The organism is Streptomyces sp. NPDC001732, from assembly GCF_053596315.1.
In genome coordinates this window covers 1-115343 of the sequence record NZ_JBSFFY010000001.1, presented here as the reverse complement: position 1 = coordinate 115343, position 115343 = coordinate 1, and the positions used below count along the sequence as shown (strand labels likewise).

Below are 115343 nucleotides of genomic sequence, written 5' to 3'. Positions count from 1 at the left end.
AAGGGCCGGGTGGTGGTGAACGACCTGGGGGCGCTGGACCCGGCGGCGTACGCGGCGCTGTGGCGGTTCCTCTTCGAGATCGACCTGACGTCGACCGTCGAGGCGCGGAACCGGCCGGTCGACGACGCGGTGCTGCATCTGGTGTCGGACGTGCGGCGGTGCAACATCCGGATCCGGGACTCGCTCCACGTGCGGCTGGTGGAGCTGGGGGCGGCGTTGGAGGCGCGGGCGTACCGGGCGCCGGTGGACGTGGTGTTCGAGGTCGAGGACACGTTCTGCCCCTGGAACGCGGGGCGTTGGCGGCTCACGGGCGACGCGAAGGGTGCCGTGTCGTGCCGGCGCACCGACGATCCGGCCGATCTCGCGCTCTCGGTACGGGAGTTGGGATCGGCGTACCTGGGCGGCGAGTCGCTGCGCTCGCTGGCCCTGGCCGGCCGGGTGCGGGAGCTGCGGGCCGGTGCGCTGGCGGAGGCGTCGTCGGCGTTCTCCTCGGACGTGGAGCCGTGGCTGCCCCACGGGTTCTAGGACCGGGGCCGGGTCCGGGGCCGCGGGTCCGGTCTCAGGCCCGCTGGCACCCCGGGCACCAGAAGAGGTTGCGGGCGGCGAGATCGGCGGTGCGGATCTCGCCGCCACAGATGTGGCAGGCCTGCCGGGCCCTGCGGTACACGTACACCTCGCCGCCGTGGTCGTCGACCCGCGGCGGGCGGCCCATCGCCTCCGGTGTGTGCTCGGGGCGGACCGTGTCGATCCGGTTGTTCCGCACGCCCTCGCGCATCAGCATCACCAGGTCCGCCCAGATCGCGTCCCACTCCGCGCGCCGGAGGTCCCGGCCGGGGCGGTAGGGGTCGATCCCGTGCCGGAACAGCACCTCCGCGCGGTAGACGTTGCCGACGCCCGCGACGACCTTCTGGTCCATCAGCAGGGCGGCGACGGTGATCCGGCTGCGCGAGATCCGCTGCCAGGCCCGCTCGCCGTCCTCGTCGCTCCGCAGCGGGTCCGGGCCCAGACGGTCGTGTATCGCGCGCTTCTCGGGCTCGGTGATCAGCGCGCACGTCGTGGGGCCGCGCAGGTCCGCGTGGTGCTCGTCGTTCAGCAGTCGCAGCCGCACCGTGTCGGTGGGCGGCGGGGCCGGGACCGTGCCGAAGCCGAGCTTGCCGAACAGGCCCAGGTGGATGTGGACCCAGCCGGTGTCCCCGAAGCCGAGGAAGAGGTGCTTGCCGTGGGCGTCGACGCCGGTGAAGGTCAGGCCGTCGAGCAGCGCGGCGCTGTCGGAGAACTTGCCCTGCGGGCTGCTCACCCGCACGGGGCGCCCGGCGAACCTGTCCCGGTGGTCCGCCGCGAGGCGGTGGATCGTGTGTCCCTCGGGCACGGCGGCGGCTCTCCTCGGTGACGTACTGGGCTCGGTGGTACGAGAACGACGGTACGGGACCGACGGTACGGAAACGGCCGCACGGGAGCAGCGGTACGGGGCGGCCGGGCGGAAACGGCTGTGCCGCCGGGGGTTCCGGCGGCACAGGAGGTGGAGGCCGGTCAGCCCTGCTGCGGGTGGTGGGCCGGGATCGGGGGGAGCTCGCCGGTCGTCTCGTACGCCGTCAGCATCTCGATGCGACGGGTGTGACGCTCCTCGTTCGAGTACGGGGTGGCGAGGAAGACCTCGACGAACTTGGTGGACTCCTCCACCGAGTGCATCCGGCCGCCGATGGCGATCACGTTGGCGTTGTTGTGCTCGCGGCCCAGGGCGGCGGTCTGCTCGCTCCAGGCGAGCGCGGCACGCACGCCCTTGACCTTGTTCGCGGCGATCTGCTCGCCGTTGCCGGAGCCGCCGATCACGATGCCGAGGCTGTCCGGGTCCGCGGCCGTCCGCTCGGCGGCACGCAGGCAGAACGGCGGGTAGTCGTCCTGGGCGTCATAGATGTGGGGGCCGCAGTCGACGGCCTCGTGGCCCTGGGCCGTGAGCCATTCGACGAGGTGGTTCTTCAGTTCATAACCGGCATGGTCCGAGCCGAGGTACACGCGCATGCATCCGAGTGTGGCACGAGCCCGGCGGGGCGGGCGCCATCGGGGTCGGGCCCTTCCGGCCGGTCGGCCCGGAATCCGCGGCGGACCTCGCGGGATCGAAACGCGCGGGCCGGATGTGAGCAAGGCCACTTCGGCAAAAATCCGGTCAACGAACCGGAGGATAGGGTTCCGCTTTTGTCGTTCATCGGGCTTCAATGCATCACTCGCTGCCGCACCCCAACTGCCGCGGCCGGGCACGTGTCGCGTGACCCGAGAACGTAAGGAACCCGATCCATGACGTCGCAGACGACTCCGATCGCGCCGGGCCCCCACCCCGGCGGTCCGGACCGGCCGAACGGCCCGGACACCCCGGACACCCCGGACACCCTCCACTCCACGGACTCCTCCGACGGCCTCCGGGCGGGCCTCAAGAACCGCCACCTCTCGATGATCGCCATCGGCGGCGTCATCGGAGCGGGCCTCTTCGTGGGCTCCGGCACCGGCATCGCCGCCGCCGGACCCGCCATCCTGCTCTCCTACGCGCTGGTCGGCCTGATGGTCGTCTTCGTGATGCGGATGCTCGGCGAGATGGCCGCGGCCCGCCCCAGCTCGGGCTCCTTCTCCGCCTACGCCGACCAGGCGCTGGGCCGTTGGGCCGGTTTCTCGATCGGCTGGCTGTACTGGTTCTTCTGGGTCGTGGTGCTCGCCGTCGAGGCCACCGCCGGGGCCAAGATCCTGGAGGGCTGGGTGCCCGGTGTCCCGCAATGGGCGTGGGCGCTGATCGTGATGGTGGTGCTGACCGCGACGAACCTGGTCTCGGTCGGGTCGTACGGCGAGTTCGAGTTCTGGTTCGCCGGGATCAAGGTCGTGGCGATCGGCGCCTTCGTGGTCGTCGGACTGCTCGCCGTCTTCGGGCTGCTGCCCGGCTCGGACAACCCGGGCGCGGGTCTCGCGCACCTCACCGACACCGGCGGGTTCTTCCCCCAGGGGCCGGGCGCCGTCCTCACCGGTGTGCTGATGGTCGTCTTCTCCTTCATGGGCAGCGAGATCGTCACCCTCGCCGCCGGTGAGTCGGAGGACCCGCAGCGCGCCGTCCAGAAGGCCACCAACAGCGTGATCTGGCGGATCGCCGTCTTCTACCTGGGCTCGATCTTCATCGTGCTCACCCTGCTGCCGTGGAACGACGCGTCGATCGTGAAGGACGGCAGTTACGTCGCCGCCCTCAACTCCATCGGCATCCCGCACGCCGGCCAGGTCATGAACGTCATCGTGCTCACCGCCGTGCTGTCGTGCCTGAACTCCGGTCTCTACACGGCCTCGCGGATGGCCTTCTCGCTCGGCGGCCGCGGGGACGCGCCGAAGGCGTTCGCCCGGACGAACAAGCGGGGCGTGCCGCAGGCCGCCATCCTGTCCTCGGTCGTCTTCGGCTTCGTCGCCGTGTTCTTCAACTACCAGTGGCCCGACACCGTCTTCCAGTTCCTGCTGAACTCCTCCGGTGCGGTCGCCCTGTTCGTCTGGCTGGTCATCTGCTTCACGCAGCTGCGGATGCGCGGCATGATCCTGCGCGAGTCGCCGGAGAAGCTGATCGTGCGGATGTGGCTCTTCCCGTACCTGACCTGGGCGACCATCGCGATGATCTCGTTCGTCCTGGTCTACATGCTGACCGACGACGGCGGACGCGAGCAGGTGCTGCTCTCGCTGCTCGTCGCGGCGCTGGTGGTGGCCGTCTCACTGGTCCGCGAGGCCAGGAACCGCCGCGACGGCACGGACGCGAAGGCGCCCGTCGACGCCTGAGGGCGCCGGGTTCGGCCGGGTACCGGGGGCTTCCCCGGCCCCCGGACACGGCGGAGGCCCGCCGGTCGCGTGCGTGTCGCGATCCGGCGGGCCTCCCCGTACGGGCGGTGGCGGCGTCAGCCGCGGCGGCCGACGAGCTTCCAGGCCGCGGGCAGCGCGCCCATGGCCAGCGCCGCCTTCAGCGCGTCGCCGAGCAGGAACGGCACCAGCCCCGCCGCGATCGCGGCGCTCGCCGACATGCCGGTGGACAGCGCCAGGTACGGGACGCCGACCGCGTAGATGATCGCGGAGCCCAGCACCATCGTGCCCGCGGTGCGCAGCATCGAGCGGTCGCCGCCGCGGCGGGCGAGGGCGCCGACGACGACGGCGGCGAGCAGCATGCCCAGGACGTAGCCGAACGACGGGAAGGCCATTCCCGACCGGGCCTCGGCGAACCACGGCATGCCCGCCATGCCGACCAGGGCGTACACCCCGAGGGAGAGGAAGCCGCGGCGGGCGCCGAGCGCGGTGCCGACGAGGAGCGCGGCGAACGTCTGACCGGTGACCGGAACCGGGGAGCCGGGGATCGGCACGGCGATCTGGGCGGCGATCCCGGTGAGCGCGGCACCGCCGAGGACCAGCGCCGTGTCGACGGCGTAGCGGTTCCGGGCTGCGGGCAGCAGGTCGGCGAGGACCACTCCGGTACGGGCAGGGGCGGCAGCAGTGCTCATCGGGACTCCGCGGGGTGAGGGCAGGTGGGGACAGACTGGGGCTGACGTTAGCCCACCGGTTAACGCTCGATCACCATCAGTGGCCCACAAAGCGGCGGTCGGGGCATTGGTGGGGTCCACACAAAGGTCCGCGCGCAATCACGCGGCGGCGTGATGCTCGTCACTGAGGTGGGGGCGGGGAGGCTCCCGCCCCGCCGATCCGCGCGACCTTGCGGAACTGTAGGTTCCCGCCAAATCCGCCGCAAAGCCGCCCGGGAGGCGGGTGATCTCGGGAGTGCGGAGCGCCCGGGGAGTCCGTCGCGCCCGAACCGGCACCTCACCGCGTCCGAACGCGTACTCTGGGTGATCATTGAGCCCGGATGGCGGACAGTGGTTCCTCGTTCCCGGGGTGCGCGCCGAGAATGTCCGCGCATGTCCCCCCACGCCTCGCCTATCGAACAGAGCTCGTCCATGTCCCGGAATTCCGCGCCTTCCCCCACCGGCGTCCCGATCGACACCTCCGACTCCTCCGGCTCGCCCGGCTCCTCCGGCTCCGGGGTCGATTCGGCCCTCACCCACGGGCTCAAGCAGCGTCACCTCTCGATGATCGCCCTCGGCGGCGTCATCGGCGCCGGGCTCTTCGTCGGCTCCGGCGAGGGCATCGCCGCCGCGGGCCCGTCGATCGTCATCGCGTACGCCGTCTCCGGGCTGCTGGTGATGCTCGTGATGCGAATGCTCGGCGAGATGTCGGCCGCGAACCCGGCCTCCGGTTCCTTCTCCGTCCACGCGGAGCGGGCGATCGGCCCGTGGGCCGGATTCACCGTGGGCTGGGCGTTCTGGGTGCTGCTCTGTGTCGCCGTCGGCCTGGAGGGCATCGGCGCCGCGAAGATCGTCGCCGGCTGGCTGCCCGGCACCCCGCAGTGGATCTGGGTCGCGCTGTTCATGCTGGTGTTCCTGGGCACGAACCTGGCCTCGGTGAAGAAGTTCGGCGAGTTCGAGTTCTGGTTCGCCGCCCTCAAGGTCGTGGCGATCTCGCTCTTCCTGGTGCTGGGCCTGCTGGCGATCCTGGGTGTGCTGCCCGGTACGGACGCGCCCGGCACCGCCAATCTCAGCGGCGCGGGCGGCTTCATGCCGAACGGCGTCGAGGGTCTGGTCGTCGGACTGCTCGCCTCGGTCTTCGCGTACGGCGGCCTGGAGACCGTCACCATCGCCGCGGCCGAGTCCGAGAACCCGGTGCGGGGCGTGGCCGGCGCGGTGCGGACGGCGATGTGGCGGATCGCGCTCTTCTACGTCGGCTCGATGGCGGTCGTCGTCACGCTCGTCCCCTGGGACAACGAGAAGGTCGCGAAGGTCGGCCCGTTCTACGCGACCCTGGACCACCTCGGCATCCACGGCGCGGCGCAGATCATGAACGTGGTCGTCCTGGTCGCCCTCCTCTCCGCGATGAACGCCAACATCTACGGCGCCTCGCGCATGGCCTGCTCGCTGGTCGCCAGGGGCCAGGGCCCGAGGCGGCTGGGCAGGATCTCCTCGGGGGTTCCGCGCACCGCCGTCCTGGTCTCGTCCGGGTTCGGTTTCCTGTGCGTGCTGCTCAGCTACTGGCGTCCCGACGACGTCTTCCACTGGCTGCTCAACATGATCGGCGCGGTGATCCTGGTGGTCTGGATCTTCATCGCCGTCTCCCAGCTGATCCTGCGCGGCCGGCTGGAGCGCTCGGCCCCGGAGAAGCTCGTCGTACGGATGTGGCTCTTCCCGTTCCTGACGGTGGTGGCGCTGCTGGCGATGCTCGGCATCTTCGTCCTGATGCTGCGTCGGCCCGACACCCGCGACCAGCTGGTGGCGAGCGGGGCCCTGACCACCGCGCTGATCGTCATCGGTGCCGTGCGGCAGCGCCGGGCCGCGCCCGCCGGGGACTGACGCCGGGCTCGTCCGGAGACCGACCGCCCGGCATTCGGCGCGGCCCGTCGGCGGCCGGGCTCGTCCGGGGCCCGGTGCGGCAGTGGCCGGTGCCACGGTCCGTCAGGGGCCGGTGCGCGGTGTCCGTCAGCGGCCGGTGCCGGGGCCGTCCGGGGTGCAGGGGACGTTGAGGGAAAGCAGTTCCCCGCCCCACTCCCCGATCCGCACCTCGCTCACCGCCGTGTTCCGCAGCTGCGGGAAGACCCGGCGGTAGGAGCCCAGCGGGATCGACAGCAGTTCGCACAGCACGAGCCGCAGCAGGGTGTTGTGCGCGACGACCAGCACCCGCTGCCCCGGGTGCCCGGCCGAGATCCGGCGCAGCGCCGCCGTCCCCCGGGCCGCGGCCGTCCGGGGGTCCTCGGCCCCGGGGAAGGGGTGGGCCACCGGGTCGGCGCGGTACTGCGCGGCCCGGTCCGGGTGCTCCGCCGCGAACTCCGCCAGGGTGCGCCCCTCCACCTCGCCGAAGTCGCACTCGCGCAGCTCGTGCTCGCGCCGGGGGACGAGGTCGAGCTCCCAGCAGGCGGGCCGCGCCGTCTCGACGGCGCGGCCGAGGGTGGACGTCCAGATCGCGTCGACCGGGTTGCGGGCCGCCCACTCGCCCAGTTGCCGGGCCTGGCGGCGGCCCTCGTCGGTGAGGGCGATGTCGCTGACGCCGGCGTAGCGGTTCTCCGCGTGCCAGACGGTCTGCCCGTGGCGGACGAGCAGCAGGGTGGCCGGGCTCCCGGTCATGGATTCTCCGTTCGGGTACGGGCGTGGGCGGCGACGGGGCCGGGGAGCCAGCCGCGGCGCTCCAGTTCGTCCACCAGGGTGAGGTACGGCCCGGTGTACCACGCCGTACGCGTCGGGTGGGGGCGCAGCACGTGGCGCAGCCGCACCATCCGGCCCGCGGCCCGGTGCAGGGTGTCCGTCGCCCCCGCTCCGTACGCGGCGAGGACGGCCATGCCGAGTGCGGGCTCGCTGTACCGCGGGATGCGCACCGGGCGGCCCAGGATGTCGGCGCGCAGCCTGCTCCAGTGGCCACTGCGGACCGCGCCGCCGGTGAACGTGAGCGCGCCGTGCACCGGGGCGCCGAGCAGGTCGAGGTAGTCGAGGCAGAGCCGTTCGACCAGGCCCACCCCGGTCAGCAGGGCCGCCCAGTGCTCGGCGTCGGAGGCGGGCTCGCCGAGCAGGAACCCGGTGGCCTCCGGCGCGACGAAGGGGAAGCGTTCCCCCGTCGCCACCAGGGGGTACGCCACCACGCGCGCCGGTTCGTGCGCGCGGGCCAGCGCGTCCATGCGGGCCGGGTCCGCGGCCGGGAAGGCGGCGGTCAGCGCCCCGCCGCCGACCCCCGAGGCCCCGCCGGGCAGCCGGCTCCCGTCCGGTGCGCGGTGGTTGTAGACGACGCCGGCCGGGTCCTCGACCGGTGACGCGGTGACCCCCTTGAGGACCAGTGTCGTGCCGAGCACCGAGTTCCAGGAGCCGACGGTGAGCGCGCCCGAGGCGATCTGCGCCGCGCACCCGTCCGTCATCCCGGCCACGAGGGGCGTGCCCGCCGGGATGCCGGTCTCCTCGGCCGCCGCCCGCCCCACCTCGCCGATCCGCGTCCCCGGCCGCACCACGTCCGGGAACGGCTCGGCGGGCAGCCCCAGTTTCCCGAGCCGCCGCCACGGCCACTCCTCCCGCTCCGGGTCGTAGCCGGTCTTCAGGGCGTGGCTGGAGTCGGTGGGCAGCGGCGTTCCGGCGAGCCGGGCCAGGACCACGTCGGCCTGGTGCATGATCCGTACGGCGCCGCCCGCCGCTCCCCCGTGCTCCCGCAGCAGCCACATCGCCTTGGGCAGCCCCCAGCTCGGCGAGGTGCCCGCCCGGACCGCCTCCGCCGCGGCGCGCCCGTCGTCGTACATCACCCCCGGGGTCAGCGGACGGCCCGCCGTGTCGCCGAGCAGTACGGTGCCGGAGGTGGCGCAGACCGCGAGTGCGCGCGGGGCCGGGCAGTCGCGCAGGGCCCGGCGGGCGGCCGTGCGGACGGCCGTCCACCAGTCGAGGGGCTGCTGCTCGTGGCGTACGCCGTCGCGTCTGCCGGTGAGCGGTGCCGAGCCGCTGCCGAGGATCTCGCCGCGGTCCCCCGCCACCACCGCGCGGACGCTCTGCGTGCCGAGATCGATGCCCATCCACATATCGGTCTCCTCTGTGAACTTCTCACTCTGCACCGAGAATTTGTGTTGCGCGAGGGATTGACGGCCAACTTCCGTTGTTCCAAGCTCTGTTAACCAGTCGGCTCAATGTGTGAACGCCACCGCCACCCACCCGTCCCCGGCCGGACCGTGGAGATCACGCGCGGACGGACCCACGCACGTCCGCATGTCCGTACGTCCGGCGTCGGCCGCCCGTGCGACGACGGCCGGGTCCGGTACCGGGGCCGTTCCGCCCGGCGGGAGCACAGGCCCGGAGCCGGCCGGCCGGCACGTCCAGGACGAAGGATCAGCACGTGAGCAACGTTCCACAGCGGGGACCCGCGCCCCGTCAGGCTTCCATGGCCGAGTACGTCCTCGCGCAGGGCGAGGTGAGCGCCGCGGAACTGGCGGAGCGCTTCGACGTCAGTCTGATGACCATCCACCGGGATCTGGACGAGCTGGAGCGGCAGGGCATCGTCCGCAAGTTCCGCGGCGGTGTCACCGCCCAGCCCTCCGGTGTCTTCGAGTCGAACGTCTCCTACCGGCTGAAGACGATGCGCGCCGAGAAGGCCGCCGTCGCCGAACGGGCCCTGGAGCTCGTAGAACCGGGCATGGCGGTGATGCTCGACGACTCGACGTCCACCCTGGAGATCGCGCGGCGGCTGCGCTCCATCACTCCGCTGACCGTCGTCACCAACTTCCTGGAGGCGATCAATCTGCTGTCGCAGGAGCGCGGCATACGGCTGATGGGACTCGGCGGCGACTTCGACCCGCTGCACGCCTCGTTCCTCGGCGTCTCGTGCGTGGAGGCGGTGCAGTCGCTCCAGGTGGACGTCTGCTTCACCTCCACCTCCGCCGTGTCCGGCGGCTTCGCCTACCACCAGGAGCAGCACATCGTCTCCGTGAAGCGGGCGATGCTCGACTCGGCGAGCCGCAACGTGCTGCTGCTGGACCACTCCAAGCTGGGGCGGGTCGCCCTGCACCGGCTCGCCCCGCTCTCCCGTTTCGATCTGCTGCTGGTCGACGACGGGGCGTCCCCCGAGGCGCTGCGCGAACTCGACGAGCACAAGGTTCCCTACGAGATCTGCGCCACCGGCCGGGGGTCCGGCGCGGGAGGTGACGACGACGGATGACCGGACCGGGACGGGAACGGAACCGGCGGACGACCGGACCCGGGCGGACCCGGTGCCGGCGGACGACCGGGCCGGGGCGGGGGCCGGGGCAGGAGCCGCACGGGCGGCGGCGGAGAACGACCGGGCCGGACCCGCGTGCCGGTCCCGGTTCCCACCCCCTCCCGAATGACACCGTAGGCATCACCAGGCATCACCACCGGCCCCCGGGCCGCCCATGTCCTCGCCCCCGGACAGGAGACGCTCTGCGATGACCCGCCCCGAGACGGCCCGCCCCCCGACGAGGATCCTGCTCGCCGGTGACCACTTCGTCCGCAACTCCCTGCTCGCCGAGGCCCTGGACCGGGTCCTCGGCACCGGCTCCCCCGGCACCGGGACGCATCTCACCGAACTCACCCTGCCCTGGCCGCTGGAGCCCTTCGGCCCGGTCGCCGAGGTCGACGAGGCCAGCGACGTCGAGGACGTGCTGATCGACGCCCTGGACGGGGTCGAGGTGTGCGTGACCCAGATGGCCCCGTTCACGGAACGGGTCCTGGCCGCCGCTCCCGATCTGCGGCTGGTCGTGGTCTGCCGGGGCGGTCCGGTCAATGTGAACGCCGCCGCTGCACGGGCCCGGGGCGTACGGGTGTGCTTCGCCCCGGGGCGCAACGCGGCGGCGACCGCCGAGTTCACCGTCGGACTGATCCTCTCCGCCCTGCGCCGCATCCCGCAGTCCCACCACTCCCTCGCCGTCGACGGCCTCTGGGACGCCTCCCACTACACGTACGAGCACTGCGGTCTGGAGCTGGAGGACACCCCGGTCGGGCTGATCGGGTACGGCGCGGTGGGCAGCCGGGTGGCCCGGGTGCTCTCCGCGTTCGGCGCCGAGGTCGAGGTGTACGACCCGTACGTGCGCGGGGACGTGCACGGCATGCGCGCCCCGTCGCTGGAGGCGCTGCTGGCCCGCTCCCTGGTGCTGACCCTGCACGCCAGGCTCACTCCGGAGAGCCGGCATCTGATCGGGGCCCGTGAACTGGCGCTGCTGCCGCGCGGCGCGGTGCTGGTCAACGCGGCCCGGGGCGGGCTGCTGGACACGGACGCGCTGTGCGACGCCCTGGACTCGGGGCAGCTGCGGGCGGCGGCGCTCGACACGTACGAGCAGGAGCCGCCGCCCGCCACGTCGCGGCTCTTCCGTACCCCGCACCTGCTGATGACCCCGCACGTGGCGGGGGCCAGCCTGGCCGTCGCGCAGAAGGCGGCCCGGATCGCGGCGGCCGAGGTGGCGCGCCACGTGCGGGGCGAACCGCTCGCCCACGCGCTGTGAGGGGAGTCGGACCATGACCGGAAGCACGACGAGATACATCGGCATCGACGTCGGCACGTCCGTGGTGAAGGCCGCGGCCTTCGACCCGGGGGGCCGCACCCTGGCGGTCGAGTCCCGCCCGGTGGGCCTCACGATCCACGACGGTTTCGTGGAACAGGACATGGACGAGGTGTACGGGGCGGTCCGCGAGGTGCTGGCCGCGCTCGGCTCCGAGGGGGTCGCGTTCGCCGGTCTCACCGGTCAGGGCGACGGCGTCTGGCTGGTCGACGCGGCGGGGCGGCCGGTCCGTACGGCGATCTCCTGGATGGACGGCCGGGCCCATGAACTGGTCGGCGCCTGGCTGGAGTCCGGCGTCTTCGAGACCGTCTACCGGCGCACCGGCAGCGCGATGTTCCCGGGCTGTCCGGGCCCGGTGCTGGCCTGGCTGGACCGGCACGACCCGGCCTCGCTCGACGCGGCGACGACCGCCCTGTACTGCAAGGACATGGTGTTCCAGCGGCTCACCGGGGTGCGGGCCACGGACGTCTCCGACGCGTCGATGCCGTTCCTGGACCCGCTGACCCGGGCGTACTCCCCCCAGGTCGTGGCGGCGCTCGGCCTCACCCACCGGGCCGCGCTCCTCGCCCCGGTCAGCGATCCGGTCGCGACCGCCGCGCTCCCCTCCGGGTTACGGATCTCCAACGGCCCGTACGACCTGGCGGCCTGTGCCCTCGGCGCGGGCGTCACCCGGCCGGGCGACGGTCTGCTGATCGTCGGGACCTGTCTGGCCGCGCTGGTGGCCACCGAGCGGCTCGACCTGGACGGCGAACCGGCGGGGCTGCACATCTCCACCGACCGCCCCGGCCACTGGCTGCGCGCCATGCCCGCGATGGTCGGCACCGCGGCCCTGGACTGGGTCCTGACCACCACCGGGGTGCGCCACACCGAGGTCGATCCGCTTCTCGCGGCCACCCCGCCCGGCGCGAACGGGGTCCGGGTGCTCCCCTACTTCGCCCCGTCCGGGGAACGCGCCCCGTTCGTCGAGCCGAGGCTGCGCGCCGAGCTGACCGGGGTGTCGCTGGAGACCACCCCGGGGGACCTGATCCGGGCGGTCTGCGAGGGCATCGGTTTCGCCGCCCGGCACTGTCTGGAGGCCGCCGGCCTCACCGGCACCCTCGCCCTGTGCGGCGGCGGCACCCGCTCCCCCGCGTGGATGCGTCTGTTCGCCGACGTGCTGGGCCGGCCGGTCCGGATCGTGGAGGGCGAGGTCGGTGCGCGCGGCGCGGTGCTCGCCGCGGCACGGCGCTTCGGCACGGAGCTGGACACGGCGGCGTGGACGGCCCCGACGGCGGTCGTCGAGCCGGACCCGGCACGCGCGGCGCACTACGCCAAGGCGTACGAGGACCACCTGGCCCGGCTCGCCGCGGCACGGGGCCGCGCCCGCGCGTGAGCCGCCCGGCTGCTTTCCGCCGAGACCGCCCCGGTCGGCTCCGCGGGGTGCTCCTCCGCACATGTCGGCTCCGGGCCGCATCAGGATTCGCACAGGCCGTCGTGACCTTGCGGGGGACGGAGGAGACGGACGCACCCGGCATCGTCGATCTCATCCGTTTCTCCACCTGCTCCGACGGCCTCGGCTAAATTTCTGACGTGGACCCGCTGACCGTCGAAGACCCCGGGCACATCGGCCCCTATCGCCTCATCGCCCGCCTGGGCGCCGGCGGTATGGGCCTGGTCTACCTCGGCCGCTCCGAGGTCGGCCGCACGGTCGCGGTCAAGGTCGTACAGGCCGAGTACGCCGCACAGGCCGAGTTCCGCAAGCGTTTCGCCCGCGAGGTGGCGGCGGCCCGGCGCGTGGGCGGGAGCTGGACGGCGGACGTCCTCGACGCCGACACCGGGGCCGAAGTGCCCTGGGTGGCCACCCAGTACGTGCCCGGCCCGGACCTGACGACAGTCGTCGCCGAGGACTTCGGCCCGCTGCCCGAGCACTCGGTCCACGTCCTCGCCAACCGCCTCGCCCTCGCACTGCGGGCCGTGCACGAGGCGGGTCTGATCCACCGCGACCTCAAGCCGTCCAATGTCCTGGTGACCGTGGACGGGCCGCGGGTCATCGACTTCGGCATCGCACGCGCGATGGCCGGCCTGACCGGCGACAGCCTGCACACCCGCACCGGCATGCTGATCGGCTCGCCCGGCTTCATGTCCCCCGAACAGGTCCGGGGACGGGAACTCACCCCCGCCAGCGACATCTTCTGCCTCGGCGCCGTCCTCGTGTACGCCGCCACCGGACGCCTTCTCTTCGGCGCCACCGAGACCGGCCTGAATGCCCACCTCTTCCAGATCGCCGAGGACGAGCCCGACCTGACCGGCGTACCGGAGTCCCTCGTCGACCTCGTACGCGCCTGCCTGGACAAGGATCCGGCCCGGCGGCCGACCCCGGCGCAGATCTCCGCCCGCACCGGCGAATACGAGGGCGGCGTATGGCTGCCCGGTGAGGTGCTGGCACAACTCGGACGCCGCGCCGCCCAGTTGCTGGACTACGTGCCCGCGGCGCGGGCCGAAGCACCCGCCGCCGATCCCGTGACGCAGACGGCCCCCGGCAGTCCTTCCGCGGCACCCGCGTACACCCCGACGGCCTCCGACAGCCCCTCGTCGACCCCCGCACCCACCCCGACGGCCCCCGCCCACGACGCCCCCGCCCCGGCGTCCCGCCCTCGGCGGGGCCTGGCGGTGATCGCTCTGGCGCAGCTGGCGGCGCTGTTCGAGGTGACGACCGGTGGTCGGTACCACTTCTACGGCGATTATTCGGTGCCGTCCTACGCCTTCGCGGTCGCCTTCGTCGCGTTGCTGCTGCCCGGTGGCCACATCGCGGACCGCGTGGGGCGCAGACGGACGCTGGTCACCGGCCTGGCGGGCTTGACGGCGGCCGGCCTGCTCGGCAGCGTGTCCAGCGCCTTCCCCCTCGCCTCCGCCATGCCCGCGGTGATCCTGGCCCGCGTCCTGCAGGGCGGTTTCGGCGCACTCGTGACGGCGGCGGCGCTGGCCATGGTGACCACCGGCTTCACCGAACCGAAGGAACGGAGCAGAGCCTTCGGTCTCTACGCCGCGGTCGGCGTCTGTGCTCCGGTGCTCGGCCTGCTCACGACCGGATCCCTGCCCCCGGGCCCGATGCTGGGCATCGGCGTGCTCCTCGCCCTGATCGCCCTGGTCGGCGTCCGCGTCCTGCCGAACGACACCCCGGACCGCACCGGTGCCCCCTTCGACCTGCCCGGTGTGCTGCTCGGCTGCCTCGGGCCGGCCGCCCTCGCCTACGGTCTTCTCCGGGCCCCGCGCGGCTGGGGCGCACCCGAGGTGATCACCACGCTCTGCGCGGGCCTCGTCCTGCTCGTGACCTTCCTGTGGTGGCAGGGCAGAACGCCGGCCCCGCTCCTCCCGCCGCACACCCTCCGGGAACGCAACCGTCTCGGCGGCTTCCTGACCATGTTCCTCGTCGGCATCGGCATCCTCTGTCTGATGCCGCCCCTGGCCGTCATGATGGGCGACGAATCCTCCCCCGCGCTCCCGCCCGGCCTGCCGATGCTGCCCATGCTCGCCGCGATCGTCATCGGCGCCACCCAGATCTCCCCCCGCCTGTTGCACCGCGCCGTGCCGCCCCGCCGTCTCGTCGTGGCGGGCTTGCTGATCACACCACTCGGGCTGGCCCTGGGCATCATCGCCATCGCGGCCGACGCCCCGTACGCGGCCCTGCTGCCCGGCGTGGTCCTCGCGGGCCTGGGCATCGGCCTGCTCTTTCCACCGCTCTTCGCCACCGCGACCGCCCCCGTCGCCCCCAAGCACTCCGGCGCGGCGGCCGGCGCCCTCGTCGCGGCCCAGTTCCTGGGGCAGGGGCTCGGCACGGCGGTGTACGACACCCTCGTCGGCCCTCCCTGGTGGGCAGTCGTCTGCCTGCTCCTCGCAAGCCTGGTCGTCGGCCGGACGGTGACGACCGAGGCCCCCGTCCCTCCCCGGGGTTAGGGCGTGTGTCGAGAGTCCCGCCCGGCCCGGGGACGGCGGCTCCTCGTCCCGTACGCGCACCCGCACCCGCCGGTTCCTCGCCCTCGCACGCGCGCCCTCGCACGCCCTCCGCATGCGTGCCCGCGCGTGATCAGAGGTGGACCCGGCCGAAGGTGGCGGTCGCGAGCACGGTGCCGTGTGCGTCGACCAGGCGTATGCCGGTGACCGGTACCGTGCCGGCCGGGAAGGGCCCGCCCCAGTAGCCGTATCCGTGGTCGAGGGTGAAGGAACCGGCCTGGACGGCAGTGCCGTCGGCCCGCAGGACCAGGCAGTGGACGGTGCCGGAGTGCCCGCCGGCGTTCACCGACATGTACAGCCAGGGCCAGGACCCGGCGTAGAGGTAGACCTGCCCGAGCGACTGCTGCCCCTTGACGAGCGGGGCGGTGAGCAGTTGCGGCTGCACCGGGGAGGCGATGGGCGCGACCGGGGCCGGGCTGCCGGTGTACGCGCCGAGCACCCAGCCGCCGGCGCCGATCACCAGGCCCGCTGCCGCCGCCGCGGCGGCGAGGGCGATCCGCCGTCCCCGCGAGTGCCGGACGGCCGGGCGCCGTACCGGGGCGAGCCCGAGCCGCTCGATCACCCGGTCCTCGAACCCGGCCGGTGGTTCGCTGCCCGGGACGAGGTCCAGCAGCGCGTCGGAGGCGGCGGCCAGCTCGTGGACGTGCTCGCGGCAGGCGGGGCAGTCCTCCAGGTGGTCCATCGCCCCGGCCCGCTCCCTGGCGGGCAGCACACCGAGCGCCAGCTCCGCGCCGATCTCCCGGAGGTGCTCGCAGCCCAGGGCGGCGTTGTCAGTCATGGCCCACCTGCCTGGCCGCGAGGGACACCCGGAGCTTGCCCATGGCCGCCCTGATCCGGGTCTTGGCGGTCCCGAGCGGTATCTGCTCGAAGTCGGCGACCTGCTGGGCCGTCATCCCGTAGATACCGGCCATCACCAGGGCACGCGCCTGCCCCCGCGGCAGCTCGCCGATCGCGTGGCGCAGGTCCGCCGCGGCCTCGCTGGAGAGTGCGTGCCGCTCCGGGGGGTCGGCGATGGTCTCCATCATGTTCTCCAGATCCGCGGGGTCGACCGGAGTGGCCTTGCGGGCACGCACCGCGTCGATCGCGAGGTTGTGTGCGATCGCGGACAGCCAGGTGGGCACCGATCCCCGGCGCGAGTCGTAGACCTGGGCGTGCCGGCAGGCGCGTTCGAAGGTCTGCTGGGCGATGTCCTCGGCGAGCTGGACATCGCCCACCACGGCGAGGGCCACGCCGAAGACCCGACGCTGGAACCGCCGTACGAAGGCCACGGCGATCTCGGGATCGCCGGTCATGAGCCCGGCCAGCAGCGCTTCGTCGGGCACCCGCTCCAGGGGGATGCCAATCCTGCGCATACTCCTTACGTAGCACGCGCCCGCGCGGATTTCCTGCTGCGGGCGCCCCCGGGGCCTCTCGTTCGGACCGGGGCCGGGACGCCCCCGGCGGCGGGGCCGATCATGAACCCTCCGCCCCGCCGCACCGTAGGTAGGAAAGACGCGCCCCCACCGAACACGGCGGTTCGGACCGCCTCGGACCCCTGGAGTCGTGATGACGTCCCGCACGAGCACGGCACACCTGGCATTGCGCGGGACCGGAGCGGTCTGCGCCCTGGCGAGCGCGGTGCTCCATCTCATGCTGGTTCCCTCGCACCTGGCGGAGAAGCCGTACATCGGCGTCCTGTTCCTGATCGGCGGCGTGGTGCTGCTCGCCGTCGCCGCGGGTCTCGTCCTCCGGCAGCGGCCGTTCGCCGCCTGGCTGGTCGGGGCCGCCACCAGCATCGGCATGATCGCCGGATTCCTGCTGTCGCGGACCGTCGGTCTGCCGGGCTACCGCGAAACGGACTGGGAGCCGCCGTACGGCGTCCTGTGCCTGATCGCGGAAGCCGTCTTCGTGCTCGTCTTCGTGACGTGGCTGAAGGAGAACGGTGTCCCGCAGGCCCCGAAGCTCCTGTCCCGCGAAAGCGCTCGCACGAGGTCCTCGTCGGCGCAGTCCTCGTCGGCGCGGTCGCGCTGACCTCGGGCGGCGCCCGCGACGGTGCAGGATTTTCCCGGGAACGGCAATCCCGCGAACGCCCTGGCGCGTATCCCGTCCAGAAGCCTCTCAGGAGGGAAACTCATGGCGATCTTCAAGCATCTGATCCCCGCCAGACACCGCGACGAAAAGAGGGACATGACGTCGGGGCACGGCGACCACTCCGAACGGGACCGTCACCGTCGCCACCGCAACACCCGGCACGGTCGCTACTGACGACCGCGGAGAACCGGTGACCACACAGAAGTGGTGACCGTCCGGAACGGCTGAGCGGACTCCTGCTTCCCGGTCCGCTCAGCCGGCGATCTCTGAAGGAACGCGTCCATGTGGCGTGTCTCGTGGAATGCCGTACGGCGGCTGCTGTCGGTGGCGGACGATCCCGACGCGGTCGTCGCCGCCGCGCCCGCGGTCGCGCCGCGCGAGGTGTTCCGGCGCTTCTGGCCCTACACGCGCGGCGGCCGAGGCCGGCTCGTTCCGATCCTCGCCCTCAGCACGATCGGCCCCGTCGTCGATGCGGCCGAGCTCTGGCTCTTCAAGATCGTGGTGGACGACGTCCTCGTCCCGCGCGATCTGCGCCCCTTCGCCTGGATCGCGCCGGCGTACGCGGCACTCATCCTCTGCTCCGGCGCACTGGGCTTCGCCGACGACGTGATGTCCACCCGGGTCAGCGAGCGTTTCCTGCTGGCCCTTCGGTCGGACGTGTTCCGGCACGTCCAGGGCCTCTCGCTCGGGTTCTTCGAGCGGAGCCGGCTGGGTGACGTGCTGTCGCGCATCACGGGCGATGTGGACGCGGTCGAGACGTTCCTCCTGTCGGGGGTGGCGGACGGCCTGTCCTACGTGATCCGGCTGGGCGTCTTCCTCGGTCTGCTGTTCTACCTGCGATGGGACCTGACCCTTCTCGCGCTCTTCATCGTGCCGCTCTTCTGGGGCGCGGCCCGGCACTTCTCCCGGCTGATCAAGGCCGCGTCGCGGGAGCGGCGCCGCCGCTCCGGTTCGATCAGCGCGATCGCCGAGGAGTCGCTCGGCAATGTCGCGCTGGTGCAGGCGTACAACCGGCAGGAGACGGAGGGGCGTCGGTTCGAGCGCGAGGGCGTGGGCAGGTTCCGCGCGGCGATGGCCGCGGCCCGGATACGTGCCGTGTACGGCCCGGTCGTCGATGTCATCGAGCTGTCCGGCGCGCTGGCCGTCATGGGCCTGGGCACCTGGAAGCTGGCGCAGGGGCAGCTCACGCTGGGCGGGCTGCTGGTCTTCCTCGCGCTGCTGGGCAACCTCTACGGCCCGGTCCGCGATCTGTCCCGTCTCGCCAACACGTTCTACGCGGCGTCCGCCTCCGCCGAGCGGATCATCGAGCTGCTCGACCAGCGTCCCCAGGTCGCCGAGGCCGCCGGAGCCCGCCGGATCGGGCGTGCCCGGGGCGAGGTGGAGTTCCGCGGCGTCTGCTTCCGCTATCCGGGCACGTCCCGGTGGGCACTCGCGGACGTGTCGTTCCGGGTGGCACCGGGCACCACGCTGGCGCTGGTCGGCGCGAGCGGGGCCGGCAAGTCCACGGTCGGAAAGCTGCAACTGCGCTTCTACGACCCGGACTCGGGAGCGATCCTGCTCGACGGCACCGACCTCAGGGAGCTGCGCCTGGCCGAGCTGCGGGAGAACGTCGCGGTGGTGCTTCAGGAGACGCTCGTCCTGCACGGCACGGTGCGGGAGAACATCGCCTACGGCCGCCCGGACGCGACGGAGGCGGACATCGTCGCGGCGGCCCGCGCCGCCGACGCCGACGACTTCATCCGGCTGCTCCCCGAGGGCTACGACACCGTGGTCGGCCAGCGGGGCCGGACGCTGTCCGGTGGGCAGGCGCAGCGCCTCGCGATCGCCCGCGCGATGATCAGGGACGCACCGGTGCTGCTCCTGGACGAGCCGACCACGGGGCTGGACGCCCGGTCGGGCCGCCGGATCATGGCACCGCTGCGGCGGCTGATGGCCGGGCGCACCACCGTCGTCATCTCGCACAATCTGCTCACCGTCCGCGATGCCACGTCCACGGTGGTGCTGGACCACGGCCGGGTCGTCGAACGAGGCACCCACGAGGAGTTGCTGCTGCGCGGCGGCGCCTATGCCCGGCTTCACCGGCTGAACACGGAGGCCGACCGGGAGACCGCCGGCCCGCCGCCCCCGCAAAAGGCCCTGTCATGACCCGCCGCCCCGCCCCGCGCCCGGCTCCGTGCCCGGCCCCGCCGCTCGCCCCCGGGGCGAGTCCCGCACCGGGGTACGAGGTCCTGGCGCATCTGGCCCGGACGGGCTGGCTCGACCTCTACGACGCGTGGAGCGAGGAGCGGGGCTGCCGGTGCGTGGTGAAGATGCTGCGCCCCGATCTCCGCGACGAGCCGGGTCCGCGCGAGCGGCTGCGGCGGGAGGGCCACTGGCTGCGGGCCTTCACCCATCCGCATCTGGTCCGCGCGTACGAGACGTTCGACTCGCCCGAGCCGGTCGTCGTGCTGGAGACGCTGACCGGCGAGACGCTGTCGCACCTGGTCGGCCGGCTGCGGCGCCGGGTGTCCGCCCAGGACCTGGCGCTCCTCGGCGTACAGCTGTGCTCCGCGCTCCATTACCTCCACGGCCGGGGCCTTCTGCACCTGGACCTCAAGCCGTCCAACGTGGTGGTCGACTGCGGGCACGCCAAGGTGCTCGACCTGAGCACGGCCCGCCCGCCCGGCATCGCCCCGGCGGGCATCGGCACCTTCCGCTACCTGTCCCCCGAGCAGGCGCGGGGCGGGCCGCTGTCGGCCGCGGCCGACGTGTGGGGCATCGGCATCACGCTGTACGAAGTCGCCACCGGCGAAGCACCGTTCGCCTCCGGCAGGCCCCTGAACGCAACACACGACACGGACGCCACCGGCACCACCACCGACGTCACCGCCGACGCGATGGACCGCTACCCGCAACTGGCGAGGACCGCACCGCCGGTCGGGTCCCGCCGACGTCTCCCCCATGAGCTGGCCACGGCCATCGACGCCTGTCTGCGTCCCGACCCCGCCACCAGGCCCACGGTCCCCGCACTCGCCGCCGCCCTCGGTACGAGGAGGACGTCGGCGCCGGGGGGCGCAGCGGGCGCACGGCCGCTCGGGTTGCCGTGGCGGCAGCCGCAGGAACAACGGATGTCGCCGGCGGACTGATCACTTCACCGCCCTTCCTGCTGTTAACCTGCTCTTGCACATTGCTTGCAATAACAATAGAACGGCATCTGGAGGGTTCGCCCACATGGCCACGTACACGCTCCCGGAACTCCCCTACGACTACGCGGCGCTCGAACCGGTCATCGATCCGCAGATCGTCGAGCTCCACCACGACAAGCACCACGCCGCGTACGTGAAGGGCGCGAACGACACCCTGGAGCAGCTGGAGGAGGCGCGCGACAAGGGGGCGTGGGGGGCGATCAACGGCCTCCAGAAGAACCTCGCCTTCCACCTGTCCGGCCACATCCTGCACTCGATCTACTGGCACAACATGACCGGCGACGGCGGCGGCGAGCCCCTCGCGGCGGACGGCGTCGGCGACCTCGCGGACGCGATCACGGAGTCGTTCGGCTCGTTCGCCGGTTTCAAGGCCCAGCTGACGAAGGCCGCGGCCACCACGCAGGGCTCCGGCTGGGGCGTCCTGGCGTACGAGCCGGTCAGCGGCCGGCTGATCGTCGAGCAGGTCTACGACCACCAGGGCAACGTCGGCCAGGGCTCCGTCCCGATCCTGGTCTTCGACGCCTGGGAGCACGCCTTCTACCTCCAGTACAAGAACCAGAAGGTCGACTTCATCGAGGCGATGTGGGCCGTCGTCAACTGGCAGGACGTGGCGAAGCGTTACGCGGCCGCCAAGGAGCGCGCCGACGTGCTGCTGCTCGCCCCCTGACCGGGAGGCCTCCGGACGTCCTGCCTCGTGATCGTCTTCTCACCCTTCACCCGGCAGGCGGATGGAGGAAGGACCCCCGCCCGGACGTGACGGGCGGGGGTCCTTCTGTCGCATTCGCGGGCTCAGGGGGTCGGGGTGTGGGCCAGCAGGGTGCTCAGCACCTGCTCGGCATGGGTCCAGAGCACCGACCCACCGGCCCCCGGCACCAGGTGCCGGACCGCGCCCGGGATGCGCGAGGCCAGTCGGACCCCCTGGTCGGGCGAGTGGCCGGTGTCCTTCTCCCCGTACCAGAGGTCGACGGGCACGGCGATGTCCGACAGCCCGATTCCCCAGTGCCCCATGGCCAGGACGGTGTCCCGGGCGTAGCCGTCCGCGCCCTGCGCGAAGGCCTCGTCGAGGGCGCGCCGGTAGGCGGCGGCGAACTCGGGCTGCCGGTACACGGCGAGGTCGCACTCGGGGCTGTGGGACATGACCATGTCCCACATGCCCTGCGCGGTGAACCCGGCGAAGATCCGCTCGGCGGCGGCCGGGTCGGACACGGCCAGATCGACGAGGTGCCGCAGTTCGTCCGGGAGCGCGTCGGCGAAGCACGGTGCGGCGACCTCGTCCGCGCCGGAGACCACCGCGAGCGCGCCGACCGCTCCGGCGGCGGCGCATGCCAGCGCGAAGGGCGCCCCCTGCGAGTTGCCGACCATCGGGGGCCGGGACGGGCCGCGCAGGGCGGCGAACGCGCGGATGTCGTCGGCGAAGTCGCCGAACGTACGGCCCGGCGCGGGCGAGGAGGCCCCCAGACCGGGCCGGTCGACGGAGATCAGCCGCACCCCGAGCCGGTCCGCCACCCCCGCGCCGAATCCGAGGTGCCTGCTGGTGGCCGCGCCGGGCGACAACAACACCGGCACCCCGCCCTCCGGCCCCCACTCGGCCCAGCCCAGCACCCGCCCTCCCGGCAGCCGTTCCGTACCGACACGAACCGGGTCACTCACGTACGAACTCATGCGCCCGATCATGGCCGTCCCCACCCGGCCTGGCGAACGCTTTCTCGCACGCCCGCCCCTTCGGGCCCCCTCGGCGACCCGGTCCACCGGGCTTCCCCGCTCCCACGCCGTCCCCCGTGGGAACTCACCTCGTGCGAGGCGGATGCGATGATGGGCGCCATGGATCCCGCCCCCGCCGACTCCGCCGTCCCGGAGAGTGTCTCGTGACCATCACCGTCCACCGGCTCGCCCACTACCCGGTCAAGGGCTGCGCCGGGACCGCGGTCGACTCCGCGCAGGTTCTCGGGACCGGCCTCGTGCACGACCGCACGTTCATGGTGGTGGACGCGGCGGACGGTGCGTTCCGCAGTCAGCGCACGCACCCCGCCATGGCCGCGGTCCGGGTCGAGGTCCTGGACGGCGGCGCTGGGTTGAGCCTGGCCGCCGAGGGCGTCGAGCCGTTGCGGCTGGACGTCGCCCCGGACGGACCGCGCCGCGAGGTCAGCATGTTCGGCCGGCCCCTCGGCGCGGCCGTCGACCAGGGGGACGCTGTCGCGGAGTGGTTCTCCGACGCGCTCGGCGCGAAGTCCCGCCTGGTACGGGTGGCGCCCGGCTTCGACCGGGACGGCTGGGGCGAGACCCCCGGCAAGGTCAACTTCGCGGACGCGCACGCCGTGCTGGTCGCCTCGACGGCCTCGCTGGACGGCCTCAACGCCCGCATCACCGCCCGGGGCGACGCCACCCCCGTCCCGATGGACCGCTTCCGCCCCAACATCGTCCTGACCGGCGACGACGAACCCCACTTCGAGGACCGGGTGCGCCGGATGCTCCTCGGCACGGTGGAACTCGCCCACTCGGTACGGGCGACCCGGTGCGCCGTCCCCATGGTCGACCAGGCCACCGGCCACCGCGCGGGCCCGGAACCGATCCGCACCCTGTCGACGTACCGGCGCGAACCGGAGTACGGCAACAAGGTCAGCTTCGGCGCGAAGAACGCGGTGGTGTGCGAGGGCGTCGTGAGCGTCGGGGACACGGTCGAGGTGACGGAGTGGCTCAGCGCCTGAAGGCCCCGGCCTTCACCCCGTCGACGACACACTCTTGCTCGGCGTGAGGGCCGCCGACCGGAGTGCGCCAAACGCGTGCACGTGGCCGGCCATGACATCGGAGTCTTCCAGGACGGCGCAGCTGGAAACCGCATCGTGAACAACGACTTCCGGGGACGTCTCGCTCGTGTGGGAGAAGCCGACGAATGCCGGCGAGGCTCTGGCAGCGGCCCACTCGCTGACGGGAAGCACCTGGATGGTCGCGTTCGGCTGCTTGGCCATCTTGATGAGATGCCCCAACTACGCCCGGTGAACGGCGAGATCGGGCATCGGGCCCGTGATCACGGGCTCCCGGACGACTGCCGCGAACCGTCGGCCGTTCTCCTCGGAGATCCGGCGCCGCTCCTGGCGCACCTTGACGACCGGATCGGCCGCCGGCTCCTCGACGACATCGGGGCCGGCATCGGTCGGGGCTCGCGGGTACTCAGGGGTCTGGAGCGGCGCCGGGACGAGCAGGGGGCGCCAGGTGCGGATGTACGTAGCGTCGGACTCCAGCAACAGGAAGTCGCCCAAGATTTCACGCACGGGACCACCGGCGTCGAAGTCGAGCCACCAGCCACGCCTGTTGCTGTCCCGGGCCGGCTGCTCCAGCAGCTTGCGCTCCGCCGCGTCCTCGACCTCGTACAGGTCGAGGAGCACGCGCACATCACCCACGCGCGCACTGACCGCCCCTGACTCGATCCGGCTGATCCTCGCCGTGGAGCACGCCACCGCCTCGGCGGCATGTTCCTGGTCCAGAAGCGCGTTCAAGCGCAGGCGCCTCAGCGCCGCACCCAACCGGCGACTGCTTCGAACGTCACTCAGGGGGTGTACGGCTGCGGTCCTCGCGAATCCGGGACGATGGATTCCGCGATGTTGGTCATCACGGACCAGATGATCGCCTTCTGGCAGTTGCTCAGGTCCTTGCCCTCGATGTACAGGGTGTTGTCCCCGCCGACCCGGTAGTTCTCCCGGCGGCCGTCCGCCTTGAGCTTGAGGCCCTCCATGCGGCGCCGCAGGTGGGGAATGGTGATGGCTACGTTGTCGGCGTCCACCGTCAGGCGGGTGACCTCGTCCCACGGGATCTCGTCGGCGGCGCCCTTGACGTACAGGTACGTGCCGCCGAGCTCGAAGTGGCCGTACTGCACCTTGCCGCCCTCGGTGGCGAGTTCGCGCAGGTCGTGCCGTACGCGCGCCTCGACGACGCGGTCGATGACGTCGCCGAACATCGGCGTCAGGTTGCCCGGTGAACGCAGGAACGTGCGCAGGAGGCCCGCGCCGGTGTCGATCAGGAAGTAGTTGCCGGACAGTTGACGGGCACCCTGGCCGGTCGCCGTCCACAGGCGCGCGACGATCTTGTCCGAGATGGGCCGGGAGGACCCGCCCACGTACGTGACCTCGCGGGAGAGGACGACGTCGTTGAAGTCCTCCCAGCGGTGCGCCCACCGCACCTTGCGCCGGCCCCGGTAGACGATTCCGTCCTCGTGCAGGATCAGCCAGGAGGCGAAGGAGTGCGTCAGCTCGTACACACCCCAGACGAACAGCAGGAGACAGATGACGTCGAATATGAGGTGCCCGACGCCGGTCCCGGCGTCGGGCATGCCGCCGAACAGCATGAAGGCGGTCGGCGGAATGACGGTGAGGCCCAGCTTGCCCATCGTCGGCCGTTCCCGATAACGCGCGAGGACGGACCCCAGCTCGGCCGGATCGGCCTTGCGTCTCCGCCCGTCGTTCCCGTTGCCCCGATCCGCCATGGCCCCCATCCCATTCTTCCGTCGTATAAGGCTGATTCCAGGGCGAGTTCGGCGTTCTGCCCGCCTCCTTCGCCACACGGCTCCGATGCCGCGGGCCGCAGCCTAGTGCTGTGGCCCGCCCCGGCGCCCGCACCCTCGACCGGGCTCACCCAAGAGTCGACCAATCGCCCGCCGTGTGATCGGAATTCGACCAATCGACGAACGACTGTCGCATGGGCAGCTCCAGCGCCGGCCGTTCCGCGCTGCACATGTACAACAACGTCTTCTACTGCACCGACAAGAAGCTCGACATCACGCTCCCCGCCCAGAGCACCGTCGAGAACAACATCTGGGTGGGCACCGCCGATTCCCGGCTGCCCACCGGCTCCGGCAAGCAGTGGCTGTGGAACGTCTTCCAGGGCGTGCCGCGGCCGACCGCCAACGGCATCGTCGGCGACCCGGGCTTCGTGACCCCGGGCACCGGTGGCAACACGATCGGCTCCGTCGGCGGCTACAAGCTGCGCGCCACCTCCCCCGCCCTGGACAACGGCTCCGTGATCAGTGGCAACGGAGGCCGCGACTACTGGGCGAATCCCGTGTCCACGACCACGAAACCGCACCGCGGCGCGTACAACGGCCCCGGCGTGTAATCCGTATCGGTACCGCCTGACAACGCCCCACTGGCATGGCGGCCACGGCGATAGGGCGCGGGCACCCCTCAGCCGTCCCGCTGGGCCTCCACCAGTACGTCGCCCGCGGCCGTGCGGAAGTACAGGACCGAGCGCCCGGCGCGGCGGCGGCCCACCAGGCCCGCGTCCAGGAGGAGCTTGAGGTGGCGGCCGACCGAGCCCAGGCCCTGGCCGGTCAGGGCCACCAGCTGGGTGGTGCTCTTCGGGTCGGCGAGGAGGACGAGGACGGCTGCTCGCGCGGGGCCGAGGAGGCGGGACAGGCTGTCCGGCACCCGGGACCGGTCCGTGTCGGCCAGGGTGCCGGAGCAGGGGTAGACGACCGCGTACCGCCGGGCGTCGTCGTCCCAGGAGACCCAGCCCGAACGCTGGGTGACCGGGACGAACAGCAGCCGCACACCGGTCAGTTGCTTCGGCGGGTAGTCGTGCGCGTTGATCCGGAGCCGGCTGTCGCCCAGCCACCGCATCCCCGGGCGCAGGCCGCTCAGGGCGGCGGCCCAGCCGCCCCGGCTCAGCTCCCCGGTCCGCGCGACGACGTCCGCCTCGATGATCCGGCGGCGGCGCGGCCAGTCGGGCAGCACGGTGCGGTGCCAGACCCAGCGCAGGACGTCGGCGGCGCGTTGTGCCAGGTCGTCGCGGTCCAGCAGCGCCGGGAGGGGGCCGCCGCCGAGCGACACCGACAGGTCGGCCCGTGCCCGCTCCGGCGTGGTCGCCAGGACGGGGGCCAGCTCCTCCTCGAAGGACGGCGTGCCCTCGCCCGTCGGCGTGGGCGTGATGAAGTCCGCGTTCCAGCTGCCGCCGAGCGCCGCCGTCACCAGCAGCGCGGACACCGGGTCGGCGGCCCGCCTGGCCCGGTGGGCGGGCAGATGGGCGTCGAGCCAGGCGCGTTCCCCCGGATGGTCGGGGCGGCCCCGCTCCAGGGCGTTCAGGGCGGAAACGGTCTCGGCGAGCGGCGAGACGACGAACCGGCTCCCGGCCAGCGTGTCCGTGTTGATCCGCCACAGGCCCACGACGTCACGCCTCCATGTTTCGCCTCCGCGCGAAACAGTAACGGTCGCCGCGCGCCCCCTCTGAGACTCCCCCGCATGCACACCTACCGGGAACTCTTCCGTACGCCGCAGTTCCGGCCGTTCTTCGCGACCAGTGCCGTGCAGGTGGCGGCGTCGACGATGAGCGGGCTGGCCCTCGGCACCCTGGTCTACGCCGCGACCGAATCGCCGCTGCTCGCCGCCCTGTCCATGTTCGGCTCCTCGCTCGCCCAGATGATCGGCGCGGCCCTGCTGATGTCGGCGGCGGACCGGCTGCCGCCGCGGGCCGCGACAACCGGCCTGGCGCTCGTCTTCGCCCTGGCCACCGCCGTCCTCGCCGTCCCCGGGCTGCCGCTTCCGGTGGCCTTCGCGATCATCCTGGCCGAGGGGGTGGTCGCCGCGGTGGGCGGCGGCGTGCGGTACGGGCTGCTGAACGAGGTGCTGCCCAAGGACGGTTATCTGCTGGGGCGTTCGGTGCTGAACATGTGCTCCGGCCTGACCCAGATCGGCGGGTACGCGCTCGGCGGGCTCCTGGTGACGGCGCTGTCCGCGCGCGGCACACTGCTGGTCGCCGCCGCCCTGTACCTGACCGCGGCGGCCGTCGCCCGGTTCGGGCTGGCCCGTCGGCCGCCGCGCGCCCCGGGCCGGCCGTCACCCGCCGAGACCTGGCGGATCAACGCCGTGCTGTGGTCCTCGGGCCCGCGCCGCCGGACCTATCTCGCGCTCTGGGTGCCGAACGGGCTGGTCGTCGGCTGCGAGTCGCTGTTCGTCCCGTACGCCCCCGGGCACGCCGGGCTCCTCTTCGCCTTCGCCGCGCTGGGGATGCTCGTCGGGGACGTGGTGACGGGCCGGTTCGTCACGCGCGCCCGGCGGGGACGGTCGGCCACGCCGTTGCAGCTGCTCCTGGCCGCCCCGTACCTGTTCTTCGCCGCGCATCCGGCGCTCCCCGTGGCGTTCGCCCTGGCGATGGTCGCCTCGGTCGGCTTCTCGGCGAGCCTGCTGCTCCAGGAACGGCTGATGGCCCTGACGCCGGACGGGATCACCGGGCAGGCGCTGGGGCTGCACTCCTCCGGGATGCTCACCCTGCAGGGCGTCGCGGCGGCGCTGGCCGGCACCCTCGCCCAGTGGACCTCCCCGGCCGCGGCGATGACGGTGATGGCGGGCGCCTCCCTCGCGGTCACCCTGGCCCTGGCCGCGGCGGAGCGCCGGTCCGCCGGGCGGACCGGCGCGGAGCCCGGCGGGAAGGGGGTCATCGGCCGGCCGGAGGCCGGCTCGCCGTGAGGTCGTACTCCAGCAGCGGCAGCACGCGCCCGGGGATCGAGCCGGACGGGGTCACCCCGACCCGTACCGCGCCCATCGCGAGGTAGAACGGCTCCGCGTTCGGGTCGGCGTCGATGGTGAGGCGTACGAAGCCGAGGCCACGGGCCTCCGCCGCGGTCTGCTCGAAGAGGAGTCGGCCGATGCCCCGGCCCAGCGCGTCCGGGGCGACGAACATCATGCCGAGGGCGCCCTGCGGCGGGGCGCCCTCCAGGGTGGTGAAGCCGAGGATCCGCCCGTCCTCCTCCGCGACCCGCGTCCGCAGCCGCTCGATGTCGGCGGGGCGCAGGGTGAGTTCCTCGCGGCAGGCGGCGAGAAACTCCTCGTCGTAACCCCAGTGGCCCTTCGACGCCAGGGCCAGTTCGCTCAGCTCCCCGGCCTCGGAGCCGCGTGCCGGTCGTACGTCCATGTCCGTCCGTTCCCCCTCGCTCGGCCTCTTCACCACACCATCGCACCGCCGCACCGTCACGGCCCGCCCCGCCCCTGCCGGGGCCGGAGCGGGCCCTGCGCGGCACCGGTCAGTCGAAGACCGGGCCCTGGGTCCGGGTCCGCTTGATCTCGTAGAAGCCGGGGATGGACGCCACCAGCAGCGTGCCGTCCCACAGCTTCGCCGCCTCCTCGCCCTTCGGGGCGGGGGTGACGACCGGGCCGAAGAAGGCGATCTGCTCGCCGTCCGCGCCCGGTACGGCGATGACCGGGGTGCCGACGTCCTGGCCGACCTTGTCGATGCCCTCCTTGTGGGAGGCGCGCAGCTCGGCGTCGTACACGTCCGAGTCCGCGAAGTCCGCCAGCTCGGCGGGCAGTCCGACGTCCTGGAGCGCGCCCAGGACCGCCTCGCGGGTGGGGCCCTCGCCCCGGTTGTGGAAGCGGGTGCCGAGCGCGGTGTAGAGGGGGCCGACGACCTCGTCGCCGTGCTTCTGCCGGGCGGCGACGACGACGCGGACCGGGCCCCAGGCCTTCTCCAGCAGGTCGCGGTACTCCTCGGGCAGTTCGTCGATCTTGTCCTCGTTGAGCACGGCGAGGCTCATCACGTGCCAGCGGACCTCGACGTCACGGACCTTCTCCACCTCCAGCATCCAGCGGGAGGTCATCCAGGCCCAGGGACAGACCGGGTCGAACCAGAAGTCGACAGGGGTCTTTCCGGTCGTCGCCGCGCTGTTGTCAGACATGTTTCTCCTCGTAAGAGCGTGCACACCTGTGTGCGAGAACACCCTCGGACGCACCGGCCATTCCCGCATGCCGGGCCGAGTGGCGGCATGGGAGGATCAAAGTATTCGAACGTGACACAAAGGAGTGTGCCCGTGCCCGGTGAGAACCTGTCCCGCGAGGAGGCCCGCGAGCGGGCCGAGCTGCTGAGCGTCGACGGCTACGAGGTCGACCTCGATCTGCGCTCCGCCCTCGGGGGACCCGACGGGGACGACGGGGCCACCGCCGGTCCGCGGACCTTCCGCTCGGTGACGACGATCCGGTTCCGCAACGCGCGCGCGGGAGCGTCGACCTTCGCGGACCTGGTGGCGCCGGGCGTGAACACGGTGACGCTGAACGGGCGCCCGCTCGACCCCGCCACCGTCTTCGACGGCACGCGGGTGGCGCTGGAGGACCTGCCGGAGGGCGAGAACGTCCTGGTGGTCGACGCGCAGTGCGCGTACAGCCGGACCGGCGAGGGCATGCACCGGTTCGTCGACCCGGAGGACGGCGAGGTCTACCTCTACACGCAGTACGAACCGGCCGACGCGCGGCGCGTCTTCGCGAACTTCGAGCAGCCCGACCTGAAGGCCCCCTTCCGCTTCACCGTGACGGCCCCCGAGGACTGGACGGTCCGGAGCAACGGCGCGGAGGAGTCGCGGGAGGGCGGGGTCTGGCGGTTCGCCGAGACCAAGCCGATCTCCACGTACATCACGGCGGTCGTCGCCGGTCCGTACCACTGCGTCACGGACTCCTACCGCCGGACGTTCGACGACGGCACGACGCTGGAGATCCCGCTCGGCGCGATGTGCCGCAAGGGGCTCGCCCGGCACTTCGACGCGGACGACGTCTTCCTGATCACCAAGCAGGGCCTGGACTTCTTCCACGACAACTTCGACTACCCGTACCCGTTCGGGAAGTACGACCAGGCGTTCGTGCCCGAGTACAACCTCGGCGCGATGGAGAACCCCGGCTGCGTCACGTTCCGCGAGGAGTACATCTTCCGCGGCAAGGTGACGCAGGCGGCGTACGAGGGCCGGGCCAACGTCATCCTGCACGAGATGGCGCACATGTGGTTCGGCGACCTCGTCACCATGCAGTGGTGGGACGACCTGTGGCTGAAGGAGTCCTTCGCCGACTTCATGGGCGCGTTCTCCATGGTGGAGTCGACCCGCTTCGAGAACGGCTGGATCACCTTCGCCAACAACCGCAAGTCCTGGGCGTACCGCGCCGACCAGCTGCCGTCCACGCACCCGATCACGGCCGACATCCGTGACCTGGAGGACGCCAAGCTCAACTTCGACGGCATCACGTACGCCAAGGGCGCCTCGGTGCTGAAGCAGCTGGTGGCGTACGTGGGGCGGGAGGCGTTCCTGGAGGGCGCCCGGCGCTACTTCAAGAAGCACGCCTACGGCAACACGCGGCTGGGCGATCTGCTGTCCGTGCTGGGCGAGACGTCCGGGCGGGACATGACCGCCTGGTCGCGGTCGTGGCTGGAGACCGCGGGCGTCAACTCGCTGACCCCGGTGGCGACGTACGACTCGGCGGACCGGATCACGGAGCTCGCGGTGCTCCAGGAGGCTGCCGAGTCCCACCCGGAGCTTCGGCCGCACCGGGTCGCGGTCGGCCTGTACCGGCGCGCCGCCGACGGCGACCTGGTGCGGTACGCCCGCGCCGAGGTGGACGTGGCCGGTGCGCGCACGGTGGTCGAGGAGCTGGCGGGGGCGGAGCGGCCCGAGCTGATCCTGGTCAACGACGACGACCTCACGTACTGCAAGGTCCGCTTCGACGAGGTGTCCCTGGCCACGCTGCGGGCCCACCTGGGCGACATGACCGACCCCCTGGCGCGGGCGCTGTGCTGGTCCGCGCTGTGGAACATGACCCGGGACGGGCTGATGCCGGGCCGGGACTTCGTCGCCCTCGTGCTGGCCTTCGCCGGCCGGGAGACCGACATCGGCGTCCTGCAGATGCTGCACGCCTGGACCCGGACCGCGCTGGTGAGCTACGTGGCGCCGGGGTGGCGCGAGGAGGGCGGCCGGGCGCTGGCCGAGGGCGCGCTGCGGGAGCTGCGGCTGGCCGAGCCGGGCAGCGAGCACCAGCTGGCGTGGACGCGGTTCTTCGCGACGGTCGCCGACTCGGACGCGGACTTCCAGCTGCTGTCGGGGCTGCTCGACGGTTCGGCCCGGATCGACGGGCTCGACGTCGACCAGGAGCTGCGGTGGGCGCTCCTGTCCCCGCTGGCCGCGCACGGGGTGGCGGACGAGTCGGTGATCGACGCCGAACTGGCCCGTGACGACACGGCGTCCGGCAAGCGGCACCAGGTGCGGTGCCTGGCGGCGCGGCCCTCCGCCGCGGTCAAGGCGCAGGCGTGGGCGGGCGTCGTGGAGTCGGAGGCGCTGTCCAACGCGCTGGTGGAGGCGACGATCGCGGGCTTCGAGCAGTCCTCGCAGCGGGAGCTGCTGGCGCCGTACGCGGAGAAGTACTTCGCCGCGATCGAGCGGGTGTGGGCCGAGCGGTCGATCCAGATCGGGATGGCCGTGGTGCGGGGTCTGTTCCCGGCCCTCCAGGACGACCCGGCCACGCTGGCGGCGACGGACGCCTGGCTGACCGCCCACGCGGACGCGGCACCGGCGCTGCGCAGGCTGGTGCTGGAGTCCCGGGACGACCTGGCGCGGGCGTTGCGGGCGCAGGAGTGCGACGCGGGCGCGGCGGTCGCTGCCGGTACCGGCAGCGGCGTCTGACGGACGCGGGACCGGGGCGGGGCCGGGCCGGGTGCCCGGCCCGGCCCCGCCCCGGTCCCGGTGTCGCCCCGCCCTTGCCCTGGCCCCGGTCCCGGCCCGCCCCGGTGGCGGCCCGGACGGGCCCTTCGGTCGGCGAACGCGCGTACTTCAGGACGGCGTTGTCCCGAATGGTCGACGGCCGTGTAACAGGGGTTAATGCCGCGGCGGGCTGCGGCATACCCCGGAACATGACCCGGAACACCCAGCACACCCCGCCCTCTCCCTGCCGCCCCCGCACCACCGGTGACGTCCGCCGAGGCGTGCTGTCCGAGGCGCAGTTGAGGGCGCGCGGGGTCTCCCCCGCCCAGGCCGCCGCGCAGTGCGGGGCCGACGGGCCGTGGCAGCGGACCCTGCCCGGCGTGTACGTCCTGCACCGACAGCCGCTCACCGACGAGGAACGGCTGCGCGCCGCCCTGCTGTACGCCGGACGACCACCGGCTCCCGGCCGCCGGGGCGGGCCGGGCCGGCCGGGCCCCGGCGCGGACCCGGAGTCCGGGTACGGCGAGGCGATGGTCACCGGGTTCGCCGCGCTCACCCTGCACGGGTTCGCGGTCACGCCGCCGCCCGGGGAGTGGACCGGGATCGACGTGCTGGTGACGCGCACCCGGCGCCCGCGCCCGGTCCGGTACGTGCGCCCGGTGCGTTCCGCGGACCCGCCCCTGCCCGAGCGGGTGCGCGGTCTGCCCGTCGCCCCCGTGGAGCGGGCGCTCGCGGACGCGGTCGCCGGGCTCCGGGACCTGTCGGCCGTACCCCGTCTGCTCACCGGGGCGGTCCACGGCGGGCACTGCGAACCGGGCGCCGTGGTGAGCGAGTTGAGCCGTGCCCGGCTGCTCGGCCGCCCCGCCGTGGCGCAGGCCGTGGATTCGCTCCTCGCCGAGGGCCGAACCATGGCCGAAAGTCGGCTGTACGAGCTGGTGCGCGCCCATGATCTGCCGGACCCCCTGTGGAACGTGTACCTCCGGCTGCCCGGCGGTCCGCACCTCGGGGCCGTGGACGCCTACTGGCCCGAGCAGGCGGTCGCCGTGGAGCTCGCCACCAGGGCCCCGCGGCACAGCAGGCTGGACGACGAGCGGCGCCAGGCGGAGCACGAGGCCCAGTGGACCGCGTACGCAGCCAGGCGGGAACACCTGGAGCGGCTCGGCATCACCGTCGTCCACCTCACGCCGGAGAAGCTCCGTGACGCGGGGGAGCAGCAGGCGGCCGTGGTGCGTACGGCGCTGATGGCGGCGGCCGACCGGGAGCCTGCGGCATACGTGATGATCCTGCCCCGCTGAGACGGAGCGGGGCGGAACCGCGCGGCACCGCGCGGCACCGGGCGGGACGGGGCCGTGCATGGCGAGAACACGACTCACGAACGCCTCTTATTCACCACTTCGTCCCTGATGGCACATCAGCACCAGTGGCGGGATTCTGCCATGTCCACATCTCCTCCCCCTCAACTCTCCACAAACCCCTGCCATTTACGAAAGGGTGAGCGGTCATCCGGTACCGAATTCCGGACTCTCTCTTTCCTATGCAGGGATGCTGATGACCACCGAGTCCCCCAGTTACATACCCGGGGCGAGACGCGCGGCCCGAGTGGCGGCCGCAGCCGGCCTGGTGGCCGCGCTGGCCGCCACCGGCGTCACCCCCGTCTTCGCCGCCAATGCCCCTGACCCCGCCCCCGTCAAGGCCGCCGAAGGCGCCACCGCCGACAAGCTCGGCACGGCGGACGCCGACGTTCTGGCCAAGGCCAAGGCCAAGGGTCAGAAGAACGTCACGATGATGGTCGCCACCGCTCCCGGGGCGACCGAGCAGGTCACCAAGCAGCTGGACGCCGTCAAGGGGTCCGTGCTGGGACGTGCCTACGACAAGCTCGGCTACGTGCGGGCCACCGTGCCCACCGCGTCCGCCGATGCGGCCATCCGGGCGGCGGCCAAGCTGTCTTCCGTCCACGGCATCGATCTCAAGCAGGAGATCAAGCTGGACGACCCGACGCCCGCCGCCGACCGCGCGGCCGGTGTCAGGACCCGGGTCAAGGCGTCCGGTTCCTACCCGGCGCCCGGCAAGAAGACCCCGGCGAAGAACCCGTACAACCCGTCCTTCGAGACGGGCGCGGTCGACTTCGTCGAGCAGCACCCGAAGGCCGACGGCCGCGGGGTGACCATCGGCGTCCTCGACTCGGGCGTCGACGTCGGCCACCCGGCGCTGCAGAAGACCACCACGGGCGAGCGCAAGATCGTCGACTGGGTGACCGCCACCGACCCGGTGAGCGACGGCGACGGCACCTGGCTGCGGATGACGGACGCCGTGTCCGGCCCGGTGTTCACCTACAAGGGCCGCACGTACAAGGCCCCCGGGGGCGACTACCGGATCAAGCTGTTCGCCGAGGCCGCCACCAGGGGCGGCGACATGGCGGGCGACCTGAACCGCGACGGCGACACCACCGATGTCTGGGCCGTGCTCTACGACCCGGTCACCGGCACCACCCGCGTGGACCTGAACAACAACGCGGACTTCTCCGACGACACCGCCCTGAAGCCGTACAAGGAGAAGCACCAGGTCTCCTACTTCGGCAAGGACGACCCGCGGACCGAGGTCGCCGAGCGCATCCCGTTCGTCGTCGAGACGCGCCAGGACGTCGTCTACAACGCCGCCGGTGACACCTCCGACTACGTCAACATCGGGGTCATCGAGAGCGAGCACGGCACCCACGTCGCGGGCATCACCGCCGCGAACGGTCTGTTCGGCGGCAAGATGAACGGTGCCGCGCCCGGCGCGAAGATCGTCTCCTCGCGTGCCTGCACCTGGTCCGGCGGCTGCACCAACATCGCGCTCACCGAGGGCATGATCGACCTCGTCGTGAACCGCGGTGTCGATGTCGTCAACATGTCGATCGGTGGCCTGCCGCCGCTCAACGACGGCAACAACGCCCGCTCGGAGCTGTACAAGCGGCTCATCGACATCTACGGCGTCCAGCTGGTCATCTCGGCCGGCAACGACGGTCCGGGCGTCAACACCATCGGTGACCCCGGCCTCGCCGACCACGTCATCTCCGTCGGTGCGTCGATCTCCAAGGAGACGTGGGCCGCCAACTACGGCTCGAACGTCACCAAGAAGTACGCCATGCTGCCCTTCTCCTCGCGCGGTCCGCGTGAGGACGGCGGCTTCGCGCCGATCCTGACGGCCCCCGGCGCGTCCATCAACACCACCCAGACCTGGCTGCCCGGCGGCCCGGTCAAGGAGGCGGGCTACTCGCTTCCCGCGGGCTACTCCATGCTGCAGGGCACCTCGATGTCCTCGCCGCAGGCCGCGGGCGCGACCGCGCTGCTGCTGTCCGCCGCGAAGCAGAAGCACATCGAGCTTCCCCCGGCCGACCTGCGCACCGCGCTGACCAGCACCGCCACCCACATCAAGGGTGTGCCCGCGCACGCCCAGGGCGCCGGTCTGATCGACATCGTCGGCGCCTGGAAGCAGATCGAGAAGCAGGGCGCCCCGGCGCACGAGTACGCGGTGAAGGCCCCGGTCGACACCGCGATCGACTTCGCGCTGAAGACCCCCGGCTTCGGCACCGGTCTGTACGACCGCGAGGGCGGCCTGAAGGCCGGCCAGAAGAAGACGTACGACGTCACGATCACCCGCACCACGGGCCCGGACAAGGACGTCAGGCACAAGCTGTCGTGGAAGAACAACGACGGCACCTTCAAGCTGCTCGGCTCGAAGAGCGTCTCCCTGCCGCTGGGCAAGCCCGTCACCGTCAAGGTGCAGGCGAAGCCGGGCAGCGCGGGCGTGCACAGCGCGATCCTGAAGGTGGACGACAGCAGGACCGTCGGTGTGGACCAGCAGATCCTCACCACGGTGGTCGTCTCCACGGAGCTCGTGAAGCCCGCCTACACGTTCAAGGCGTCCGGATCGGTGCAGCGCAACAGCAGCGACTCGTACTTCGTGACCGTGCCGAAGGGCGCCAAGACCCTCGAGGTCGCGCTGGGCGCGCTGCGCTCGGGCAGCCAGACCCGCTTCATCTCGATCCACCCGTACGGGGTGCAGATGGAGGACAGCGCCACGATCTTCTGCTACCCGAACTACGAGAACCCGGCCAACACCTGCCGTCCGGACGTGCGCTCGTACAAGGACCCGCAGCCGGGCGTCTGGGAGATCGAGGTCGAGTCGCGGCGCACGTCGCCGCTGCTGGACAACCCGTACAAGCTGGACGTCTCGCTGCTCGGTGCGACCTTCGACCCGGCGGTGCAGACCATCGCCGAGGCGAAGATCGGCACGCCGGCCGCGGTGAACTGGAAGGTCACCAACCAGGCGGGCGACCTGGAGGGCAGCCTGAAGGGCGGCTCGCTGGGCTCGGCCAAGGTCGACAAGCCGTCGATCAGGACCGGTGACACCCAGGAGTACACGGTCACCATCGGTGAGGGCGTCGAGAAGCTGGACGTCGCCATCGGCGGCACCTCGGACACCAACGCCGACCTGGACCTGTACGTCTACCAGGGCGACGAGGAGGTCGGCGCCTCCACCACGGCCGGCTCCGACGAGGCGGTCAGCCTGGTGAAGCCCGCCGCGGGCACGTACACCGTCGTGATCGACGGCTACAGCGTCCCGGCCGGCACCACCACGTACGACTACCGCGACGTGTACTACTCGCCGTCGCTCGGCACGATCAAGGTCGACGAGTCGAAGGCCGTGAACCTGGCCAACGGCGCCTCGGCGCAGATCGACGCCGAGGTCTCGGTCGCCGGGGCCGCCCCCGAGGGCCGGCAGTTCTTCGGCGAGGTCCACCTGGTGAACAGCCGCGGCACCGCCGCGGGCACCGGCAGCGTCGTGATCGAGAAGGTCACGCCGTAACGGTCACCGTGTGATCCGTGCGACACGCACGGCAGTGGGGCGGGCGCTCATCGGGCTCCCGCCCCACTGCCGTGTCCGCCCGTCGGGCGGTTGCTGTCCGAACCCCGGACAATGGATTGGACAAGGAAGCCGTGGACATACGCATCATGGATGCGGCAACCGTGCCAGTTCGTACGTTCGAAGGAGTCCCTGTGAAGGTCGGAATCGTCGGCGCCACCGGTCAGGTCGGCACAGTCATGCGCAGGATCCTGGCCGAGCGCGAGTTCCCGGCCGACGAACTGCGGCTGTTCGCCTCCGCACGCTCCGCGGGCTCCACGATCGAGTGGCAGGGCCGGGAGATCACCGTCGAGGACGCCGCCACGGCCGACTACACCGGGCTGGACATCGTGCTGTTCTCGGCCGGTGGCGCGACCTCGAAGGCGCTCGCCGAGAAGGTCGCCTCGCAGGGCGCCGTGGTGATCGACAACTCCTCCGCCTGGCGCCGGGACCCCGAGGTTCCGCTGGTGGTCTCCGAGGTCAACCCGCACGCCGTCGCGAACCGGCCCAAGGGCATCATCGCCAACCCGAACTGCACCACGATGGCCGCCATGCCCGTGCTGCGCCCGCTGCACGACGAGGCCGGCCTCCGGACGCTGACCGTCGCCACCTACCAGGCGGTGTCCGGTTCCGGTCTGGCCGGCGTCGCCGAGCTGCACGGCCAGGTGTCCAAGGTCGTCGCCGACGCCGACCGGCTCACCCACGACGGCGAGGCCGTGGAGTTCCCCGAGCCGGGCGTCTACAAGCGTCCGATCGCCTTCAACGTGCTGCCGCTGGCCGGCTCGATCGTCGACGACGGCTCCTTCGAGACCGACGAGGAGCAGAAGCTCCGCAACGAGTCCCGCAAGATCCTGGAGATCCCGGAGCTGAAGGTGTCCGGCACCTGCGTCCGGGTGCCGGTCTTCTCCGGCCACTCCCTCCAGGTCAACGCCGGTTTCGACCGTCCGATCGGCGTGGCGCGCGCGTACGAGCTGCTGAAGGACGCCCCCGGCGTCGAGATCTCCGAGATCCCCACCCCGCTCCAGGCGGCCGGCAAGGACGCCTCGTTCGTCGGCCGGATCCGGGTCGACGAGACCCTGGAGAACGGCCTCGCCCTCTTCGTCTCCAACGACAACCTGCGCAAGGGCGCCGCGCTGAACGCGGTGCAGATCGCGGAGCTGGTCGCGGCGGAGCTGAAGGGCTGACGCCCGCGGGACCTGGAAACAGGGCGGCCGCCGCGCACCGGTGGCCGCCCTTTCGCATGCGCGCGCCCCCGCCGCCGGGACCCCCGCCGGGGCGGGTGACGTGGAAGGATGACCAGAAAACGTCACATACCAAGGAGATGACCGCGTGCCTGGCACGAATCTGACCCGCGAAGAGGCACAGGAGCGGGCGCGCCTGCTGACCGTGGACGCGTACGAGATCGATCTCGACCTCTCCGGAGCGCAGGAGGGCGGCACCTACCGGTCCGTGACCACCGTGCGCTTCGACTCCGCCGAAGCCGGTGCGGAGACGTTCATCGACCTGGTCGCGCCCGCCGTGCACGAGGTCGAGCTGAACGGCAAGTCGCTCGACGTCGCGGCCGTGTTCCGCGACTCCCGCATCGCGCTCCCCCGCCTGGTCGCGGGCTCCAACGAGCTGAAGGTCGTCGCCGACTGCGCGTACACCAACACGGGCGAGGGCCTGCACCGCTTCGTCGACCCGGTGGACCAGCAGGCGTACCTCTACACCCAGTTCGAGGTGCCGGACGCCCGCCGGGTCTTCGCCAGTTTCGAGCAGCCCGACCTGAAGGCGACCTTCCGGTTCACCGTGAAGGCCCCGTCCGGCTGGACCGTGATCTCGAACTCGCCGACGCCCGAGCCGCAGGACGACGTCTGGTCCTTCGAGCCGACGCCGCGCATCTCGACGTACATCACGGCCCTGATCGCCGGTCCGTACCACTCGGTGCACAGCAGCTACGAGAAGGACGGCCAGTCCGTGCCGCTCGGCATCTACTGCCGTCCGTCGCTGGCCGAGTTCCTCGACGCGGACGCGGTCTTCGACGTCACGCGGCAGGGCTTCGACTGGTTCCAGGAGAAGTTCGACTACGCCTACCCGTTCGCCAAGTACGACCAGCTCTTCGTCCCGGAGTTCAACGCGGGCGCGATGGAGAACGCGGGCGCGGTCACCATCCGCGACCAGTACGTGTTCCGGTCGAAGGTGACGGACGCGGCGTACGAGACGCGGGCCGAGACCATCCTGCACGAGCTGGCCCACATGTGGTTCGGCGACCTCGTCACCATGGAGTGGTGGAACGACCTGTGGCTGAACGAGTCGTTCGCCACGTACACCTCGATCGCCTGCCAGGCGTACGCCGAGGGCTCGAAGTGGCCGCACTCCTGGACCACGTTCGCCAACTCCATGAAGACCTGGGCCTACCGCCAGGACCAGCTGCCGTCCACGCACCCGATCATGGCCGACATCCGTGACCTGGACGATGTGCTCGTCAACTTCGACGGGATCACGTACGCCAAGGGCGCCTCGGTCCTGAAGCAGCTGGTGGCGTACGTCGGCATGGAGGAGTTCTTCAAGGGCGTCCAGGCGTACTTCAAGGCGCACGCGTTCGGCAACACCCGGCTCTCGGACCTGCTGGGCGCGCTGGAGGAGACCTCCGGCCGCGACCTGAAGACCTGGTCGAAGGCGTGGCTGGAGACGGCGGGCATCAACATCCTGCGCCCGGAGATCGAGACGGACGAGAACGGTCACATCACGTCCTTCGCGGTCCTCCAGGAGGCCCCGGCCCTCCCCGCCGGCGCGAAGGGCGAGCCGACGCTGCGTCCGCACCGCATCGCGATCGGCTGCTACGGCCTCGACGCCGACGGCAAGCTGGTCCGCACGGAGCGGATCGAGCTGGACGTCGACGGGGAGCGCACCGTCGTGCCGTTCCCGGCCGGTACCGCCCGCCCCGCCGTGGTCCTGCTCAACGACGACGACCTGTCGTACGCGAAGGTCCGGCTCGACGAGGAGTCGCTGCGGGTCGTCACCGAGCACCTGGGCGACTTCACGGAGTCCCTGCCCCGCGCCCTGTGCTGGGCCTCCGCCTGGGACATGACCCGGGACGGCGAGCTGGCGGCCCGGGACTACCTCGCCCTGGTGCTCTCCGGGATCGGCAAGGAGTCGGACATCGGCGTCGTCCAGTCGCTGCACCGTCAGGTGAAGGTGGCGCTGGACCTGTACGCGGCGCCGGAGTGGCGCGAGGCCGGGCTGACCCGGTGGACCGAGGCGACGCTGGCGCACCTGCGCGCGGCGGAGCCGGGCAGCGACCACCAGCTGGCCTGGGCCCGCGCCTTCGCGGCGACCGCCCGCACCCCGCAGCAGACGGATCTGCTGCAGGCGCTGCTGGACGGCCGGGAGACGATCGAGGGCCTGGCCGTCGACACGGAGCTGCGCTGGGCGTTCGTCGAGCGGCTGGCCGCGACCGGTCTCATGGAGGAGGAGGGGATCGCCGCCGAGTACGAGCGCGACCGGACGGCGGCGGGCGAGCGCCACGCGGCGACCGCCCGTGCGGCCCGCCCCACCGAGGAGGCGAAGGCGGAGGCGTGGGCCTCGGTCATCGAGTCCGACAAGCTGCCGAACTCCCTCCAGGAGGCGGTCATCCTCGGCTTCGTCCAGACCGACCAGCGCGAACTGCTGGCCCCGTACACGGAGAAGTTCTTCGCGTCGGTCAAGGATGTCTGGGACTCGCGCAGCCACGAGATGGCGCAGCAGATCGCGGTCGGTCTCTACCCGTCCCTCCAGGTCGCGCAGGAGACCCTGGACGCCACGGACGCCTGGCTGTCCTCGGCCGAGCCGAACGCGGCCCTGCACCGGCTGATGTCCGAGTCCCGTTCGGGCGTGGAGCGCGCGCTCCGGGCCCGAACGGCGGACGCGGCGGCGGCCACCGCGTAACGGCCGGTCCGCCGGTGCCCCGGTCCGGGGCACCGGCGGACCGAGTCCGTCCGGCGGGGCGGGCCGGCGGACGAGCAGTGAGAAGGGGCGCCTCCCGCGACCGGGAGCCCCAGGTCCACTCCCCGATGGGGAGAAGGGCCGGATCAGGCGCTCGACTCCTCGTGGCGGCGGGCCAGTTCGGCCGCGCCCGTCTCCGTCAGGCTGCCGTGCAGGCGCATCCGGGCGACACCGCCGTCCGGGAAGGCGTCGAGCCGGACGTGGGTGACGACCGCCTGGGCACGGAGCGGGAAGCGGTGCAGGGCGTCGGGCTGGAGCCGGGTGCGGGGGATGATCTCGAACCACTCGCCGGTCTCGCCGTTGCGGCCCTGGAGGGCGATCCAGCCGGCCGAGTTGCCCTTGAGACAGGCCGTGTCGATCTCGACCGCGCGGACCGCTCCCTGGGCGGGGAGGCGGAAGCGGACCCAGTCGTTCGTGTCGCGGACCCGGCGGCGGCGGTTCTCCCAGCCGTCGTCCATCCTGCGCGAGGTGCCGGGCAGGATGATCTGGGTCGGCGAGGAGTAGAAGCGGTCCGAGGCGTCCTCGTGACTGCCGCCGTTCAGGACCGAGATCAGGTCGAACGTGCCGAGCGCGGCGAGCCAGGACGGGTCGGGGACGACCTCGCCGTGGACGCGGAGGCGGGCGATGCCGCCGTCGGGGTGCTGGCACAGCCGTACGTGGGTGTAGCGGCGTCCGCCGGTGATCTCGAAGCCGTTGGCGGCGTGGCCGCGCACGGGGGTGGGCGGGACGATCTCCTCCCACTTCACGTCGGCGGCGAGGAGTTCCTCGGGGCCGGGGGTGCCCTCGACCGAGGCCGCCTGGACCGACACGCGCTGCGGGTAGTTGCCGCGGAAGTGGGCGGTGTCGACGACGATGCCGCGGATGATGCCGGGGGCGCCGAGCCGGATCAGGGCCCAGTCGTGCTCCTCGGGGGCGGGGAACGGGTGGTCGGCGTCGGCGCCGCGCCTGCGGCGGGTCTCCCAGCCGTCCATGATCTTGCCCTTGTGGCCGAAGCGCTCGGGGTCGAAGACCGCGCGCTCCCGGAGCAGGAGGTTCTCCCGCTGGGCGAAGAACTCGTCGTTGGCGGCGATCACGCCCGCGCCGAGGCGGCGGTCGGCGAGGTCGACGAGGTCGGTGAAGGGGAGGTCGGTGGCGCGGTAGTCGGCGTACGGGTCACCACCGCCGTACGGGGCCGCGTCGTTGGCATGGGGATCGTCGTGGTGGTTCTCATTCTGGTCGAAGGTCATGCACCCACTGTCACGGCGAACGACTCATCAGGTCCATCGAATGTTTTTGCACTGTCTATTCAGCAGAACTGAACGATTCGGCGGCTCCGGTGAGCGCCGTCAGGACCCGGGCCACCGCGGGGCCCCGCTCGGCGCCCTGCCGCACCGCCGCCACCACGTGGCGGCGCGGCTGGTCGGCGTCGAGGACGCGCATCACCACGCCGTCCCGGCCGTACCGTTCCGCCGACGCCATGCGCGGGATCAGCGCGACGCCCATGCCCGCCTCGACCATGGCCAGGATCGCCGTCCAACCGGAGGCGATGTGCGCCTGCTCGGGCACGAATCCGGCGGCCTCGCACGCGGCGGTCGTGATCTGCGACCAGGGGCCCGAGCCGCCGAAGATCCACGGCTCGCCGGAGAGGTCCGCCAGGCGGAGGGCGGGCGCGGCGGCGAGGCGGTGGGCGGCGGGCAGCGCCACGTCCAGCCGGTCCGCGAGCAGGGGCAGCACGGTGAACCGGGGGTCGCGGGCGGTCGGGGCGTGTGCGGCGAGGGACAGCGCGAGGTCGACGTCGCCCGCGGCCAGGAGCTCGTACGCCTGCGCGGCCTCCGCCTCCCGCACCCGTACGCCGGGCCCCGGGCGGTCCTCGGCGCGCAGCCGCTGGATGGCGGGGACGACGAGGGCGGGCACCGCCGTGGAGAACGCCGCGATCCGCACCTCGCCCGCCTCGCCGCGCAGATAGCCGGTCAGTTCGGCGTCGGCGCGTTCCAGTTGGGCGAGGACGACCTCGACGTGGCGCAGGACGAGATGTGCGGCGTCGGTGAGGCGGACCCGTCGGCCCTGGGCCTCCAGGAGGGACACGCCGAGCTGTCTGGAGAGGTTGGACAGCTGCTGCGAGACCGCGGACGGGGTCATCAGCAGGGCCTCCGCGGTGGCGGTGACCGTGCCCCGGTCGCGCAGGGTGCGCAGGATGCGGAGCTTCTTGATGTCCCACTCGATCATGGCCGAAACCTACCCGGCGCCCCTCGGGAGACACCGTGCCCCGCGCGACGGCGCACTCGAAGCGGACCGGTGTGCGCGTCCGGTACGGGCCGGTACGGCCGGTGCGTGCCCGGTTCCGGACATGCGTGTGCGCCGCGCGGTACGGCGTACCCGCGGCGCACACGGAAGGAGCGGGGTGCCGGGTCCGGTCCTCGGACCGCCGTCCGCCGTGCGGGGCGCTCGGCGGGGTCCGGCAGGGTCCGGATCGACCCGGGCGAGAGGGCTCCTAGGCCTGCTTCCTCGACTTGTCGAGGACCATGACCAGGCCCGTGATGACCAGGAACAGCACGATGGGTGCCACGACGTAGAGGCCGATGGTCTCCATCGCGCTCAGGCCGGGCCCCGGGTCGTCACCGTCGTCGCGGGTGAGCGCGAGCGCGGGGGACGACATGAGCAGCATCATCAGCGTCGTTCCGGCCGCGACGGCGCCGGCGCGCATAGCGTTCTTCTTGTCCACGGTGCAAACGTAGCGAACGCCCTGGACGGGCGCGCGCCCGGGGGTGCCGTACGGGGCCCCGGACCGGCGCCGGGGTCGGTTTCCGGCCGGGTCCCGAAGCGTCCCGCGGAGCGTTTTCCAGGACGTTTTCCGGGGCTCGCTCCCCCGAGCCCTTCCGGGCCCGCTCCCCGGCTCATTCGCGGGCGGGTCCCCGAGGGGGCCGCGGTCGGTGCCGGAGGGGTGCGAAGACCTCCATCAGCCGGTGCAGCCGGGGCGCGGCGGCCAGGTCCTCCAGGGTGACCGGGTTTCCCTCCGCGTCGGCGACGGGCAGGCGCCAGTTGGGGTACTGGTCCCAGGTGCCGGGAAGATTCTGCGGGCGGCGGTCGCCCAGCGCGTCGGGGAGCCAGACGCCGAGCAGACGGGCGGGGGTGCGCAGCAGGAAGCGGTGGACGGCGCGGACGGCACCCTCCTCGTCGCCCTCGCCCTCGGGCAGCAGGCCGAGCCGGGAGAGGTGCCCGAGCCACTCGGCGGTGTCGGCCGCGTCCGCCGCCTCCTCCACCGCCAGGGGGCGGGCGAGCAGGCCGAGGCGGTGACGCAGCGTCACGTGGTCGCCGGTCAGCCGGGCTGCGGTGGACGGCAGGTCGTGGGTGGTGGCCGTCGCCAGGCAGTCCTCGCGCCACCGCTCGGGGGCCAGGGGGCGGCCGGTGTCCGCCCAGTCCCGTTCGAACCAGAGGACGGAGGTGCCGAGGACGCCGCGCCGGGCCAGGGCCTCGCGGACCCCCGGTTCGACGGTGCCGAGGTCCTCCCCCAGGACGGCGGCGCCGGCCCGGTGCGCCTCCAGAACGAGGACGGCGAGCATCGCCTCGGCGTCCTGGGCGACGTAGGTGCCCTCGGTGGGCGGGCGGCCCTCGGGCACCCACCAGAGCCGGAACAGGCCCATGACGTGGTCGACGCGCAGGGCGCCCGCGTGGGCGAGGAGCCCGCGCAGCAGGCCGCGGTACGGGGCGTAGCCGGACGCGGCGAGGACGTCGGGGCGCCAGGGCGGCAGGCCCCAGTCCTGACCCCGGGCGTTGAAGGCGTCCGGGGGCGCGCCGACGGACATGCCGTGCGCGAGGGAGTCCTGCTGGGCCCAGCTGTCGGCGCCGCCCGGGTGCACGCCGACGGCGAGGTCGTGGACGATGCCGACGGACATGCCCGCGTCCAGGGCGGCGCGCCGGGCCTCGGCGAGCTGGCCGTCGGTCAGCCAGGCGAGCCGGCAGTGGAAGTCGACCCGGTCCAGGAGTTCGCCGCGGGCGCGGGCGGTCGCCCTGGAGCGGGGGTCGCGGAGCGCGGCGGGCCAGGTGTGCCAGTCGGGGCCGTGCACCTCGGCGAGGGCGCACCACAGGGCGTGGTCCTCCAGGGCCTGCCCCTGCTCGGCCAGGAAGTCGCAGTACGCGGCGCGGCGGCCCGGGGTGAGGGGCACGTCCCGTACCAGTTCGAGCGCCTGGCGCTTGAGTTCCCAGACGGCGTCGCGGTCGATCAGGGCGCCCTTGTTCAGGACCGTGTCGGCGAGTGCCGCGGCGCTCTGGCGCAGGTCGTCGAGGGTGCCGCGGTCCGTCACGTGCCCGTACTCGGGGACGGACTCGACGCGCAGGTGGACAGGGTCGGGGAAGCGCCGCGAGGAGGGGCGGTACGGGGACGGGTCGGTGGGGTCGCCGGGCACGGCGGCGTGCAGCGGGTTGACCTGGACGAAGTCGGTGCCGAGGACCCGCCCGGACCAGGCGGCGAGGTCGGCGAGGTCCCCGAGGTCGCCCATGCCCCAGGAGCGGGCGGAGAGCAGGGAGTAGAGCTGGACCAGGAAGCCGTGCCCGCGGGCGGGCGGCCGGGGTGCCCGGGGCGGGGCGACGACGAGGGTGCAGGTCGCGGTCCGGCCGCCGGGCGCGCGCACGGCCAGCCGGTGCACCCCGAGCGGCGGTTCCGTCCACCAGGCGGGGGGCGTCGGCGCCTCCGTCCCGGCGCCGCCCTCCCCGGCGGCCCGTTGCGAAACGGCCGGATCCGGTCGCCCGGCCGGGACGCGCATGCGCGGGTGCGGGGGCGAACCGGGGTCCTCCAGGCCGATGTCGAGCGTGGTGCCGTGCGGCAGGGCGGTCAGGGCGGGCGGCAGCGGTTCCCCGGTCCACACCACCACGGTCGGCGGAAGCAGCCGGGACCGGGCCGCCGACTCGGCGGTGGCGAGCGATTCCCGTACCGCTTCGGGCGTGCCGGCGGCCACGCCGAGCGCGGCGAGCACGGCGACGACCGTGTCGTCGCAGACGGGGACCGTCACATCGGCGGACGGGGAGTAGGAGGTGGCGACGCCGTGCAGTGCGGCGAGCCGGGTCAGGCCCATGCGGACTCCTGGGGACGGGGCTCCCCGCCGGATCGGGCCCGATCCGGACGAGCGGCCCTACGGACCCCACACGCCGCCGGAGGTGGCCGGCTCGCTGGTCAGCGGAGCGTTGACGGCGAGCGGGGGTTCGCTGGTCAGGGGGATGACGTCGGCGAGCGGCGGCTCGCTGGTGAGGGGTATCGCGTCGCCGAGCGGCGGCTCGCTGGTCAGCGGTCCGGGGCCGGCGTCCGGGGCCGGGCCGGACAACGGGGCGGCGGGAGAGGGAACCTGTCCGGAGAGGGCGGAGAGCAGAAGCTGCGCGGCGGCGGGCATGGCGGCCTCCTGGCCGTGGGGGAAACAGGACACAGCAGGCCTACCCAGCGGGCTCTGCCACAGACGTAGGCGTTACCACAACGAGTTCAACGTGCCCCGGGTCACATTCCGTTCCCCCAGGGGCGTTTCCCCGTAAGTTGTCCGTTGTTTTCGGCCATCCGGCGTCATCCTTGGCGCCGCCCACCCTCGGCCGACTCTCCCTCACCCCACCCGCCATAGCGGGCATTTCCGGCACAACAACCATGCGCATTGACACCCTCGCACGCGGGTGGTGGGCTCGGAGTCCAGTGGCGGGAACGAGGGAGGAGAGCGATGCGGCTCACACGCAGGGGGCAGGCGACGGCCATCGCGGCGGCCGTGCTCGGCGGACTGCTCTCCGCCCAGGCCCCGGCCGCCGTCGCGGCCCCTCCGGCCCCCGGCTCCCCCACCGCCACCACGCCCGACCACACGGACGGGACACCGCCCGCCGTATGGCCCCGGCCGCAGTCAGTCGAGACCACCGGCCGGGCCGTGCCCCTCACCGCCGAGGTCACCCTCGTCGCCGACGCGCACGCCGATCCGTACGCGGTCGACGCGCTCCGCCAAGTCCTGCGGGACGCGGGCGTGCGGACCGTCCACGAGGGCCTGCCCGGCCGCGGGCCGGTCCTCAGGCTCGGCGGCGACGGCGCCCGGGACGCGCTGCGCGCCCTGCGCGCCCCCGCCCGCGGCGACCTGCCCTCCGGCGGCTACCGGATCGCGGTCGGCCGGGCCGGGGGCCGGGACACCGTCGCCCTCGACGGCGTCGGCGAGGACGGCCTCTTCCACGGCGTGCAGACGCTGCGTCAGCTGATCCGGGACGGCGCCGTCGCCGGGGTGACCGTCAGGGACTGGCCGGCCACCGCCGTGCGCGGCATGGCCGAGGGCTTCTACGGACAGCCGTGGTCCCGCACGGAGCGGCTGGCGCAGATCGACTTCATGGGGCGCACGAAGCAGAACAGCTACCTGTACGCGGCGGGTGACGACCCGTACCGGCAGGCCCGCTGGCGCGATCCGTACCCGGCCGACCGGCGCGCCGACTTCCGGGCGCTGGCCGAGCGGGCCCGGACGGCGCACGTGACGCTCGGCTGGGCCGTCTCGCCCGGCCAGGCCATGTGCATGTCGTCGGACGAGGACGTGCGGGCGCTGACGAAGAAGCTCGACGCGATGTGGGCGTTGGGGGTGCGGGCCTTCCAGCTCCAGTTCCAGGACGTCAGCTACAGCGAGTGGCACTGCGACCGGGACGCCGACACCTTCGGCCGCGGGCCCGAGGCCGCGGCGCGGGCGCAGGCGCGCGTGGCGAGCGCGGTGGCCCGCCACCTCGCGGACCGTCACCCGGGCTCGCCGCCGCTGACGGTGATGCCGACGGAGTTCTACCAGGACGGGGCGACCGAGTACCGCACGGCGCTCGCCGCGGAGCTGGACGACCGGGTCCAGGTCGCCTGGAGCGGTGTCGGGGTCGTGCCGCGGACCATCACCGGCGGGGAACTGGCCGGGGCCCGCGCCGCTTTCCGGCACCCGCTGGTCACGCTGGACAACTACCCGGTCAACGACTACGCCCAGGACCGGCTCTTCCTCGGCCCGTACACCGGCCGGGACCCGGCGGTGGCGGCCGGTTCCGCGGCGCTGCTGGCCAACGCGATGGAGCAGTCGTCCGCGTCCCGCATCCCGCTGTTCACCGCCGCCGACTTCGCCTGGAACCCGAGGGGCTACCGGCCGCAGGAGTCCTGGCGGGCGGCGATCGACGACCTGGCGGGCGGCGACGCCCGCACCGAGGACGCGCTGCGCGCCCTGGCCGGGAACAGCGCCGCGTCCGTGCTGGGCGGTGACGAGTCGGCGTATCTGCGGCCGCTGCTGGCCGCGTTCTGGAAGTCCCGCGCGTCCGAGGACGCCGCGGCGCAGGCCGACGCGGCACGTGAGCTGCGGGCGGCGTTCACCGTGATGCGCCGGGCCCCGGAGCGGCTGGCGGGCGTGGCGGACGGACGGCTGGGCGAGGAAGTGCGGCCGTGGAGCGAGCAGTTGGCCCGGTACGGGCGGGCGGGCGAGCTGGCGGTCGATCTGCTGCGTGCCCAGGCGCGCGGCGACGGCACCGCCGCGTGGCGGGCGTCGCTGGCGCTGGAGCCGGTGCACAAGGCCGTGAAGGCGGGTGGCGCGACGGTCGGCAAGGGGGTCCTCGGGCCGTTCCTGGACCGGGTGCGCCGGGAGGCGGACGCCTGGACGGGCGCGGACCGCGACGCCGGTACGGTCTCGAAGTCCCCGGACGGCTACACGGTCCGGCTGGACCGGCCCCGCCCGGTGGAGACGGTGACGGCGATGACCGTGCCCGGCAGTGGCCCGGTGGCCGGTGCGACGCTGGAGGCCCATGTGCCCGGCGAGGGCTGGCGCACGCTCGGCACGCTGTCGGAGACCGGCTGGACCCAGACGGCGGCCAAGGGACTGCGGACCGACGCGATCCGGATCCGCCGGCCTGCGGACACCCCGGTGACGCCCTCCGTCGTCACGGGCTCCCTGCCGCCGTTCGTGCCCGGCAGCCGGGCGGGCGAGGAGAACGCGTCGGGCCGGTCCCTGGACGTGCGGGCGCTCGTGCCCTGGTTCGGCGACGAGCCCGCCGCCCGGCTCGCCCTCGTGCGCGGCGAGACGGACGCCGAGATCGGCGGCGGTCCGCAGCGGGTCGAGGCGCACCTGGCCGCCCGGCGCCCCGCCGAGGTACGGGGCGAGCTCACCGCGAAGGCGCCCGAGGGCATCGAGGTGAACGTCCCGAAGCAGACGAGGGTGCCGCGCGGTTCGCACACCGCCGTCCCCGTCGAGATCACGGTCCCGGCAGGCACCCCGGCCGGCGAGTACGAGGTGCCGATCGGCTTCGGCGGCGAACGCAGCACGCTCACCGTCCGGGCGTTCCCGCGCACCGGCGGCCCCGACCTGCTGCGCACCGCCACCGCGTCCTCGTCCGGCGACGAGACGCCCGACTTCCCGGCGTCGGCCGCCACGGACGGCGAGCCGGACACCCGCTGGTCCTCGCCCGCCGAGGACGGCGCCTGGTGGCAGGCGGAGCTGCCCCGGACCGCCCGCGTCGGCAAGGTGGTGCTGCACTGGCAGGACGCCTACGCCTCCCGCTACCGCGTCCAGGTCTCCCCGGACGGCCGCAACTGGCGCACGGCGGCCACCGTCCGGGAGGGCGGGGGCGGGCGCGAGTCGGTCCGGATGGACGCGAAGGACACCCGCTACCTCAGGGTCCAGGGCGACGCCCGGGGCACCGGGTTCGGCTACTCGCTGTGGTCCGTGGAGGCGTACGCCGTCGCCGGGGAGGAGTAGGGGGCTCCCGTTCGCCCCGCGCCGTCGTGTGCGCGCGGGGCGTCCGGCCCCGGGCACCCCGGCCCGCCCCGCGGGCCCCTGTCCGGCCCCGGGGACGAGGAAGGCCCGGATCTCAGGCTGATATGCCGTCGATCCGGGCCATCGCGTCGTCCGCGCCGAACGGTTGCAAGTACGGCAACCAGCGCGGGTCGCGATGTCCCGTGCCGATGATCCGCCAGGCGAGACCCGTGGGCGGGGCGGGTTGCTGGTGCAGCCGCCAGCCGAGCTCCGGCAGGTGCCGGTCCGCCTTGACGTGGTTGCAGCGGCGGCAGGCCGCCACCACGTTGTCCCAGGAGTGCTGTCCGCCGCGGCTGCGCGGAATCACGTGGTCGACGCTGGTCGCGATGGCGCCGCAGTACATGCAGCGTCCCCCGTCCCTGGCGAAGAGCGCCCTGCGGGTCAGCGGTACGGGCCCCCGGTAGGGGACGCGTACGAACCGCTTCAGGCGGACGACGCTGGGGGCCGGGACGGCCCGGGTGGCACTGTGCATGAAGGCGCCGGACTCCTCTAGGCAGATGGCCTTGTTTTCGAGGACGAGGACGAGCGCGCGGCGGAGCGGTACGACGCCGAGTGGCTCGTACGACGCGTTGAGAACCAGGACATGCGGCACGGTGGATGCCTCCTTGTACGCCGGCGGCGCGTGGCTCGCGCCGGGACGATCCGCTCTCAGTTTCCACTCATGCCTGGTCGGAGCGCCACCACGTGCAGGTAACGGGCCGGAAGGATTTTTCCGCCGCCGACCTCCGCTCCCTGCCGCCCGTGCGCCGGGCGCGCGCCGGAGCAGGCGCTTCCGGTACGTCCCCGGCGGCGGTCGCGAGCGGTGTGCGATCGGCCACACGCCGCCCCGGCGGACTGTGCCCCTCTGCCTGGTTCCGTCCTCCGTTTCCCCTCGTGGGGCGCGTCCCTCTTGCCGGTCTCGGCCCTGGACCACTCGCGATGCCCCGTTAGTGTGGTTGGTCTGCCGTAGTCCATCTGGAGGTTCCGCCGTGTCCCTGTCCGCCCTGCTGGCCGCAGCCCCGTCACCCGAGCCCGTCGGTTCGTTGGGCGAAGCCGCCGAACAGGCCGGTCACGCCGCGAGCTGGGTGGAGGAGAACTGGTCCACCTGGCTGAACACCGGTCTGCGCATCGTGCTCATCGCCGCGATCGCGATCATGTTGCGCGTCGCGGTCCGGCGTGCTCTCACCAAGCTCATAGAACGGATGAACCGCAGCGCCCAGGCGGTCGAGGGCACCACGCTGGGCGGGCTGCTGGTCAACGCGGAACGCCGCCGCCAGCGCTCGGAGGCGATCGGTTCCGTGCTCCGCTCGGTCGCGTCGTTCGTGATCCTCGGCACGGCCGTCCTGATGATCCTGGGCGCGTTCCAGATCAACCTGGCCCCGCTGCTGGCCTCCGCCGGTGTGGCCGGTGTGGCGATCGGTTTCGGTGCGCGCAACCTGGTCACCGACTTCCTCTCCGGCGTCTTCATGATCCTGGAGGACCAGTACGGCGTGGGCGACACCATCGACGCGGGCGTCGCCTCCGGCGAGGTCATCGAGGTCGGTCTGCGGGTCACGAAGCTGCGCGGTGCCGACGGCGAGATCTGGTACGTCCGCAACGGCGAGGTGAAGCGGATCGGCAACCTCAGCCAGGGCTGGTCCACGGCCGGCGTCGATGTGATGGTGCGTCCCACCGAGGACCTGGACCGGGTCCGTGCGGTCATCACCGAGACCGCCGCCGCCATGGCCAAGGAGGATCCCTGGAACGAGCGCCTCTGGGGCCCGGTGGAGGTCCTGGGCCTGGACTCCGTGCTCCTGGACTCGATGACGGTCCGGGTCTCCGCGAAGACGATGCCCGGCAAGGCGCTGGGCGTGGAGCGCGAGTTGCGCTGGCGGATCAAGCGGGCCTTCGACGAGGCGGGCATCCGCATCGTCGGCGGCGTCCCGGTCCAGGCCGAGGAGTCCCCCGCCCCCGACCCCTCGGCCTCCGTCGCCGCCCCGTCCGCCTACGCGTCGGCCACCTCGCCCCAGTCCCTGGCCACGGCCCCGATCACCCCGCCGCTGAACAAGGGGAAGTAGCCGCAGCACACCCCGCGGGCGCCGCGCGCGCCCCGTCGTACCTCCCGTGTCCCCGGCCGGCCGCCACCGGCGCCGGGGACACGGCGCGTCGGGGGCGCGGGGCGCCGGGCCCGGGAGACACGCCCACCCCCCTCAACTGCGTTCGCGCACGATGCGGTTGAGGACGCGTCATCATGGACCCGTACGTTCCGGAAGTGTTCCGGGTAACGCTTTGGTTGCCACCGGGGCGCCCCCCATTGACGGCCCGGTTACGCGCGCATACGGTCCTCTCACAGAATAGGAAACTTTCCTAACAGAGGGCAGGTGCAGTACGCATGGCCGGAACCACCCCGGGAACCCCCCGCGTTCTGCGCGCCATGAACGACCGGGCCGCCCTCGACCTGCTGTTGGAGCACGGGCCGCTCTCACGGACCAGGATCGGGAAGCTGACGGGGCTGTCCAAGCCCACCGCCTCGCAGCTGCTGGCGCGGCTGGAGGCGGCCGGGCTGGTGGTCGCGACCGGGACCGTGGCCGGGCGGCCGGGGCCCAACGCGCAGCTGTACGGGGTGAACGCGCGGGCCGCCCATGTCGCGGGGCTGGACGTGAACGCCCGCCGGATCGTCGCCGCCGTCGCCGACGTGACCGGGCAGACCGTCGGCGAGTTCGAGCTGCGCACCCCCGGGCGGCGCGCCGACGGCGTGGTGCGGCAGGTGGCGGAGGCGCTGGACGGTGCGGTCAAGGACGCCGGGCTCACCCGCTCCGACGTGCACCGGGTCGTCATCGGCACTCCCGGCGCCTTCGACCCCGGCACCGGGCGGCTGCGGTACGCCTCGCACCTGCCGGGCTGGCACTCCCCCACGCTGCTGGAGGAGCTGGCCGCCTTCCTGCCGATGCCGGTGGAGTACGAGAACGACGTGAACCTGGTCGCGGTGGCCGAGCAGCGCCTCGGGGCCGCGCGCGGGCACGAGGACTTCGTCCTGCTGTGGAACGAGGAGGGGCTCGGCGCCGCCCTCGTCATCAACGGACGGCTGCACCGCGGCTTCACCGGCGGCGCGGGCGAGGTCGGTTTCCTGCCGGTGCCGGGCGCCCCGCTGGTCCGTCAGGTCACCAAGGTGAACGCGGGCGGCTTCCAGGAGCTGGCGGGGGCGCAGGTGCTGTCCCGGCTGGGCCGGGAGCTGGGCATCGACGACGAGCTGATCCGTTCCTCCGGCACCCACCACGAGGTCGCGGCCCGGCTGCTCGCCCGCGCCGCCGAGGCCGCGCAGGCCGGCGAGGACGGCCCGTACCCCCGGCTGCTCGATCTGTTCGCCACCGGGATCGCGACCGGTCTCGCCTCGATGACCGCCGTGCTGGACCCGGAGGTCGTCGTGCTGTCGGGCGAGGTGATCGCGGCCGGCGGGGAACCGCTGCGCGGCCGGGTGGAGTCCGAGCTGTCCGAACTGGCCGCCTCCCGGCCCCGGCTGATCGCCGGCGAGGTGACGCACCGTCCCGTGCTGCGCGGCGCGCTGGAGAGCGCCCTCGTCACCACCCGTGACGAGGTCTTCGACACGTCCCGCTGACCCGCTCGTCCCTTCCCCCCGCCCCCATCCTTCATCGGGAGACGCCCCCATGTCCGGAAACCGCCGGAAGTCGGCCGTCGCACTCGCCGCGACCGCCGCCATCTCTCTGTTCGCCTCGGCCTGTACCGGCCAGAGCAACTCCGGTGCCAGCGATGATCCGTCCAAGGAGACGACCATCACCTTCTGGCACGGCTGGATCAACCCGGGCGAGGCCAAGGCGATCCAGGCGACGGTCGACGCCTTCCAGGAGAAGCACCCCAACATCCATGTGAAGGTCGTCGGCAACATGACCGACGACAAGATCAACCAGGCGCTGCGGGCGGGCGGTTCGAATGCCCCGGACGTCGTCTCCTCGTTCACCACGAACAACGTCGGCAAGTTCTGTTCGTCGAAGGCGTTCGTCGACCTGAATCCGTTCCTGAAGAAGGACGGCATCGACCCGGAGAAGACCTTCCCGAAGGCGATGAACGAGTACACGCAGTTCGACGGCGTGCGGTGCACCGTGCCGCTGCTCGGCGACGCCTACGGCCTCTACTACAACAAGGACGCGTTCGAGGCGGCCCACATCGCCGAGCCGCCGCGGACCTGGTCCCAGCTGGCCGAGGTCGCCAAGAAGCTGACGAAGACCAGGGGCGACTCGTACGAGCAGCTCGGCTTCATGCCGAACTACCACGGCTACGAGACGACGACCGAGCACTACCTGGGCAGCTGGGACCCGAAGTACTTCGACGCGGACGGCAAGTCGAACATCGCGAAGGACCCGGCGTTCGCCGACATGCTGAGCACCCAGAAGAAGCTGGTCGACGACCTGGGCGGGTACGAGAAGCTGGAGAAGTTCCGCACCTCGTTCGGCGACGAGTGGGGCGCCAAGCACCCCTTCCACACCGGCCAGGTGGCCATGCAGCTGGACGGCGAGTGGCGGCTCGGGATGGCCGTGGAGGCCAAGCCGAAGTTCGAGATCGGCGTCGCTCCGATGCCCGTCCCCGACGACCGGGCCGACTCCTACGGCAGGGGCTATCTGACCGGCACCATCGCCGGCATCGCCGCCACCTCGCAGAAGCAGAACGCGGCCTGGGAGCTGGTGAAGTTCATGACCACCGACACCGACGCGGTGGTGGACTTCGCCAACGCCATCCACAACGTGCCCTCCACCCTGGCGGCGCTGAAGTCGCCGAAGCTGAAGTACGACCCGCGCTTCAAGACCTTCCTGGACATCGCCGCAAACCCGGACAGCACCACCACCCCGCCCTCGGTGAACGGCGGCGCGTACCTGGTGTCCCTGCAGAACCTCGGGTTCGACATCGAGAAGGGCCGACAGAAGGACATCGCGGCGGGCCTGAAGAAGACCGCCGCGGAGATCGACGCGGCGATCGAGCAGGCGAAGTAGTACCGCGATGAGCACGCACACGCTCCGTCCGGAGCGCCGTCACTCGACGCTCGCCACCAGGCGCCGCCGCGCGGCGCTGCGGACCGCGGCCTTCATGTCGCCTTGGCTGATCGGGTTCTGCGTCTTCTTCGCCTACCCGCTGATCTCCACGGTCTACTTCTCCTTCACCGGCTACGACGGTTTCACGCCCCCCGAGTTCAGCGGGCTGAAGAACTGGTCCTTCGTCTTCAACGACTACCCGCTGTTCTGGCCGGCGCTGCGCAACACGCTCTGGCTGGTCGTGGTCATGGTCAGCTGCCGGGTGGTGTTCGGCCTCGGCATCGGGCTGCTGATCACGAAGATCAAGACGGGCACCGGGGTCTTCCGCACCCTGTTCTACCTGCCCTACCTGGCCCCGCCCGTGGCGGCGACCCTCGGTTTCGTCTTCCTGCTCAACCCCGGCACCGGGCCGGTCAACTCGGTCCTCGGCGAGCTGGGGCTGCCCGCGCCGGGCTGGTTCACCGATGCCACCTGGTCCAAGCCGGCCCTGACCGCGCTCGCGGTGTGGGGGGTGGGCGATCTGATGGTGATCTTCATGGCCGCGCTGCTCGACGTGCCGAAGGAGCAGTACGAGGCGGCGGAGCTGGACGGGGCGTCCTCGTTCCAGCGCTTCCGCTTCATCACGCTGCCGAACATCTCGCCGATCATCATGTTCGCGGTGGTCACCGGGATCATCCAGACGATGCAGTACTACACCCAGCCGTTCGTGGCCGGGAAGGTCGCCTCCGGGGTGATGGGCGGCTCCGGACAGCAGTTCGAACCGGGCTATCCCGACAAGTCGACACTGACGCTTCCGCAGGTGATCTACAACCTCGGCTTCCAGCGCTTCGACTACGGCTCCGCCTGCGTGGTCGCGCTCGTCCTGTTCGTTCTCGCCATGGCGTTCACCGCACTGCTGATGCGGCGCCGCAGCGGGCTGATCCAGGCAGGTGGGTGACGTGACGCAGGTTCTCGACCCCGTGCGGACGACCGGACCGGCGCCCCGGCCGGCCGGCCCCTCCGAACGCATCGCGCGCCGCAAGGCGCTGCTGAACTGGATCGCCGTGCACGCGCTCGGCGTCGCGGCCGCGCTCTTCTTCGTGCTGCCGTTCGTCTTCCTGCTGCTCACCTCGCTGATGAGCGACCAGCAGGCGCTGACCCGCGACCTGTGGCCGCACCCCTTCGAGTGGGGCAACTACCGGAAGGTCTTCGAGACCGACGGCTTCCTGCTCTGGTGGCGCAACACCCTGCTGTACGCGGGGCTCGGCACCGTCCTCACGGTCGTCTCCTCGCTGCCGGTGGCGTACGCGCTCGCCAAGTTCCGCTTCCGCGGCCGGCACCTGTCGCTGATGCTCGTCATCTCGATGATGATGCTGCCGCCGCAGGTCGTCGTCATCCCGATGTACCTGTTCTGGGCGAAGCAGCTGGACCTGTCCGGCACGCTCTGGCCGCTGATCGTCCCGATGGCGTTCGGCGACGCGTTCTCCATCTTCCTGCTGCGGCAGTTCCTGCTGACCATCCCGGACGAGTACCTGGACGCCGCGAAGGTCGACGGCTGCGGCGAACTGCGCACCCTGCTCAAGGTCGTCGTGCCGATGGCCAGGCCGGGCATCGCCGCCGTCGCGCTCTTCCAGTTCTTCTACGCCTGGAACGACTACTTCGGGCCGCAGATCTACGCCTCGGAGAATCCGGCCGCCTGGACGCTCAGTTACGGGCTGGAGTCCTTCAAGAGCGCGCACCACACCGACTGGAACCTGACCATGGCCGCGACCGTACTGGTCATGGCCCCCGTGATCCTCGTCTTCTTCTTCGCCCAGAAGGCGTTTGTCGAGGGCGTCACACTGACCGGAGTAAAGGGCTGACCATGAAGCTCGCAGTAGTTGGTGGCGGGTCCACCTACACACCTGAACTGATCGACGGTTTCGCCCGGCTGCGGGACACGCTCCCGATCGAGGAGCTGGTGCTCGTCGACCCGGCGACCGACCGGCTGGAACTCGTGGGCGGCCTCGCCCGGCGGATCTTCGCCAAGCAGGGCCACCCGGGACGGATCGTCACGACCTCGGACCTCGACGCGGGCGTCGCCGATGCCGACGCGGTCCTGCTCCAGCTGCGCGTCGGCGGCCAGGCCGCCCGCAACCAGGACGAGACCTGGCCGCTGGAGTGCGGCTGCATCGGCCAGGAGACCACCGGCGCCGGCGGCCTCGCCAAGGCGATGCGCACCGTCCCGGTCGTCCTGGACATCGCCGAGCGGGTCCGCCGCACCAACCCGAACGCCTGGATCATCGACTTCACCAACCCGGTCGGCATCGTCACCCGGGCGCTGCTCCAGGCCGGCCACAAGGCCGTCGGCCTGTGCAACGTGGCGATCGGCTTCCAGCGGAAGTTCGCCCGGCTCCTCGACGTCACCCCCGCCGAGGTGCACCTCGACCACGTCGGGCTCAACCATCTGACGTGGGAGCTCGGGGTGCGCCTCGGCGGCCCGGACGGCGAGAACGTCCTGCCGCGGCTGCTCGCCGAGCACGGCGACACGATCGCGGACGACCTGCGCATGCCCCGGGCGCTCGTCGACCGGCTCGGCGTCGTCCCCTCGTACTACCTGCGTTACTTCTACGCGCACGACGAGGTCGTCAAGGAGCTCGGCACCAAGCCGTCCCGGGCGGCCGAGGTCGCCGCGATGGAGAAGGAACTCCTGGCCATGTACGGCGATCCGGCGCTGGACGAGAAGCCCGCGCTGCTCGCCAAGCGCGGCGGCGCCTTCTACTCGGAGGCCGCCGTGGACCTGGCGTCCTCGCTGCTGGGCTCGGGCGGCTGTGCGGTGCAGGTGGTCAACACGTACAACCGGGGGACGCTGCCGTTCCTGCCGGACGACGCGGTGATCGAGGTGCAGGCCCGGGTCGACGGGACGGGCGCCGTCCCGCTCGCCGTGCCGGAGCTGGACCCGCTGTACGCCGGGCTGATCGCCGATGTGACGGCGTACGAGGACCTGGCCCTGGAGGCGGCCTTGCGCGGCGGCCGGGACCGGGTGTTCAAGGCACTGCTCGCGCACCCGCTGATCGGTCAGTTCGCCCACGCCGAGGCGCTCACCGACAAGCTGATCGCGCACAACCGGGAGCACCTGGCGTGGGCGTGAACGCTTCGGTCCTCGCGATCGACGCGGGGAACAGCAAGACCGACGTGGCCCTGGTCGCCGCCGACGGAACAATTCTGTCCACGGCCCGCGGCGGCGGTTTCCAGCCGCCGCTCGTGGGGATCGACGTGGCGGTGGGCGAGCTCGGCGCGATCGTCGACCGGGCGCTGGAGCGGGCCGGCGTGCCGGCCGGTGCCGTGGCGCACGTGTCGGCCTGCCTCGCCAACGCCGACCTCCCGGTGGAGGAGGAGCAGTTGGCGGCGGCGCTGCGCGCCCGCGGCTGGGCCGCCTCGGTCGAGGTGTACAACGACACCTTCGCGATCCTGCGCGCCGGGGTGGACGAGCCGCGGGGGGTGGCCGTCGTCTGCGGCGCGGGGATCAACTGCGTCGGCATGGTGCCGGACGGCCGGACCGCGCGCTTTCCCGCGATCGGCCGGATCTCCGGCGACTGGGGCGGTGGCGGTGGGCTGGCCGAGGAGGCGATGTGGGTCGCCGCACGGGCCGAGGACGGCCGCGGCGGGCCGACCGAGCTGGCCCGTACGCTGCCCGGCCACTTCGGGCTGGACTCGATGTACGCGCTGATCGAGGCCCTGCACCTGGGCCGGATCGAGCCCGAGCGGCGGCACGAGCTGGCGCCGGTGCTCTTCGCGACCGCGGCGGACGGCGACCCGGCGGCGGTCGCGCTGGTGGACCGGATGGCGGACGAGGTCGTCGCGATGGCCTCGGTCGCGCTGGGCCGACTCGGCCTGCTGGACGAGGAGGCGCCGGTGGTGCTGGGCGGCAGTGTGCTGGCGGCCCGTCACCCGCGGCTGGACGGGGGGATCGCCGAACGCCTCGCGGTGCGCGCTCCGAGGGCACACATCCGGGTGGTGACGGAGCCCCCGGTACTGGGGGCCGCGCTGCTGGGCCTGGACCGCACGGGGGCGAGCGCCGAGGTGCACGGGAGGCTGCGCGCGCAGTACTCCTGAATCCGCAACGACGGGCTCTCCAGGGGGCGTTCCGCGGCGCACGGCGTCGCGGAACGCCCCTTGCGCACGGGAACCGTTCAGTCGTCCCGCACGTGTTCATGGGTGGGGAGAACGGCCCGTTCCACGGAGCGGACCGCCGATCGGGCTTGATCGGCGGCGCACGCCTTGATCGAATGCTGTGACCGCATCCGTGGACCGGTGCGGGATCCGGGTGTTCCTGGTGCGGACGCGGTCCCTGCGGCCATACTTCTGGCCAGCGACGGCCTCCGACCGGGCGGGGCCGGGCCACGTCGAGGAGCGAGGGGGAGGCCAGGTGACACACCCGCCGACCGTGCGCACGGTGCCGGAGGGGGCACTGACGCAGCCGCCCGTGCCCGCGACCGCCGCCGCTCCGCCCCCGCGCACGCTCCGGTCCGCGACGACCGACCGGGTGCGGGCCGCCGCCACGACCGAGCCGGGCAGGCTCCGGATCATCGGGGCCGTACTGGCCCTGCTCGTCCTCGCGTTCGGGGCCGTGACGGCGCTGGAGGTCCAGGACCGGGCGGGGGCCGCCAACGACGTGGTGGAACACAGCCAGCCGCTGAGCAGTCACGCGGCCGACATCTTCCAGTCGCTGGCCGCCGCCGACGCCGCGGTGACCAACGGCTTCCTGGCCGGAATGGTGGAACCCGCCGGGGACCGCGAGGATTACGACGCGGCCATCGGCGAAACGTACGACCAGTTGCAGAAGGCGACGAGCGACGCGAGCGCGTCGCAGGAGTCCAAGGACCAGATCGCCAAGCTCTACGCAGGACTCCCCCAGTACATGCGGCTGGTCGAGCGGGCCCGCGACAACAACCGCCGGGGAATCCCGCTGGGCGGCGCCTATCTCCGTTACGCGAACCAGAAGATGACCGAGGAGCTGCTGCCGGCCGCCGAGCACCTGTACACGGCGGAGACCGAGCGGCTCGGCCGGGACCGCGACGACGCACGGACCTGGCCGTTCCTCTCGACCGGGCTGGGCGTCGTGGCGGTGGGCGCGCTGTGCTGGGCGCAGCGGCGCAACTACCGCAGGACGAACCGGGTCTTCAACCGCGGGCTGCTCGTCGCGACCGCTGCCTCCACCGTCGTGCTGCTGTGGCTGGCGGTGGGACACACGGTGGCCAGGTCCGAGCTGCGGAGCGCGGACGTGCACGGGCAGCAGTCCCTCGACGTGCTCAACACCGCGCGGATCAGCTCCCTGAAGGCGCGCGCCAATGAGAACCTCGGCCTGGTCGCCCGGGGTTCGGTGCTCACCCCGGAGAAGAAGGACAAGTACGAGACCGGCTTCGGCACCGACATGGAAACACTCGGCCGGCAGTTGGAGAAGGCCCTGGAACTCGCCGAGGACACCGGAGGGAAGAACCCGGTGAACAAGGCGAGAAAGGCCACCACCGAGTGGCGGAAGAATCACGAATCCGCTCGCCGCAACGAGGAAGAAGGCAAGTACTCGGCCGCACTGGGTCTGATCGCCGAGTCGAAGAAGTTGTCGTACAAGCAGGTGGGTGACGGGCTGAAGGAGGCGCGCAGCCACGAGGAGAAACAGTTCCGGAAGGCCGCGAGGAGCGGGCGGGGGGCGCTGTCGCCGCTGCCGATCGGGACGGTCCTGCTCACCGTGCTGGGGGCGGGCGCCGCGATCGCCGGTATCAACCGCAGGGTCTCGGAGTACCGGTGAGAGGGGGAGCGATGACCAGGAAGCGCACCGTGGGGGGCGCCGGTGGCAGGCTGCGCGGCTGGGGCGGTGTGACGGGCATGGCCGTGGCCTGCGCGGTGACGGCCTCGTTCACGCTGCTGCCGCTCTTCCGTACGGGCTCCGACGCGGTCGCCGACGGCTCCGCCGGTGCCCCGGGAACGGCGCGCGCGACGCAGACACGGGCCACCGGCTGCACGACGAACCCGTGGGCGAGCGTCCCTGCGGCCAATGCGACCGGCGACAAGGTCGGGGAGATCCGGGCGCGCCGCCACCTGGTCGTGGGCGTCGACCAGAACAGCCTCTTCTGGGGATTCCGCGATCCGGGGAGCAACGAGATCGTGGGCTTCGACATCGATCTGGTGAAGGCCGTCGCCGAGAACGTCCTGCCCGACGTGCCCGAGAAGGAGAGGGTGGTCTTCCGGGTCATTTCCACCGCGGACCGGGAAACGATGCTGCAGAACGACGACATCGACCTCGTGGTCCGTACGATGTCGATCAATTGCGAGAAGAAGGTCTCCTTCTCCACTCCCTACTTCCGGGCCGGACAGCAGGTCGTCGCACCGAAGAAGTCGCCGATCGACGGGCCCGATTCCCTGGCCGGCAAGCGGGTGTGCACCGCCGACGGCTCCAGCGCCCAGGCGGAGCTGCGGAAGAAGCCGGCGGTGAAGGACCCGATCCACGTCCCCAATCAGCTGGACTGCCTGGTGCGGCTGCAGCTCGGCGAGGTCGACGCCCTGGTCACGGACGACGCGCTCGCGGCCGCGCAGGTCGCCCAGGATCCGGCGATCGAGTTCAAGGGCGCACCGTTCACCGAGGAGTACTACGGCGTGGCGGCCAAGGAAGGCGCGACCGACCTGGTGGCCCGCGTCAACCAGGTGCTGGCCGACTACCGCAAGGGCGGCTGGACGAAGTCGTACGAGAGGTGGCTGGAGAAAACGCTGCCCGGGAAGACACAGCCCGTGAAGCCGTCGGCCGGCACCGGCTGACGGCACTGCCCGGTGCCGGGCGGCACTGCGGGGCAGACGTTACTGAGAAGGACACCGGTGCCGGGCCGGCCGGATCGCGCGCGACGGCGCGGACCCGGTCGGCGAGGCGGTGGCACTGATCCTGCCGGGGCCGTCCCGGCAGGGGGAGCGGAGAGGTGATCGATGGGCGTCGCGGGCCCCTTCCCCGACTACGCGGCCCGGCCCCCCGGCCCGGTCCTGGACCGGGACGAGGCGGACCGTGCGCTGGCCCGGCTCGGCGCGGAGCACGAGGCGATCGAGACCTCGCTCCTCGCCCTGCAGGACCATGCGGGCCGCCGGCTCCTGGAGGGCGCCGACCTGAGCGGTGTCACCAAGGAGCGCTGGGCCTCCACCGAGCAGGCGATCACCCTGCTGTGGGGGTACTTCGACGCCTACGCGGGAGCGCTCGCCGAGGCGCGCGCGGTGCGGGCCCGCCGTCGCCATCCCAACCGGGACGACCTGGTGGCCCTCACCGATCTGCTGTGCGGCCGGAGCGTCACCGTGGCGCACGCGGCGGCCCGCCCCGATCCGTCGGTCGCCGGCCCGGCCAGACTCTCCGAGCGGTTCACGCTGGAGGAGCTGGTCGCCCGGATGAACGACCTGTACGCCCGTTCGCTGGACATGGTCGTCGCCTCCGACTCGGTGTGGTCCGCGCTGCCCGCCCGCATAGACCTGCTCGCCGCCGAGCTGCACCGCACCCGTTCGCTGGCGCACTCCGTGGGGGTGCGGCCCGGGGAGCATCCGGCGGGCGACGAGCTGGCGGCGATCACCCAGGAGCTGGCCACGCTCCGGGCGCAGGTGGTCTCCGACCCGCTCGCGTTCTGGCTGTCGGGGCCGGGCAGTTCGGCGCCCGGCGGCGGCCGTCCCGACACGGCGCGCTACGACCGGGCGGCCCGCGCCCTGGACGACGTGCGCCGCGAGATCGAGGCGGTGCTCGCGGTCCGGCAGGACGCCGAGCAGCGTCTGGTCCAGTTGCGCGACGTCCTCTCCCGCGCGGACCGCACCCTGGCCGAGGCCCGTACGGCGCGCGGCGAGGTGCTGGCGAAGATCGCCGCCACCGAGGTGCCCGCGGTCAGCGGCCCGGCGACCGCGCTCCAGGAGCGGCTGGTCGCCGCCTCGGAGTACCGCAGGCATGCCCAGTGGCACCGGCTCTCGCCGCTCCTGGAGACGCTGGAGCGCGAGGCCGAGGAGGAGTTGCTGCGGGCCCGGGAGTCGCTGACCGCGGTCACGGCCCCGCTGGCCGTACGGGCGGAGCTGCGCGGCAGGCTCGACGCGTACAAGGCGAAGGTCGCCCGGCACGGCCTGGCCGAGGACCCGTTGCTGATCGAGCGGTACGACGCGGCGCGCCGGATGCTGTGGAGTGCGCCGTGCGATCTGCGGGTCGCCGGGCAGGCGGTGCTGCGCTACCAGGAGGCGGCGGCCGAGCTGCTGGCCCAGGGCCGGGCGGCGGGACCGGAGGACCGGCGATGAACACGGGTGTGCACAGGACGCAGCAGCCGTCGCGGCGGCTGCGGGGCGAGCAGGGGGACGGATCATGAGTACGGAGTGCCAGCGCCCCGCGTGCGAGGGCAGTTACGAGGACATGGGCGGCGGTGAGCTGTACTGCGACACCTGCGGTCTGGCTCCGGTCGTCTCGCCCGACGGGCTGGTGAGTTCGCCGGCCACCGGAATCACGGGCGGCGGTGCGAACGGCCGGGGCAGCGGGAGCGGTTCGCGGTCCTCGTCCCGGGCGTCCTCGCGTTCGTCCCGCTCGTCCCGTTCGGCGTCCTCGCGGCGTTCGGTGTCGGGACGGCTCTCGCTTTCGCCGTCCGGCTCCTCCCCCACGTCCCCGTCGGTGTCGGTGCGCGCCTCCGGTGCGTCGTCGAACGCGTCCGGCCGGGGCCGGCTGGGCGTGGGCCTGGTCGAGGTGCCGGGCGTGCCCCGCCCCGATCCGCGCTCCGCGGTGATGAAGAACCCGGAGGTGCCGGAACGGAAGCGGTTCTGCTCGCGCTCCGACTGCGGGGCGCCGGTGGGCCGGTCCCGCGGCGACCGGGTGGGCCGTACGGAGGGGTTCTGCACCAAGTGCGGCCACCCGTACTCCTTCGTGCCCAAGCTCCACGAGGGCGACGTCGTGCACGGCCAGTACGAGGTCGCGGGCTGTCTGGCGCACGGCGGGCTGGGCTGGGTCTATCTCGCGGTCGACCGCGCGGTCTCCGACCGCTGGGTGGTGCTCAAGGGCCTGCTCGACACCGGTGACCAGGACGCCATGGAGGCCGCGATCTCCGAGCGCCGCTTCCTCGCCGAGATCGAGCACTCCAACATCGTCCGGATCTACAACTTCGTCGAGCACCTCGACCAGCGCACCGGCTCGCTCGACGGCTACATCGTGATGGAGTACGTCGGCGGCAAGGCGCTCAAGGACATCGCGAACGAGCGCCGCACCCCCGCCGGGAAGCGCGACCCGCTGCCGGTCGAGCAGGCGTGCGCGTACGGCATCGAGGCGCTGGAGGCGCTCGGCCACCTGCACAGCCGCAACCTGCTGTACTGCGACTTCAAGGTCGACAACGCGATCCAGACCGAGGACCAGCTGAAGCTGATCGACATGGGCGCGGTGCGCAGGATGGACGACGACGAGTCGGCCATCTACGGCACGGTGGGGTACCAGGCGCCGGAGGTCGCGGAGGTGGGCCCGTCGGTCGCCTCCGACCTGTACACGGTCGCCCGGACGCTCGCGGTGCTCACCTTCGACTTCCAGGGCTACACCAGCGTCTTCGTGGACTCGTTGCCGGACCCGGAGAACATCGAGGTGTTCCGGGCCTACGAGTCGTTCTACCGGCTGCTGGTGCGGGCCACCGACCCGGACCCGGCGCGGCGGTTCGCCTCGGCGGCGGAGATGGCGGAGCAACTGACGGGCGTGCTGCGCGAGGTGGTGTCGCTGCAGACGGGGCGCCCGCGCCCGGCGCTGTCGACGTTGTTCGGCACGGAAGTGCGGGTCACGGACACGCGGTTGTTCCCCGAGCCGGTGGAGGACGTGTCGCGGCTGGGCGTCCGGCCCGTCGCCCCGGCGCGCTCCGGGCGGCGGGGCCGGGCGGCGGCCGGGAACCCGACGCCGGTACCGCCCGCCGTGCCCCCGGCCGGGCCCGGCACGCCGGCCGTGATTCCGTCCCCCCGGGTCCCGGCGGCCACCGGCCCCGGCGCGGTGGCGGCGCAGACCCCGGACGGCCCCCGGCCGGCCCCGCTCGACGTGCCGGCCGCCTCGCTGGCGCTGCCCGTGCCCCGGGTCGACGCGAGCGACCCCAACGCGGGCTTCCTCGCCGGTCTGATGACCATCGCCCCCACCGAGCTGATCGGCGCGCTGCGGTCCGTGCCCGCGGCCTCGCTGGAGACCCGGCTGCGCGAGCTGCGCGCCCGCCTAGAGCTGCACGAACTCGACTCCGCGGGGCGGATGCTGACGGAGCTGGAGAACCGGCACCCGGACGACTGGCGGGTCGTCTGGTACCGCGGCGTCACCTCGCTGGTGACCGGTGACCACGAGAACGCGGCGCTCTCCTTCGACGCGGTGTACGACGCGTTCCCCGGTGAGCCGGCGCCCAAGCTGGCGCTGGGCGTCTGCGCGGAGGTCCTGGGCCAGCTGGACAACGCCGCCGAGTACTACCGGCTGGTGTGGACGACCGACCCGGGCTTCGTGAGCGCCGCGTTCGGCCTGGCGCGGGTGCGGCTCGCCGCCGGGGACCGGGCCGGGGCCGTCGAGGCGCTGGAGTCCGTGCCCGAGGCGTCGATCCACTACACGGCCGCCCGGGTCGCCGCGGTGCGCGCCCGGTTGCGCGGCCGGGCCCCGGACGAGCCGCTGCTCGCCGACCTGACGGCCGCGTCGGCCCAGGTGTCGGGGCTGGCCGAATTCGGTCTGGACGCGGTGCGCCGGGAGCAGTTGTCGGTCGAGGTTCTGGGCACGGCGCTGGACTGGGTGCTCTCCGGCGGCCCCGCGGCCGCCCGGCAGCCCGGCCCGGGAACGCTGCTCGGCAGTGAACTGGACGAGCGCGGCCTGCGGTTCGGGCTGGAACGTTCGTACCGGATGCTCGCCCGGCTCGCGGAGCCCGGCGACGAGAGGATCGAACTGGTGGAGCGGGCCAACCGTTTCCGCCCCCGGACGTGGGTGTGAAAATGTCGCAGAAGCCCCAGCCCCAGAAGTCCCAGGAGACGGCCCTGTCACCGTGTTCCGGCTGCGCCGAGCCGGTGGAGCCGGGAGATCTGTTCTGCGGTGCGTGCGGATACGACCTGTCGGCCGCGCCCGCCGCCCCGGCGGACCACCCGACGGTCGCCCTGACCGTACCGGTGCCGGAGCACGGCACGGCGGAGAACGGCACGGCCGCCGCCGCGGACGCTCCGAAGGCCCGTTCCGCCGGGAGCCCGGCCGATTCGGGCGACTTCGAACTGGCCGCCCCCGCACCCGCCCCCGTGGCTCCGGCCGCGCCGCCCGCCGGCACGCCCGATCCCCGTACCGTCGTCGCGGATCCGGCGCCCGCGCCGACGGCCGACGGCCGGCTGTGCGTGGCCTGCCGGACCGGTGGTGTCGACGCCGACGGGTACTGCGAGAACTGCGGTCACGCCCAGCCCCGCGAGCGCGACCACATGGAGCAGGAGCTCGGTTCGGTGGCCGCCGTCAGCGACCGGGGTCTTCGCCACCACCGCAACGAGGACTCGTTCGCGGTCTCGACCACCGCCCTGCCCGACGGTTCGCCGGCCGTCGTCGCGATCGTCTGCGACGGCGTCTCGTCGGCCAGCCGCCCCGACGAGGCGTCGGCCGCCGCCGCGAGCGCCGCCAACGAGGCGCTCCTGGAGTCGCTGCCGCGCGGCGTCCACCCGCAGCAGGCGATGCACGAGGCGATCGTCAGGGCCGCCGAGGCGGTCGACTCCCTGGCGCGGGAGCCCGGCCGGGCCCGGGAGCAGGAGCAGCACCGCCAGCAGAACGCCCCGGCGTGCACCCTGGTCGGCGCGGTCGTGGTGGGCGAGCTGCTGGTCGTCGGCTGGGTCGGCGACAGCCGCGCCTACTGGGTGCCGGACGACCGCTCCCACCGGCCCGCCCGGCTGACCGAGGACGACTCCTGGGCCGCGCAGATGGTGGCGGCCGGTCTGATGAACGAGGCCGAGGCGTACGCGGACGAGCGCGCCCACGCCATCACGGGGTGGCTCGGCGCCGACGCGTACGAACTGGAGCCGCACACCGCGGCGTTCAAGCCCGACCGGTCCGGTCTCGTGGTGGTGTGCACGGACGGTCTGTGGAACTACGCGGAGTCGGCCGACGAGATGGCCGCCGCGGTGCCGGCCGACGCGAGCCGGCGTCCGCTGCACGGCGCCCGGGTGCTGGTCGGTCACGCCCTCGACGGCGGGGGCCACGACAACGTAACAGTGGCTCTGCTGCCGTTCGCCGTGGCGGCGCAAGGGGCAGGATCGGCCTGCGACACCGCATGAGCCCTGTTCCGTAACGCTCGATTCCGGTTCTGCCCGTGCACTCCCCCACCGATGTCTTCGCCCGTTTTCCCTCTCCCCGCTGTCCTCATCCGACGCCCGGAGTCCCGAGGAGCCGATCAGATGGCCAACTTCTCCAAGTCGAACGTGCCGCAGTTCTCCGTCGAGGTGTACCAGAACGAATATCTGCCGGAAGGCGGTCGCGAGGTCAACGCGATCGTCACGGTGGCCTCGACCGGGGGCGGCACCACCGGTGGCGTCCCGCTGTCCGGTGACGCCGGGCCGGCCGCGCACGTTCCGGGGCAGTCCTCGGGCGCCGCCGTGGTGATCATGGTCGACTGCTCGGGTTCGATGGACTACCCGCCGACGAAGATGCGCAACGCCCGCGACGCGACGGCCGCGGCCATCGACACCCTGCGCGACGGCACCTCGTTCGCCGTGATCGGCGGGACGCACGTCGCCAAGGAGGTCTACCCGGGCAACGGCGGGCTCGCCGTCGCCGACGCGCGGACCCGGGCGCAGGCGAAGGGGGCGCTGCGCGCGCTCAGCGCCGGGGGCGGCACGGCGATCGGCACCTGGCTGCGGCTGGCCGACCGGCTGCTCGGTGCGGCCGACGTGTCCATCCGGCACGGCATCCTGCTCACCGACGGCCGCAACGAGCACGAGTCGCCGCAGGACCTGCGGGCCACGCTCGACTCCTGCACGGGCCGCTTCACCTGTGACGCCCGCGGGGTCGGCACCGACTGGGAGGTGAAGGAAGTCACATCCATCGCCTCCGCGCTGCTCGGCACGGCCGACATCGTCGCCGACCCGGCGGGGCTGGCCGCAGACTTCACGCAGATGATGGAGAACGCGATGGGCAAGGAGGTCGCGGACGTCGCGCTGCGCCTCTGGACGCCCGTCGGGGTCGAGATCCAGTTCGTGAAGCAGGTCGCGCCGACGGTCGTCGACCTGACCGGCCGGCGCACCGAGGTGGGTCCCCGGGCCGGGGACTACCCCACGGGTTCCTGGGGCGACGAGTCCCGCGACTACCACGTGTGCGTGCGGGTGCCGCAGGCCGGGATCGGGCAGGAGATGCTGGCGTCCCGGGTGTCGCTGGTCCTCCCCGACCCGTCGGGCGGGGCGCCGAAGACGCTCTCCCAGGGCCTGGTCCGGGCGGTGTGGACCGAGGACATGGCGGCGTCCACCTCGATCAATCCGCAGGTCGCGCACTACACGGGCCAGGCGGAACTGGCCCAGGTGATCCAGCAGGGACTCGACGCCCGCAAGTCGGGGGACTTCGACGGGGCGACCGCGAAACTGGGCCGTGCGGTGCAGCTGGCGTCGGCCTCCGGGAACGAGGACACTGCGAAACTGCTTTCGAAGGTGGTGGACGTGGTGGACGCCGCGACCGGTACTGTGCGACTGAAGGCAAAGGTCGCGGACGCCGACGAGATGACCCTCGAAACGCGCTCGACCAAGACCGTCCGCGTCAAGAAGTAGCCGCGGAACAACCGCACAGCGATACGACCGAGCGGCCCGGCCGGAGCGATCCACCGGGCGGCGACGAGCAAGGAATACGCCGGCCTGCGGGGCCGGCCAGGGAGAGGGGGAAGTGCCGACATGCCGACCTGCCCGAACGGACACCAGTCGGGTTCCGACGACTGGTGCGAGGTCTGCGGCCACCGCATGACCGGCGCGGGTGCGCCCGCGGGCGCGGTTCCCCCGCCGCCGCCTCCGCCGCCCGCTCCCGGTTACGGCTTCCCGCCCCCCGCCGGTTCCGGCGCGACCCAGCAGGCGGAGCTCTGCCCGCAGTGCCGCACCCCCCGTGAGGCGATGGCGCCGTTCTGCGAGGAGTGCCGCTGGAACTTCCTCACGAACACCGCGACGTCGTACACGCCGCTGGCCCCGCAGGGCGTCACCGGCCCGCCGCCCGGACTCAATCTGCCGCCCGGTTTCCAGGCGCAGCAGCCGCCCGGCTTCCAGGCTCGGCCGCCCGCGCCGCCGCAGCCGCACGACCCGTTCCCGGACTCGCGGCCCTCGCAGATGAACCGTCCCGCCGAGCCGCTGTCCGGGCCGGGCAGCCACCCCGGCGCTCCGGCACCGGGTCCGCAGTCGGGTCCGCCCGGTCCTCAGTCCGGTCCGCAGTCGGGTCCGCCCGGTCCGCCTGCTCCGCCGTCGGGGCCGCAGTCGGGTCCGCCGCAGCCGTTCCAGCAGGGCCCGCCGCCCCCGCCGTCCTTCCAGCAGCAGTCCCCGCCGTCGTTCCAGCAGCAGTCGGCACCGCCCGGGTTCGATCAGCCCGGTGCGTCGGCCCCGCAGGCGTCCGCCCCGCCGACGGCACCGGAGAAGAGCGACGACGACTGGATGCTGTCGCCGCCGTCCCGGCCCCAGGGCCCGCAGCAGCCGCCCGCGCCGCAGCAGGAGCAGCCGCCGTTCCCGGGTGCCGACCAGAACCGGCCGCCCGCGAGCTGGACCGCGACCGTCGCCCCGGACCGTGAGTACTTCCTGGCGATGATGCAGCGCAGTGGTCCCGAGGCGACCGGGCTGAACCTGCCCGCCTACTCCCCGGAGCAGCAGCTTCCGCTGTCCGGCAACCAGGTCACCATCGGCCGTCGTCGGCACAGCACCGGCGAGTCCCCGGACATCGACCTGTCCGTGCCGCCGGAGGACCCGGGCGTCTCGCACCAGCACGCGGTGCTGGTGCAGCAGCCCGACGGCGGCTGGGCCGTGGTCGACCAGAACTCCACCAACGGCACCACGCTCAACGGCGCCGAGGACCCGATCCAGCCCTATGTCCCCGTCCCGCTCAAGGACGGCGACCGGGTGCACATCGGGGCGTGGACGACGATCACGATCCGCCGGGACTGACCCCTCGCCCTTCCGTCACACGGTGGGCAGTGGCCAGGCGTACGGCCCCTCGGGGTCGTCCAGCCAGGCCCACTGCCGCCCGTGGGCGACCGTGATGCCGAACCTCTCCCGCCCGGGGCGCTTCTCGCGTTCCCACAGGGAGAGGGCCTCGCGCGGGTCGAGGGTGTCCCCGGTCAGCGCCAGCAGGAACCGGAAGCGGTCGTTCCCGCCGGCGCGCCTCGGCACCGAGCCGGTGCGCGGGTGTCGGCCCGGGGCGGGTGGTGCGCCGCGCAGCGGTACGAAGTAGGCGGCCGTGTGGAGGAACCGGCCCTCGGCGCTTCGGCCGTGCGCCGTCTCCCGGACCCGCAGCGCGATCAGCCCGGTGGCGAGCGGCGCCAGTATCCGTGCGCCCGGCACGCACTGCTCCAGCCAGGCCCACGGTACGTACGGCAGGGTGCAGGTCGCGATGATCCGGTCGTACGGGCCGCGCCAGGGGCAGCCCCGGGCGCCGTCCCCGGTGATCACCGCCGGGTGGTGTCCGGCCGCCGCCAGGTGCCGGCGGGCCGACTCGGTGATCTCCGGGTCGAGGTCGACGGTGGTCACGGCGTCGTCGCCGAGCCGGTGGGCGAGCAGGGCCGCGTTGTAGCCGCTGCCCGCGCCGACCTCCAGGACCCGCTGGCCCTCGCGCACGTCCAGTTCTTCGAGCATCCGGGCCATCAGTGACGGCTGGCTGCTCGACGAGATCAGTTCGCCGTCCCGGATGCGGGTGGCCAGCGGTCCGTCCTCGTACGCCCCGCGCAGCCAGCGGGCCCGCCGCTCCGGGTCGGGGTCCTCGCACCACAGGCGGTCCAGGCCGCCGCCCACGAAGTAGTGCGGTACGAACAGGTGCCGGGGCACCTGCTCGAACGCGGCCCGCCAGGCCGGGTCCCTCAGCGCCCCGCCGGCCACGATTCCGCGCACCATCGCCCGCCGCTCCTCGGCGGCGGCCGCGGCGAACGGGTCGGGGCGCACGTCCATACCTCCACCTTCCTGCGCCGGGGGGCCGGGGGCCAGGAATCGGGGACGGGGGTCGGGAATTCGGGGGCGCGGGCCGGGAATCGAAGCCGGCGCCGGCGATCCGGGGCGGGCGGGGGGCCGGGGTCCTAGGACCCCGGTACTCGGCCGGGGCGTCTGCGACGATGGACGGGTGACAGAGATCTCGCGCGACACGCTTCAGGAGCAGACCTTCTACGAGCAGGTCGGCGGCGCGGCGACCTTCCGCCGTCTGGTGCACCTCTTCTACCGGGGGGTGGCCGAGGACCCGCTGCTCCGGCCGATGTATCCGGAGGAGGACCTGGGCCCGGCCGAGGACCGGTTCGCGCTGTTCCTGATGCAGTACTGGGGCGGGCCCCGCACCTACAGCGAGCGGCGCGGCCACCCCCGGCTGCGGATGCGGCACGTCCCCTTCCGGGTGGACCGGGCGGCGCACGACGCCTGGCTGGGCCACATGCGGGTGGCGCTCGACGAACTCGGGCTGGCGCCGGAGCACGACCGGCAGTTGTGGGACTACCTGACCTATGCCGCCGCCTCGATGGTGAACACCGACGGCTGAGCACTCCCCCGCCCCCGCCCCCGCCTCTCTCGTCCCGCCCCGACACGGGCGTCAGGTGCGCTTTTCGGTCGTCCTTCGCCGATTAACGATCACAATCCCATCAAGTACGGAAGCAAGCGGTTTCCAAGAGCATGCCCGACTTGAAAGCATCCGTAGAACGCCGGGGGGCGTGGGTGGAATGAGGGCCCAGGGGGGCGCGTATGACGGGGTTCGTCTTTCTCCGGGTGAGGGCCCACCGGCTTCTGCTCACCGCGGCTGTTCTCGCCGTGCTGCTGACCACCTCGGTCCTGGCCGCACTCACCGCCTTCTCCGGCTCCGTCGGTGACGCCTCGCTCCGGCACGCGCTCGCCCATCGGTCGGCGACCGCCGCCTCCCTGGTGATGTCCGCGCAGGTGGCGCCCGACCGGCGGGAGGCGGCCGACGCGATGGCCCGGCGCACGGCCCGCGACGCCTTTCCCGGGCTTCCCGTGACCGTCCGGACGCTGGAGGCGTCGGGGGCGTACGCGCTGCCGCGGGCCGTCGGCGGCCGGGGCGACGAGCCCGACCTCACCCACTTCGCCTCGCTCGACCGCAGCCGGATCCGGGTCGTCGCGGGCCGCCCGCCCGCGCCCGGCGGCGGGAAGTCCGGCGGGCCCGTCCAGGTCGCCCTGCCACGCGCCGCCGCCGAGGCGCTGAAACTGAAGCCCGGCGCGCACGTCACCCTCGCCGACCGGCTGACCGACGAGCCGCTGCGCATCCTGGTCACGGGCACCTACGAGGCCGTCGACCGGACCGACCCGTACTGGCAGCTGGACGAGCTCGGCGGGCGCGGCGTCCGCCGGGTCTCCTTCACGACGTACGGCCCGCTGCTCACCGACCCCGCCGTCCTCGGTTCCGGGCGAACCAGTCCGGGCCGGCTGGCCTGGCTGGCCACCGCCGACTTCCGCACCGTCACCACGGACCGGACGGACGCGCTGCACGACGCCGCGACGGCGGCCCCGAAGAAGCTCCTGGCCGCCCCGGAGTTCAAGAGCGGCGCCACCGCGCGCACCGCGCTCCCCCGGGTGCTGGAGCAGATCGACCGGGCCCTGCTGGTCTCCCGCTCCACGCTGATGATCGTCGCCGTGCAGCTGGTGCTGCTCGCCGGTTACGCGCTGCTGCTGGTGGCCCGGCTGCTGAGCAGCGAGCGTGCCGAGGAAACCCGGCTGCTGCGGGCCCGGGGTGCCTCGCGCGGGCGGATCACGGCACTCGCCGCGATCGAGGCGCTGCTGCTGGCGCTGCCCGCCGTGGTCGTCGCCCCGCTGCTCGCCGGGCCACTGACCCGGCTGCTCGCGGACCGGGGGGCACTGTCCCGGATCGGGCTACGGCTGGACACCGGCATCACCGGCGCCGTCTGGCTGGTCGCCGGGGTCACCGCGCTCACCTGCGCGGTGGCCGTCGTGGCGCCCGTGCTGACGGCCGGTGCCCAGGAGCGCCGCGGCGGCCGTGCCGCCGCGCTGCCCGCGCCGCTGCGGGCGGGCGCCGACCTCGGTCTGCTGGTGATCGCGGCGGTGGCGTACTGGCAGCTGAGCGGCCGGACCACGGATTCCGGCGGCGGTGCGCTGAGCGGGGACCGGCAGGGGGACCTCGGCATCGATCCGCTGCTGGTCGTCGCCCCCGCGCTGCTGCTGCTCGCGGGCACCGTGCTGACGCTGCGGCTGCTGCCGCCCGTGGCCCGGCTCGCCGAGCGCCGGGCGGCGGGCGGCCGGGGGCTGCTCGTGGCCCTGGCCGGCTGGCAGTTCAGCCGTCGCCCGCTCCGGAACGCCGGGCCCGTGCTGCTGCTGGTCCTCGCCTCGGCGATGGGCATGCTGGCGATCGGGCAGCGTGCCTCCTGGGACCGTTCGCAGGGCGACCAGGCGGACTTCAGGGCGGGCGCCTCGCTGCGCGTGACGACCGGTGCCGTCGACGATCCGGCGAAGGCGGTCCCGTACGCCGGGCTGCCGGGGGTGCGGTCGGCGGCGCCCGCGTTCCGTACGACCGCGGAGCTCTCCGGTGAGCGCACCGCCGAGGTCCTCGTCCTGGACACCGCGCACGCCGACGAGCACATGCTGATCCGCGACGACCTCGGCGACCGGTCCCAGGAGCGGCTGTTCGACCCGCTCGACGCGCCGCGGCCCGGCCGGGTGGGGCTGCCGCTGCCGAAGAACAGCAAGCAGGTCCGGTTCGACGTGCGGATCACGGCGGACGGGGCGCGCGGCGGCCCGTCGGCGAAGAAGGAAGCGCCGCTGCTGTCCGTGCTGCTGGAGGACCGTTACGGCCTGCCCCACCGGGTGTCGGCCGGGGCCGTGCCCGTGGACGGGAAGCCGCATCCGGTCGCCTTCGCGGTGGCGGCCGCGGGCGACTTCACCGTGGCCGGCTTCGAACTGGGCGGCAACCAGCCGACCGACACGAGCCGTTCGTACCGGGTGGGGATCGACGCGCTGCGGACCGTGACGGCCGACGGCACCGAGCGGCCGGTCCCGGTCCCCGACGGCTTCCGCTGGAACGCCGCGCTGGGCTTCGCCTTCACCGGGGAGGAGACGGACGAGGAGCTGGTGGAGGCGACGGCCTCCGCGCGCACCCCGCTGGCCTTCGGCTACGACCTCACGGCGGCCTACGACTCGTGGGGCGCGCCCGCCTACTCCGTACGGGCCACCGCACCCCGCCCGGCGGCGCCCGTGCCGAACGCCGTCGTCACCGACGCGTACCTGAAGGCCACCGGGGCGAAGAAGGGCCAGCACGTCGACATCACCCTGGCCGGGGAGAAGGTCCGGGTGCGGATCGCGGACGTGGTGCGGCGGCTGCCGACCACGGGCCCCGGCTCCGGCCCGGACGACTCCGGCCGGGTCCCGGACCGGGACGGCGGGGCGGTGCTGCTGGACCTCAGGGCCGTGAGCCAGGTCCTCGCCGGGCGCTCCGCCACCTCGTTCACCGCCGACGAGTGGTGGCTGAGCACCGCCCCGGGCCGGGTCGACGAGGTCGCCGCCGCGCTGCGGGCCCGGCCCGACACCGATCCGGCCCAGGTCCTGGTGCGCGACGAGATCGCGCGGGACCTGGTCGGCGACCCGCTGGGGGCCGGGCCGCAGTCCGCGCTGCCCGCCGTGGCGGTGGTCGCCGCCGCCCTGGCCGCGGTCGGTTTCGCGGTGAACGCGATCGGCGCGCAGCGGGAGCGGACCGGCGAGTTCGCCGTCCTGCGGGCGCTGGGCGCCCCGCGCCGCAGGCTGACCAGGATGATCGCCGCCGAGCAGGGGGTGCTGATCGCCATCGCGCTGCTGGTCGGGGCCGTGCTCGGGACCGTGCTCAACCGGGTCGTCGTGCCGCTCGTCGTGCTGACCGGACAGGCCACCGCCCCGGTGCCCGGGGTGCTGGTGCGGCTGCCCGCCGGACAGACCGCGGCGCTGCTGGCAGGTGTCGCCGCACTGCCGCTGATGGTCGTCGTGGCGCTCGCCATGCGCCGCGGCGATCCCGCGACCTCGCTGCGTACCCAGGGGGACGACTGACATGACCACGCGTTCCGTCCGGGGCCGCACCACCGCCGCCTGCGCCCCCTGGGTCCGTACCCGGCTGCGCACCGCGCCCGGCACCGCCTGGGCGCTGGCGCTGCTGGTGCTGGTCACGTCGTTCCTCACGGCCCTCTTCCCGCGCGCGGTGGAGCACCAGGGGACCGAGGGGCTGCGCCACGACATCACCGTCACCGACCCCGGGCACAGCGTCCTGGAGCTGATCAGCCCGCAGCCCAGCCTCCAGATGCCCCCGGCCGAGCGCGAGGCGGCGGTGCGCGACGCGGCGCTGAGGGCCGTCCACGGGAAGACCCGCGCCGCGCTGCCCGCCGAGGTGCGGCCCGGTGCCGACGAGTCCTCGTACGGCTTCGGCACCAGCAAGCCGCTGCTCGCGCAGGAGACCTGGCTGCCCCGGCCCGACGGGCTCGACCCGCAGCTGAGCTACACCACCCTGTCCGACCTCCCCCGCCACGCCGCACTGCGTTCCGGGGCCTGGCCCACCACGCGCGGCACGGTCACCGAGGACACCGGCGAGGTGGAGGGCGTGATCAGCGAGGAGACGGCGAAGGCGCTGGGGGCGAAGCCCGGCTCGACGCTCTCCGTACCGACCCGGGCCGGGGAGCACCTGACCGTACGGATCACCGGCCTCATCGCTCCCGAGAAGCCCCGGAGCACCTACTGGTCGGCCGATCCGCTGTTGCGGACCCCGGCCCTGGTTCCCGCGCCCAAAACGATCCCGCCTCCCCTGGGCCCGCCCCTCTACTACTGGACCGCGGCCGTGCTGCTGGCGCCGGACGCCGGGCCCGCCCTGCTCGGCTCGACCAGCGAGCCGGAGATGTTCTGGCGGTTCGCGCCGGATGCGTCGGGGCTGACCGCCGGCGACGTGCCGGAGCTGCGCTCGGCGCTCGCCTCGCTGGAGAGCGGCCCGGGGCTGGTGCGGCTGCGGGCGATGGCCGGTGACAACGCGGCCTTCCGCACCGAGCTGGACCGGATCCTCGCCGGGTACGACACGCTGCGCACGGCGATCGATCCGGTCGTCACGGTGGCCGTCGTGGGCGTCGGGGCCGTCGCCGCCGTGGTGCTGCTGATGACGGCCGGACTGATCGGCGGGCGGCGCCGGGAGGAACTGGCGCTGCTGCGGGCGCGCGGCGGTTCGCTGGCCGGGATGGGCGGGCGGCTGCTCGCCGAGACGGCGGTGGTCGTGGTGCCCGCGGCGGCGCTGGGGCTGCTGGCCGCGCTGCCGTTCTTCGGACCGGCCCGGCTGGGGCCCTCGGTGGTCGGTCCGGCCCTCGTCGCCGCGCTGATCTGCGTCGCGGTGCCGGTCGGAGCAGTGCTGCCGCATCGCCGGCCGCGGCTGCCCGAGACCCGCGACGACCTGATGGACGCCCGCCCGTCCCGGCTGCGTACGGTCGCCGAGCTCACCGTGCTGGTGCTGGCGGTGGGTGCGGTGGTCGGGCTGCGGCGGCGCGGCACGGCGGACGGCGACGGCGGCGATCTGCTGGTCAGCGCGGCCCCGGTGCTCGTCGGGCTGATCGCGGCGCTGGTCCTGGTGCGGCTGCTGCCGTGGCCGCTGCGGCTGGCGTCGCGGGCCGTCTCCCGGCGGCGCGGGGCGGTCGGCTTCCTGTCGCTGGCCCGGGCCGGGCGGAGTTCGACGGGCGGTGCGCTGCCGCTGCTCGCGCTGCTACTGGCGCTGACCACGGCGGCGTTCGGCGGTTCGGTCCTCGCCGGCGTCTCGGACGCCCGGGACCGGGCGGCGGTGCTCGCGGTCGGCGCGGACGCCCGGATCAGCGGACTGCTCGACACGGCGCCGCTCCCGGCCCGCCTGGTCCGGGAGGTCCGGGGGACGGACGGCGTGCGTCAGGTGGCCGCGGTGCAGGTGGTGACCGAGGTGCCGGTGCCGCCCGCCGCGGACGGCTCCGGCAGCATGAAGAAGACGGTCGTGCTGGGTGTCGACCCCGACACGTACGCCGGGCTGGCCCGTGCGACGGACCTGGGCCCGTTCCCGGCCGACCGGCTGCGGTCCGGCAGGGGTGAGGCCGGGAGCGGGGTCGTGCCGGTGATCGCGTCGCCGTCCGTCGCCGCGGAGCTGGGCGGCGGGCCGCGCGACCTGACCACCCCGGCCGGGGATCTCAGGGTGCGGGTGGCCGGGATCGTGCCGCGTACCGCCGCCGTCCCCGGCCACGAGTTCCTGCTCGTCGACTCCGCTGCGCTCACCCGGAAGCTGACCACCACCCTGCTGGTGACCGGGGACCCGGACCCGAAGGCACTGCGGGACGCCGCCCGGCCGGCGGGCAAGAGCATCTCCGTACGGCTGCGCGCCGAGGAACGGGCGGTGTTCGTCGACACCCCGATGCAGCGGGGGGCGCGCGGGATCTACACGGCGGCGGTCGCGGTCGGGGCGGGCTACGCCCTGCTGGCCGTCCTGCTGTCGCTGCTGCGCACCGCACCGGAGCGCATCGCCCTGCTGGCCCGGCTGCGGACCATGGGCCTCACCTCCCGGCAGGGCAGGCGGCTGCTGGGGCTGGAATCGCTGCCGCAGGCCCTGCCCGCGGCCCTCGGCGGGGTACTGGTCGGCTGGGCGACGATCGCGCTGCTGGCCCCGGGCGTCGACCTCGTGGGGCTGGCGCTCTTCAACGGTCCCGGCGCCACCGTGCCGGACACCGCCCGGTTGCGGCCCGACCCGTGGTCGCTGATGCTCCCGGCGCTCGGCGTGGTCGTCCTCACCGTCGGGGCGGCCGCCGCCCAGGCGTGGTGGGCGGGCCGCCGCGGATCGATCACCGAACTCAGGGCAGGAGACCCCCGATGACGTCGTCGCCGTCGACCGGCACCACCCTCGCCGAGCTCGAACGGCGGGCCACGGCCCGCCGCGACCGGCCCACCTACGGGCACGACGCGCTGATCGCCTGCGACCGGCTGGTCCGCATCTTCTCCGCGGACGGGGTGGAGGTGCAGGCCCTCCAGGGCCTCGATCTCCTGGTCACCGAGGGCGAGTTGATGGCCCTGGTCGGTGCTTCCGGCAGCGGCAAGTCGACCCTGATGAACATCCTGGCGGGCCTGGACGTGCCGACCGCCGGTTCGGCGACGGTCGCGGGCCGCGATCTGCTGTCGATGGGCCCGAAGGAACGACTCCGCTACCGCCGGGAGGCCGTCGGCTTCGTCTGGCAGCAGACCGCCCGCAACCTGCTCCCGTACCTCACCGCCGTCCAGAACGTCACCCTGCCGATGCAGCTGCGCGGCCGGGGCAGGAACGCCGAGCGGACCGCCCGCGCCGAGTCGCTGCTGCGCGTCCTGGAGATCGAGGACTGCCGCGACCGGCGCCCGCAGCAGCTCTCCGGCGGCCAGCAGCAGCGGGTGGCCATCGCGGTGGCGCTCGCCAACAACCCGTCGGTGCTGCTCGCCGACGAACCGACCGGCGAGCTCGACTCGGCCACCGGCGAGCAGGTCTTCGCCGCGTTCCGCCGCGCCAACGAGGAACTCGGCACCACGATCGTGATCGTCACCCACGACCAGACGGTGGCCGACGAGGTGCGCCGTACGGTCGCGATCCGCGACGGCCGCACCTCGTCGGAGGTGCTGCGCCGCACCGAGGTCGACGCGGCGACGGGCCAGGAGTCCCAGGTGGCCCGGGAGTACGCGATGCTCGACCGCGCGGGCCGGCTGCAACTGCCCGCCGACTACACGGAGGCGCTCGGCATGGAGCACCGGGTGTTGCTGGAGCTGGAGCAGGACCACATCGGAATCTGGCCGGACGACCAGCCGCGCCCGTGACGGGTGGGGCGGGTCGGCCCCGGGCGGCTTCCGCCGGGTGGCCCGACGGGAATGCCGTCGGGCCGACGCTCGGTCCTCAGCCCTCGGCTCCCGGCCCTCGGCCCGCCCCCACCGTCACCGCGAGGGTACCGAGGCCGCTTCCCGGGCCGCGCAGGGCGATCGAGCCGAACGGGGTGCGCAGTCGCAGCCAGGAACCGGCCGCGAGCAGGGCGACCGGGAAGTCCGGTGCCGCGTGCAGGAACCCCACCGACTGGGCGGCGTGCACGGCGCGCAGCGGGAGGGCCGTGCCGCCGACCGTCCGTGACCAGATCTCGCGGCCGATCAGATCCCGTTCCGCCCGGGTACGGCGCTCCTCGGGCAACGCCTCGTCGCGGCCGCGGAATTCGGCCACGGCGGCGGCGACGGCACCGCGCAGGGCCGGTGGCGACGGCAGTCCCGCCTGTTCCCGCCAGCCCCCGCGCGGCGGGAGCACGCCCGTCCACGGCGGTCCGGTGACGGGGGCCGGGAGCGCGCCCGCACCGGTCGACTCCTCCAGGGATTCGAGGAGTTCACCGGCGGACACGGTGACGTCGAAGTCGTCCGGGACGGCGAGCCGCACCGCCCGGATCGCCAGGACCTCGAACGACGGCGGCCTGCCGAACACGGCCAGCGCGCCGCCGCCCGCCTGCATCCGCACCGCGGCGGCCCGGTCGTAGCGGAGCAGCCGACCGAGGAAGGCCGCGAGATCCGCGGCCTCCCTCGTGTCGGTGAACTCCAGCGACCGTACGGGCACCGTCATACCGCGGCAGGCTCCTCGGCCATGTACTGCTCAAGGAAGAGCCGCTCCTCGGCGGAGATCCGCCGGGGCCGCGACTGGGCCAGGTCGTACGGCACGACGATGGTCGAGGCCCGTACGTAGACCTCGTCCGGGTCCTTGATCTCGTACTGGATCGTCAGCGACGCCGCGCCGATCTTCGTGACCCACGACTCGATGGTCACCGGCTCGTGCCGGTGGACCAGCGGCCGTATGTAGTCGATCTCGTGCCGGGCCACGACGGACCCGCCCGAGAAGGACGGCGAGCCGTCCCCCGGCGCCAGCCGGAACATGAAGTCGATGCGCGCCTCCTCCAGGTAGCGGAGGAAGACCACGTTGTTCACGTGGCCGAAGGCATCCATGTCCGACCAGCGCAGCGGGCAGCTGTAGATGTGACGAGCCAAGACGATCAGCCTCGCGTGAGCTTCTTGTACGTGGCGCGGTGCGGGCGGGCCGCGTCCGCGCCGAGGCGCTCGACCTTGTTCTTCTCGTACGACTCGAAGTTGCCCTCGAACCAGTACCACTTGGAGTCGCCCTCGTACGCCAGGATGTGCGTGGCGACCCGGTCCAGGAACCAGCGGTCGTGGGAGATGACCACGGCTGCGCCCGGGAACTCCAGAAGGGCGTTCTCCAGCGAGGACAGGGTCTCGACGTCGAGGTCGTTGGTGGGCTCGTCGAGGAGCAGCAGGTTGCCGCCCTCCTTGAGCGTCAGCGCCAGGTTGAGGCGGTTGCGCTCACCACCGGACAGGACCCCGGCCGGCTTCTGCTGGTCCGGGCCCTTGAAGCCGAACGCGGAGACGTACGCCCGCGAGGGCATCTCGACCTGGCCGACGTTGATGTAGTCCAGCTCGTCCGAGACGACGGCCCAGAGGGTCTTCTTCGGGTCGATGTTGGCGCGGGACTGGTCGACGTAGGAGATCTTGACCGTCTCACCGATCTTGACCGAGCCGCTGTCGGGGGTCTCCAGGCCCTGGATCATCTTGAACAGCGTGGTCTTGCCCGCGCCGTTCGGACCGATGACGCCGACGATGCCGTTGCGCGGCAGCGTGAACGAGAGGTCGTCGATGAGGACCTTGTCGCCGAAGGCCTTCGAGAGGTTCTCGACCTCGACGACGATGGACCCGAGGCGCGGGCCCGGCGGGATCTGGATCTCCTCGAAGTCCAGCTTCCGCATCTTGTCCGCCTCGGCCGCCATCTCCTCGTAACGGGCGAGACGGGCCTTGGACTTGGTCTGCCGGCCCTTGGCGTTGGAGCGGACCCACTCCAGCTCTTCCTTGAGCCGCTTGGCGCGCTTCTCGTCCTTGCGGCCCTCGACCTTGAGGCGGGCGGCCTTCTTGTCGAGGTACGTGGAGTAGTTGCCCTCGTACGGCAGGGCGCGGCCGCGGTCGAGCTCCAGGATCCACTCGGCGACGTTGTTCAGGAAGTACCGGTCGTGCGTGACGGCGACGACGGCGCCCGCGTACTTCGAGAGGTGCTGCTCCAGCCAGTTCACCGACTCGGCGTCGAGGTGGTTGGTGGGCTCGTCGAGGAGCAGCAGGTCCGGGGCCTCGATCAGCAGCCGGCACAGGGCCACGCGGCGCTTCTCACCACCGGAGAGGTTGACGACCGGCCAGTCGCCGGGCGGGCAGCCCAGCGCGTCCATGGCCTGCTCCAGCTGGGCGTCCAGGTCCCACGCGTTGGCGTGGTCCAGGACCTCCTGGAGCTTGCCCATCTCGTCCATGAGCTCGTCGGAGTAGTCGGTCGCCATGAGCTCGGCGACCTCGTTGAAGCGCTTGAGCTTGCCCATGATCTCGGCGGCGCCGTCCTGGACGTTCTCCAGGACGGTCTTCGTCTCGTCGAGCTGCGGCTCCTGCATGAGGATGCCGACGGTGAAGCCGGGCGACAGGAACGCGTCGCCGTTGGACGGCTGCTCCAGGCCCGCCATGATCTTCAGCACCGTGGACTTGCCGGCGCCGTTGGGGCCCACGACACCGATCTTCGCGCCGGGCAGGAAGTTCAGGTTGACGTCATCGAGGATCACCTTGTCGCCGTGCGCTTTGCGCGTCTTGCGCATGGTGTAGATGTACTCAGCCAAGAGAAACCGTCCGGCAGCAATAGAGGTGTGGGCAGATACACCCATCTTGCCTGACGTCGGCACCCGGACGGAAACCAGTACGGCCTCCGGCACCGTCCGCCCCGCCTCCCAGCCCCACCACCACGCCCTTCCCGCCCCCCGTACGCCACGGCCCGCGCCGTACGGCCCCGGCCCGCCAGGGCCCCGGGCAGAGGCGGCTGCGGCCCGGGGCCCGGCCCCTCCGCCCCGGGGCGGAGGGGCTCCGGCCCCCTCCGCCCCAACACGCGAAAGCCCCGGTACGGGCCGGCGGACGCTGTGGATCAGCGTGCGCGGCGGCGTACCGGGGCCGTCACCGGGCGGGCGCGACGATCCGCCCGCCCTTCGTCACTCCGTGATCAGGCGGAGGCCTGCGTCTTGCGCTTGCGGAGCAGGAAGACCGCGCCGCCGCCGACGACGACGAGGACGATCGCGACGCCCGCGATGACCGGGGTGGCGCTGGAGCCACCGGTCTCGGCGAGGTCGCCCGAGCCGCCGGTGGCGCTGCCGCCGGAGGTGGCCGGGGCGGGCTTGTCCCCGCCGGTCTGGGTCTCGGTGCCGCCGGTGGTGCTGCCGCTGGTCTTGCAGTCCAGGACGCCCTTGAACGTCTTGCTGAAGCCACCGGGGCCGGTGATCGTGAAGTCGTACGCCTGGTCCTCGGCGACCGGGACGGTGATCGTCTCGGACTTGCCCGCCTCGATGGTGTGCTTCAGGCCGGCCAGCTCGAAGGTGAACGCCTCGTCGCCCTCGTTGCTCGCGGTGACGTCCACGCCGCCCTTGGCGCAGTTCTTCTTCGCCGAGACGGCCGGGATGGCGCCCTTCTTGGCCCAGGTACCGGTGGCGGTCGCGGAGACCGTGGACTCGCTGGAACCGGCCAGGATCATGGTCTGGCTCTTGGTGACGCCGGCGAAGGCCCGGCCGACCGGCACCGAGGTGGTGGCCTGGACGGTCAGCGAGGCGGTGCCGTCGGCGGTGCCCGCCGGGACGTCGAAGTAGAGCTCGGCGCCGTTGGCCGCGGTGGTGACGGGCTTGCCGCTCTTGTCGGTGACCTTGACGCCGCTCGCCGCGTCGGCGGGCGGAGTCACGGAGACCTGGCCGGCGTTGGTGCGGACGGTGATCGGGCCGAGCTTCTCACCGGACTTTCCGGAGACCGCGGCCGGGTCCAGGGCGAGGGACGCCTTGGGCTCGGCCTGGTCGACGGCGCTCTTCTCCAGCCAGTCGGCGAGCTTCTCGGCCTGGCTGTCGGTGGCGTCGACGTCGACGTTGTCCGAGTAGCGCCAGATGGCGACCTGGGTGCCCGCCGCCGCGGTCCTCTCGGTGAGCGGGCCGGTGCCGGCCGCCTTGGCGAGCGCCGCGAGGTCGTCGACCTGCGGGTAGGAGTGCTCCAGGATCCAGCGGATCTTGCCCGCGTTCTTGTTGGTGTTGAGCGAGGTCTGGTCCCAGGGGGTCTCCAGGTACTTCGCCTGGTCCTGGGTGGGGTTGTGGATGTCGATGCAGTACGTCTTGAGCTTGCCGCCGCCGTCGACGGTCATCTCGAAGAGACCGGCGGGCAGTTCCTGGTTCTTGCCGTCCGCGTGGAGCACAGCGCGGTCGTAGGTCTTCAACCCGTCCAGAACCGCGGCCGCGCCGCCCTGGTGCTGCGGGGTCTCGTCGGCGACCGCGCTGCCCGCGCCGACGAGGGCGCCTGCCACGACCAGCCCGGAGACCACCACGGACGCGGCCAGCCCGGTTATACCGCGCCGCCGTGAAGAGCCGGTCGTCGTCTCCGTGGACGGCGAAGCGGTCGCTGAAGAAGCAGAAAACACAGAATTCCCCTCCGGGCAGGACCGTCCGCGCCCGATACGCGTGTGGGGATCGTCCTGCCAGTCGACTCAAGTGCCCCGTGAGTACGGGGGAATCCTAGGGACGAAAAGATGAACAGTCCCCAGCCGTACCGTCGTACAACCATTCCGAATCGGAATCGTTATCGCCGATCTCGCATATGTTCCCCCCACCCCCATGGATCCCGGAACCGACCGGTCTCTCCGGTTCACGCCCCGGCCTCTCCCGTTCACGTTCCGTCCGCTCGCCCCGCCCGGTCCGTTCACGGAACCGAGGCGAGTTCCCGAGCGGCTTTCTGACGCCCCGTGGTCCGCCCGCTCCTCCGCCGTACAACTCCCCTGTCCTTTTCGCCGCCTTCACCGCCTTCACCGCCTTCACGCCCTTCACCACTGTCTCCCCCGCCACCGCTCCCCCCGCCCCCGTCGTTCCCTCCGCTCCACGGGTCGCCGTTGCCCGTACCGCCCGCCCCCTCCAAGCTCCCCACGGAGGCCACCGAGGCGGGCTCTCCCCTCGACACCCGCCGGAACGCGGCCGTCCCCCGTGTCAGATCGTGGCCCACCGCGACCGCCTCGATGTCCACGAACGTCTTCCGCTGTCCCTCCCGTTCCTCCTCACGCACCTTCAACCTGCCGTGCACGACGAGCGGTTCGCCGACGGAAACGGAACCGGCCAGGTTCAACGCCAGCGCCCGCCAGGCCCACACGGTGTAAAAGCTGGTGTGCCCGTCCGTCCAGAGCTGTTTCCCCCGGTCCCAGCGGCGCGGCGTCACCGCGAAACGGAATCGCGCCATTCCGCCGGATGCCGTCTCCCGGAAGTCCACGCCCGTCGCCGCGTTGCCCACCAGCGTCACCAAGGTGTCGTTCATGACTCCGCCTCCCCTTCGGCCTTCGGATCGGTGGCCGCTTCCGCGCGGTCACCGATCCCAGGTTGAAGGAGAGGCGGAAATCCTGCCGGGGCCTGTGGACTACGTACCGGTTGTGGAAATCTCCGTCACCGTCACGTACCTCTCCCGCACCTCGCGGTACCGCGCGAGTTCGGCCGCCACCGGGTCGAGGACCCGTGCCCGTCCGCACGCCGCCGCCGCCTCGCGCAACTGCCGCTCGGCCTCCTGCCCGTACCGCCGCGCCGGCCCGTGTGCCGCGGCCACGCACGACCACTCCACCAAAGGGCCTCCGACGATTCCGGCCAGCATCACCAGGGCCGGAGCGAGGAAGCCCGGTTCGAGCACCCCGACGATCTGGCCGACCAGCCAGAGACCGCCGAAGACCTGCAGCAACGTCATCGACACCTGGGCCAGCACGGCGGCCGGCCACCACTTCGGCCTCGGCGGCCTCCCGTTCGCCCGCCCGCCGTGCGCCGCGGCGGCGGTTCCCGCCGCCTCCGGCTCCCCGGCCGCCGCACCGGCCGTGCCGCGCCCGTCCTCGCCCGCGCCACCGGTTCCGCCCGGACCGTTCGCCCGGCCCCGCGCCTCCGCGGTCCCGGCCCGCTCCACCAGTTCGTCGAGTGCCTCCGGCAGCCCCTCCGCACCGTGCACCGCCGCCTCGCGGACCGCCTGCGCCCAGGGACCGGGCAGCCCGTCCGCCGCCTCGTCCGCCACCGCCCGTACCGCCTGCTCGACGCGCTGCCGGGAGGTGAGCCGTTCCTCGGGGGGCGCGGGCTGCACGGGGCGTTCCGGGCTCCCGGGCCGTCGGGTGGACTCGTACCAGCGCCACAGCCGCAACCACGGCGTGCCGCACGCCCGTCCGGCGTTGCGGCGCCACTCGCGCTCGGCCGCCTGGCCCGTCGCCGCCGCTCCGACGGCCTCCGCGAGCCGGTCGGCGAACTCCTCGCGGGCCCGTTCGCCGAGGCCCGCCTGCCCCTCGGCCACGTACACCGGACGGAGCCTGGCCGCGGCGACGTCCACGTCCGCGGAGAGTCTGCGCGCCGCCGCGGTGCGTTCCTGGACGAACCGGCCGAGCACCTCGCGCAGTTCGTCCACCCCCTCGCCGGTGAGCGCGGACAGGGACATGACGGTGGCGCCGGGTTCGCCGTGTTCGCCCAGGGCCATGCCGTCCTCGTCGAGCAGTCTGCGCAGATCGTCGAGGACCTGGTCGGCGGTGTCGCCGGGCAACCGGTCGATCTGGTTGAGGACGACGAAGGTGACCTCGGCGTGTCCGGCGAGCGGCCGCAGATAGCGCTCGTGCAGGGCCGCGTCCGCGTACTTCTCCGGGTCGGCGACCCAGATCACCGCGTCGACCAGCGCGAGCACCCGGTCGACCTGGTCCCGGTGGCCGGTCGCCGCCGAGTCGTGGTCGGGCAGGTCGACGAGGACGAGCCCCTGCAGGGCCTCGTCACTCTCCGTGCCGCCCTGCTGCGGCCTGCGCCTCAGCCGCCCCGGAATGGCGAGCCGGTCCAGCAGGCCCGCGGCCCCGTCGGTCCAGGAGCAGGCGATGGGGGCGGAGGTCGTCGGCCTGCGCAGCCCGGTGTCGGAGATCTGGGCGCCCGCGAGGGTGTTGAAGAGGGTCGACTTGCCGCTTCCGGTCGCTCCGGCGATGGCGACGACGGTGTGCCGGGAGGAGAGCCGCTGGCGCGCCGCCGCTTCGTCGAGCACCCGCCCCGCCTCGGCAAGGGTGGCCCCGTCGAGCCGGGCCCTGGACAGTCCGACGAGCTCACGCAGCGCGTCCAGCCTCGGCCGGAGCGGACCGCCGGAGGGCACGTACGCCTCGACCTGGGGCAGCCGCGCGTCGTCGTCCCGTCCGGTCTCGGGTTCGAGGTCGGCCGACCTGGTGACGGCCCGCCGGGCGATGAGCCCGTCGTTCCACTCCCGGCCCGGCCCCGCCGGACGGTCCGTCCCGCCGCCGTCCCGCCCCGGGTCGTCGGCGTCCCGGTCCTCGTGAGCAGCGGGGCTCCCGCCCCGGCAGATTCCCTCGTCGGTGACGGCAGTCATCACTGCCACCTCTCCTTCTGCAGTACGGACAGCGCGGCGATCAGTTCGGCCTGCGGCTCCGGGGCCACGTCGAGCGCGTCGAGCGGGGCGAGCCGCCGGTCGCGCTCGCCGTTCAGCACCCGGTCGAGACAGTCGGTGAGCAGTGCCCCGCCCCGGTCGCGCAGCCGCAGCGCGCCCTGGGCACCGATCCGTTCGGCGAGTTGTTCCCCGGCGCCGCGGGTGCGTCGGCCGCCGAGCAGGGCAGCGGCCAGCAGTGCCGTCACGGTCCCGGGGTCGGGTGCGGCGTTGCGCTCCAGCCGGCGCACCTCCTCCTCGGCCAGTTCCTCCAGGACCCGCCGCCACCGCCGTACGGCCATGGCGATCCGGCCCCGGATGTCCTCGGCGGGCCCCCATCCCCCGGCCTCCCGGCCGACGTCCTCGAAGCCGAACACTCCGGCCGCCGGGTCGCGCCGCCAGGTCGTGCGGATCTGTTCGTCGGCGGCGGCCACGGCGCACTGCAGGAGCGCGGCGAGGCTCTCGACCAGCGCTTCGAGGAGTTCCTCGGAGGTGCTGTACAGCGGGTAGCCGCGCCATCTGGTCCGGGCGTCCCCGGCGAGCACGCCGCCGCTGCGCAGCCTCCGCCGCACCCGGGCGCCCTCCGTCCGGTACGCGTCCTCGACCACCCCGCTCAGCCGTACCGCCGCCGCGTACTGTGCCGCGACGGCCCCGGCCAGTTCCAGCATCCGCACGTCCAGCGAGGCGATGGCCCCGGCCGCCGTGCGCCCGACGGCCTGCTGGCGGGCCGCCGGGTCCTGGGCGCGGTGGCTGAGCCAGGCCCGCAGCGGGGCGACCGCGGTCGTGGGCAGCAGCCCGTTGCCGCCACCGGCCGACTCGGGCAGTTCGGGGATGGTGAAGCGCGGCACCTCGCCGAGGCCGGCCCGGGTGAGCAGCGCCCCGTACTGCCGGGAGACCTCGCCGATCACCTGGTGCGGCACCCGGTCGAGGACGGTGACGAGCGAGGCGTCGTACTGCTTGGCGGTGCGCAGCAGGTGCCAGGGCACCGCGTCCGCGTACCGGGAGGCCGTGGTCACCATCACCCACACGTCCGCGGCGCAGATCAACTCGGCGGCCAGTACCCGGTTGCGCACCACGAGCGAGTCGATGTCGGGCGCGTCGAGCAGCGCGAGCCCGCGCGGCATTCCGGGCGCGGTCTCGATGCGCAACGTGTTCGCGTCCTCCTCCTCGCTCCCGTCGAGCTCGTCGAGGTCGTCGCAACGGTCGAGGCCCCCGGACTCCTCCAGGGGCAGCCAGACCCTGGTCAGCTGCGGCAGTACGCGCACCCCCGCGAACCAGTGGTGGTCGTCCGGGTGGCAGACCAGCACAGGTGTCCGAGTGGTCGGCCGCAGCACCCCGGCCTCGCTGACCCGTCTCCCCACCAGGGAGTTGACGAGCGTCGACTTCCCCGCACCGGTCGAACCGCCGACGACGGCGAGCAGGGGCGCTTCGGGATCCCTCAGGCGGGGAAGCAGGTAGTCGTCGAGCTGGGCGAGCAGTTCGTCCCGGGTCTGCCGGGCGCGCGCGGCTCCCGGCAGCGGAAGCGGAAGACGCACGGCAGCGACACGGTCGCGCAGGGCGGAAAGTGCGTCGATGAGCTGAGGCCGTCCATCCAAGGTCACCACATGCGAAGAATGCCCAATTTTGGAGCCTTTTTGAAGCGTATAACCACCTCTGCGCGCCGGTTCTCCGCCGAAAATGGAGTCGGGACAGAGGGGACGAGTGGGGCGCAGGCATAACGAGTGCACAACACCCGGCGCGCGAGACGTCAAAAGCGGTGCGCGAATCCCACCTACCTGCGATTATCGGTTCGCTTCACCGAACCTCCACAACGTGCCACGCAGGTGAAGCAACCAGGACGAGGCAACAGGAGCCCTATCCTTGTTCCGGCAGGTCACCGACCGGCCCGGCCCCAGGGCTCCAGTCCGCCGAGGCCACCATCCGGCCCCCGTAGCTCAGTGGATAGAGCAGGTGCCTTCTAAGCACTTGGCCGCAGGTTCGAGTCCTGCCGGGGGCGCACAGCCCACAGGCCCATGGCCCTCCCCGACAGGAGGGCCTTTTTTCTCGGGTCGGAGGCACGGTAGCGAAGGCCGCGTAGTGACGGCGTAAGGCCCGGTGGATCGGGGTTCCGCCCGGCGTGGCGAGGGCATCGCGCCCGCGGAGGGCGGGCGCGCGGGTCAGGCGCGCAGGTAGGTCAGGACTGCCAGTACCCTGCGGTGCGTCTCGTCGGCCGGGGGCAGGTCCAGCTTGGCGAGGATGTTGCCGATGTGCTTGCCGACCGCCGCTTCGGAGACGACCAGTTCGCGGGCGATGGCGCCGTTCGATCTGCCCTGGGCCACCAGGGCGAGCACCTCGCGTTCGCGGGCGGTGAGGCGTTCCAGGGGGTCGCGGCGGCGGCGCAGGAGTTGGCGTACGACTTCCGGGTCGACGACCGTGCCGCCGTCGGCGACCTCGCGCAGGGCGTCGACGAACTCCTCGACCTGGCCGACCCGGTCCTTGAGCAGGTAGCCGACGCCCGAACCGTCCCCGGAGTCGAGGAGGTCGGCGGCGTAGGTGCGTTGTACGTACTGGCTCAGGACCAGCACCGGGAGTGCGGGGCGTTCCGTGCGGAGGCGGATCGCGGCGTGCAGGCCCTCGTCCTGGAAGCCGGGCGGCATCCGGACGTCCGTCACGACGATGTCCGGGGCGTGTTCGGTCACGGCCGTCACGAGTGCTTCCGCGTCGCCGACCGCCGCGACCACCTCGTGGCCGAACCGGCCGAGCAGGCCGGTCAGTCCGTCGCGCAGCAGCACGCTGTCCTCGGCCAGGACTACGCGGAGCGATCGGTCCACTCGCAAGGAATCTCCACACGCAATCGGGTCGGGCCCCCGGCCGGGCTGGACAGCGCAAGTCTGCCATCGAGCACGGACACCCGGTCGGCCAGGCCGGTCAGTCCGCTGCCGCCCCCGCTCGTGCTCGCGCCGCCCCGTCCGTCGTCGTGGATCTCCAGGAACAGGCGGCCCCCGGTGTGGCCGCCGCTGACCTCGGCGCGGCTCGCCCCGCTGTGTCTGGCGACGTTGGCCAGGGCCTCGCAGACCACGAAGTACGCGGCCGCCTCGACGGCTTCGGGGAGTCTGCCGGGCAGGTCGAGCCGCAGGTCGACGGGGATCACGGAGCGTTCGGCGGCGTCCGCGACCGCCGCCCGCAGGCCGTAGTCGGCCAGGACCTGGGGGTGGATGCCGTGGATCAGTTCGCGCAGTTCGGCGAGGGCCCGGCCCGCTTCCTCGTGGGCCCTGGCCAGTTGGTCGGCGAGCGGGCCGGGCGGGGCGTCCAGCCGGGCCAGGCCGAGCATCATGGTGAGTGCGACGATGCGTTGCTGGGCCCCGTCGTGGAGGTCGCGTTCGATGCGGCGGCGTTCGGCCTCGAAGGCGTCGACCAACCGGACGCGGGAACGGGCCAGTTCGACCAGCCGGTCGTCCAGTTCCGTCGGTCCGGGGACGAGCAGGAGGCGGGTCAGCGCCGCGCGCGCCCCGGCCGCCGCGCCCAGGGCGTGGCCGCCCAGCAGCAGGAGTACGAGGCCGCCCGCCGCCGTCGCGAAGGCTTCGGGCCATGTCGTGACCGTCCACAGCTTCACCACGCGGAGCTCCTCGCCGTCCCCGTACATCCGCATCAGCACGGGGGTGGCCGCCATCGTCAGCGGTACGGCCGCGCAGACGGCCACCACGAGGGCGTCGAGCGGCCACAGGACCACGGCGAACAGCAGCGTGTACCCGAGCTCCCGCCAGGTGACCCGCTCCCGGAACCGGCACGTCAGCCAGCTCCACAGCCCCGGTTCGGCGGGCCTGCGGTGCGGGTCCGGCACCGGCGCGGGGTCCATCAGCCGGAGCCGGCGCCGCTCCAGGGCCGCCACCGGAATCCCGGCCAGGGCCATGAGCGCGAGCAGGGGCAGCCCGATCAGTACGAGGGAGAGGATGCCGCCCACGACCACCCCGAGCACGGTCGCCACCAGGAGGACCGCCCCCGTCAGCGCGCCACTGATCAGGTAACCGGCCGACCGCCAGGGCCAGGAGGACAGCAGGTAGCGGGAGGTCGGCAGGGTCTGCCACACGGTGCGGGGGCACATGGCCCCACCGTAGAAGGCGCTCCCCGGGCGGGACATGCCCGCTGCCCGAGTCCCGGGGGTGGGGCCCGCCCCACCCCCGGGCCGGGGCGCCCTGCCTTTGGGCCGGCCTGCCCCGGGCCTACCCCGGCCCGGCCCGCTCCCGTCCCGGGAAGTCCCGTCTCCGGAGAGCGCGTCAGTGGTTGAACGACGAGCCCAGTTCCGCGTTCGTGCCCACCGTGCCGAGGGTGCCGTGGCCGAAGGTGAACGAGCCCTTGGCCGTCACGCCGGAGGCGGTGGACGGGAAGACCCACAGGGCGCCCGCCCTCGTGTTCTCGCCGGGTGCGCCGACGACCAGTTCGCTGCGGCCGTCGCGGTTGGCGTCGACCAGTTTCACGGCGAAGCCGAACCCGTCCCCGGCCTCGGCGGCTCCGGGGACGCCCGTGGTGTCCTGGTTGAAGCCCAGGGTGCCGGTCCCGGTGGGGCCGGAGACGGTGCCGCGGAGGATCAGGACCGAGCCCGCCTCCTTCTTCGTGCCGAGGGCCTCGTCGGGGACGCCGACGGCGATGTCGCCGTAGCCGTCCCCGTTCATGTCGCCGATCGACAGCGACGTGCCGAATCCGTCGTGCACCTCGGCGACGCCGGGGACGCCGGGGCTGTCCTGGTTGAAGACCTCGGCCCGGTCGCCCCGGGGCCCGGTGGCGCTGCCCGGCACGTAGGTGATCATGCCGCCCAGGGCCAGCGGATGGTCCAGGTCGCTGTCGTAGCCCTCGACCGCGCGGCCCACGACGAGGTCGGCGTACTTGTCGCCGTTGATGTGACCGGCCGCGATGGTCTCGCCGCCCTGGAGGCGGTAGCCGTTCGCCCGCTTGACGACGGTGTAGTTCTCGGCGAGGCCGGTGGCGCCGCCCTTGCGGACGAGGATGCGCCGGGCGTCGTACTCGTCACTGTCGTGGACGGCGGCGGCGAGGTCGTCGCGGCCGTCGCCGTCGAAGTCGCCCACGGCGAGGTCCTTGTACCGCAGTTCCTCCATGTCGCGGATCTCCCGGACCGGGGCCGCCGCGCCGCCGTCGCGTCCGAACGGGCCGGACAGGACGTGGATGTCGCTCATGCCGAGCGTGACCACGTCCGTGTCGCCGTCGCCGTCGAAGTCGCCGACGGCGATCTCGCCGCCGATGCCCTCGTACTGCTCGTCGCCGGTCAGGAGGGTCGCCCCGCCGGACAGTCCCTGTGCGCCGCCCCAGATGACGGTGAGCGTACCGGCGCCCTTGGACGTGCCGGCCTTCTCGTTCTTCGCGCCGACGACGAGGTCGCCGTACCCGTCGCCGTCGAGGTCGGCGGAGGCCGTCGCGCCGCCGAACGCGGCACCGGCCGCGGCGGAGCCCGGTACGCCGGGCGAGTCCTGGGTGAAGACCTGCCTGGTGGAGGTCTGCAGACCGTTCCTGGAGCCGTACACCACACCCACGTACCCGGCCCCGGCCCTGCCCGCGACGGTGGCGCCGGGGGCGGTGAACGCCACGTCCGGGTAGCCGTCCCCGTTGAAGTCGTCGCGGCGCGCGGTCGGGGCGGGGACGGCCGTCCCCGCGGAGGCCGCGGCCGTGGCGGCAACCGATCCGGGCGTCGTTGCCCGGACGGTGGGAAGGGTGATCACGGCGGTCGCCACGGTGATGGCGAGGACCACGGTGGTTCCGAGGGCGCGGGATGCCACGAGGGCTCCTCCGTTCGGATTCGAGGAGAGCGTTCCGGAAGGTGCGCGTCGTACCGGGCACCGTGCAGACTCAGACCCGCGAACACCCGCCGGGGTTGCCCTGCGGGCCGGAGCGCCCCGGCTTCTCCACTCCCCCGCGCGAGGGGTGCGCGGAAGGCCCTACGAGCCGGCCACCGCCAGCAGGGCGAACGCGGCGAGCGACAGGAGCGTCCGGACCCGGTGGAGCCGGTTCCACGGGCCCTCGAAGGCGGTACGGGCGGCGCTGTCGTCGCCGCCCTCCGACTGCGCGAGCCGGTTGTTCAGCGGGATGTTGCCGACGATCGTGATGAGGTGGCTGCCGATCGCGCAGGCCAGCGCCGCCAGGGCGACCACCCGGTCGGTGCCGCCGAAGACCACGACGGCCGGGAAGGCGATCACGCCGAGGAAGAGGAGCAGGAAGAGCGGTCCGGGCACCTTCTCGTTGAAGCGGCGCATGGCGTCCGTGAACCGCTCGTCCGACAGGACCGCGAGGCCGGGCATGACCGCGATCAGGAACGTCAGCATGAATCCGGCGTAGAGCCCGGTCGTGATGACGGCGAGGGCCAGGAAAAGGGATTCGAGGGAGGAGGACATGGCATACATCATGTCGTCGGCGAACGCGCCGCACAGCCCACTTCCGCAGGACGGTGCGGCGCGTCAACTGCCTTTGACCGAAGGTCAGTCCATCTCGCCCTCGGGCTCTCCCCCGGCCCCCACGCCGCGCCTGCCGTCGCGCAGCCGGTCGGCCTGCCCGATCGCGGTGGCCAGCTTCCGCACCGAGTCGTCCTCGGTGTCGGACGCCAGTTTCCCGGCCCGCGAGGCGAGTTCACCGAGGCCGGGCGCGCCCGGCAGCTCCCTGCCGCGCAGCGATTCGGCGAAGTAGGCGGCCACGGCGGTCACTTGGAGGCGCTTGGAGGAGCCGCCCCACAGCGGGCCGTCGATCGCGTTCGTGCCGATGGAACCGGTCCGCTCGTGCGGGGCCCGGGTCTTCGGGTCCTGCCAGCGCACGGTCGCCGTCGCCACGTGGCCCGAGGCGCCCTCCCTGAGGCGTACCGCGTAGAGCGCCGTCACCGTGTGGCCGGGGCCGACCTCGCCGCCGTCGACGCGGTCGTTGCGGAAGTCCTCGTCGGCGACCTTCCGGTTCTCGTATCCGATGAGCTTGAACTGCTTCACGGTCTTCGGGTCGAAGGCGACCTGGGCCTTGGCGTCGCGGGCCGTCAGTTCGAGGTGGGCGGGCAGCTGGTCGACGAAGACCTTGCGGGCCTGGGTGTCGTCGGCGATGTACGTGGTGTGGCCGTCGCCCTTGTTGGTGAGCTCCTCCATCAGCGCGTCGCCGTAGTCACTGCCGACGCCGACGCCGAAGAGGGTGATGCCGTACTCGCGGCGGGCGGAGTCGATGCGTTTCAGGATGGCGCCGGCCTCGGTCTCACCGGTGTTGGCGAGTGCGTCGGAGAGCAGGACGACCCGGTTGGTGGCGCCCTTGGCGCGGCCTTCGACCGCCTCGTCGTAGCCGCGCCTGATGCCGGCCTCCACATTGGTGGAGTCGGTGGCCTCCATGGAGTCGACCCGGTCGCGGATCTTGCCCCGGTGGTCCCGCAGCCGGGTCATCGGCAGCAGGGTCTCGGCCTCGTCGCTGAAGGTGACCAGGGAGATCGAGTCGTCGTCGCGGAGTTCGTCGGTCAGGATGCGCAGGGACCGCTTCACCAGGTCGAGGCGGCCCGGTTCGGCCATCGAACCGGAGATGTCCACGACGAAGGTGAGCGCGGCGGGCGGGCGGGCGTCGCGGGAGGGGGCGGCCCTGGTGGCCAGACCGACCCGTACCAGCGACCAGTCGGCGTTCTTCGCCGCGGGCCTGGCCCCGTCCATGTTCACGGCGAAGCCGTTGCCCTCCGGCCTCCGGTAGCCCTGGCGGAAGCTGTTGACGAACTCCTCGGGCCGCACGGTGTCCGGCCTCGGCAGGCTGCCGTCGGCCAGGGTGCGGCGCGCGTAGCCGTACGAGGCGGTGTCGACGTCCAGGGCGAAGGTGGACAGGTAGTCGGGCGCGACCGGCGGCGCGGACTTCTCCGGCCCGCCCGCGTCCCGCTTCTTCGCGCCGTCGCTCTCGGCCACGCCGCCCGAGGCGGCGGGTGCGGGCCCCATGGCCGGTCTGCCCCTGCGGTCGACCGCGGAATCGCTCGTCGTGGCGGTGCCCGAGCATCCGGTGAGCAGCACCCCTCCCGCCAGCAGCGCGCCGAGGGCCCCCTGCCACGTCCGCGGAAGTCCCGCCGCGCGCCTGCCCGTCCGGTGTGCTCCGTACTTCCTTGTCCGGCGCTCCATCGCTTTCCCCCCAATGTCCTCGTGTCAGCACTTGTGAATGTGACGTGCGAGGCGGCGCCCCGGAGCCGACGAAGATGTTGCGGAAGGATCTCGATGCGGCAACAGCGGCCGGGAAACGGGCGGAACGTCAAGGTCGGGACACGAAGTCCTCACGGCGGGAGCACATTGCCCGAGCCGGCGCGGGCAACCGTGCTCATATCTGCACCCGTCCTCATATCTGTACCCGCGCCCGTATCCGTATCCGCGCTCGTATCCGTATCCGTGTCCGTATCCGTGTCTGTACCTGCCCGCGTATCCGTATCCGCGCGCCCCGTCCGGACCCGCACCGTTCAAACCGTCACATGCCACGGAATTGGTGATTCTTCCGCAGCAATGCGGAAAAGACGCTTGAGAAATACCAGACGGGGACCAGAAGGGCCAGGGCGGCGAAGGCAGGTGAATCACTTCCGACCTGTCGTCAGGGAGGGGAAGGCGCCGGAAACGGGGTTTCCCGCATTTGTCCGAGGATAGGGCCCGACGGGTCCTTGAACATTGGCCCGACGGTGTCCAAAAGGAGCGGTGACGCGGCCCTGATCTGCTGCTACGCCGTGACCGAAACCTGCGGTCACACCGGGCCACGCCCCCGCCCGGAGGCCTTCGCCGCCCGGCCGCCACAAGCGATCACCAAGCTTTTCAGGCCAACCCGTCGACCGTCCCCGGCAATTCCTTCCGCAAGCTGCACTGCCGCACGGTGCCGTGTACTAATAGGTTGTCCAACAGCACCACGAGACTGCCCACAACCTGTCTTCTCCTGTTCATCCAATGGAATTTGACGTCAAGTCACCGCGCGTAGAGTTCCTGGGTGAACACCGGGTCCGGAAGGGCCGCCGGTCCGTACCACGACCCCGGCGGCCCGGTCGGCCCCGTCGGGCAGCCGCGGTGTTCACAGCACTTCCTGACCTGATCCGGTTGTCCGGGAACCCCCCTCCCGGCCGAGAGTATGAGGCGCGTTCTGTGAAGGTTCGTACGAGTCGGCCGGGCGCCCTGATCTCCGTGGGCCTGGCGGCGGTGCTGCTGACGGGTTGCGGGTCCCAGAACGAGATCTGGCAGTTCGACTCCAAGGAGCGGATGGTCGTCGGGATGTCCGACGACATCCTCGCGACGGACCCGGCAGCGGGTTACGACCCGGGATCCTGGCTGCTGTTCAACAACGTCTTCCAGTCCCTGCTGAGCTTCCCGCCCGGTGCTTCCACCCCGGTGCCGGAGGCCGCCGAGGAGTGCAGCTTCTCGGACGGCAGCAAGACCTACACCTGCACCCTGCGCGACGGGCTGAAGTTCAGCAACGGCCACAACCTCACGTCGAGGGACGTCAAGCACTCCTTCGACCGGGCGATCAGGATCAACGACCCGGCGGGCCCCGCGCCGCTGCTCTCCACCATCGCGTCGATCGAGACCCCGGACGTGAAGACGGTCGTCTTCCGCCTCAAGGTGCCCGACGCGACGTTCCCCAGCAAGATCGCGTCGGGTGCCGGTTCCATCGTGGACCACCAGGTCTACCCGGCGGACAGCCTGCTCAAGGGCGACAAGGCGGTCGGTTCCGGCCCCTACGAGCTGGACTCCATCGACAAGTCGAAGGCCGACTTCTCGGTCTATTCCGGCTACCGGGGCAACGCCGAGGTGAAGAACTCCGGCGTGACGCTGCGGCTCTTCCGCGGCAACCAGCAGGCCCTCAAGTCGTCCCTGGAGAAGGGCGATGTGGACATCGCGTACCGCGGTCTCACCGCCAAGGCGATAGCCGCCCTGGACACGTCGCCCGCCGCCGAGAAGGACGGCATCGAGGTCGTCCAGGGAAACAGCGCCGAGGTCCAGCACCTGGTCTTCAACGTGGCCGATCCCGTGGTCGGCAAGATCGCCGTGCGCAAGGCCGTCGCCCATCTCGTCGACCGCTATGCCCTGGTCAGCAAGGTCTACGAGTCCACGGCGGCCCCGCTCTACTCGATCGTCCCGGTCGGCATCACCGGCCACGGCACCTCCTTCTTCGACACGTACGGCGACAGCCCGCAGCCGAAGCTGGCGAAGAAGCTCCTGCGGGAGGCGGGCATCACCGACAAGGTGAAGCTCACCCTCTGGTCCACCCCGAGCCGTTACGGTCCCGCCACCGACGACGAGCTGCGGACCATCGCCGAGCAGCTGAACAAGAGCGGCCTCTTCGACGCCCGGATGAAGTCCGTCCCGTTCGACGAGTACGAGGAGGGCATCGCCGAGGGCAAGTACGGCATCTACGTGAAGGGCTGGGTGCCGGACTACCCCGACCCCGACAACTTCACCCAGCCGTTCTTCGGCAAGGGCAACGTCCTGTCGAACAACTTCGAGAACGGCGAGATATCCCGGATCATCCCGCGGACGTCGTCCATGACCGACCGGGCGAAGACCCGTCAGGAGTTCATGAAGCTCCAGGACATCGTGGCGGACCAGCTGCCGCTCCTGCCGCTGTGGCAGGGCAAGCAGTACGCGGTCGCCCACGAGAACGTCCGCGGCCTGCAGAACTGCCTGGACACCTCGACCGTCTTCCGGTTCTGGGAACTCAGCACCGCGTACTAGGGTTCTCGCCCGGATCGGGGACCGCCCCCGCCACCGGCTCGGCGACCGCGACCGGGACCGGGGCGGCGCCCGACGGGTACGGCGACTCCCGCGGCAGCATTTCCGCCGCCTCGTCGAGGTTCCCGGCCACGACCAGCGCGTGGACGCGGCGGGCGAGCGGGGTGACGTCACGGATGGAGACCGTCCACTCGTCCGCGTACCGCCGCGACGCCTCGCCGGAGAGCCCGAGCTGGAGCGAGCGGTACGGCAGCCGGTTAAGGCGCAGGTCCCGCTCGGGGTCCCACTGGACGCGTGCCGGGGCCCGGCGCAGGGCGCGCTGCCAGGTGGCGCGGTCCGGGTGGACTCCCCTGACGTAGTGCGAGAGTTCGGCGCCGGACAGGGCACGGTCGAAGCCCTCGCGGGTGATCTCGACGGCCAGCACGGTCTCCTGGCCCTCCTTGGTGCCCCAGCCGCAGCGGTACATCATCCACAGGAAGCTCGGCTTGATCCACGTCATGCGGTCCCGCTTCCAGGTGTCGGGGAAGCGCCCGTCGCGCACGGCGGGGAGGCCGATGGACGGGGTGTACGCCTGGTAGACGGTGATCGTGCTGTCCGTGTACTGGGCACGGATCTCGTGCTGCGGCCTGGTCGGAGCGGTCATGGTCCCATCAGAACACCGGCCCGCCGGGCGCCGCGAACGAATTCCCGGGCCCCGGCACGGTCTCCGCCCCCTGGCCCGGGGACCTCTGATCCCGGGCCCGGGGTCGGAAGACCCCCGGGCCCGGTTCGTCGGTTCAGGACACGATGTCCTTGCGGCCGAAGCCCCGGAAGGCGAGGGCGAACAGGATCAGGGCGTACGTCACCGAGATCGCCGCCCCCTTCACCATGCCGCCCCACTCCAGCTCGGGCTGGAGCGCGTCCGCCCAGGCGAACTGCCAGTGCGCGGGCAGGAATTCGCGCCAGGAGCCGAGGGCGGTGACGGCGTCCAGCACATTGCCGACGATGGTCAGCCCGACCGCCCCGCCGACCGCGCCCAGCGGGGCGTCGGTCCTGGTCGACAGCCAGAACGCCAGTCCGGCGGTGACCAGTTGCGAGACGAGGACGAACGCGACGACGAGCGCCAGCCGGGGCACGGTGTCCGAGGTCGCGAGCACGCCGCCGGTGGGGAGTTGGAGCGGCCCCCAGCCGTACGCGACGGCCCCCGCGACCAGTGCGACGAGCGGCAGCAGCACCATCGCGGCCAGACTGAAGCCGAGCGCCACGACCAGCTTGCTCCACAGCAGCCTGGCCCGTGGCACGGGTGCCGCCAGCAGGTAGCGCAGCGAGGACCAGCCGGCCTCGGAGGCGACGGTGTCCCCGCAGAACAGCGCCACCGGCACCACGAGCAGGAACCCCGCGGAGACGAACAGGCAGGTCGCGGCGAAATTCGCGGCGGAGGCCGTCGCGGTGTCCATCAGGGTGATCCGGTCGTCGCCGCCCCGGGAGGACGGCGTGCCGCCGATCGCGAACGCGACGATCAGGACGAGCGGCAGCGCCGCCAGCACCCCGCCCATGAGCAGGGTGCGGCGTCTGCGCAACTGGCGCACCGCCTCGACCCGCAGCGGCAGGGTGTGCCGGGCGCGGTAGCCGGGGGCCCCGGCGGTGGCCCCGGTGACGTCGGCGGCTTCGGGGGCATCGGTGACATCGGCTGCGGCACTCATGCGGAGCCTCCGGAGATCAGGGTGAGGAACGCGTCCTCCAGGCGGCGGTGCGGCCCGACACCGGTCAACGGCACGTCCAGCCGCACCAGTTCGGTGATCAGCTCGGTCGGGGTGGCGCCGTCGAGCCGTACGAACAGCCCGCGGCCGTCGTCCGTGCGGGCGGCCGAGCCGATCCCGGGCAGCGCGGCGATCTTCTCCACGAGGGGTTCGGCCACCTCGCGCGCGCTGGTGACGAGCAGTGTGTCCCCGGACCCGGTGATCTCGGCGACCGGGCCGGCCTGGACGAGCCGGCCGCGGTCCATGACCACGAGGTGGGTGCAGGACTGCTCGACCTCGGAGAGGAGGTGGCTGGAGACGATGACGGTCCGGCCCCCGGCCGCGTACCGGATCATCACGTCCCGCATCTCGCGGATCTGGGGCGGGTCGAGCCCGTTGGTCGGTTCGTCGAGGATGAGCAGGTCCGGCAGGCCCAGCATGGCCTGGGCGATGGCGAGCCGTTGCCGCATGCCCTGCGAGTACGTGCGGACGGCGCGGCCCAGGGCCTCGCCGAGCCCGGCGATCTCCAGGGCCTCCGCCAGGTGCGCGTCCTCGGCGGGGCGCCCGGTGGCCTGCCAGTACAGCTCCAGGTTGGCGCGCCCGGACAGGTGCGGCAGGAAACCGGCGCCCTCGACGAACGAGCCGACGCGGGACAGCACGGGCGCCCCGGGCCGGACGGCCTGCCCGAAGACGCGGATCTCGCCGTCGTCGGGCGTGATGAGCCCCATCAGCATGCGCAGGGTCGTGGTCTTGCCCGCGCCGTTGGGTCCGAGGAGCCCGAGCACCTGCCCCCTCTCGACCCGGAAGGACAGGTCCCGCACCGCGTACCGGTCGGCGGACTTGGCGTACTTCTTCGACAGCCCGGTGATCCTGAGGGGCACGTCGGCGAGCGCCGGGTCGGGCGCCGGGGCCGCGGTGCGGCGGCGGGCGGTGAGCAGCAGGGCGGCGGCGATCACGACGGCGGCGGCCGGGAGTGCCCAGGTCCACCGGGGCAGGGGGGCCGCCGCGGTCTTCAGGGCGGGGGCGGTGGGGACGGTGAGCGGGCCGGCGGGAGTCACGGTGTACGTCGCCGGCTCGGCCGGTGAGGCGTAGCCGAGGTCGGTGGTGGAGAGGACCAGGCGGAGCCGGTGTCCGGTGTCGAACCGGTGGTCGACGGCGGGGAGGGTCAGCCGTACGGCCCCGCCCTGCCGGTCCCGCGGGATGCGGACGGGGGCGACCAGTTGGGAGGGCAGCAGCTGTTGCCTGCCGTCCGGGGACACGTCGTACACCTTCCCGAACAGGACGGCGTCGCCGGAGTCGGTCCGGAGGTCGACGTCCACGGTCGGGGTGCCGGTGACGCGCAGGGGCGTGTCCAGTGGCGCCGAGTCGAAGCGGGCGTGCTGGCCGGGGAAGTCGAGCGAGAGCCCGACGCCGAGGGACGACAGCCGGGAGAGGCCGCCGCCGACGCCGGGGACGGCCGAGACGGCCGGCGGGGCGGCCCCGGCGGGGTTGCGGAACGTCTGCGTCCGCCGCCCGATGCCGATCTCCTCCTCCCCGCTGCGCAGCCCCGGGTACGTGTCGCTGCTCGCCCCGCGCGTGAGGGCGGCCCCGTCGGTGGAGTCGACCCCTCCGGTCCGGGTGACGCGGAAGGCGGGGCCGGTGTCGGCGGCCTTGTCGCCCTTCAGGTACCGGTCGAACCAGCGGCCGACGCGCTGTCGCACCCGGTCGGTCTCCAGGTCGCCGCCGTCGTGTCCGCCGGCGATCCAGTCGACGGCGACCGGGGCGCCGTTGCCGCTGATCGCCCTGGCCATGGCGTCGGCCTGGCCGAGGGGGAAGAGGGAGTCGGACTGTCCCTGCACGATGAGCGCGGGCACCCCGATCCGGTCGGCGACGGCGCTCGGGGAACGTTCGGTCAGCAGCGCGCGGGCGGCGGCGTCCGGCTTCCCGCCGACGGCGACCCGTTCGTACATCTCGCAGAGCCGCTTCTCGAACTTCTGGCAGCCGCCGCCGGTGGTGACGAAGATTCCGGCCCAGAGCTTCTTGAAGACCCCGTCGGGGAAGAGGGCGTCGGCCAGGTTCCAGTAGGTGATCTGCGGTGCGACGGCGTCGACGCGCTCGTCGTGCCCGGCGGCGAGGAGCGAGACGGCTCCGCCGTAGGAGGCCCCGGTGAGGCCGACGCGGGGGTCGCCCTCGGCGTCGAGCCGTACCTCGGGCCGGTCCGCGAGCCAGTCGATCAGCCGGGACACGTCCGCGACCTCGCGGTCGGGGGCGTTGAGCGAGATCTCCCCGCCCGATTTCCCGAAGCCGCGCGCGGACCAGGTCAGCACGGCGTACCCGGCACCGGCCAACTGCTCGGCCTGGGCCCGCACATCGTCCTTGCTGCCGCCGAATCCGTGCCCGATGAGCACGGCCGGCCGACGTTCCGTGCCGCCGGTGGTGAAGTACGAGGTGTCGATGGGGACCCCGTCGAACCGCATCGTCCGGTCCTGGCGGTGCACGGCGGGCGCGTCGTCGTCGGCCGCGGCGGTCCAGGTGCCCGCCCCGGCCAGCAGGACGAGCGCCGCGAGGCCCGCGGCCCATCGGCCGCGCCTGCGGGGCAACAGCCGTCGCCGGCGGGGCGGGTGCGCATCGGAGGTGTCCATGGTTCCCGACCCTAAGCGGACCGTCGCCCGTCGGCGTACGGCGGACGCGGGGTGCCGCGCCGCCGGTACGGGCCGTACGGTACGGGCCGCCCCGCCGAACCGTCCGTTGCGCAACGGCTGGACGACCGTCTCGCCGTACCACGTACCGGAGCTCCGACCACCGGCGGAACGATGTGCCGAACCGTGTGGGGCGGGCGGCGCCCTCGCCCGGAGCGGGGCGCCGCCCTACGAGTACTGCGGATCAGCCGTTGGCCACGGGCGCGTCGTTGCCCGCGACGCGCCACAGCCGGTCGGAACTGGGCTGGGCGATGTTCAGGTAGAGGGTGTCCCAGCTGCCGTCGTTGTACCGGTTCAGGCTGAGGGCGAGCTTCGTGTCGACCATGGGGCGGTACATCCACCAGCCCGTGTGCTTGCCGTCGGCCTTCTCGCCCATCAGGCTCCACTTCTGGAGCCGCGACCCGTCACAGGTCCGGACGACGACGGTGGTGCCGCGGCCGGGCGTCGCGGTGCTGGGCTGGAGGCACTTGTTGGCGGCCTCGTTCCTGAGCGTGGTCGTGTAGGTGTTGGGGGCGTCCGCCTCCCAGGCGGAGAAGTTGGTCTCCCACCTCTCGGTGCTGTACTTCCACGCGGGGTCGCGCAGGGTGATGGCGACGGCGCCCTCTCCGGTGCTGTTGCCGAGCAGGGCCAGGCGGCTGCCGTCCATCTTGTTGATCAGGTCCCGGCCGGGGTTGGGTGCGGCGGAGGCGGCCGTTCCTCCGGACGCGACGATGCCGGACACGGCCAATACGGCGGCGGCGAGGGCCAGTACGGGGCGGTTGCGCTTGGGCATGGGTGCGGGTCCCTTTCGGTGCCTGGAGGTCCGCTGATCGCGGAGACCCGGGCATCGAAGCAGTCCGGAAACCTGCCGAAACGATCATGCGCGGGCGGCACCGGCCCCTTTCACTCCATCGAGACCGTCCCACCGTTCAGGTTGCCCCCGCCGTCCCCGGTGTCCCGTCGTCTCCGCCGGGGTGTCATGCCGGGCACCTGACATTCGTCATACGGAGCTCGGTACACGCGGCTCTGCCGGGCACCGGGCCCCGACGGCCAGTCTGTACACATCGAGAGCGGGGCCGCGAAGGCACCGCCGCACGGGAGAGGAACCCGTCATGACCAGCCCGGCCGCCACCGCCACCCTCGCCGCCCCCGTCGCGGACGCGCCGGTCGCCGCCGCCCCGTTCACGCCCCGCAAGGCGGTGCTGGACAGTGTGCTGCCGCTGCTGGTGGACGTGGGGGTGCCGCTCGCCTCGTACTGCGTGCTGAAGACGGCGGGCACGGGGACGTTCGCCGCACTGGCCTGGAGCAGCGTGGTGCCGGCCGTGCGCACCGTGTGGGGCGTGGTGCGCGACCGGCAGCTCAACGGGCTGGCGGCGCTGGTGGTGGCGGTCAACGTGGTGAGTCTGCTGACGAGCCTGGTGGTGGGCGACCCGCGGCTGATGCTCGCCAAGGACAGCGGGGTGAGCAGCGTCATCGGGATCATCGTCCTGGTGACCGCCCTGAAGGGGAAGCCGATGATGAGCGCGGGCGTGCGGCCCTGGCTGGTGAAGGGCGACGCGGCCAGGGCCACCGCCTGGCACCGCCTTTCGGCCGGTTCGGCGGCGTTCCGGCGGGCGGAGACGCGGTTCTCGCTGGTGTGGGGTGCGGCGCTGCTGAGCGAGTGCGTGGTGCGGACGGTGGGGGCGTACACGGTGCCGGTCGAGACGATGGTGTGGCTCGGCACGGTGATCATGGTGGTGACGCTGGTGTCCGCGTTCCTGGTCTCGGGGCGGGTGGGCGCCGTCCCGATGGAGTGGATGATCACCGAGGCCGTCGAGGCCGAGAAGGCGGCGACGGCGGAAGCGAAGAAGGCGGCTGCCGCCCGGTGACCCGATGGCGGGCCACCGGCCGGAGGGGGGCCGGAGGCCGAGGGCCGGAGGAGGAGCTGTTCATGGCTCCTCCTCCGGCCCTTTCTGTCCGCTCCCGCCGTCCGCTCCTGCCCGCAACGGGGCCGAACGACGATTACCCGGGAGGTAATTGAGGCGTTCGCGGGCCGGTCGTTACCTTCCCCGCATGGGCAGGCGCTCCCCCGAGGACGACAGCGTCCCGGGGACTGCCCCGAGTGATCCGCGGCTGCCGGAAAACCCCGGCGAGCAGGTATTTCGGGAACGGGAGGAGCCCAGCGGGAGGAGCCCACGGGCGGCCTTCCGTCTCCCTCCGGTCCCGCCTCCGGGTCAGCGATAGGACAACGAAAGGAAGATTTCATGATGTCGTCCCAGAACACGGCTGCGGTCCCGGCGGCGGGGGCCACCCGCTCCGACGGTCTTCTCCGGTTCGCCCTCCTGGCGGACGTCGCCCTCACCGGCGCGAACGGCATCGGTTACCTCGGACTCGCCACGGTCCTGGACTCGTTCCTCGGCGTGCGCCTCTCGGTGCAGTACCCGGTGGGCGTGTTCCTCACCCTGTACGCGCTGTGGGTGCTGGTCGTCTCCCGTCGGCCGGAGATCAGCCGCGGCTCGGTCGCCGCCATCATCGCCCTGAACTCGGCCTGGGCCGTGGCGAGCGTCGCGGTGGTCGCCGTGGACGCGCTGACCGCGACGGGGATCGGCAACGGATGGATCGTGTTCCAGGGGCTGACGGTGGCGGCCATGGCCGCGCTCCAGTACGTGGGCCTGCGCCGCTTGTGAGAACGCGGCGGCAGACCGGCGCTCCCCGAACGCCGCCGTACGGAAGGGCACTTCGGGAACGCGCACGGTCGTACGAGGGCGGGGGCCTTGCTCCGACGAGGGCGGCCCCCCGTGGACGGAAGGACGGCCCGCGCGGACAGGGGGAGGCGTCCGTGCGGGCCGTCGGGGTGGACCGCCGGGGGGTGCGGCCCGGTGCTGCCGACAGCGTGGTCCAGTGGCTGTCGGCGGCATGGATCGGTGGTTGCCGGCAGTGCGGGTCGGTGGTCGCCGGCGGCGTGGATCAGTGGTTGCGGGGGAAGCCCAGGTCCACGCCCGCCGGGGCGTCGGCCGGGTCCGGCCAGCGGGTGGTGACGACCTTGCCGCGGGTGTAGAAGTGCACCCCGTCGTTGCCGTAGATGTGGTGGTCGCCGAAGAGGGAGTCCTTCCAGCCACCGAAGGAGTGGTAGCCGACCGGCACCGGGATCGGCACGTTGACGCCGACCATGCCGGCCTCGATCTCCAGCTGGAAGCGGCGGGCGGCGCCGCCGTCCCGGGTGAAGATCGCGGTGCCGTTGCCGAACGGCGAGGCGTTCATGAGGGCCACGCCCTCCTCGTACGTCTCGGTACGCAGGATGCACAGCACCGGGCCGAAGATCTCGTCCTTGTACGCGTCCGAGTCGGTGGAGACGTTGTCGAGCAGGGAGAGGCCGATCCAGTGGCCGTTCTCGAAGCCCTCGACGGTGTAGCCGGTGCCGTCGAGCACGACGTCGGCGCCCTGGGCGGCGGCGCCCGCGACGTAGGAGGCGACCTTGTCGCGGTGGGCGGCGGTGATCAGCGGGCCCATCTCGGACGTCGGGTCGTTGCCGGGGCCGATCTTGATCTTCTCGGCGCGCTCCTTGATCTTGGCGACGAGCTCGTCGGCGATCGAGCCGACCGCGACGATCGCGGAGATCGCCATGCAGCGCTCGCCCGCGGAGCCGTACGCGGCGGAGACGGCGGCGTCGGCGGCGGCGTCCAGGTCCGCGTCCGGCAGCACCAGCATGTGGTTCTTCGCGCCGCCGAGCGCCTGGACGCGCTTGCCGTTGGCGGAGGCGGTGGTGTGGATGTACCGGGCGATCGGGGTGGAGCCCACGAAGGAGACCGCGGCGACGTCCGGGTGGCTCAGCAGCGCGTCGACGGCGACCTTGTCACCGTGCACGACGTTCAGCACGCCGTCCGGCAGACCGGCCTCGGCGGCCAGCTCGGCCAGCAGGTTGGCGGCCGACGGGTCCTTCTCGCTGGGCTTGAGCACGAAGGTGTTCCCGCAGGCGATGGCGAGCGGGAACATCCACATCGGCACCATGGCCGGGAAGTTGAACGGGGTGATGCCCGCGACGACACCGAGCGGCTGACGGATCGCGGCGACGTCGACCCGGCTGGAGACCTGGGTGGACAGCTCGCCCTTGAGCTGGGTGGTGATGCCACAGGCCAGCTCGACGATCTCCAGGCCGCGGGCGACCTCGCCCAGCGCGTCCGAGTGCACCTTGCCGTGCTCGGCGGTGATCAGCGCGGCGATCTCGTCGCGGCGGGCGTCCAGCAGCGCGCGGTAGCGGAAGAGGACCGCCGTGCGGGTGGCCAGCGAGGACGTGCCCCAGGTGGCGTAGGCGGCCTTGGCGGCGGCGACCGCGGCGTCGACCTCTTCGAGGGAGGCGAGCGCGACCTGGGTGGTGACCTCCCCGGTGGCCGGGTCGGTGACCGGGCCGTAGTTGCCCGACGCGCCCTCGACGGTCTTGCCACCGATCCAGTGGTTGACGGTCTTCATGACAGAACTCCTTCGGTGGCGTCTCAGAGGTGGTGGCGACGGTCGGCGACGTGGCGGTCGTACTCTTCCCGGGCTTTCACGGCCGACGGCCGGGTGGCCGTCTCGGCAACGGGAACATCCCACCACGCCTGCGCCGGAGGGGGGCCCGACACAGTGTCTGCCGTTTCGGTCTCGACGTAGACACAAGTGGGACGGTCCGCCGCGCGCGCCTCGCGGAGCGCGTCGCGCAGATCGCGCACGCTCCTGGCGCGCAGCACCCGCATCCCGAGCGAGCCCGCGTTGGCCGCGAGATCGACGGGCAGCGGAGGGCCGGTGAACGCGCCGTCCGGGGCGCGGTGGCGGTAGGCAGTGCCGAGGCGTTCGCCGCCGACCGCCTCGGAGAGGCCGCCGATGGACGCGTAGCCGTGGTTCTGCAGGACGACCAGCTTCACCGGGAGTTCCTGCTGCACCGCGGTGACGATCTCGGTGGGGTTCATCAGATACGTGCCGTCGCCGACGAGCGCCCAGACGGGGCGGTCCGGGGCGGCCAGCCGGACCCCGATCGCGGCCGGGATCTCGTAGCCCATGCAGGAGTAGCCGTACTCCACGTGGTACTGCCGCGGGGAGCGGGTCCGCCAGAGTTTGTGCAGGTCGCCGGGGAGCGAACCGGCCGCGTTGATCAGGATGTCGTCCTCGGTGACGAGCTCGTCGAGGAGGCCGAGGACCTGGGCCTGGGTGGGGCGGGCGTGCGGGTCCGGGGCGGTGAACGCGGCGGTGACGCGTCGCTCCCAACGCTCCTTGGCGTCGGTGTACTCGGTCTCGTAGGCCGGGTCGACGCGGTGGTGGTGCGCGGCGAGTGCGGTGGTGAGGGCTTCGAGGGCGGTACGGGCGTCGGCGACGAGCGGGAGGGCGCCGAGCTTGTGGGCGTCGAAGCCGGTGATGTTGAGGTTGAGGAAGCGGACCTCCGGGTTCGCGAAGAGCGTGGCGGAGGCGGTGGTGAAGTCGGAGTAGCGGGTGCCGATGCCGATGACCAGGTCGGCGGTGCGGGCCAGTGCGTCGGCGGTCGCGGTGCCGGTGTGGCCGATGCCGCCGACGTCGGCGGGGTGGTCGTGCCGCAGGGAGCCCTTGCCGGCCTGGGTGGAGGCGACCGGGATGCGGGTGGCGGCGGCGAAGGCGGCGAGGGTGTGCTCGGCCGCGCTGTGGTGGACGCCGCCGCCCGCCACGATCAGCGGTCTGCGGGCGCCGCGCACCGCCTGCACCGCCCGGTCGAACTCCTGCGGGTCGGGGGCGGGGCGGCGTACGTGCCAGACGCGTTCGGCGAAGAACTCCTCCGGCCAGTCGTACGCCTGGGCCTGCACGTCCTGCGGCAGCGCGAGGGTGACGGCGCCGGTCTCCGCCGGGTCGGTCAGGGTCCGCACGGCCTGGAGGGCGGCCGGGATCAGGGCCTCGGGGCGGGTGATCCGGTCGAAGTAGCGGGAGACGGGGCGCAGGCAGTCGTTGACCGACACGTCGCCCGCGTACGGAACTTCGAGCTGCTGGAGCACCGGGTCGGCGGGCCGGGCCGCGAAGGTGTCGCCGGGCAGGAGGAGGACGGGGAGGTGGTTGACGGTGGCGAGGGCGGCCCCGGTGACGAGGTTGGTGGCGCCGGGGCCGATGGAGGTGGTGACGGCGTGCGCGGAGAGCCGCCCGCACTGGCGGGCGTAGCCGACGGCGGCGTGCACCATGGCCTGTTCGTTGCGGCCCTGGAGGTAGGGCATGGCCCGGCCCGACTCGACGAGCGCCTGGCCGATGCCGGCGACGTTGCCGTGGCCGAAGATGCCCCAGGTGGCACTGATCAGGCGCTGTCGCCGGCCGTCGCGCTCGGTGTACTGACGGGCCAGGAAGGACACCAGGGCCTGGGCGGTGGTGAGGCGGCGGGTGCTGCTCATGGGCACGGCTCCGTCCCGTGGAAGGGGAGTCTGGGGTCCACCGGTTGTGCGGGCCAGGTGTCGCGGATCCAGCCGTGGTCCGGGTGGTCGCTGATCAGCCACTCCCGCTGCTCCCCCGGGCCCGCCATCACGTTGAGGTAGTAGAGGGTGCGGCCGGGGGCGGCGATGGACGGGCCGTGCCAGCCGTCGGGGATCAGGACCGTGTCGCCGCTGCGCACCTCGGCGAGGACGTCCGTGCCGCCGGCCCGCGACGGCGACACCCGGTGGTAGCCGAGGCCGTCGTGCTCCACCTCGAAGTAGTAGATCTCCTCCAGGACGGATTCGACGCCGGGGCGGTACTCGTCGTGCTTGTGCGGCGGGTAGGACGACCAGTTGCCGCCGGGGGTGAGGACCTCGACGGCGATCAGCCGGTCGCACGCGAAGGTGTCGGCGGCGGCGAAGTTGTGGACCTGGCGCGAGCAGTTCCCCGCGCCGCGCAGTTCGACCGGTACCTCCGGCGCGGGGCCGTAGCGAGCGGGGAGTCGTCGCTCGCACTTCGCTCCTGCCAGGGCGAAGCGGCCTCCTGCGCCGGAGGTGATCTGTGCACGGGCGTCACGCGGTACATAGGCGAAGTCGGACACGCCGCTGAACACGCTTTCCCGGCCCAGCAGTTCAAAGATCTCACCTGCGGTGTGCACCGTACAGCCGCCGGTCAACGGAAGGACGATCCACTCGCACTCCCCGGTGACAAGTGTGTGAACTCCACCGGGTTCGAGTTCCAGGACGCGCAGGCCCGAGCGGTCCCATCCGGCGCGCTCCGGGCCGATGTCGAGGGTGTAGGGGCCGTTCGCCGTGGTTCCGGCGCGCAGGTGGTACCGCCGCTGTTCGTCGTCCGTCGTCATAGCCGTTCCCTACCCGTTCTCCGGCCCGTTTCCGTTTCTCCCGGCGCCGGGCGGCTCCAGCAGCGAGACGGCCGTGTCGACGGCCGCGGCCACGTCACCGCCGGCCGGGTAGAGCAGCGAACGCCCCACCACCAGCCCCTGGACGGTGGGCAGTCGCAGCGCCGTGCGCCACTTCTCGAACGCGCCGTCCAGGTCGTCGCCCACCTCTCCGCCCAGCAGCACGGCGGGCAGCGTCGACGCCTCCATCACCCGGGCCATGTCGTCGGGGTCGTCGGTGACGGGGACCTTGAGCCAGGTGTACGCGGACGTCCCGGCCAGCCCCGACGCGATGGCGATCGAGGTGGTGACCGCCTCGGCGCCGAGGTCGTTGTGGACGCGCCCCCCGCTGCGGCGGCAGAGGAACGGTTCGACGAAGACGGGCAGCCGGTGCGCGGCCATGGCGTCGATGGCGCGGGCGGTGGCGTGCATGGTGTCGAGCGAGCCGGGGTCGTCGTAGTCGATCCGGAGCAGCAGTTTGCCGCCGTCGAAGCGGAGCCGGGCGAGGTCCCGGGGGCGGTGGCCGGTGAAGCGGTCGTCGAGTTCGAAGGCGGCGCCCGCGAGTCCGCCGCGGTTCATCGAGCCGATGACGACCTTGTCCTCCAGCGCGCCGAGGAGCAGCAGGTCGTCGAGGATGTCGGCGGTGGCGAGCACACCGTCGACGCCGGGGCGGGAGAGGGCGAGGCGGAGCCGTTCCAGGAGTTCGAAGCGGTTGGCCATGGCCAGTTCGCGGTCGCCGACGGCGAGGGAGCCGCGGGCCGGGTGGTCCGCCGCGATGATCATCAGCCGTCCGCGCTCGCCGACGAGGGGACGTCTGCGGCGGCGCGCCGCGGCCTCGGCGACGGCCTCGGGGTGGTGCACGCGCAGCCGGACGAGTTCGCGGACCGAGGAGGCCGGGGGTGTCATGGGGCGGCTCCGGTGGGGCGGGCGACGACGGCGCCTTCGGCCAGGGCCGCTTCGACTTCGTACGGGAACGGCATGGCGGACGAGCAGGCGAGCCGGGAGGCGACGATGGCACCGGCGGCGTTGGCGTACCGCATGACGCGGCCGGTGTCCCAGCCCGCGAGGAGTCCGTGGCAGAGCGCCCCGCCGAAGGCGTCCCCGGCGCCGAGGCCGTTGACGACCTCGACGGGGAGCGGCGGCACGTCGGCCACCGTGCCGTCGCGGTGGACGGCGAGCACGCCCTTGGGGCCCTGTTTGACGACGGCGAGCTCGACCCCGGCGTCGAGCAGCGCGCGGGCCGCCGCGTGCGGTTCGCGCTCGCCGGTCGCGATCTCGCACTCGTCGAGGTTGCCGACGGCGACGGTGGCGTGGGCGAGGGCCTCGCGGTAGCGGGCGGCGGGGACGGCGCGGGGCACGGGGCCGGGGGCCGGGGCGGGGACGGCGGAAACGGAGCCGGGGCCGGAGCCGGACGCGGAGCCGGGCGCGGGGTCTTCTTCCTCGGCGTCCTGCGCCACGGCACCCTGCCCTGCGGTGTCCTTTTCCACGGTGTCCCAGAACATCGGGCGCCAGTCGAGGTCGAAGACGGTGGTGCCGGACCGGTCGCGGGCGCGCAGGGCGGCGAGGGTCGCGGTACGGCTCGGCTCGGCGCACAGCCCGGTGCCCGTCATCCAGAAGACCCGGGCGGCGCGGATCGCTTCGAGGTCCAGTTCCTCGGGGTGGATCTCCAGGTCGGGGGCCTTGGGCCGACGGTAGAAGTGGAGCGGGAAGTCGTCGGGCGGGAAGATCTCGCAGAAGGTGATCGGGGTCGGGTACGCGTCGACGGGTGTCGCCCACCGGTCGTCCACCCCGAACTCCCGCAGCTGTCGGCGGAGATACTCCCCGAAGGCGTCTTGGCCCGTGCGGGTCACCACCGCCGTCCGCCGCCCGAGCCGGGCCGCCGCGACGGCGACATTGGTCGGCGAGCCGCCCAGGAACTTTCCGAACGTGTCGACCTCGGCCAGGGGCAACCCGATCTGCAGGGGGTAGAGATCCACACCGATCCGGCCCATGGTGATCACGTCGTACGGCTCAGGCATGAGCATCCCTTCGGCCGGCGTCCGGGGCGGCTGCCCCCAGGTCTAGCCCCGCCCCGGAACCATGTCAATACTTTGTCCGGACATACGGACGAATGATTGACACCCGCTTCCCGGGCCGGAAGGCTGGGCACCATGACGTCCTCGGCGCCCGTCCCGTCCCGCATCCGCATCGGTTCGGCACCCGACTCGTGGGGGGTGTGGTTCCCCGACGATCCGCGGCAAGTGCCCTGGCAGCGCTTCCTCGACGAGGTCTCCGCGGCGGGTTACGAGTGGATCGAACTCGGCCCGTACGGCTACCTCCCGACCGACCCGGTGCGTCTCGCCGACGAGACCCGACGCCGCGGGCTCACGGTCTCGGCCGGAACCGTTTTCACCGGATTGCACCACGGACCGGGCGTCTGGGACCGGACCTGGGCACATGTCGCCGACATCGCGGCACTCACCCGGGCGATGGGGGCCGGGCATCTGGTGGTCATCCCTTCGTTCTGGCGCGACGACCGGACGGGCGAGGTCCTGGAGGACCGCGAGCTCACGGCGGAGCAGTGGCGCGATCTCACCACCCAGACGGAGCGGCTGGGCCGCGAGGTGCGGGACCGTTTCGGGCTCCGGATCGTCGTCCACCCGCACGCCGACACCCACATCGACACCGAGGCGAACGTCAGCCGCTTCCTCGACGCCACCGATCCCGACCTCGTCTCGCTCTGCCTCGACACCGGGCACTACGCCTACTGCGGCGGCGACAGCGTCGAGCTGATCGAGACCTACGGCGAACGGATCGGCTACCTGCACCTCAAACAGGTGGACCCGGAGGTGCTGGCCCGGGTCGTGGCGGACGAGGTGCCGTTCGGGCCGGCCGTGGCCCGGGGCGTGATGTGCGAACCGCCGAACGGGGTGCCCGCGCTGGAACCGGTGCTCGCCGCGGCCCGGAAACTGGACGTCGATCTCTTCGCCATCGTCGAGCAGGACATGTACCCGTGCCCGCCCGACCGGCCGTTCCCCGTCGCCCGCCGCACCCGGGAGTTCCTCCGCACCTGCGGCGCGCCCCCGGCGAGCGGCACACCGTCGGCCGGCGGCTGACCGGGGCGGGTTGCGGCCGACAGGTGACCGGGCGGGTTGCGACCGACGGGTGACCGGGGCGGGTTCCGGACACGCCGAAGGGGCCTGGGCAGTGACGTAGCGGCGGTGCGCGGTGTTGTCCTCGGTGGGAAGCCGGTGCCCGGTCCCGGCCGGGCACCGGCGCCGTACGCCACACCACCGCACAGGGAGCAACTCGCCATGATCCGAAAGATGCTGTCGCCTCGCAGGGCGGTCGCGGTCGCCCTGACCACGGCTTTCCTGTCCGCCGCCCTCGTCTCGGCGCCGGGCGCCTCGGCCGACACCGGCAACCCCGCACCACCGCCCGGCTCCAGCCCGGTCTGCGCCTTCTACGACGGGGACCGACCGACCGGCCCCGGCGAGCAGGGCGAACGCGTCTCCCAGGTCCAGTGCATGCTGGCCAACCGTCACTACCTGCCGTGGTCCGCGGTCGACGGCGAGTTCGGGGCCGAGACGCTCGTCGCCGTGCAGCGCTTCCAGGCGGACCACCCGCCGCTCGTCCCGACCGGCCGGGTCACCCCGGCCACCTGGTCGGCGCTCTGGCACGCGGGCCCGGACCGCGTGACGCCCCTCCCCTTCCCGTAGCCCCTGCCCCGCCCGGCCCGTTTCCGCATCACAGGGTCCGGGGTCGGGGGCAAAGGGGGTACTGATCGTCATGGACGCGTCTGCGACGGTTCGATGATCGTCACTCCCGCCCCCGGCGTCGTTCCCATCGCGGCCAGCGCCGCCGGGGCCGCGTCCAGTCCGATGGTGGAGGTCACCAGCAGGTCGGGGCGGAGAGTGCCGGCCAGGACCATGTCCATCATCGGCCGGTACGCGTGCGCGGCCATGCCGTGGCTGCCGAGGATCTCCAGCTCCAGGCCGATCACCCGGGCCATGGGCACCACGGGGTCACCGGCCGCCGTGGGCAGCAGGCCGACCTGCACATGGCGGCCCTGTCGACGCAGGCTGCGCACCGAGGCGGCGCAGGTGACCGGGGAGCCCAGCGCGTCGAGCGACAGATGGGCGCCCCCACCCGTCAGTTCGCGGACCGCCTCGTCCGCCCCGCCCGGGTACCCGGCCGCGTCCACGCACTCCGCCGCGCCGAACCTCCGTGCCAGTTCCAGGGCGTCCGCCGACACGTCGACGGCGACCACCCTGGCCCCGCAGGCCACCGCGATCATGACGGCGGACAGGCCGACCCCGCCGCAGCCGTGCACCGCGACCCACTCCCCCGGCGCCACCCGGCCCTGGGCCACGACCGCCCGGAACGCCGTGGCGAACCTGCATCCGAGGCCGGCCGCCGTGGCGAAGGTCAGCCCCTCGGGCACAGAGACCAGATTGACGTCGGCCTGTTCCAGCGCCACGTACTCGGCGAACGAGCCCCAGTGGGTGAAGCCGGGCTGGGTCTGCCGTTCGCAGACCTGCTGGGCCCCGGCCGCGCAGGCGGGGCAGCGGCCGCAGGCGCAGACGAAGGGCACGGTGACCCGGTCGCCGGGCCGCCAGTTGACGACGCCGCCGCCCACCGCCTCGACCACACCGGCGAGTTCATGACCGGGCACGTGCGGCAGCGTGATGTCCGGGTCGTGCCCCATCCAGCCGTGCCAGTCGCTGCGACACAGCCCGGTGGCCTCGACGCGGACCACGACGCCCTGGTCGGAGGGGCTCGGGTCCGGCACCTCCCGGACTCGCGCTTCCTTCCCGAACTCCTCGAACACCACTGCTCGCACCGGTCGCCCAGCCTTTCGTCCAGCCTCGCCGTCCGTCCCCGGCCCCGTCGGCCGGACGGCCGAATCTACGCTCCGGTGGTGATCTTGTCCCGCGATGTTCCTGGGCGTCGGGCCGATCGAGGAGGCGGCGAAGCTCGCGGCTCGGCAGCCGAACGGGCGTTTCCGCTTCGCCGCGCCCGTGATCGGCGCGCATCCCTGCGTCGCCGTGCTGCACTCGCTCCGGGACTCGACGCACGGAGCGCCGGACCGGATCGTCGGCCGAGGACTCGCATTCATACCCCCTAGGGGTATATAGTGATGCGTGTCGGGGCGCCGGGGCTTCCCGGAGGCCCCCGACAGCGCAACCTTCCGTGCCCGTCGAAGAGGAGAACACCATGACCGCCGAGACCCAGCTCCCCCAGGCCACCGGCTCCTGCTGCTCGCCCACCGGTTCCTGCCACGACGGCGCGGACACCGGTGCGCAGGAGGGCGCGGTGACCACCGTCTACCAGGTGTCCGGCATGACCTGCGGGCACTGCGAGGGCGCCATCTCCGAGGAGGTCTCCGGCATCGCGGGCGTCACCTCGGTGAAGGCCGTGGCCTCCACCGGCCGGGTGACCGTCGTCTCCGAGGCCCCGCTGTCCGACGACGCCGTGCGCGCCGCCGTCGACGAGGCCGGCTACGAGCTCGTCGGCCGCGCCTGAGCGCCGTCGAGCACTGCCGACATATCGGATACAGCCGAATAACCCCCTTTGCCGCCGGGCCGGACCCACCAGCAGATACTGGTGGGGAACGGCCCGGTCGGCATTTCAGGAGTTCGGACATGCACAGCGCAACAGAGGCCGAGACCCCGGCAGCGGAGAGTTCGCGGGCCGAACTCTCGATCGGCGGGATGACCTGCGCCTCCTGCGCGGCCCGCGTCGAGAAGAAGCTCAACCGGATGGACGGCGTCACCGCCACCGTCAACTACGCGACCGAGAAGGCCCGGGTCGCCTACGGCCCGGGGACCGGCCTCGCGGATCTGATCGCCACGGTGGAGAAGACCGGCTACACGGCGCAACCGGTGCACCCCCCGGAAGCCACCCCTCCCGCCTCACCGCCACCGGAGACCGGCAGCATCACCAGCGACACCGCCGGCACCGAGGGCCGACCCAGGACCGGGACCGAACCCAACACCGAGAGCCGACCCAGGACCGAGACCGGAACCGGGCCCGAGGCCGATACCAGCGCTGGCGCCCGGGAAGAGGCCGGCCCGGATGTCCGTCCCGACGGCTTCGACGGGGAACGGGATGCCGCACAGGCACTCGCCCCGCTGCGGCAGCTGCGGCAACGGCTGATCGTCTCGGCCGTCCTCGCCGCCCCCGTCGTCGTACTCGCGATGGTCCCGGCGCTCCAGTTCGAGTACTGGCAGTGGCTCTCGCTCACCCTCGCCGCCCCCGTCGCCGTCTGGGGCGCGCTGCCCTTCCACCGGGCCGCCTGGGCCAATCTCCGGCACGGCGCGGCCACCATGGACACCCTGGTCTCGATCGGCACCCTCGCCGCCTTCGGCTGGTCGTTGTGGGCGCTGTTCCTCGGGGACGCGGGCATGCCCGGGATGCGGCACGGATTCGACCTCACCGTCTCGCACACCGCAGGCACCTCCACCATCTACCTGGAGGTGGCCGCGGGCGTCGTCACCTTCATCCTGCTGGGCCGCTACCTGGAGGCGAGATCCAAGCGGAAGGCGGGTTCCGCCCTGCGCGCGCTGATGCACCTGGGCGCGAAGGACGTCACCGTCCTGCGAGGCGGTACGGAGGTACGCGTTCCCATCGGCCGGCTCTCCGTCGGCGACCGGTTCGTCGTCCGTCCCGGCGAGAAGATCGCCACCGACGGCACCGTCGTCGAGGGCGCCTCGGCCGTGGACGCGTCGATGCTGACCGGTGAGTCCGTGCCCGTGGACGTCGGCGTCGGCGACCTTGTCACCGGGGCCACCGTGAACACCTCCGGCCGGCTCGTCGTCGAGGCGACCCGGGTCGGTGCCGACACCCAGCTGGCCCGGATGGCGAAGCTCGTCGAGGAGGCCCAGAGCGGCAAGGCCGCCGCCCAGCGCCTCGCCGACCGGATCTCCGCCGTCTTCGTACCCGTGGTGCTGCTGATCGCGCTGGCCACACTGGTCGGGTGGCTGCTCGCCACGGACGACGTGACCGCGGCGTTCACCGCGGCCGTCGCCGTACTGATCATCGCCTGCCCCTGCGCCCTGGGCCTGGCCACCCCCACCGCCCTCATGGTCGGCACC

General features: G+C 72.8%; 87 protein-coding genes, 1 tRNA gene and 1 pseudogene (1 of these 89 running past the window's edge). 47 read left to right on the top strand and 42 right to left on the bottom strand.

Annotation, left to right across the window (positions count from 1 at the left end; translation table 11 throughout):
- Positions 1–525 carry the 3' portion of a GNAT family N-acetyltransferase gene (locus ACWCXX_RS00445; protein WP_451122764.1) on the top strand. It extends 708 nt beyond the left edge of the window, so 525 of the gene's 1233 nt are visible here — the last part of the coding sequence; its start codon lies beyond the left edge, outside the window; it ends in the stop codon at positions 523–525.
- A 34-nt stretch (positions 526–559) separates the two neighbouring features.
- Here the strand turns inward: ACWCXX_RS00445 and ACWCXX_RS00440 are convergent, their stop codons facing one another.
- The gene (locus ACWCXX_RS00440) at positions 560–1369 is read right to left on the bottom strand and encodes an Fpg/Nei family DNA glycosylase (RefSeq protein WP_451122762.1); all 810 of its coding nucleotides are present in this window, start codon (positions 1367–1369) and stop codon (positions 560–562) included.
- Positions 1370–1530: 161 nt separating this feature from the next.
- Positions 1531–2019: a ribose-5-phosphate isomerase gene (locus ACWCXX_RS00435; RefSeq protein WP_148835186.1), complete on the bottom strand. Its 489-nt coding sequence runs from the start codon at positions 2017–2019 to the stop codon at positions 1531–1533.
- Between the two features lie 273 nt (positions 2020–2292).
- Here ACWCXX_RS00435 and ACWCXX_RS00430 point away from each other — a divergent pair, with 273 nt between their 5' ends.
- Positions 2293–3792, top strand: coding sequence for an amino acid permease (locus ACWCXX_RS00430; protein WP_451122760.1), 1500 nt, complete (start codon positions 2293–2295; stop codon positions 3790–3792).
- A 116-nt stretch (positions 3793–3908) separates the two neighbouring features.
- Here ACWCXX_RS00430 and ACWCXX_RS00425 read toward each other — a convergent pair whose 3' ends face one another.
- A complete protein-coding gene (locus ACWCXX_RS00425) occupies positions 3909–4502 on the bottom strand; it encodes a biotin transporter BioY (protein WP_148835189.1) in 594 nt (197 codons plus the stop codon).
- Positions 4503–4952: 450 nt separating this feature from the next.
- On the opposite strand from ACWCXX_RS00425, the gene ACWCXX_RS00420 reads away from it, so the two are divergent.
- Positions 4953–6398: an amino acid permease gene (locus ACWCXX_RS00420; RefSeq protein ID WP_451122708.1), complete on the top strand. Its 1446-nt coding sequence runs from the start codon at positions 4953–4955 to the stop codon at positions 6396–6398.
- A 126-nt stretch (positions 6399–6524) separates the two neighbouring features.
- Here ACWCXX_RS00420 and ACWCXX_RS00415 read toward each other — a convergent pair whose 3' ends face one another.
- Positions 6525–7166, bottom strand: coding sequence for a histidine phosphatase family protein (locus ACWCXX_RS00415; protein ID WP_451122693.1), 642 nt, complete (start codon positions 7164–7166; stop codon positions 6525–6527).
- The gene (locus ACWCXX_RS00410; RefSeq protein ID WP_451123518.1) at positions 7163–8590 is read right to left on the bottom strand and encodes an FGGY-family carbohydrate kinase; all 1428 of its coding nucleotides are present in this window, start codon (positions 8588–8590) and stop codon (positions 7163–7165) included. The genes ACWCXX_RS00415 and ACWCXX_RS00410 overlap by 4 nt, the downstream gene beginning before the upstream one ends.
- Positions 8591–8946: 356 nt before the next feature.
- Between ACWCXX_RS00410 and ACWCXX_RS00405 the strand changes: the two genes are divergently transcribed.
- The 4 genes from ACWCXX_RS00405 to ACWCXX_RS00390 all read left to right on the top strand — a co-directional run bounded on the left by ACWCXX_RS00405 (position 8947) and on the right by ACWCXX_RS00390 (position 15010).
- On the top strand, positions 8947–9720 hold the full coding sequence (locus ACWCXX_RS00405) for a DeoR/GlpR family DNA-binding transcription regulator (RefSeq protein WP_451123516.1): 774 nt from the start codon (positions 8947–8949) through the stop codon (positions 9718–9720).
- A gap of 247 nt (positions 9721–9967) precedes the next feature.
- On the top strand, positions 9968–11020 hold the full coding sequence (locus ACWCXX_RS00400) for an NAD(P)-dependent oxidoreductase (RefSeq protein ID WP_451122691.1): 1053 nt from the start codon (positions 9968–9970) through the stop codon (positions 11018–11020).
- Positions 11021–11033: 13 nt separating this feature from the next.
- Entirely contained in the window at positions 11034–12449 is a 1416-nt protein-coding gene (locus ACWCXX_RS00395) for an FGGY family carbohydrate kinase (protein WP_451122689.1), read from the top strand.
- Positions 12450–12646: 197 nt separating this feature from the next.
- Positions 12647–15010, top strand: a complete 2364-nt coding sequence (locus ACWCXX_RS00390; RefSeq protein ID WP_451122687.1) for a bifunctional serine/threonine protein kinase/MFS transporter — start codon at positions 12647–12649, stop codon at positions 15008–15010.
- A 130-nt stretch (positions 15011–15140) separates the two neighbouring features.
- On the opposite strand, the gene ACWCXX_RS00385 is transcribed toward ACWCXX_RS00390, so the two are convergent.
- Both ACWCXX_RS00385 and ACWCXX_RS00380 read right to left on the bottom strand, forming a co-directional pair.
- Positions 15141–15845 carry a hypothetical protein gene (locus tag ACWCXX_RS00385; RefSeq protein ID WP_451122685.1) on the bottom strand — a complete coding sequence of 235 codons (705 nt, stop codon included), beginning with the start codon at positions 15843–15845 and terminating at the stop codon, positions 15141–15143.
- Positions 15838–16419: an RNA polymerase sigma factor gene (locus ACWCXX_RS00380; protein ID WP_451122683.1), complete on the bottom strand. Its 582-nt coding sequence runs from the start codon at positions 16417–16419 to the stop codon at positions 15838–15840. Before ACWCXX_RS00380 ends, ACWCXX_RS00385 begins: the two co-directional genes overlap by 8 nt.
- A gap of 193 nt (positions 16420–16612) precedes the next feature.
- Here ACWCXX_RS00380 and ACWCXX_RS00375 point away from each other — a divergent pair, with 193 nt between their 5' ends.
- From ACWCXX_RS00375 to ACWCXX_RS00355, 5 genes are all read left to right on the top strand, one after another.
- Entirely contained in the window at positions 16613–17077 is a 465-nt protein-coding gene (locus ACWCXX_RS00375) for a hypothetical protein (protein WP_451122681.1), read from the top strand.
- A 102-nt stretch (positions 17078–17179) separates the two neighbouring features.
- A complete protein-coding gene (locus ACWCXX_RS00370) occupies positions 17180–17311 on the top strand; it encodes a hypothetical protein (RefSeq protein ID WP_451122679.1) in 132 nt (43 codons plus the stop codon).
- A gap of 108 nt (positions 17312–17419) precedes the next feature.
- The gene (locus ACWCXX_RS00365) at positions 17420–19282 is read left to right on the top strand and encodes an ABC transporter ATP-binding protein (protein ID WP_451122677.1); all 1863 of its coding nucleotides are present in this window, start codon (positions 17420–17422) and stop codon (positions 19280–19282) included.
- Complete coding sequence (locus ACWCXX_RS00360; RefSeq protein WP_451122675.1) at positions 19279–20262, top strand: serine/threonine-protein kinase; 984 nt, start codon at positions 19279–19281, stop codon at positions 20260–20262. Before ACWCXX_RS00365 ends, ACWCXX_RS00360 begins: the two co-directional genes overlap by 4 nt.
- Positions 20263–20347: 85 nt before the next feature.
- Positions 20348–20989 (top strand): superoxide dismutase, encoded by a 642-nt coding sequence (locus tag ACWCXX_RS00355; protein WP_451122673.1) that lies wholly within the window; start codon positions 20348–20350, stop codon positions 20987–20989.
- A 122-nt stretch (positions 20990–21111) separates the two neighbouring features.
- Here ACWCXX_RS00355 and ACWCXX_RS00350 read toward each other — a convergent pair whose 3' ends face one another.
- Positions 21112–21984, bottom strand: a complete 873-nt coding sequence (locus tag ACWCXX_RS00350; RefSeq protein ID WP_451122671.1) for an alpha/beta fold hydrolase — start codon at positions 21982–21984, stop codon at positions 21112–21114.
- Positions 21985–22187: 203 nt separating this feature from the next.
- Between ACWCXX_RS00350 and ACWCXX_RS00345 the strand changes: the two genes are divergently transcribed.
- On the top strand, positions 22188–23027 hold the full coding sequence (locus ACWCXX_RS00345; RefSeq protein WP_451122670.1) for an MOSC domain-containing protein: 840 nt from the start codon (positions 22188–22190) through the stop codon (positions 23025–23027).
- A gap of 12 nt (positions 23028–23039) precedes the next feature.
- On the opposite strand, the pseudogene ACWCXX_RS00340 reads toward ACWCXX_RS00345, so the two are convergent.
- Positions 23040–23843 (bottom strand): annotated as a pseudogene (locus tag ACWCXX_RS00340) (helix-turn-helix domain-containing protein).
- A gap of 23 nt (positions 23844–23866) precedes the next feature.
- Positions 23867–24799, bottom strand: a complete 933-nt coding sequence (locus ACWCXX_RS00335) for a hypothetical protein (RefSeq protein WP_451122668.1) — start codon at positions 24797–24799, stop codon at positions 23867–23869.
- A 212-nt stretch (positions 24800–25011) separates the two neighbouring features.
- Here ACWCXX_RS00335 and ACWCXX_RS00330 point away from each other — a divergent pair, with 212 nt between their 5' ends.
- Positions 25012–25428, top strand: a complete 417-nt coding sequence (locus tag ACWCXX_RS00330) for a hypothetical protein (RefSeq protein ID WP_451122666.1) — start codon at positions 25012–25014, stop codon at positions 25426–25428.
- Between the two features lie 68 nt (positions 25429–25496).
- Here the strand turns inward: ACWCXX_RS00330 and ACWCXX_RS00325 are convergent, their stop codons facing one another.
- On the bottom strand, positions 25497–26474 hold the full coding sequence (locus ACWCXX_RS00325) for an ArsR/SmtB family transcription factor (RefSeq protein ID WP_451122664.1): 978 nt from the start codon (positions 26472–26474) through the stop codon (positions 25497–25499).
- A gap of 75 nt (positions 26475–26549) precedes the next feature.
- Here ACWCXX_RS00325 and ACWCXX_RS00320 point away from each other — a divergent pair, with 75 nt between their 5' ends.
- Positions 26550–27773, top strand: a complete 1224-nt coding sequence (locus ACWCXX_RS00320; protein ID WP_451122662.1) for an MFS transporter — start codon at positions 26550–26552, stop codon at positions 27771–27773.
- Here ACWCXX_RS00320 and ACWCXX_RS00315 read toward each other — a convergent pair.
- Entirely contained in the window at positions 27742–28218 is a 477-nt protein-coding gene (locus ACWCXX_RS00315) for a GNAT family N-acetyltransferase (RefSeq protein WP_451122660.1), read from the bottom strand. The genes ACWCXX_RS00320 and ACWCXX_RS00315 overlap by 32 nt on opposite strands.
- 109 nt (positions 28219–28327) lie before the next feature.
- Positions 28328–28978: a mycothiol-dependent nitroreductase Rv2466c family protein gene (locus ACWCXX_RS00310; protein WP_451122658.1), complete on the bottom strand. Its 651-nt coding sequence runs from the start codon at positions 28976–28978 to the stop codon at positions 28328–28330.
- 132 nt (positions 28979–29110) lie between these two features.
- Here ACWCXX_RS00310 and pepN (ACWCXX_RS00305) point away from each other — a divergent pair, with 132 nt between their 5' ends.
- The 5 genes from pepN (ACWCXX_RS00305) to pepN (ACWCXX_RS00285) all read left to right on the top strand — a co-directional run bounded on the left by pepN (ACWCXX_RS00305) (position 29111) and on the right by pepN (ACWCXX_RS00285) (position 40546).
- On the top strand, positions 29111–31735 hold the full coding sequence (gene pepN / locus ACWCXX_RS00305; protein ID WP_451122656.1) for an aminopeptidase N: 2625 nt from the start codon (positions 29111–29113) through the stop codon (positions 31733–31735).
- Positions 31736–31962: 227 nt separating this feature from the next.
- Complete coding sequence (locus ACWCXX_RS00300; protein WP_451122654.1) at positions 31963–33048, top strand: hypothetical protein; 1086 nt, start codon at positions 31963–31965, stop codon at positions 33046–33048.
- A gap of 247 nt (positions 33049–33295) precedes the next feature.
- On the top strand, positions 33296–36604 hold the full coding sequence (locus tag ACWCXX_RS00295) for a S8 family serine peptidase (RefSeq protein WP_451122652.1): 3309 nt from the start codon (positions 33296–33298) through the stop codon (positions 36602–36604).
- A gap of 191 nt (positions 36605–36795) precedes the next feature.
- Positions 36796–37824, top strand: a complete 1029-nt coding sequence (locus ACWCXX_RS00290) for an aspartate-semialdehyde dehydrogenase (protein ID WP_451122650.1) — start codon at positions 36796–36798, stop codon at positions 37822–37824.
- A gap of 145 nt (positions 37825–37969) precedes the next feature.
- Positions 37970–40546 carry an aminopeptidase N gene (gene pepN, locus ACWCXX_RS00285; protein WP_451122648.1) on the top strand — a complete coding sequence of 859 codons (2577 nt, stop codon included), beginning with the start codon at positions 37970–37972 and terminating at the stop codon, positions 40544–40546.
- Positions 40547–40689: 143 nt separating this feature from the next.
- On the opposite strand, the gene alc is transcribed toward pepN (ACWCXX_RS00285), so the two are convergent.
- The 5 genes from alc to ACWCXX_RS00260 form a co-directional block, all read right to left on the bottom strand.
- Positions 40690–41829, bottom strand: coding sequence for an allantoicase (alc, locus tag ACWCXX_RS00280; RefSeq protein ID WP_451122646.1), 1140 nt, complete (start codon positions 41827–41829; stop codon positions 40690–40692).
- A gap of 55 nt (positions 41830–41884) precedes the next feature.
- Positions 41885–42808, bottom strand: a complete 924-nt coding sequence (locus ACWCXX_RS00275) for a LysR family transcriptional regulator (protein WP_451122644.1) — start codon at positions 42806–42808, stop codon at positions 41885–41887.
- Between the two features lie 265 nt (positions 42809–43073).
- Positions 43074–43304, bottom strand: coding sequence for a hypothetical protein (locus ACWCXX_RS00270; RefSeq protein ID WP_148835232.1), 231 nt, complete (start codon positions 43302–43304; stop codon positions 43074–43076).
- 172 nt (positions 43305–43476) lie between these two features.
- Entirely contained in the window at positions 43477–45651 is a 2175-nt protein-coding gene (malQ, locus tag ACWCXX_RS00265) for a 4-alpha-glucanotransferase (RefSeq protein ID WP_451122642.1), read from the bottom strand.
- A 57-nt stretch (positions 45652–45708) separates the two neighbouring features.
- Positions 45709–45963, bottom strand: coding sequence for a hypothetical protein (locus ACWCXX_RS00260; protein ID WP_451122640.1), 255 nt, complete (start codon positions 45961–45963; stop codon positions 45709–45711).
- A gap of 312 nt (positions 45964–46275) precedes the next feature.
- Here ACWCXX_RS00260 and ACWCXX_RS00255 point away from each other — a divergent pair, with 312 nt between their 5' ends.
- Positions 46276–49290: a beta-N-acetylglucosaminidase domain-containing protein gene (locus tag ACWCXX_RS00255; RefSeq protein ID WP_451122638.1), complete on the top strand. Its 3015-nt coding sequence runs from the start codon at positions 46276–46278 to the stop codon at positions 49288–49290.
- A gap of 112 nt (positions 49291–49402) precedes the next feature.
- Here ACWCXX_RS00255 and ACWCXX_RS00250 read toward each other — a convergent pair whose 3' ends face one another.
- A complete protein-coding gene (locus ACWCXX_RS00250) occupies positions 49403–49939 on the bottom strand; it encodes an HNH endonuclease (RefSeq protein WP_451122636.1) in 537 nt (178 codons plus the stop codon).
- A gap of 376 nt (positions 49940–50315) precedes the next feature.
- Between ACWCXX_RS00250 and ACWCXX_RS00245 the strand changes: the two genes are divergently transcribed.
- From ACWCXX_RS00245 to ACWCXX_RS00180, 14 genes are all read left to right on the top strand, one after another.
- Complete coding sequence (locus tag ACWCXX_RS00245) at positions 50316–51383, top strand: mechanosensitive ion channel family protein (RefSeq protein WP_451122634.1); 1068 nt, start codon at positions 50316–50318, stop codon at positions 51381–51383.
- Between the two features lie 314 nt (positions 51384–51697).
- The gene (locus ACWCXX_RS00240) at positions 51698–52921 is read left to right on the top strand and encodes an ROK family transcriptional regulator (protein ID WP_451122632.1); all 1224 of its coding nucleotides are present in this window, start codon (positions 51698–51700) and stop codon (positions 52919–52921) included.
- A gap of 49 nt (positions 52922–52970) precedes the next feature.
- On the top strand, positions 52971–54308 hold the full coding sequence (locus ACWCXX_RS00235) for an ABC transporter substrate-binding protein (RefSeq protein ID WP_451122630.1): 1338 nt from the start codon (positions 52971–52973) through the stop codon (positions 54306–54308).
- A gap of 7 nt (positions 54309–54315) precedes the next feature.
- Positions 54316–55284 (top strand): carbohydrate ABC transporter permease, encoded by a 969-nt coding sequence (locus ACWCXX_RS00230; protein WP_451122628.1) that lies wholly within the window; start codon positions 54316–54318, stop codon positions 55282–55284.
- A 1-nt stretch (position 55285) separates the two neighbouring features.
- Positions 55286–56188 (top strand): carbohydrate ABC transporter permease, encoded by a 903-nt coding sequence (locus tag ACWCXX_RS00225; protein ID WP_451122627.1) that lies wholly within the window; start codon positions 55286–55288, stop codon positions 56186–56188.
- A gap of 2 nt (positions 56189–56190) precedes the next feature.
- Entirely contained in the window at positions 56191–57456 is a 1266-nt protein-coding gene (locus ACWCXX_RS00220; RefSeq protein ID WP_451122625.1) for a 6-phospho-beta-glucosidase, read from the top strand.
- Complete coding sequence (locus ACWCXX_RS00215) at positions 57447–58421, top strand: N-acetylglucosamine kinase (protein WP_451122623.1); 975 nt, start codon at positions 57447–57449, stop codon at positions 58419–58421. The genes ACWCXX_RS00220 and ACWCXX_RS00215 overlap by 10 nt, the downstream gene beginning before the upstream one ends.
- A 313-nt stretch (positions 58422–58734) precedes the next feature.
- Positions 58735–60114 carry a hypothetical protein gene (locus ACWCXX_RS00210; protein WP_451122621.1) on the top strand — a complete coding sequence of 460 codons (1380 nt, stop codon included), beginning with the start codon at positions 58735–58737 and terminating at the stop codon, positions 60112–60114.
- An 11-nt stretch (positions 60115–60125) separates the two neighbouring features.
- Complete coding sequence (locus ACWCXX_RS00205) at positions 60126–61118, top strand: glutamate ABC transporter substrate-binding protein (RefSeq protein ID WP_451122619.1); 993 nt, start codon at positions 60126–60128, stop codon at positions 61116–61118.
- 162 nt (positions 61119–61280) lie between these two features.
- Positions 61281–62606: a hypothetical protein gene (locus ACWCXX_RS00200; RefSeq protein ID WP_451122617.1), complete on the top strand. Its 1326-nt coding sequence runs from the start codon at positions 61281–61283 to the stop codon at positions 62604–62606.
- A 64-nt stretch (positions 62607–62670) separates the two neighbouring features.
- The gene (locus ACWCXX_RS00195; RefSeq protein WP_451122615.1) at positions 62671–65274 is read left to right on the top strand and encodes a tetratricopeptide repeat protein; all 2604 of its coding nucleotides are present in this window, start codon (positions 62671–62673) and stop codon (positions 65272–65274) included.
- Positions 65275–65276: 2 nt separating this feature from the next.
- Positions 65277–66584, top strand: coding sequence for a PP2C family protein-serine/threonine phosphatase (locus ACWCXX_RS00190; protein WP_451122613.1), 1308 nt, complete (start codon positions 65277–65279; stop codon positions 66582–66584).
- Between the two features lie 120 nt (positions 66585–66704).
- Complete coding sequence (locus tag ACWCXX_RS00185) at positions 66705–68063, top strand: vWA domain-containing protein (protein WP_451122611.1); 1359 nt, start codon at positions 66705–66707, stop codon at positions 68061–68063.
- A 120-nt stretch (positions 68064–68183) separates the two neighbouring features.
- A complete protein-coding gene (locus ACWCXX_RS00180; RefSeq protein ID WP_451122609.1) occupies positions 68184–69428 on the top strand; it encodes an FHA domain-containing protein in 1245 nt (414 codons plus the stop codon).
- A 15-nt stretch (positions 69429–69443) separates the two neighbouring features.
- Here the strand turns inward: ACWCXX_RS00180 and ACWCXX_RS00175 are convergent, their stop codons facing one another.
- On the bottom strand, positions 69444–70424 hold the full coding sequence (locus ACWCXX_RS00175; RefSeq protein WP_451122607.1) for a methyltransferase domain-containing protein: 981 nt from the start codon (positions 70422–70424) through the stop codon (positions 69444–69446).
- A gap of 169 nt (positions 70425–70593) precedes the next feature.
- Between ACWCXX_RS00175 and ACWCXX_RS00170 the strand changes: the two genes are divergently transcribed.
- From ACWCXX_RS00170 to ACWCXX_RS00155, 4 genes are all read left to right on the top strand, one after another.
- Entirely contained in the window at positions 70594–70998 is a 405-nt protein-coding gene (locus ACWCXX_RS00170; RefSeq protein WP_451122605.1) for a globin, read from the top strand.
- A 200-nt stretch (positions 70999–71198) separates the two neighbouring features.
- The gene (locus tag ACWCXX_RS00165; protein ID WP_451122603.1) at positions 71199–74495 is read left to right on the top strand and encodes an FtsX-like permease family protein; all 3297 of its coding nucleotides are present in this window, start codon (positions 71199–71201) and stop codon (positions 74493–74495) included.
- A 1-nt stretch (position 74496) separates the two neighbouring features.
- Positions 74497–77301: an FtsX-like permease family protein gene (locus ACWCXX_RS00160; RefSeq protein WP_451122601.1), complete on the top strand. Its 2805-nt coding sequence runs from the start codon at positions 74497–74499 to the stop codon at positions 77299–77301.
- Positions 77298–78263 (top strand): ABC transporter ATP-binding protein, encoded by a 966-nt coding sequence (locus ACWCXX_RS00155; RefSeq protein ID WP_451122599.1) that lies wholly within the window; start codon positions 77298–77300, stop codon positions 78261–78263. The genes ACWCXX_RS00160 and ACWCXX_RS00155 overlap by 4 nt, the downstream gene beginning before the upstream one ends.
- A gap of 76 nt (positions 78264–78339) precedes the next feature.
- Here ACWCXX_RS00155 and ACWCXX_RS00150 read toward each other — a convergent pair whose 3' ends face one another.
- The 7 genes from ACWCXX_RS00150 to ACWCXX_RS00120 all read right to left on the bottom strand — a co-directional run bounded on the left by ACWCXX_RS00150 (position 78340) and on the right by ACWCXX_RS00120 (position 87541).
- Positions 78340–79041 carry a hypothetical protein gene (locus ACWCXX_RS00150; protein ID WP_451122598.1) on the bottom strand — a complete coding sequence of 234 codons (702 nt, stop codon included), beginning with the start codon at positions 79039–79041 and terminating at the stop codon, positions 78340–78342.
- On the bottom strand, positions 79038–79460 hold the full coding sequence (locus tag ACWCXX_RS00145) for an acyl-CoA thioesterase (RefSeq protein ID WP_451122596.1): 423 nt from the start codon (positions 79458–79460) through the stop codon (positions 79038–79040). The genes ACWCXX_RS00150 and ACWCXX_RS00145 overlap by 4 nt, the downstream gene beginning before the upstream one ends.
- A 5-nt stretch (positions 79461–79465) precedes the next feature.
- Positions 79466–81130 (bottom strand): energy-dependent translational throttle protein EttA, encoded by a 1665-nt coding sequence (gene ettA / locus ACWCXX_RS00140; RefSeq protein WP_402344724.1) that lies wholly within the window; start codon positions 81128–81130, stop codon positions 79466–79468.
- Positions 81131–81504: 374 nt separating this feature from the next.
- Positions 81505–82950 (bottom strand): LAETG motif-containing sortase-dependent surface protein, encoded by a 1446-nt coding sequence (locus ACWCXX_RS00135; RefSeq protein WP_451122594.1) that lies wholly within the window; start codon positions 82948–82950, stop codon positions 81505–81507.
- A 278-nt stretch (positions 82951–83228) separates the two neighbouring features.
- A complete protein-coding gene (locus tag ACWCXX_RS00130) occupies positions 83229–83831 on the bottom strand; it encodes a single-stranded DNA-binding protein (RefSeq protein WP_451122592.1) in 603 nt (200 codons plus the stop codon).
- A gap of 99 nt (positions 83832–83930) precedes the next feature.
- Complete coding sequence (locus ACWCXX_RS00125) at positions 83931–85892, bottom strand: GTPase (protein ID WP_451122590.1); 1962 nt, start codon at positions 85890–85892, stop codon at positions 83931–83933.
- On the bottom strand, positions 85892–87541 hold the full coding sequence (locus tag ACWCXX_RS00120; protein WP_451122588.1) for a dynamin family protein: 1650 nt from the start codon (positions 87539–87541) through the stop codon (positions 85892–85894). Before ACWCXX_RS00120 ends, ACWCXX_RS00125 begins: the two co-directional genes overlap by 1 nt.
- A gap of 328 nt (positions 87542–87869) precedes the next feature.
- Between ACWCXX_RS00120 and ACWCXX_RS00115 the strand changes: the two genes are divergently transcribed.
- Positions 87870–87942, top strand: a tRNA-Arg gene (locus ACWCXX_RS00115).
- Positions 87943–88102: 160 nt separating this feature from the next.
- On the opposite strand, the gene ACWCXX_RS00110 is transcribed toward ACWCXX_RS00115, so the two are convergent.
- The 5 genes from ACWCXX_RS00110 to ACWCXX_RS00090 form a co-directional block, all read right to left on the bottom strand.
- Positions 88103–88762 (bottom strand): response regulator, encoded by a 660-nt coding sequence (locus ACWCXX_RS00110; RefSeq protein WP_451122586.1) that lies wholly within the window; start codon positions 88760–88762, stop codon positions 88103–88105.
- Positions 88735–90027 carry a sensor histidine kinase gene (locus ACWCXX_RS00105; RefSeq protein ID WP_451122584.1) on the bottom strand — a complete coding sequence of 431 codons (1293 nt, stop codon included), beginning with the start codon at positions 90025–90027 and terminating at the stop codon, positions 88735–88737. The genes ACWCXX_RS00110 and ACWCXX_RS00105 overlap by 28 nt, the downstream gene beginning before the upstream one ends.
- A 172-nt stretch (positions 90028–90199) precedes the next feature.
- Positions 90200–91711, bottom strand: a complete 1512-nt coding sequence (locus ACWCXX_RS00100) for an FG-GAP-like repeat-containing protein (protein WP_451122582.1) — start codon at positions 91709–91711, stop codon at positions 90200–90202.
- Positions 91712–91870: 159 nt separating this feature from the next.
- Entirely contained in the window at positions 91871–92323 is a 453-nt protein-coding gene (locus tag ACWCXX_RS00095; protein WP_451122580.1) for an anthrone oxygenase family protein, read from the bottom strand.
- Positions 92324–92407: 84 nt separating this feature from the next.
- Positions 92408–94045 carry a YfbK domain-containing protein gene (locus ACWCXX_RS00090; protein ID WP_451122578.1) on the bottom strand — a complete coding sequence of 546 codons (1638 nt, stop codon included), beginning with the start codon at positions 94043–94045 and terminating at the stop codon, positions 92408–92410.
- 993 nt (positions 94046–95038) lie between these two features.
- Between ACWCXX_RS00090 and ACWCXX_RS00085 the strand changes: the two genes are divergently transcribed.
- Positions 95039–96625 (top strand): ABC transporter substrate-binding protein, encoded by a 1587-nt coding sequence (locus tag ACWCXX_RS00085; RefSeq protein WP_451122576.1) that lies wholly within the window; start codon positions 95039–95041, stop codon positions 96623–96625.
- On the opposite strand, the gene ACWCXX_RS00080 is transcribed toward ACWCXX_RS00085, so the two are convergent.
- The 4 genes from ACWCXX_RS00080 to ACWCXX_RS00065 all read right to left on the bottom strand — a co-directional run bounded on the left by ACWCXX_RS00080 (position 96609) and on the right by ACWCXX_RS00065 (position 101790).
- Positions 96609–97265 carry a DUF4291 domain-containing protein gene (locus tag ACWCXX_RS00080; RefSeq protein WP_451122574.1) on the bottom strand — a complete coding sequence of 219 codons (657 nt, stop codon included), beginning with the start codon at positions 97263–97265 and terminating at the stop codon, positions 96609–96611. The genes ACWCXX_RS00085 and ACWCXX_RS00080 overlap by 17 nt on opposite strands.
- A 133-nt stretch (positions 97266–97398) precedes the next feature.
- A complete protein-coding gene (locus ACWCXX_RS00075; RefSeq protein WP_451122572.1) occupies positions 97399–98304 on the bottom strand; it encodes an ABC transporter permease in 906 nt (301 codons plus the stop codon).
- Positions 98301–100871 carry an alpha/beta fold hydrolase gene (locus ACWCXX_RS00070; RefSeq protein WP_451123514.1) on the bottom strand — a complete coding sequence of 857 codons (2571 nt, stop codon included), beginning with the start codon at positions 100869–100871 and terminating at the stop codon, positions 98301–98303. The genes ACWCXX_RS00075 and ACWCXX_RS00070 overlap by 4 nt, the downstream gene beginning before the upstream one ends.
- Positions 100872–101202: 331 nt before the next feature.
- Entirely contained in the window at positions 101203–101790 is a 588-nt protein-coding gene (locus ACWCXX_RS00065; protein ID WP_451122570.1) for an RICIN domain-containing protein, read from the bottom strand.
- 319 nt (positions 101791–102109) lie between these two features.
- On the opposite strand from ACWCXX_RS00065, the gene ACWCXX_RS00060 reads away from it, so the two are divergent.
- The gene (locus ACWCXX_RS00060; RefSeq protein ID WP_451122568.1) at positions 102110–102865 is read left to right on the top strand and encodes a VC0807 family protein; all 756 of its coding nucleotides are present in this window, start codon (positions 102110–102112) and stop codon (positions 102863–102865) included.
- A 375-nt stretch (positions 102866–103240) separates the two neighbouring features.
- Positions 103241–103663: a hypothetical protein gene (locus ACWCXX_RS00055; RefSeq protein ID WP_451122566.1), complete on the top strand. Its 423-nt coding sequence runs from the start codon at positions 103241–103243 to the stop codon at positions 103661–103663.
- 280 nt (positions 103664–103943) lie between these two features.
- Here the strand turns inward: ACWCXX_RS00055 and mmsA are convergent, their stop codons facing one another.
- The 5 genes from mmsA to iolC are packed head-to-tail and all read right to left on the bottom strand — an operon-like array spanning position 103944 to position 110285.
- Positions 103944–105443, bottom strand: a complete 1500-nt coding sequence (gene mmsA, locus ACWCXX_RS00050; protein ID WP_451122564.1) for a CoA-acylating methylmalonate-semialdehyde dehydrogenase — start codon at positions 105441–105443, stop codon at positions 103944–103946.
- Between the two features lie 23 nt (positions 105444–105466).
- Positions 105467–107350 carry a 3D-(3,5/4)-trihydroxycyclohexane-1,2-dione acylhydrolase (decyclizing) gene (gene iolD, locus ACWCXX_RS00045; RefSeq protein WP_451122562.1) on the bottom strand — a complete coding sequence of 628 codons (1884 nt, stop codon included), beginning with the start codon at positions 107348–107350 and terminating at the stop codon, positions 105467–105469.
- Positions 107347–108231 (bottom strand): 5-deoxy-glucuronate isomerase, encoded by an 885-nt coding sequence (gene iolB / locus ACWCXX_RS00040; RefSeq protein ID WP_451122561.1) that lies wholly within the window; start codon positions 108229–108231, stop codon positions 107347–107349. The genes iolD and iolB overlap by 4 nt, the downstream gene beginning before the upstream one ends.
- Positions 108232–108240: 9 nt before the next feature.
- Positions 108241–109173 (bottom strand): Cgl0159 family (beta/alpha)8-fold protein, encoded by a 933-nt coding sequence (locus ACWCXX_RS00035; RefSeq protein ID WP_451122559.1) that lies wholly within the window; start codon positions 109171–109173, stop codon positions 108241–108243.
- Positions 109170–110285 (bottom strand): 5-dehydro-2-deoxygluconokinase, encoded by a 1116-nt coding sequence (gene iolC / locus ACWCXX_RS00030; protein ID WP_451122557.1) that lies wholly within the window; start codon positions 110283–110285, stop codon positions 109170–109172. Before iolC ends, ACWCXX_RS00035 begins: the two co-directional genes overlap by 4 nt.
- Positions 110286–110417: 132 nt before the next feature.
- On the opposite strand from iolC, the gene ACWCXX_RS00025 reads away from it, so the two are divergent.
- Positions 110418–111362, top strand: coding sequence for a sugar phosphate isomerase/epimerase family protein (locus ACWCXX_RS00025; protein WP_451122555.1), 945 nt, complete (start codon positions 110418–110420; stop codon positions 111360–111362).
- A gap of 198 nt (positions 111363–111560) precedes the next feature.
- Positions 111561–111965, top strand: coding sequence for a peptidoglycan-binding domain-containing protein (locus tag ACWCXX_RS00020; protein WP_451122553.1), 405 nt, complete (start codon positions 111561–111563; stop codon positions 111963–111965).
- A gap of 68 nt (positions 111966–112033) precedes the next feature.
- On the opposite strand, the gene ACWCXX_RS00015 is transcribed toward ACWCXX_RS00020, so the two are convergent.
- Positions 112034–113089 (bottom strand): zinc-dependent alcohol dehydrogenase family protein, encoded by a 1056-nt coding sequence (locus ACWCXX_RS00015; protein WP_451122551.1) that lies wholly within the window; start codon positions 113087–113089, stop codon positions 112034–112036.
- Positions 113090–113463: 374 nt separating this feature from the next.
- Between ACWCXX_RS00015 and ACWCXX_RS00010 the strand changes: the two genes are divergently transcribed.
- Together ACWCXX_RS00010 and ACWCXX_RS00005 are read left to right on the top strand one after the other, a co-directional pair.
- Positions 113464–113772, top strand: coding sequence for a heavy-metal-associated domain-containing protein (locus tag ACWCXX_RS00010; RefSeq protein WP_451122549.1), 309 nt, complete (start codon positions 113464–113466; stop codon positions 113770–113772).
- A 119-nt stretch (positions 113773–113891) separates the two neighbouring features.
- The coding region (locus ACWCXX_RS00005) for an HAD-IC family P-type ATPase (RefSeq protein WP_451122547.1) at positions 113892–115343 on the top strand (1452 nt) is incomplete at its 3' end.

What these genes read in the sequence shown, in the direction of transcription:
- ACWCXX_RS00435 (WP_148835186.1), bottom strand. Translation starts at nt 2,019, where the DNA reads ATGCGCGTGTACCTCGGCTCGGACCATGCCGGTTATGAACTGAAGAAC.
- ACWCXX_RS00430 (WP_451122760.1), top strand. Translation starts at nt 2,293, where the DNA reads ATGACGTCGCAGACGACTCCGATCGCGCCGGGCCCCCACCCCGGCGGT.
- ACWCXX_RS00425 (WP_148835189.1), bottom strand. Translation starts at nt 4,502, where the DNA reads ATGAGCACTGCTGCCGCCCCTGCCCGTACCGGAGTGGTCCTCGCCGAC.
- ACWCXX_RS00420 (WP_451122708.1), top strand. Translation starts at nt 4,953, where the DNA reads ATGTCCCGGAATTCCGCGCCTTCCCCCACCGGCGTCCCGATCGACACC.
- ACWCXX_RS00415 (WP_451122693.1), bottom strand. Translation starts at nt 7,166, where the DNA reads ATGACCGGGAGCCCGGCCACCCTGCTGCTCGTCCGCCACGGGCAGACC.
- ACWCXX_RS00410 (WP_451123518.1), bottom strand. Translation starts at nt 8,590, where the DNA reads ATGTGGATGGGCATCGATCTCGGCACGCAGAGCGTCCGCGCGGTGGTG.
- ACWCXX_RS00405 (WP_451123516.1), top strand. Translation starts at nt 8,947, where the DNA reads ATGGCCGAGTACGTCCTCGCGCAGGGCGAGGTGAGCGCCGCGGAACTG.
- ACWCXX_RS00400 (WP_451122691.1), top strand. Translation starts at nt 9,968, where the DNA reads ATGACCCGCCCCGAGACGGCCCGCCCCCCGACGAGGATCCTGCTCGCC.
- ACWCXX_RS00395 (WP_451122689.1), top strand. Translation starts at nt 11,034, where the DNA reads ATGACCGGAAGCACGACGAGATACATCGGCATCGACGTCGGCACGTCC.
- ACWCXX_RS00385 (WP_451122685.1), bottom strand. Translation starts at nt 15,845, where the DNA reads ATGACTGACAACGCCGCCCTGGGCTGCGAGCACCTCCGGGAGATCGGC.
- ACWCXX_RS00380 (WP_451122683.1), bottom strand. Translation starts at nt 16,419, where the DNA reads ATGCGCAGGATTGGCATCCCCCTGGAGCGGGTGCCCGACGAAGCGCTG.
- ACWCXX_RS00375 (WP_451122681.1), top strand. Translation starts at nt 16,613, where the DNA reads ATGACGTCCCGCACGAGCACGGCACACCTGGCATTGCGCGGGACCGGA.
- ACWCXX_RS00370 (WP_451122679.1), top strand. Translation starts at nt 17,180, where the DNA reads ATGGCGATCTTCAAGCATCTGATCCCCGCCAGACACCGCGACGAAAAG.
- ACWCXX_RS00365 (WP_451122677.1), top strand. Translation starts at nt 17,420, where the DNA reads ATGTGGCGTGTCTCGTGGAATGCCGTACGGCGGCTGCTGTCGGTGGCG.
- ACWCXX_RS00360 (WP_451122675.1), top strand. Translation starts at nt 19,279, where the DNA reads ATGACCCGCCGCCCCGCCCCGCGCCCGGCTCCGTGCCCGGCCCCGCCG.
- ACWCXX_RS00355 (WP_451122673.1), top strand. Translation starts at nt 20,348, where the DNA reads ATGGCCACGTACACGCTCCCGGAACTCCCCTACGACTACGCGGCGCTC.
- ACWCXX_RS00350 (WP_451122671.1), bottom strand. Translation starts at nt 21,984, where the DNA reads ATGAGTTCGTACGTGAGTGACCCGGTTCGTGTCGGTACGGAACGGCTG.
- ACWCXX_RS00335 (WP_451122668.1), bottom strand. Translation starts at nt 24,799, where the DNA reads ATGGCGGATCGGGGCAACGGGAACGACGGGCGGAGACGCAAGGCCGAT.
- ACWCXX_RS00330 (WP_451122666.1), top strand. Translation starts at nt 25,012, where the DNA reads ATGGGCAGCTCCAGCGCCGGCCGTTCCGCGCTGCACATGTACAACAAC.
- ACWCXX_RS00320 (WP_451122662.1), top strand. Translation starts at nt 26,550, where the DNA reads ATGCACACCTACCGGGAACTCTTCCGTACGCCGCAGTTCCGGCCGTTC.
- ACWCXX_RS00315 (WP_451122660.1), bottom strand. Translation starts at nt 28,218, where the DNA reads ATGGACGTACGACCGGCACGCGGCTCCGAGGCCGGGGAGCTGAGCGAA.
- ACWCXX_RS00310 (WP_451122658.1), bottom strand. Translation starts at nt 28,978, where the DNA reads ATGTCTGACAACAGCGCGGCGACGACCGGAAAGACCCCTGTCGACTTC.
- ACWCXX_RS00300 (WP_451122654.1), top strand. Translation starts at nt 31,963, where the DNA reads ATGACCCGGAACACCCAGCACACCCCGCCCTCTCCCTGCCGCCCCCGC.
- ACWCXX_RS00295 (WP_451122652.1), top strand. Translation starts at nt 33,296, where the DNA reads ATGCTGATGACCACCGAGTCCCCCAGTTACATACCCGGGGCGAGACGC.
- alc (WP_451122646.1), bottom strand. Translation starts at nt 41,829, where the DNA reads ATGACCTTCGACCAGAATGAGAACCACCACGACGATCCCCATGCCAAC.
- ACWCXX_RS00275 (WP_451122644.1), bottom strand. Translation starts at nt 42,808, where the DNA reads ATGATCGAGTGGGACATCAAGAAGCTCCGCATCCTGCGCACCCTGCGC.
- malQ (WP_451122642.1), bottom strand. Translation starts at nt 45,651, where the DNA reads ATGGGCCTGACCCGGCTCGCCGCACTGCACGGCGTCGCCACCTCCTAC.
- ACWCXX_RS00260 (WP_451122640.1), bottom strand. Translation starts at nt 45,963, where the DNA reads ATGCCCGCCGCCGCGCAGCTTCTGCTCTCCGCCCTCTCCGGACAGGTT.
- ACWCXX_RS00255 (WP_451122638.1), top strand. Translation starts at nt 46,276, where the DNA reads ATGCGGCTCACACGCAGGGGGCAGGCGACGGCCATCGCGGCGGCCGTG.
- ACWCXX_RS00240 (WP_451122632.1), top strand. Translation starts at nt 51,698, where the DNA reads ATGGCCGGAACCACCCCGGGAACCCCCCGCGTTCTGCGCGCCATGAAC.
- ACWCXX_RS00235 (WP_451122630.1), top strand. Translation starts at nt 52,971, where the DNA reads ATGTCCGGAAACCGCCGGAAGTCGGCCGTCGCACTCGCCGCGACCGCC.
- ACWCXX_RS00230 (WP_451122628.1), top strand. Translation starts at nt 54,316, where the DNA reads ATGAGCACGCACACGCTCCGTCCGGAGCGCCGTCACTCGACGCTCGCC.
- ACWCXX_RS00220 (WP_451122625.1), top strand. Translation starts at nt 56,191, where the DNA reads ATGAAGCTCGCAGTAGTTGGTGGCGGGTCCACCTACACACCTGAACTG.
- ACWCXX_RS00205 (WP_451122619.1), top strand. Translation starts at nt 60,126, where the DNA reads ATGACCAGGAAGCGCACCGTGGGGGGCGCCGGTGGCAGGCTGCGCGGC.
- ACWCXX_RS00200 (WP_451122617.1), top strand. Translation starts at nt 61,281, where the DNA reads ATGGGCGTCGCGGGCCCCTTCCCCGACTACGCGGCCCGGCCCCCCGGC.
- ACWCXX_RS00195 (WP_451122615.1), top strand. Translation starts at nt 62,671, where the DNA reads ATGAGTACGGAGTGCCAGCGCCCCGCGTGCGAGGGCAGTTACGAGGAC.
- ACWCXX_RS00190 (WP_451122613.1), top strand. Translation starts at nt 65,277, where the DNA reads ATGTCGCAGAAGCCCCAGCCCCAGAAGTCCCAGGAGACGGCCCTGTCA.
- ACWCXX_RS00185 (WP_451122611.1), top strand. Translation starts at nt 66,705, where the DNA reads ATGGCCAACTTCTCCAAGTCGAACGTGCCGCAGTTCTCCGTCGAGGTG.
- ACWCXX_RS00180 (WP_451122609.1), top strand. Translation starts at nt 68,184, where the DNA reads ATGCCGACCTGCCCGAACGGACACCAGTCGGGTTCCGACGACTGGTGC.
- ACWCXX_RS00175 (WP_451122607.1), bottom strand. Translation starts at nt 70,424, where the DNA reads ATGGACGTGCGCCCCGACCCGTTCGCCGCGGCCGCCGCCGAGGAGCGG.
- ACWCXX_RS00165 (WP_451122603.1), top strand. Translation starts at nt 71,199, where the DNA reads ATGACGGGGTTCGTCTTTCTCCGGGTGAGGGCCCACCGGCTTCTGCTC.
- ACWCXX_RS00160 (WP_451122601.1), top strand. Translation starts at nt 74,497, where the DNA reads ATGACCACGCGTTCCGTCCGGGGCCGCACCACCGCCGCCTGCGCCCCC.
- ACWCXX_RS00155 (WP_451122599.1), top strand. Translation starts at nt 77,298, where the DNA reads ATGACGTCGTCGCCGTCGACCGGCACCACCCTCGCCGAGCTCGAACGG.
- ACWCXX_RS00150 (WP_451122598.1), bottom strand. Translation starts at nt 79,041, where the DNA reads ATGACGGTGCCCGTACGGTCGCTGGAGTTCACCGACACGAGGGAGGCC.
- ACWCXX_RS00130 (WP_451122592.1), bottom strand. Translation starts at nt 83,831, where the DNA reads ATGAACGACACCTTGGTGACGCTGGTGGGCAACGCGGCGACGGGCGTG.
- ACWCXX_RS00125 (WP_451122590.1), bottom strand. Translation starts at nt 85,892, where the DNA reads ATGACTGCCGTCACCGACGAGGGAATCTGCCGGGGCGGGAGCCCCGCT.
- ACWCXX_RS00105 (WP_451122584.1), bottom strand. Translation starts at nt 90,027, where the DNA reads ATGTGCCCCCGCACCGTGTGGCAGACCCTGCCGACCTCCCGCTACCTG.
- ACWCXX_RS00095 (WP_451122580.1), bottom strand. Translation starts at nt 92,323, where the DNA reads ATGTCCTCCTCCCTCGAATCCCTTTTCCTGGCCCTCGCCGTCATCACG.
- ACWCXX_RS00090 (WP_451122578.1), bottom strand. Translation starts at nt 94,045, where the DNA reads ATGGAGCGCCGGACAAGGAAGTACGGAGCACACCGGACGGGCAGGCGC.
- ACWCXX_RS00080 (WP_451122574.1), bottom strand. Translation starts at nt 97,265, where the DNA reads ATGACCGCTCCGACCAGGCCGCAGCACGAGATCCGTGCCCAGTACACG.
- ACWCXX_RS00075 (WP_451122572.1), bottom strand. Translation starts at nt 98,304, where the DNA reads ATGAGTGCCGCAGCCGATGTCACCGATGCCCCCGAAGCCGCCGACGTC.
- ACWCXX_RS00065 (WP_451122570.1), bottom strand. Translation starts at nt 101,790, where the DNA reads ATGCCCAAGCGCAACCGCCCCGTACTGGCCCTCGCCGCCGCCGTATTG.
- ACWCXX_RS00060 (WP_451122568.1), top strand. Translation starts at nt 102,110, where the DNA reads ATGACCAGCCCGGCCGCCACCGCCACCCTCGCCGCCCCCGTCGCGGAC.
- ACWCXX_RS00055 (WP_451122566.1), top strand. Translation starts at nt 103,241, where the DNA reads ATGATGTCGTCCCAGAACACGGCTGCGGTCCCGGCGGCGGGGGCCACC.
- mmsA (WP_451122564.1), bottom strand. Translation starts at nt 105,443, where the DNA reads ATGAAGACCGTCAACCACTGGATCGGTGGCAAGACCGTCGAGGGCGCG.
- iolD (WP_451122562.1), bottom strand. Translation starts at nt 107,350, where the DNA reads ATGAGCAGCACCCGCCGCCTCACCACCGCCCAGGCCCTGGTGTCCTTC.
- iolB (WP_451122561.1), bottom strand. Translation starts at nt 108,231, where the DNA reads ATGACGACGGACGACGAACAGCGGCGGTACCACCTGCGCGCCGGAACC.
- ACWCXX_RS00035 (WP_451122559.1), bottom strand. Translation starts at nt 109,173, where the DNA reads ATGACACCCCCGGCCTCCTCGGTCCGCGAACTCGTCCGGCTGCGCGTG.
- iolC (WP_451122557.1), bottom strand. Translation starts at nt 110,285, where the DNA reads ATGCCTGAGCCGTACGACGTGATCACCATGGGCCGGATCGGTGTGGAT.
- ACWCXX_RS00025 (WP_451122555.1), top strand. Translation starts at nt 110,418, where the DNA reads ATGACGTCCTCGGCGCCCGTCCCGTCCCGCATCCGCATCGGTTCGGCA.
- ACWCXX_RS00020 (WP_451122553.1), top strand. Translation starts at nt 111,561, where the DNA reads ATGATCCGAAAGATGCTGTCGCCTCGCAGGGCGGTCGCGGTCGCCCTG.
- ACWCXX_RS00010 (WP_451122549.1), top strand. Translation starts at nt 113,464, where the DNA reads ATGACCGCCGAGACCCAGCTCCCCCAGGCCACCGGCTCCTGCTGCTCG.